Source organism: Streptomyces sp. NBC_00271 (genome assembly GCF_036178845.1).
Taxonomy (GTDB): Bacteria; Actinomycetota; Actinomycetes; order Streptomycetales; family Streptomycetaceae; genus Streptomyces.
The window spans coordinates 7,004,347-7,119,689 of record NZ_CP108070.1 but is presented as its reverse complement, the minus strand read 5'-3'; the positions used below and the strand labels follow the sequence as shown (position 1 = coordinate 7,119,689).

93 protein-coding genes and 1 riboswitch (1 of these 94 running past the window's edge) are annotated in these 115,343 nt (G+C 71.4%); of the genes, 29 read left to right on the top strand and 64 right to left on the bottom strand.

Translation table 11 applies throughout. The features are described from left to right. The 4 genes in view from OG798_RS32470 to OG798_RS32455 are tightly spaced (at most 53 nt apart) and all read right to left on the bottom strand, a layout consistent with a single transcriptional unit that may run on beyond the window. Positions 1 to 1,392, bottom strand: partial view of an ABC transporter permease gene (locus OG798_RS32470; RefSeq protein WP_328758101.1) — the 5' portion only. Its footprint begins 567 nt before the window's first position; 1,392 of the gene's 1,959 nt are visible here — the first part of the coding sequence; its start codon is at positions 1,390 to 1,392; its stop codon lies beyond the left edge, outside the window. Then, positions 1,392 to 2,504 (bottom strand): quaternary amine ABC transporter ATP-binding protein, encoded by a 1,113-nt coding sequence (locus tag OG798_RS32465; protein WP_267062643.1) that lies wholly within the window; start codon positions 2,502 to 2,504, stop codon positions 1,392 to 1,394. Before OG798_RS32465 ends, OG798_RS32470 begins: the two co-directional genes overlap by 1 nt. Then, on the bottom strand, positions 2,504 to 4,051 hold the full coding sequence (locus tag OG798_RS32460; protein ID WP_095853010.1) for a GMC family oxidoreductase: 1,548 nt from the start codon (positions 4,049 to 4,051) through the stop codon (positions 2,504 to 2,506). Before OG798_RS32460 ends, OG798_RS32465 begins: the two co-directional genes overlap by 1 nt. Before the next feature lie 53 nt (positions 4,052 to 4,104). Continuing rightward, positions 4,105 to 5,643 carry an aldehyde dehydrogenase family protein gene (locus tag OG798_RS32455; RefSeq protein ID WP_095853011.1) on the bottom strand — a complete coding sequence of 513 codons (1,539 nt, stop codon included), beginning with the start codon at positions 5,641 to 5,643 and terminating at the stop codon, positions 4,105 to 4,107. Between the two features lie 231 nt (positions 5,644 to 5,874). Here OG798_RS32455 and OG798_RS32450 point away from each other — a divergent pair, with 231 nt between their 5' ends. Continuing rightward, positions 5,875 to 6,768: a helix-turn-helix domain-containing GNAT family N-acetyltransferase gene (locus OG798_RS32450; protein ID WP_095853012.1), complete on the top strand. Its 894-nt coding sequence runs from the start codon at positions 5,875 to 5,877 to the stop codon at positions 6,766 to 6,768. A 29-nt stretch (positions 6,769 to 6,797) separates the two neighbouring features. On the opposite strand, the gene OG798_RS32445 is transcribed toward OG798_RS32450, so the two are convergent. The 8 genes from OG798_RS32445 to OG798_RS32410 all read right to left on the bottom strand — a co-directional run bounded on the left by OG798_RS32445 (position 6,798) and on the right by OG798_RS32410 (position 16,296). Next, positions 6,798 to 7,727 (bottom strand): hypothetical protein, encoded by a 930-nt coding sequence (locus OG798_RS32445; protein WP_143669695.1) that lies wholly within the window; start codon positions 7,725 to 7,727, stop codon positions 6,798 to 6,800. A 41-nt stretch (positions 7,728 to 7,768) separates the two neighbouring features. Next, positions 7,769 to 8,131: a hypothetical protein gene (locus tag OG798_RS32440; protein WP_097225018.1), complete on the bottom strand. Its 363-nt coding sequence runs from the start codon at positions 8,129 to 8,131 to the stop codon at positions 7,769 to 7,771. Further along, entirely contained in the window at positions 8,124 to 9,767 is a 1,644-nt protein-coding gene (locus OG798_RS32435; RefSeq protein ID WP_121415283.1) for a hypothetical protein, read from the bottom strand. Before OG798_RS32435 ends, OG798_RS32440 begins: the two co-directional genes overlap by 8 nt. Before the next feature lie 297 nt (positions 9,768 to 10,064). Further along, positions 10,065 to 11,054 carry a malate dehydrogenase gene (locus OG798_RS32430; protein WP_054233746.1) on the bottom strand — a complete coding sequence of 330 codons (990 nt, stop codon included), beginning with the start codon at positions 11,052 to 11,054 and terminating at the stop codon, positions 10,065 to 10,067. A gap of 1,132 nt (positions 11,055 to 12,186) precedes the next feature. Further along, the gene (locus tag OG798_RS32425) at positions 12,187 to 13,512 is read right to left on the bottom strand and encodes an XRE family transcriptional regulator (RefSeq protein ID WP_267062642.1); all 1,326 of its coding nucleotides are present in this window, start codon (positions 13,510 to 13,512) and stop codon (positions 12,187 to 12,189) included. Between the two features lie 399 nt (positions 13,513 to 13,911). Then, positions 13,912 to 14,499, bottom strand: a complete 588-nt coding sequence (locus OG798_RS32420; protein WP_095853017.1) for a helix-turn-helix domain-containing protein — start codon at positions 14,497 to 14,499, stop codon at positions 13,912 to 13,914. Between the two features lie 269 nt (positions 14,500 to 14,768). Beyond that, complete coding sequence (locus OG798_RS32415) at positions 14,769 to 15,254, bottom strand: DUF3017 domain-containing protein (RefSeq protein ID WP_179436830.1); 486 nt, start codon at positions 15,252 to 15,254, stop codon at positions 14,769 to 14,771. 187 nt (positions 15,255 to 15,441) lie between these two features. Then, positions 15,442 to 16,296, bottom strand: coding sequence for a bifunctional methylenetetrahydrofolate dehydrogenase/methenyltetrahydrofolate cyclohydrolase (locus OG798_RS32410; RefSeq protein WP_054233749.1), 855 nt, complete (start codon positions 16,294 to 16,296; stop codon positions 15,442 to 15,444). A 270-nt stretch (positions 16,297 to 16,566) separates the two neighbouring features. Here OG798_RS32410 and OG798_RS32405 point away from each other — a divergent pair, with 270 nt between their 5' ends. Next, positions 16,567 to 17,175 (top strand): DUF3824 domain-containing protein, encoded by a 609-nt coding sequence (locus OG798_RS32405; RefSeq protein WP_328758099.1) that lies wholly within the window; start codon positions 16,567 to 16,569, stop codon positions 17,173 to 17,175. Between the two features lie 258 nt (positions 17,176 to 17,433). On the opposite strand, the gene OG798_RS32400 is transcribed toward OG798_RS32405, so the two are convergent. Beyond that, positions 17,434 to 17,865, bottom strand: coding sequence for a peptidase inhibitor family I36 protein (locus tag OG798_RS32400; protein WP_095853019.1), 432 nt, complete (start codon positions 17,863 to 17,865; stop codon positions 17,434 to 17,436). A 224-nt stretch (positions 17,866 to 18,089) separates the two neighbouring features. Here OG798_RS32400 and OG798_RS32395 point away from each other — a divergent pair, with 224 nt between their 5' ends. Beyond that, entirely contained in the window at positions 18,090 to 19,256 is a 1,167-nt protein-coding gene (locus OG798_RS32395; RefSeq protein WP_121415292.1) for a helix-turn-helix domain-containing protein, read from the top strand. A gap of 55 nt (positions 19,257 to 19,311) precedes the next feature. Here OG798_RS32395 and purH read toward each other — a convergent pair whose 3' ends face one another. Beyond that, the gene (gene purH, locus OG798_RS32390; RefSeq protein ID WP_097225024.1) at positions 19,312 to 20,901 is read right to left on the bottom strand and encodes a bifunctional phosphoribosylaminoimidazolecarboxamide formyltransferase/IMP cyclohydrolase; all 1,590 of its coding nucleotides are present in this window, start codon (positions 20,899 to 20,901) and stop codon (positions 19,312 to 19,314) included. After that, positions 20,898 to 21,518 carry a phosphoribosylglycinamide formyltransferase gene (gene purN, locus OG798_RS32385; protein WP_095853022.1) on the bottom strand — a complete coding sequence of 207 codons (621 nt, stop codon included), beginning with the start codon at positions 21,516 to 21,518 and terminating at the stop codon, positions 20,898 to 20,900. Before purN ends, purH begins: the two co-directional genes overlap by 4 nt. A gap of 467 nt (positions 21,519 to 21,985) precedes the next feature. On the opposite strand from purN, the gene OG798_RS32380 reads away from it, so the two are divergent. Continuing rightward, the gene (locus tag OG798_RS32380) at positions 21,986 to 22,795 is read left to right on the top strand and encodes a hypothetical protein (protein WP_328758098.1); all 810 of its coding nucleotides are present in this window, start codon (positions 21,986 to 21,988) and stop codon (positions 22,793 to 22,795) included. Positions 22,796 to 23,020: 225 nt separating this feature from the next. On the opposite strand, the gene OG798_RS32375 is transcribed toward OG798_RS32380, so the two are convergent. After that, complete coding sequence (locus OG798_RS32375; RefSeq protein WP_328758097.1) at positions 23,021 to 24,559, bottom strand: cell division protein PerM; 1,539 nt, start codon at positions 24,557 to 24,559, stop codon at positions 23,021 to 23,023. 108 nt (positions 24,560 to 24,667) lie between these two features. On the opposite strand from OG798_RS32375, the gene OG798_RS32370 reads away from it, so the two are divergent. Then, complete coding sequence (locus OG798_RS32370; protein WP_121418347.1) at positions 24,668 to 25,888, top strand: helix-turn-helix domain-containing protein; 1,221 nt, start codon at positions 24,668 to 24,670, stop codon at positions 25,886 to 25,888. Between the two features lie 81 nt (positions 25,889 to 25,969). Here OG798_RS32370 and sucD read toward each other — a convergent pair whose 3' ends face one another. From sucD to OG798_RS32340, 6 genes are all read right to left on the bottom strand, one after another. Then, positions 25,970 to 26,854, bottom strand: coding sequence for a succinate--CoA ligase subunit alpha (gene sucD / locus OG798_RS32365; RefSeq protein ID WP_075028438.1), 885 nt, complete (start codon positions 26,852 to 26,854; stop codon positions 25,970 to 25,972). 21 nt (positions 26,855 to 26,875) lie between these two features. Beyond that, entirely contained in the window at positions 26,876 to 28,054 is a 1,179-nt protein-coding gene (sucC, locus tag OG798_RS32360) for an ADP-forming succinate--CoA ligase subunit beta (protein ID WP_075028439.1), read from the bottom strand. Between the two features lie 557 nt (positions 28,055 to 28,611). After that, complete coding sequence (locus tag OG798_RS32355; protein ID WP_328758096.1) at positions 28,612 to 29,490, bottom strand: hypothetical protein; 879 nt, start codon at positions 29,488 to 29,490, stop codon at positions 28,612 to 28,614. A gap of 169 nt (positions 29,491 to 29,659) precedes the next feature. Then, positions 29,660 to 30,865, bottom strand: coding sequence for a VWA domain-containing protein (locus OG798_RS32350; RefSeq protein ID WP_121415294.1), 1,206 nt, complete (start codon positions 30,863 to 30,865; stop codon positions 29,660 to 29,662). Further along, the gene (locus OG798_RS32345; protein ID WP_328758095.1) at positions 30,862 to 33,249 is read right to left on the bottom strand and encodes a DUF5682 family protein; all 2,388 of its coding nucleotides are present in this window, start codon (positions 33,247 to 33,249) and stop codon (positions 30,862 to 30,864) included. Before OG798_RS32345 ends, OG798_RS32350 begins: the two co-directional genes overlap by 4 nt. Continuing rightward, entirely contained in the window at positions 33,246 to 34,412 is a 1,167-nt protein-coding gene (locus tag OG798_RS32340; RefSeq protein WP_095853030.1) for an ATP-binding protein, read from the bottom strand. Before OG798_RS32340 ends, OG798_RS32345 begins: the two co-directional genes overlap by 4 nt. Before the next feature lie 133 nt (positions 34,413 to 34,545). Between OG798_RS32340 and OG798_RS32335 the strand changes: the two genes are divergently transcribed. Continuing rightward, positions 34,546 to 35,901, top strand: coding sequence for an SWIM zinc finger family protein (locus OG798_RS32335; RefSeq protein WP_097225032.1), 1,356 nt, complete (start codon positions 34,546 to 34,548; stop codon positions 35,899 to 35,901). A gap of 100 nt (positions 35,902 to 36,001) precedes the next feature. Further along, on the top strand, positions 36,002 to 37,633 hold the full coding sequence (locus OG798_RS32330) for a DUF5691 domain-containing protein (protein WP_267062636.1): 1,632 nt from the start codon (positions 36,002 to 36,004) through the stop codon (positions 37,631 to 37,633). Positions 37,634 to 37,734: 101 nt separating this feature from the next. Here the strand turns inward: OG798_RS32330 and OG798_RS32325 are convergent, their stop codons facing one another. Continuing rightward, positions 37,735 to 38,151 carry a cobalamin B12-binding domain-containing protein gene (locus tag OG798_RS32325; protein WP_067366859.1) on the bottom strand — a complete coding sequence of 139 codons (417 nt, stop codon included), beginning with the start codon at positions 38,149 to 38,151 and terminating at the stop codon, positions 37,735 to 37,737. Positions 38,152 to 38,606: 455 nt separating this feature from the next. Here OG798_RS32325 and OG798_RS32320 point away from each other — a divergent pair, with 455 nt between their 5' ends. Both OG798_RS32320 and OG798_RS32315 read left to right on the top strand, forming a co-directional pair. Then, positions 38,607 to 39,479 (top strand): esterase/lipase family protein, encoded by an 873-nt coding sequence (locus OG798_RS32320; protein WP_095853033.1) that lies wholly within the window; start codon positions 38,607 to 38,609, stop codon positions 39,477 to 39,479. An 84-nt stretch (positions 39,480 to 39,563) separates the two neighbouring features. Next, positions 39,564 to 41,231, top strand: coding sequence for a M23 family metallopeptidase (locus OG798_RS32315; protein WP_413253576.1), 1,668 nt, complete (start codon positions 39,564 to 39,566; stop codon positions 41,229 to 41,231). Between the two features lie 121 nt (positions 41,232 to 41,352). On the opposite strand, the gene pcrA is transcribed toward OG798_RS32315, so the two are convergent. Beyond that, positions 41,353 to 43,896, bottom strand: coding sequence for a DNA helicase PcrA (gene pcrA / locus OG798_RS32310; RefSeq protein WP_328758093.1), 2,544 nt, complete (start codon positions 43,894 to 43,896; stop codon positions 41,353 to 41,355). 282 nt (positions 43,897 to 44,178) lie between these two features. Continuing rightward, a riboswitch (cyclic di-AMP (ydaO/yuaA leader) is annotated at positions 44,179 to 44,350 on the top strand. Positions 44,351 to 44,358: 8 nt separating this feature from the next. Here pcrA and OG798_RS32305 point away from each other — a divergent pair. After that, entirely contained in the window at positions 44,359 to 45,519 is a 1,161-nt protein-coding gene (locus OG798_RS32305) for a C40 family peptidase (protein WP_328758092.1), read from the top strand. Between the two features lie 95 nt (positions 45,520 to 45,614). Beyond that, on the top strand, positions 45,615 to 46,589 hold the full coding sequence (locus OG798_RS32300) for a tellurite resistance/C4-dicarboxylate transporter family protein (protein ID WP_328758091.1): 975 nt from the start codon (positions 45,615 to 45,617) through the stop codon (positions 46,587 to 46,589). 91 nt (positions 46,590 to 46,680) lie between these two features. Here the strand turns inward: OG798_RS32300 and OG798_RS32295 are convergent, their stop codons facing one another. Continuing rightward, a complete protein-coding gene (locus tag OG798_RS32295; protein WP_060901458.1) occupies positions 46,681 to 47,034 on the bottom strand; it encodes a hypothetical protein in 354 nt (117 codons plus the stop codon). A gap of 411 nt (positions 47,035 to 47,445) precedes the next feature. Between OG798_RS32295 and OG798_RS32290 the strand changes: the two genes are divergently transcribed. Further along, the gene (locus OG798_RS32290) at positions 47,446 to 48,528 is read left to right on the top strand and encodes a C40 family peptidase (RefSeq protein WP_095853038.1); all 1,083 of its coding nucleotides are present in this window, start codon (positions 47,446 to 47,448) and stop codon (positions 48,526 to 48,528) included. Positions 48,529 to 48,665: 137 nt separating this feature from the next. After that, positions 48,666 to 49,298 (top strand): hypothetical protein, encoded by a 633-nt coding sequence (locus OG798_RS32285; RefSeq protein ID WP_328758090.1) that lies wholly within the window; start codon positions 48,666 to 48,668, stop codon positions 49,296 to 49,298. Between the two features lie 22 nt (positions 49,299 to 49,320). Here the strand turns inward: OG798_RS32285 and OG798_RS32280 are convergent, their stop codons facing one another. After that, positions 49,321 to 50,052 (bottom strand): LuxR C-terminal-related transcriptional regulator, encoded by a 732-nt coding sequence (locus OG798_RS32280; protein WP_373561103.1) that lies wholly within the window; start codon positions 50,050 to 50,052, stop codon positions 49,321 to 49,323. Between the two features lie 128 nt (positions 50,053 to 50,180). Next, complete coding sequence (locus OG798_RS32275; protein WP_225900432.1) at positions 50,181 to 51,470, bottom strand: ATP-binding protein; 1,290 nt, start codon at positions 51,468 to 51,470, stop codon at positions 50,181 to 50,183. 178 nt (positions 51,471 to 51,648) lie between these two features. Between OG798_RS32275 and OG798_RS32270 the strand changes: the two genes are divergently transcribed. Both OG798_RS32270 and OG798_RS32265 read left to right on the top strand, forming a co-directional pair. After that, complete coding sequence (locus OG798_RS32270) at positions 51,649 to 53,115, top strand: PspC domain-containing protein (protein WP_328758088.1); 1,467 nt, start codon at positions 51,649 to 51,651, stop codon at positions 53,113 to 53,115. Continuing rightward, positions 53,102 to 53,326 carry a hypothetical protein gene (locus tag OG798_RS32265; RefSeq protein ID WP_095853042.1) on the top strand — a complete coding sequence of 75 codons (225 nt, stop codon included), beginning with the start codon at positions 53,102 to 53,104 and terminating at the stop codon, positions 53,324 to 53,326. Before OG798_RS32270 ends, OG798_RS32265 begins: the two co-directional genes overlap by 14 nt. Positions 53,327 to 53,448: 122 nt before the next feature. Here OG798_RS32265 and OG798_RS32260 read toward each other — a convergent pair whose 3' ends face one another. Both OG798_RS32260 and OG798_RS32255 read right to left on the bottom strand, forming a co-directional pair. After that, complete coding sequence (locus OG798_RS32260) at positions 53,449 to 53,985, bottom strand: DoxX family protein (protein ID WP_095853043.1); 537 nt, start codon at positions 53,983 to 53,985, stop codon at positions 53,449 to 53,451. Between the two features lie 237 nt (positions 53,986 to 54,222). After that, a complete protein-coding gene (locus tag OG798_RS32255) occupies positions 54,223 to 55,527 on the bottom strand; it encodes a hypothetical protein (RefSeq protein ID WP_328758087.1) in 1,305 nt (434 codons plus the stop codon). A gap of 164 nt (positions 55,528 to 55,691) precedes the next feature. On the opposite strand from OG798_RS32255, the gene OG798_RS32250 reads away from it, so the two are divergent. After that, positions 55,692 to 56,609 carry a DUF4429 domain-containing protein gene (locus tag OG798_RS32250; protein ID WP_095853045.1) on the top strand — a complete coding sequence of 306 codons (918 nt, stop codon included), beginning with the start codon at positions 55,692 to 55,694 and terminating at the stop codon, positions 56,607 to 56,609. Between the two features lie 38 nt (positions 56,610 to 56,647). Here the strand turns inward: OG798_RS32250 and OG798_RS32245 are convergent, their stop codons facing one another. Further along, the gene (locus tag OG798_RS32245) at positions 56,648 to 57,442 is read right to left on the bottom strand and encodes a class II aldolase/adducin family protein (protein ID WP_095853046.1); all 795 of its coding nucleotides are present in this window, start codon (positions 57,440 to 57,442) and stop codon (positions 56,648 to 56,650) included. Positions 57,443 to 57,631: 189 nt separating this feature from the next. Between OG798_RS32245 and OG798_RS32240 the strand changes: the two genes are divergently transcribed. Then, positions 57,632 to 58,150, top strand: a complete 519-nt coding sequence (locus tag OG798_RS32240; protein WP_328758086.1) for a pyridoxamine 5'-phosphate oxidase family protein — start codon at positions 57,632 to 57,634, stop codon at positions 58,148 to 58,150. A gap of 9 nt (positions 58,151 to 58,159) precedes the next feature. Here OG798_RS32240 and guaA read toward each other — a convergent pair whose 3' ends face one another. Then, complete coding sequence (gene guaA, locus OG798_RS32235; RefSeq protein WP_095853048.1) at positions 58,160 to 59,740, bottom strand: glutamine-hydrolyzing GMP synthase; 1,581 nt, start codon at positions 59,738 to 59,740, stop codon at positions 58,160 to 58,162. 454 nt (positions 59,741 to 60,194) lie between these two features. On the opposite strand from guaA, the gene OG798_RS32230 reads away from it, so the two are divergent. Further along, entirely contained in the window at positions 60,195 to 60,518 is a 324-nt protein-coding gene (locus OG798_RS32230; protein WP_282459373.1) for a chorismate mutase, read from the top strand. Positions 60,519 to 61,011: 493 nt separating this feature from the next. Here OG798_RS32230 and OG798_RS32225 read toward each other — a convergent pair whose 3' ends face one another. After that, complete coding sequence (locus OG798_RS32225) at positions 61,012 to 62,217, bottom strand: hypothetical protein (protein ID WP_328758085.1); 1,206 nt, start codon at positions 62,215 to 62,217, stop codon at positions 61,012 to 61,014. 225 nt (positions 62,218 to 62,442) lie between these two features. On the opposite strand from OG798_RS32225, the gene OG798_RS32220 reads away from it, so the two are divergent. Beyond that, positions 62,443 to 63,423 carry an LAETG motif-containing sortase-dependent surface protein gene (locus OG798_RS32220; protein ID WP_328758084.1) on the top strand — a complete coding sequence of 327 codons (981 nt, stop codon included), beginning with the start codon at positions 62,443 to 62,445 and terminating at the stop codon, positions 63,421 to 63,423. A gap of 97 nt (positions 63,424 to 63,520) precedes the next feature. Here OG798_RS32220 and OG798_RS32215 read toward each other — a convergent pair whose 3' ends face one another. The 8 genes from OG798_RS32215 to OG798_RS32180 form a co-directional block, all read right to left on the bottom strand. Then, entirely contained in the window at positions 63,521 to 65,326 is a 1,806-nt protein-coding gene (locus OG798_RS32215; protein ID WP_267062625.1) for a GMC family oxidoreductase N-terminal domain-containing protein, read from the bottom strand. Between the two features lie 81 nt (positions 65,327 to 65,407). Beyond that, complete coding sequence (locus OG798_RS32210) at positions 65,408 to 67,045, bottom strand: succinic semialdehyde dehydrogenase (RefSeq protein ID WP_095853051.1); 1,638 nt, start codon at positions 67,043 to 67,045, stop codon at positions 65,408 to 65,410. A gap of 154 nt (positions 67,046 to 67,199) precedes the next feature. Then, a complete protein-coding gene (locus OG798_RS32205; RefSeq protein WP_328758083.1) occupies positions 67,200 to 67,796 on the bottom strand; it encodes a Uma2 family endonuclease in 597 nt (198 codons plus the stop codon). Between the two features lie 274 nt (positions 67,797 to 68,070). Beyond that, positions 68,071 to 69,744: a serine/threonine-protein kinase gene (locus tag OG798_RS32200; RefSeq protein WP_267062623.1), complete on the bottom strand. Its 1,674-nt coding sequence runs from the start codon at positions 69,742 to 69,744 to the stop codon at positions 68,071 to 68,073. Positions 69,745 to 69,847: 103 nt separating this feature from the next. Further along, the gene (locus OG798_RS32195; protein WP_267062622.1) at positions 69,848 to 71,524 is read right to left on the bottom strand and encodes a serine/threonine-protein kinase; all 1,677 of its coding nucleotides are present in this window, start codon (positions 71,522 to 71,524) and stop codon (positions 69,848 to 69,850) included. 110 nt (positions 71,525 to 71,634) lie between these two features. Continuing rightward, complete coding sequence (locus OG798_RS32190) at positions 71,635 to 73,383, bottom strand: serine/threonine-protein kinase (protein WP_328760108.1); 1,749 nt, start codon at positions 73,381 to 73,383, stop codon at positions 71,635 to 71,637. A 164-nt stretch (positions 73,384 to 73,547) separates the two neighbouring features. Continuing rightward, positions 73,548 to 76,379 carry a protein kinase domain-containing protein gene (locus OG798_RS32185; RefSeq protein WP_328758082.1) on the bottom strand — a complete coding sequence of 944 codons (2,832 nt, stop codon included), beginning with the start codon at positions 76,377 to 76,379 and terminating at the stop codon, positions 73,548 to 73,550. A gap of 225 nt (positions 76,380 to 76,604) precedes the next feature. After that, positions 76,605 to 78,893: a serine/threonine-protein kinase gene (locus OG798_RS32180; protein ID WP_328758081.1), complete on the bottom strand. Its 2,289-nt coding sequence runs from the start codon at positions 78,891 to 78,893 to the stop codon at positions 76,605 to 76,607. Between the two features lie 184 nt (positions 78,894 to 79,077). Between OG798_RS32180 and OG798_RS32175 the strand changes: the two genes are divergently transcribed. Further along, complete coding sequence (locus OG798_RS32175) at positions 79,078 to 80,241, top strand: serine hydrolase domain-containing protein (RefSeq protein ID WP_328758080.1); 1,164 nt, start codon at positions 79,078 to 79,080, stop codon at positions 80,239 to 80,241. A 112-nt stretch (positions 80,242 to 80,353) separates the two neighbouring features. On the opposite strand, the gene OG798_RS32170 is transcribed toward OG798_RS32175, so the two are convergent. Continuing rightward, complete coding sequence (locus OG798_RS32170) at positions 80,354 to 82,060, bottom strand: glycerol-3-phosphate dehydrogenase/oxidase (RefSeq protein ID WP_328758079.1); 1,707 nt, start codon at positions 82,058 to 82,060, stop codon at positions 80,354 to 80,356. 261 nt (positions 82,061 to 82,321) lie between these two features. Here OG798_RS32170 and OG798_RS32165 point away from each other — a divergent pair, with 261 nt between their 5' ends. Further along, the gene (locus tag OG798_RS32165; RefSeq protein WP_095853058.1) at positions 82,322 to 83,530 is read left to right on the top strand and encodes a nucleotide sugar dehydrogenase; all 1,209 of its coding nucleotides are present in this window, start codon (positions 82,322 to 82,324) and stop codon (positions 83,528 to 83,530) included. Positions 83,531 to 83,653: 123 nt separating this feature from the next. Continuing rightward, on the top strand, positions 83,654 to 84,256 hold the full coding sequence (locus tag OG798_RS32160; protein WP_183127211.1) for a hypothetical protein: 603 nt from the start codon (positions 83,654 to 83,656) through the stop codon (positions 84,254 to 84,256). An 82-nt stretch (positions 84,257 to 84,338) separates the two neighbouring features. Here the strand turns inward: OG798_RS32160 and OG798_RS32155 are convergent, their stop codons facing one another. From OG798_RS32155 to OG798_RS32140, 4 genes are all read right to left on the bottom strand, one after another. Continuing rightward, positions 84,339 to 85,463 carry a GuaB3 family IMP dehydrogenase-related protein gene (locus tag OG798_RS32155; protein WP_067366955.1) on the bottom strand — a complete coding sequence of 375 codons (1,125 nt, stop codon included), beginning with the start codon at positions 85,461 to 85,463 and terminating at the stop codon, positions 84,339 to 84,341. A 127-nt stretch (positions 85,464 to 85,590) separates the two neighbouring features. Continuing rightward, positions 85,591 to 87,096, bottom strand: a complete 1,506-nt coding sequence (gene guaB / locus OG798_RS32150; RefSeq protein WP_328758078.1) for an IMP dehydrogenase — start codon at positions 87,094 to 87,096, stop codon at positions 85,591 to 85,593. Between the two features lie 276 nt (positions 87,097 to 87,372). Then, positions 87,373 to 87,948, bottom strand: coding sequence for a sigma-70 family RNA polymerase sigma factor (locus tag OG798_RS32145; protein ID WP_060901477.1), 576 nt, complete (start codon positions 87,946 to 87,948; stop codon positions 87,373 to 87,375). 256 nt (positions 87,949 to 88,204) lie between these two features. Further along, positions 88,205 to 88,816, bottom strand: coding sequence for a response regulator transcription factor (locus tag OG798_RS32140; protein ID WP_003948568.1), 612 nt, complete (start codon positions 88,814 to 88,816; stop codon positions 88,205 to 88,207). 390 nt (positions 88,817 to 89,206) lie between these two features. On the opposite strand from OG798_RS32140, the gene OG798_RS32135 reads away from it, so the two are divergent. Beyond that, positions 89,207 to 89,539: a WhiB family transcriptional regulator gene (locus OG798_RS32135; RefSeq protein WP_095853060.1), complete on the top strand. Its 333-nt coding sequence runs from the start codon at positions 89,207 to 89,209 to the stop codon at positions 89,537 to 89,539. A gap of 66 nt (positions 89,540 to 89,605) precedes the next feature. On the opposite strand, the gene OG798_RS32130 is transcribed toward OG798_RS32135, so the two are convergent. Next, positions 89,606 to 90,502 (bottom strand): LysR family transcriptional regulator, encoded by an 897-nt coding sequence (locus tag OG798_RS32130; protein ID WP_097225050.1) that lies wholly within the window; start codon positions 90,500 to 90,502, stop codon positions 89,606 to 89,608. A gap of 79 nt (positions 90,503 to 90,581) precedes the next feature. Here OG798_RS32130 and OG798_RS32125 point away from each other — a divergent pair, with 79 nt between their 5' ends. The 3 genes from OG798_RS32125 to OG798_RS32115 all read left to right on the top strand — a co-directional run bounded on the left by OG798_RS32125 (position 90,582) and on the right by OG798_RS32115 (position 92,933). After that, entirely contained in the window at positions 90,582 to 91,250 is a 669-nt protein-coding gene (locus OG798_RS32125) for an MOSC domain-containing protein (protein ID WP_095853062.1), read from the top strand. Positions 91,251 to 91,368: 118 nt separating this feature from the next. Further along, positions 91,369 to 92,142, top strand: a complete 774-nt coding sequence (locus OG798_RS32120) for an SDR family NAD(P)-dependent oxidoreductase (protein ID WP_095853063.1) — start codon at positions 91,369 to 91,371, stop codon at positions 92,140 to 92,142. Positions 92,143 to 92,225: 83 nt separating this feature from the next. Beyond that, the gene (locus OG798_RS32115) at positions 92,226 to 92,933 is read left to right on the top strand and encodes an ester cyclase (protein WP_095857845.1); all 708 of its coding nucleotides are present in this window, start codon (positions 92,226 to 92,228) and stop codon (positions 92,931 to 92,933) included. A 99-nt stretch (positions 92,934 to 93,032) separates the two neighbouring features. Here OG798_RS32115 and groL read toward each other — a convergent pair whose 3' ends face one another. The 4 genes from groL to OG798_RS32095 all read right to left on the bottom strand — a co-directional run bounded on the left by groL (position 93,033) and on the right by OG798_RS32095 (position 97,117). Further along, positions 93,033 to 94,655 carry a chaperonin GroEL gene (groL, locus tag OG798_RS32110; protein WP_328758077.1) on the bottom strand — a complete coding sequence of 541 codons (1,623 nt, stop codon included), beginning with the start codon at positions 94,653 to 94,655 and terminating at the stop codon, positions 93,033 to 93,035. A gap of 129 nt (positions 94,656 to 94,784) precedes the next feature. Beyond that, on the bottom strand, positions 94,785 to 95,093 hold the full coding sequence (groES, locus tag OG798_RS32105; protein ID WP_060901476.1) for a co-chaperone GroES: 309 nt from the start codon (positions 95,091 to 95,093) through the stop codon (positions 94,785 to 94,787). A gap of 318 nt (positions 95,094 to 95,411) precedes the next feature. Next, positions 95,412 to 96,191, bottom strand: coding sequence for a polysaccharide deacetylase family protein (locus tag OG798_RS32100; protein ID WP_328758076.1), 780 nt, complete (start codon positions 96,189 to 96,191; stop codon positions 95,412 to 95,414). Then, the gene (locus OG798_RS32095) at positions 96,188 to 97,117 is read right to left on the bottom strand and encodes a polysaccharide deacetylase family protein (protein WP_328758075.1); all 930 of its coding nucleotides are present in this window, start codon (positions 97,115 to 97,117) and stop codon (positions 96,188 to 96,190) included. Before OG798_RS32095 ends, OG798_RS32100 begins: the two co-directional genes overlap by 4 nt. 110 nt (positions 97,118 to 97,227) lie before the next feature. On the opposite strand from OG798_RS32095, the gene OG798_RS32090 reads away from it, so the two are divergent. After that, a complete protein-coding gene (locus OG798_RS32090) occupies positions 97,228 to 98,415 on the top strand; it encodes a THUMP-like domain-containing protein (RefSeq protein WP_121415316.1) in 1,188 nt (395 codons plus the stop codon). Between the two features lie 258 nt (positions 98,416 to 98,673). On the opposite strand, the gene OG798_RS32085 is transcribed toward OG798_RS32090, so the two are convergent. After that, positions 98,674 to 99,981 carry an RNA polymerase sigma factor gene (locus OG798_RS32085; protein WP_373561035.1) on the bottom strand — a complete coding sequence of 436 codons (1,308 nt, stop codon included), beginning with the start codon at positions 99,979 to 99,981 and terminating at the stop codon, positions 98,674 to 98,676. 45 nt (positions 99,982 to 100,026) lie between these two features. Next, positions 100,027 to 100,383: a YciI family protein gene (locus OG798_RS32080; protein ID WP_060901481.1), complete on the bottom strand. Its 357-nt coding sequence runs from the start codon at positions 100,381 to 100,383 to the stop codon at positions 100,027 to 100,029. A gap of 158 nt (positions 100,384 to 100,541) precedes the next feature. Here OG798_RS32080 and OG798_RS32075 point away from each other — a divergent pair, with 158 nt between their 5' ends. After that, entirely contained in the window at positions 100,542 to 101,147 is a 606-nt protein-coding gene (locus OG798_RS32075) for a class I SAM-dependent methyltransferase (RefSeq protein WP_095853067.1), read from the top strand. Here the strand turns inward: OG798_RS32075 and OG798_RS32070 are convergent. The 12 genes from OG798_RS32070 to tsaB form a co-directional block, all read right to left on the bottom strand. Further along, entirely contained in the window at positions 101,140 to 102,132 is a 993-nt protein-coding gene (locus tag OG798_RS32070; protein WP_095857847.1) for an LCP family protein, read from the bottom strand. The genes OG798_RS32075 and OG798_RS32070 overlap by 8 nt on opposite strands. Positions 102,133 to 102,334: 202 nt before the next feature. Continuing rightward, on the bottom strand, positions 102,335 to 103,690 hold the full coding sequence (locus tag OG798_RS32065; RefSeq protein ID WP_267062617.1) for an endo-1,4-beta-xylanase: 1,356 nt from the start codon (positions 103,688 to 103,690) through the stop codon (positions 102,335 to 102,337). 87 nt (positions 103,691 to 103,777) lie between these two features. Then, positions 103,778 to 104,839, bottom strand: coding sequence for a LacI family DNA-binding transcriptional regulator (locus tag OG798_RS32060; RefSeq protein WP_097225054.1), 1,062 nt, complete (start codon positions 104,837 to 104,839; stop codon positions 103,778 to 103,780). 112 nt (positions 104,840 to 104,951) lie between these two features. Next, positions 104,952 to 107,177, bottom strand: a complete 2,226-nt coding sequence (locus OG798_RS32055; RefSeq protein ID WP_328758074.1) for a beta-glucosidase — start codon at positions 107,175 to 107,177, stop codon at positions 104,952 to 104,954. Between the two features lie 42 nt (positions 107,178 to 107,219). Then, on the bottom strand, positions 107,220 to 107,984 hold the full coding sequence (locus OG798_RS32050) for a carbohydrate ABC transporter permease (protein WP_388542980.1): 765 nt from the start codon (positions 107,982 to 107,984) through the stop codon (positions 107,220 to 107,222). A 113-nt stretch (positions 107,985 to 108,097) separates the two neighbouring features. Continuing rightward, positions 108,098 to 109,114 (bottom strand): carbohydrate ABC transporter permease, encoded by a 1,017-nt coding sequence (locus OG798_RS32045; protein WP_435863953.1) that lies wholly within the window; start codon positions 109,112 to 109,114, stop codon positions 108,098 to 108,100. 9 nt (positions 109,115 to 109,123) lie between these two features. Next, entirely contained in the window at positions 109,124 to 110,434 is a 1,311-nt protein-coding gene (locus tag OG798_RS32040; protein ID WP_328758073.1) for an extracellular solute-binding protein, read from the bottom strand. 284 nt (positions 110,435 to 110,718) lie between these two features. Next, positions 110,719 to 111,738: a LacI family DNA-binding transcriptional regulator gene (locus OG798_RS32035; protein ID WP_095853073.1), complete on the bottom strand. Its 1,020-nt coding sequence runs from the start codon at positions 111,736 to 111,738 to the stop codon at positions 110,719 to 110,721. A 121-nt stretch (positions 111,739 to 111,859) separates the two neighbouring features. Continuing rightward, positions 111,860 to 112,111 carry a hypothetical protein gene (locus OG798_RS32030; protein WP_328758072.1) on the bottom strand — a complete coding sequence of 84 codons (252 nt, stop codon included), beginning with the start codon at positions 112,109 to 112,111 and terminating at the stop codon, positions 111,860 to 111,862. Then, entirely contained in the window at positions 112,108 to 113,241 is a 1,134-nt protein-coding gene (gene tsaD / locus OG798_RS32025; protein WP_328758071.1) for a tRNA (adenosine(37)-N6)-threonylcarbamoyltransferase complex transferase subunit TsaD, read from the bottom strand. Before tsaD ends, OG798_RS32030 begins: the two co-directional genes overlap by 4 nt. Continuing rightward, positions 113,234 to 113,740, bottom strand: coding sequence for a ribosomal protein S18-alanine N-acetyltransferase (gene rimI, locus OG798_RS32020; RefSeq protein WP_095857849.1), 507 nt, complete (start codon positions 113,738 to 113,740; stop codon positions 113,234 to 113,236). Before rimI ends, tsaD begins: the two co-directional genes overlap by 8 nt. 17 nt (positions 113,741 to 113,757) lie before the next feature. Beyond that, positions 113,758 to 114,420: a tRNA (adenosine(37)-N6)-threonylcarbamoyltransferase complex dimerization subunit type 1 TsaB gene (gene tsaB / locus OG798_RS32015; RefSeq protein WP_095853076.1), complete on the bottom strand. Its 663-nt coding sequence runs from the start codon at positions 114,418 to 114,420 to the stop codon at positions 113,758 to 113,760. Positions 114,421 to 114,542: 122 nt separating this feature from the next. Between tsaB and OG798_RS32010 the strand changes: the two genes are divergently transcribed. After that, complete coding sequence (locus OG798_RS32010) at positions 114,543 to 115,094, top strand: hypothetical protein (RefSeq protein ID WP_095853077.1); 552 nt, start codon at positions 114,543 to 114,545, stop codon at positions 115,092 to 115,094. The last annotated feature ends 249 nt before the right edge of the window (positions 115,095 to 115,343 follow it).

Genomic DNA, 115,343 nt, shown 5'->3' with positions numbered 1-115,343 from the left:
GTCCAGGGACGGCTTCCACACGCCGAGCACCCCGATCGCGGCCATCGCGAGGACCGCGGTGAGGGCGGTGCGCCAGGTGCCGATCAGCCAGGCGAGGGCGGCGACGATCAGCAGGACCGACCACCAGGGCAGCCCCTGGAGGCCGTCCCGGACGGGGTCCAGGACCCAGGTGGTGAAGTGGCCCGCCCAGTCGGCGGTGCCGCCGATGTAGGGGACGCCGGAGTAGAGGTGGTTGGTCATCCAGTCGACGACGCGGTTCACGGGCTCGGCGATGGAGAGGGTCCAGGAGGCGGGCCAGTCGAGACGGCCGGTGAGATGTCCGGCGAGCGCCACGACGAGGGCCGCGCCGGCCGCGTACGCCCAGCGCAGTGCCGTCGCCCCGGAGTCCGAGCCGAGCCGCTCCCCGGCCGCTCCCGTCACCCGGTCCAGAACGACCGCGAGCAGCACGATCGGGATGCCGGCGGCGAGTGCGGCGCCCACGTCGACGGAGGCCAGCGCCTGGTAGACGCGGTCGCCGAGGCCGCCCGCGCCGATCACGGAGGCGATGACCGCCATGGACAGGGCCATCATGATCGTCTGGTTGAGGCCGAGGAGGAGTTCCTTGCGGGCCAGCGGGAGGCGGGCGGTCAGCAGGCGCTGGCGGGCGGTGGCACCGAGCGAGGTGACGGCCTCCATCACCCCGGCGTCGGCGTCACGCAGGCCGAGCGCGGTGAGGCGGGCCATGGGCGGGGCGGCGTACACGACGGTGGCAAGGACGGCGGCGGGGACGCCGATGCCGAAGACGAGGACGACGGGCAGGAGGTACGCGAACGCCGGGAGCACCTGCATGGTGTCGAGGACGGGGCGCAGCGCGCGGTGGGTGCGGTCGGAGAGCCCGGCGGCGAGGCCGAGCAGCGCGCCCAGCAGGACGGACGCGAGGACCGCGACCACCATGAGCGCGAGGGTCTGCATGGTCGGCACCCACATGCCGAGCAGTCCGCAGGCGAGGAACGCGGCGGCCGTGCCGAGCGCGAGCCGTACGCCCGCCGTGCGCCAGGCGACGAGTGCCGCGACGGCTGTCACACCGGCCCAGCCCGCCGCGAGCAGCACCACGTATACGGCGCGCACGGAGAGGACGACGGCGCTGCTGACGTACCCGAAGAAGTACAGGAACAGGGGGTGGCTGTCCCGGTTGTCGATGATCCACTCGCTGGCTCGGCCGAGGGGCGCGGAGAGATCGACGGTGAGGGCGCCCGGCCAGGTGCCGCTCGCCCAGTGGGAGTCGAGGACCGGGACGATCACGGCCGCCGCGACGGCGAGCAGCAGCAGCTTGCCGAAGGCCCGGTGTCTGCGGAGGTTCTTGAGCAGCGTGGAGACGCCGGAGTGACCGACGGTCGCGGTGACGGTGGCCATCAAGCGACCTCCTTACGGGGGCCGTCCGGCGCCCCGGCGACGGGCGTGTCCGCGCCGGCCACCACGCCGAGCAGCGCCGCCGAGTCCACGACGCCGACGCAGCGTCCCTGGTCCATCACGCGGGCGGGGTCGCCCGAGCGGGCCACCGCCTCGATGGCCTCGGAGACGGTCGCGTCGGGTTTGAGCGCCGGGCCCCGGGCGGCCTCCGCGGCGGACGCGGCCCGCATGGCCGTGCGGACGGTCATGACCTGTTCGCGCGGTACGTCCCGGACGAACTCGCGCACGTAGTCGTCGGCGGGCGAGCCGACGATCTCCTCGGGGGTGCCGAGCTGGACGACACGGCCGTCGCGCATGAGCGCGATGCGGTCGCCGAGGCGCAGCGCCTCGTTGAGGTCGTGGGTGATGAAGACCATCGTGCGGCCCTCGTCGTGGTGCAGCCGGACGACCTCCTCCTGCATGTCGCGCCGGATCAGCGGGTCGAGCGCGCTGAACGGCTCGTCGAAGAGGAGGACCTCGGGGTCGACGGCGAGCGCGCGGGCGAGCCCGACGCGCTGCTGCTGGCCGCCGGAGAGCTGAGCGGGCCTGCGCTGCTCCATGCCTTCCAGGCCGACCTTGGCGACGACCTCGGCGGCCTTCTCGCGGCGCTCCGCCTTGCCGACACCCTGGATCTCCAGGCCGTACGCCACGTTGTCGAGCACCGAGCGGTGCGGGAGCAGGCCGAAGTGCTGGAAGACCATCGCGGCGCGGTGGCGGCGCAGTTCCCGCAGCCGGTTCTTGTCCATGGCGCGTACGTCCTCGCCGTCGATGACGATCGCGCCCGCGGTCGGCTCGATCAGCCGCGTGAGGCAGCGGACCAGCGTGGACTTGCCGGAGCCGGACAGCCCCATGACGACGAAGACCTCGCCCTTGCGGACGTCGAAGCTGACGTCCCGGACGGCGGCCGTGCAGCCGGTGCGGGAGCGGAGTTCGGCGGGGTCGAGGGCGGCGAGCCCGGGGTCGGCGGGGACGCGCTCGGCCTTCGGCCCGAACACCTTCCACAGGCCGTCGACGGAGAAGACGGCGTCGTCGGAACTGGCGGGCGTACTGGCGGGGGTGCCGGTGGTCGTACTCATCACGCACCGCCCCCGATCAGCTCGGCGCATTTCTCCCCGACCATGAGCACTCCGATCATCGGGTTCACTGCGGGCATCGTCGGGAAGACGGACGCGTCGGCGATCCGCAGACCGTCGAGGCCGCGCACCCTCAACTCGGGGTCGACCACGGCGAGTCGGTCATCCGTGGCGCCCATCCGGCAGGTGCCCGCCGGGTGGTAGACGGTGTGCGCGACCTGACGGGCGTAGGCGCTCAGCTCCTCGTCGTCGGTGACCTCGGGCCCGGGGCACACCTCGCGCTTGAGCCAGCCGGCGAGCGGCTCGGTGCGCGCGATCCGGCGGGCGATGCGGATGCCGTCGACGAGGGTGCGGCCGTCGTAGTCGTCCTCGTCCGTGAAGTAGCGGAAGTCGAGGGCGGGCTTGACCGATGGATCGGCGCTGGTCAGGTAGAGGCGGCCGCGGCTGCGCGGTTTGGGGATGTTGGGGGTCATGGAGACGCCGTGCGCCGGGCGTTCGTAGCCCAGCCGCTCCGGGTTGTCCGTGAAGGGGATCTGGTAGAAGTGGAACATCAGGTCGGGGCCCGCCTGTTCGGGGTCGCGGCGCACGAAGAGGCCCGCGTCGGAGTCCATCGCCGAGTTCTCCGGGATCGGCCCGTTGGTCTCCCAGACGATGACCGACTCGGGGTGGTCGAGCAGGTTCTCGCCGACGCCGGGCAGGTCGTGGGCGACGGGTATGCCGAGCTCCGCCAGGTCGTGGGCGGGCCCGATCCCGGAGTGCAGCAGCAGCCGCGGCGAGTCGACCGCGCCCGCGCACAGCAGGACCTCGCGCCGGGCCCGTACGAGGGTCTCCGTGCCGTCCTTGGCGCGTACGTGCACGCCCGTGGCGCGTGTCCCCTCCAGCTCCAGCCGGTACGCCCAGGTCTCCAGCAGCAGCGTGAGGTTGGGCCGTTCGTCCATCACCGGGTGGAGATACGCGACCGACGCGCTGGAGCGCTTGTTGTTCTCGGGGTGGTAGGCGAGGTCGAAGAAGCCGGTGCCCTCGGTGAACGGCTTCTTGTTGAAGCCCTCGACGCGGGGCACGCCCAGCGCGCCCTGGGCGGCGTCGACGAAGTCGCGGGCGATGGCGTTGCGGTCCTTCTCGTCGACCGGGACGATGTTGTTGAGGAGCCGCGCGAAGTACGCCTCCATGGGCACCGCGCCCCAGCCCTTGGCGCCCGCCTCCTCCCACTCGTCCCAGTCGGACGGCAGCGGCTTGAAGGCGATCAGCGTGTTGTGGGACGAACAGCCGCCGAGGACGCGGGCCCGGCTGTGCCGGATGTACGAGTTGCCGCGCGGCTGCACGGTGGTCGGGTAGTCGTAGTCCAGTTCACCGCCGAGCAGGCCCATCCAGCGACGCAGGGTGAGGACGTCCTCACGGCCGACGTCGCTGGGACCGCCCTCGATGACGGCGACCGTCACGTCGGCGTTCTCGGTGAGACGGGAGGCGATGACGGAGCCTGCCGTGCCGCCGCCGATGACGACGTAGTCGTACGTGTTCTCGGACGCGTTCTCGTGCGTGCTTTCGTGCATGGGGGTGCTCCAGGGTGCAAGGGGCAAGTGCGCTGTGAGGGGGTGGGGTTACGTCACTGGGGTCGGCCCGCGAACCAGCGGACCGGCTTCGGCGCCAGGTTCTGGTAGACGTGCTTGGTCTCGCGGTACTCGGCGAGGCCCGCCGGGCCCAGTTCGCGCCCCACGCCGCTCTTCCCGAAGCCGCCCCACTCCGCCTGCGGGAGGTAGGGGTGGAAGTCGTTGATCCAGACCGTGCCGTGCCGCAGTCGTCCCGCGACGCGGCGGGCGCGGCCCGCGTCGGTGGTCCAGACGGCGCCCGCGAGCCCGTACTCGGTGTCGTTGGCGAGCACGACGGCCTCGTCCTCGGTGCGGAAGGTCTCCACGGTCAGGACGGGCCCGAAGACCTCCTCGCGGACCACCTTCATCTCTCGGTGGCACTGGTCGAGGACGGTCGGCTCGTAGAAGTACCCGGTGGCGGGCCGTTCGGCGGACGGCTCGGGGCGCCGGCCGCCCGCCCGCAGCACCGCGCCCTCCGCGAGCGCGGAGGCGACGTACGCCTCGGTCTTCTCGCGCTGTCCCTCCGACACGAGGGGGCCGCACTCGACGCCGTCCTCGGTGCCGCGGCCGAGCCTGATCCTGCTTGCCCTGCGGGCGAGTTCGGCGACGAAGCGCTCGCGCACGGACTCCTCGACGATGAGCCGGGATCCGGCCGAGCAGACCTGGCCGCTGTGGATGAAGGCGGCGTTGAGGGCCTGGTCGACGGCGGTGTCGAAGTCCTCGTCCGTGGCGCAGGCGTCGGCGAAGACGACGTTGGGGTTCTTGCCGCCGAGCTCCAGTGCGACCTTCTTGACGCTCTCCGCGGCGGCCCGCGCCACCTTCGTACCGCTGACCAGGCCGCCGGTGAAGGAGACGAGGTCGACGTCGGGGTGCTCGGCGAGGCGGGCGCCCACCGTGTGCCCCGGGCCGGTCACGAGGCCCGCGACCCCGGCGGGCAGGCCGGCCTCGGTGAGCAGCCGTATCAGCGCGATCGTCGTCAGCGGGGTGATCTCGCTCGGCTTGACCACGAAGGTGTTCCCTGCGGCGAGGGCGGGCGCGATCTTCCAACTGGCCTGCAGGAGCGGATAGTTCCAGGGGGTGATCAGCGCGCAGACACCGACGGGCTCGTGCACGACGACACTGTGGACGTCGGCGGACCCGGCGTCGACGACCCGCCCGCCGCCCTCCCCCACGACGAGGTCGGCGAAGTAACGGAAGGCGTCCGCGACGCAGTCGATGTCGACCCGCCCCTCCTCCAGGGTCTTGCCGGCGTCGCGGCTCTCCAGGAGTCCCAGCTCCTCGCGGTCGCGGACGAGGAGGTCGGCGACGCGGCGCAGCAGCGCGGCGCGCTCGGCGACCGGGGTGCGGGGCCACTCCCCCGTGTCGAAGGCGTGGCGGGCGGCGGCGACGGCCGCGTCCGCGTCCCGCTCGTCACCCTCCGCGACCACGGCGAACGGCTTGGCATCCGCGGGATCGAGGATCTCGCGGGTGGCACGGGAGACGGCCTCCCGCCACTCTCCCCCCACGTGAAGGGTCTGTTGTGCCTGCTGAGCCTGGTGCGCTTGGTGTCCGGCCATGGTCGGTGTTGCCTTCCGTTCCTGTTCCGTGCCCCTGCGTGCCCGTGTGTCACAGGCGTGTCACTCTCGGGGACCGGGAGCGCCTGCCCCTCGGGGCGGAATGCATGCACAACCAGTGACCAAAAGTGCCCGGCGTCACTGAAAAATGAACAGAAATGCGACTGGAAACCGCAAAACGCGGGGAGAGTGATCGACACCCCGGAAGTGGCTTTCTTTGACTAAAGTCAAAGAATGACTCGATCGGTGTCAGCGCAGGACGTGCGGGCGCTGCGGCGCTTCAACCGGTACTTCACCCGGCGCATCGGAGCCCTCGACGACCACTACCTCGGACAGGACCGGCCGCTCGGCGAGGCCCGGCTGCTGTTCGAGATCGGGGACGGGGCCTCGCTGCGGGAGCTGCGCGGCCGGCTCGGCCTGGACGCCGGGTACTTGAGCCGGATGGTCCGGGCGCTGCAGGCGCAGGGGCTGGTGCGGGTGAGCGTGCCGGCCGAGGACAGCCGGCTGCGGGTCGCGGAGCTCACGCCGGCCGGGCGGGTCGAGGTCGAGGAGCAGAACCGGCGGGCCGACGCGCTGGCCGAGGGGCTGCTCAGCTCCCTCGACGAGCGCCGGCGCGGCGAACTCACCGCCGCCATCGCCGTCGCCGAGCGGCTGCTGCGGCTGGCCGCGATCACCGTCGAGTCCGTCGACGGTGCCGCGCGCGACGCGCGCGACTGCCTCGCCGGGTACGCCGCCGACATCGACGCACGGTTCCCGGAGGGCTTCGACCCCGCCGCCCTCGTACGGCCCGACGAGGTGTCGGGGGACTCGGGTGCCTTTCTGGTCGCGTACGAGGAAGGGCGTCCCGTGGGGTGCGGGGCGCTGCGGCGGCTCACACCGGACACCGGCGAGATCCGGCATGTGTGGGTGCGGCCCGAGGCCCGGCGGCTCGGCCTCGCCCGCCGGATCCTCGACGGGCTGGAGCGGGCGGCGGTCGCGCGCGGGTACGGCGTCGTACGCCTCGACACCCACGCGGTGCTCACCGAGGCGCGGGCGATGTACCGGGCGTGCGGTTACACCGAGATCCCGCGCTACGACGACAACGTCTACGCCGCCCACTGGTTCGAGAAGCGGCTGCCCCGCCCGTAGGAGGACTGGCAGGGACTGGCAGAGAAGAACTAGCTACTGCTCGCGCAGTTCGTGTCGGTGGGGCAGAAGGAGTTGAGGGCCGTGGTGAGCGGGCCCGTCATGTCCACGCCCTCGGGACCGCTCGCGTTGATCGCGTAGAGCGTGCCGTCGGCGGCCCGGAAGCGGTGGTCGACCACATGCGTGGCGCCCTTCTGCGGGCTGTCGTAGCGGTAGGTGACCTCCGTCCAGCCGGTGCCGTTCTGCCGCTCGATGAGCCGGTACCCCGGGAGCTTCTCCGAGATCGCCTCGGCCTGGGACGACGACTCCGCCAGGGAGCTCTCCTTGACCTCGAACAGCATGAGCCTGCTGCTGCCGCCGGGGGCCGTGTAGGTGACGACCGGTGCCAGCTTGCCCTGGACCTCCTCGCGCACCCAGCCGTCCGGCACGTCCACCGTGTAGCCCACCGCATCCACCGACCTGCTGTAGCCGGGCAACGGATCCGGGGTCGTGGGCTGCGTCGCCGGGTCGCTGGACCCGCCCGAACCGGCGTAGATGTCCGGGCTCCCGGAGGTGTACCCGGTGTCCGGGGAAGGAACGCTCTGGGTCGCCGTGACGGTCACCGCCGGGCGCGACGGGTCGGCGCCGGTGTGCCCGGACGAGTCACTCCTCGTCAGCGCCCACACCGCGCCTCCGACACCGCCCGCGAGGACGGCGACGGCCACGATCACCACCAGCAGTCGGCGCGAGTCCGTGGGGGCCGGACCCCGGCCGCCACCGGAACTCCCGCCGGGCCCGGGCCACGACGGTGGCGGCAGGGGCGTCTCGGGCGGGCGCGGTGGCCCCGCCTGAGTCGTCGCCGACGCCCACCACTGCTGCTCCGCATCCGGCGGCACCCCGCCACCACCGGCGCCACCCCTGCCCTGCCCGCCCGCGCCGTCGTCGACCCACCGCTGGCGGTCCTCGTCCCACCGTTGCGCCACCTCGTCACCCCGTTCCCACTAGACCGATCCCGCGCCGACCGCTATCCGGCCAGCTGCGCGATCACCTGCACCACGGCCGCCGTCGACGCCAGCCCCGCCACGGCCGTGGCGGCGGTCTCCAGGCGCATCCGCAGCCGGCCCAGCCGCGCCGGGTCCGCCTGGCCCGTTCTCTCGATCTCCCCCTGCACCACGGCCAGTTCGCCGTCGAGCCCGGTCGTGTCGTCGGTCTCCGTGAGCAGCCGCAGATGATCGCGCAACGTGCGGACGGCCTCCAGGAGCGCCACGGTCGTCTCGTCGGCGCCGGCCGCGGGCGGCGCCTCGTGGTAGTTCGCGGTGCCGTGTTCGCCGAAGTTCACCGCACTGCGCGTGATCCGGTCGACCCGCCCGCCCGAGCCCTCAGTCATCCCTGTTCCCCTCGTTGTACGACGCGCCCCCACTGCCCATGGAGACGGCGCTGTTGCTGATCCGGCCCACCGCGGTGCCACCGCTCATCTGCCCGATGAACTGGCCGCCCGCGGACACGTTGAAGATGTTCTGCTCGAAGCTGCCCGTCTCACAGCCGCTGCGCCGCAGCGCCTCGCGCACCCCGCTCGCGATCCGGTCCTCGACGGTCTTGATGTATCGGCTGACGTCCATCTCCTGGAACAGCGACAGCCGGTCGGTGCTGCCCATCTCCCGCACGGACACCAACGGGGCGTCCGGCGGGGCCTGTTCGGGCCGGGCCAGCCAGGTGCGCAGGCACTGGACGAGGGTGCGCAGCATGGAGAACCCGGCCACCACGCCCGTCGCCGGGGCGGACAGCACCGTACGCAGCACCTCACGCCCCGTCGCGCCCTCCCCGGAGGCCGCGATGAAGTCGACGCGCCGGTACTCCTCGAAGATCGGCCCCAGCACGTGCGGTACGACTTCCAGGACCAGCATCCCGCCCTGTGTGTGGACGCGGACCAGCACCGAGACCACCACCTGCTCGTCCCAGGCGCCGACCCTGACCCGCAGGAAGTGACGGCGCGCCTCGCCGCCCTCGTCCACCGCCCCGTCCAGGTGCAGCCGGGCCGACGACGGCTCGTACACGCCCTGGTTGCGGCCCACGCCGTACGGCAGGTAGACGAACTCCTCGACCTCCAGGTCCTTGAGCCGGTCCCGGCTGGTGCGCGCGGCGGACTCACGCAGCGCCTCCAGCTTCGGTACGACCAGGTCGAGGATCTGCCGGTTGGTCAACTGCACCGGCGGGCGGTGCCCGTTCGCCGAACCGTCGCCGGTCTGCTCGGGCAGCTTGCCGTTCAGGCCGTCGAACGGCTTCTTGGCGGGGGTGATCTCCATCGCGAACGACCAGGGCTCGTACGGCTTTCCCGCGCCGACGAACGGCCGGTGGGCGTCGTAGAGCGCCACGGACGCGTGCTGCTCCCAGGTGACGGCCCGCGCGACCCGGAGCTGACGCTCGCTGCCCATGGGCAGTGCCACGGTCGTACGGGCGAAGGCGTCCCGGGAGAGTTCGACGCTCATGACCGCGGCCACCTGGGAGCGGTGGGCGCCGATCACGAAGGTGAGCAGGAGCGGGAAGATCACCAGAAAGGGGTCGTGGAGCAACTGGGTGAACGCGTACACCCAGTAGGCGATCTCCGCGGCCCGTGCCATGAAGGTGAGCCCCCAGGCGGTCGCCCTGCGCGGCAGCCGCAGCTGGGCGGACTCGTCCCGGCTCGCGGCGTACATGCTCATGCCCCACCCGGACGCGACCCGCGCGGACCACAGCAGAAAGCAGACGGCGGCGTAGAAGAACACCGCGACGGCGCCGAACGCCTCCGCGAAGCCCTGGGGCCCCGCGTCCGCGACGCCGGTGGCCGCCCGGACCATCTCCACCAGGAAGAACACGACCCAGATGGCCAGCAGCCCGAGCCCGGTCAGGGCCTCCCTGCGGCGCGCGCGCAGGGCGTGCGCGAGCACGGCGACGACGTCGACACCGAGGGACGGTGCCGCGGGCCGCTCCTCGTGCCCTATGAGTTCGTCGATGACCCGTGCCCGGAACACGGTGTCCAGATGCACTCCGGCACACAACAGCCGTGTTGCCTCGCTGTGTGCGTACCGTCTCTCCGATTCCGTCACTGGGACCACCCCCGTGTGTCTCCCCCGGCCGCGCCCCAGCGCTCGTGAGCAGCCCTGTGCTCCCCTACCGGACCGTACGTCACGACGATAGCGAGAGTTACTCCCCGTGTACCCCCGCATACAGTGAGAAAGCACGTACGTTCGATGCGTACTTTCTGTACGCATGCGTCGGCCCCGCCCGGGACACTTCCCGGACGGGGCCGATGAGTTGCGAGTGACTCAGGTGAGTCGGGTACGTCAGATCAGACCGAGACCGCGGACCGCGTCGCGCTCCTCCTCGAGCTCCTTGACGGAGGCGTCGATACGGGCGCGGGAGAACTCGTTGATGTCCAGGCCCTGGACGATCTCGTACTGCCCGTCCTTGGTGGTGACGGGGAAGGAGGAGATGATCCCCTCGGGCACGCCGTAGGAGCCGTCCGACGGGATACCCATGGAGGTCCAGTCACCGTCGGCGGTGCCGTTGACCCAGGTGTACACGTGGTCGATGGCGGCGTTGGCGGCGGAGGCGGCGGAGGACGCGCCACGGGCCTCGATGATCGCGGCGCCGCGCTTGGCGACGGTCGGGATGAAGTCCTCGGCGAGCCACTTCTCGTCGTTCACGACCTCGGCGGCGTTCTTGCCGGCGACCGTGGCGTGGAAGATGTCCGGGTACTGGGTGGCGGAGTGGTTGCCCCAGATGGTGAGCCGCTTGATGTCGGCGACCGTCGAGCCCGTCTTCTTCGCGAGCTGGGTCAGCGCGCGGTTGTGGTCGAGGCGGGTCATCGCGGTGAAGCGCTCGGCCGGTACGTCCGGGGCGGCGGCCTGGGCGATGAGGGCGTTGGTGTTGGCCGGGTTGCCGACGACGAGGACCTTGATGTCGTCCGCGGCGTTGTCGTTGATGGCCTTGCCCTGCGGCTTGAAGATGCCACCGTTGGCGGAGAGCAGGTCACCGCGCTCCATGCCCTTGGTACGGGGGCGGGCGCCGACGAGCAGCGCGACGTTCGTGCCGTCGAAGGCGACGTTCGGGTCGTCCGTGATGTCGATGCCCGCGAGCAGCGGGAAGGCGCAGTCGTCGAGCTCCATCGCGGTGCCCTCGGCGGCCTTCAGCGCCGGCGTGATCTCCAGGAGGCGCAGCTTGACCGGCACGTCCGCGCCGAGCAACTGGCCGGAGGCGATGCGGAAGAGCAGGGCGTAACCGATCTGGCCGGCCGCGCCGGTGACGGTGACGTTCACGGGAGTGCGGGTCATGGCGTTCTCCGTATGACAGCAGGCGGTGGGGCGTCCCTGCCCCGGGGTGCAGGATCGTCCCCTGCGTCCACCGCAATGATCGATCAAAGGAACCGATGATCGATCTCTCGGCGTCAAGAGAGATCCGCCGTCAGGCTATCGCGCATCCAGGATCCCGGACGGCCGGGTCCCGTGTGGCCCAGCCCACAGCCCCCCGACCGGCGGCCGCCGGTCCGGGAGAGCATGACACGACGACCGCCATCGGGGTGACCGGCCGGTGCCGGATCCCGTGGGGGTACGGTGCCCCTGCCCCAACGCCGCCGGAACATTCCTGGGCCTCGGTTCTCGAGGGTGGGTTTCTTCTTCGGCTGCAGGTGAGCGGGGGTTGCTCGCGCCCCTGGACTCGAGGCCGCGCCCCGAAATTCCACCCGCACGAAGTGCCTCGACTGCCGGCCGGTGGGGGTTGCTCACGCAGTTCCCCGCGCCCCCAAGACGGGGCTGCGCCCCGAAATTCCGGCGGCCTGTTGTCTTTTGGCCGACGGTTGGGTGTTTCCTCGGCTGCGGGACGGTGGGGGTTGCTCACGCAGTTCCCCGCGCCCCCAAGACGGGGCTGCGCCCCGAAATTCCGGCGGCCTGTTGTCTTTTGGCCGACGGTTGGGTGTTTCCTCGGCTGCGGGACGGTGGGGGTTGCTCGCGCAGTTCCCCGCGCCCCCAAGACGGGGCTGCGCCCCGAAATTCCGGCGGCTGTCGTCCTTTGGCCGACGGTTGGTGGGGGCTGGGCGCGCAGTTCCTCGCGCCCCTAAGAGCCTCGGCTCGACCGGCGTTCGAGGACGCGACCGAAGGCCGAACCCCACCCACCCCCGTCAACCCACCGCCCCCGGCCCGCCCCCAGCCCGTCCGGCGTTTGAGGACAAGGCCGGGGCCGATACCCCACCCACCCCTCGCCCACCCACCCAGCCCGGCCCGTATCACTCAGCCCGTCCGGCGTTCGAGGACGAGCCCTTCGGGCGATGCGGGGGTCCAGGGGGCGCAGTGCCCCTGGCGGGGTTGAAGGGGCGGAGCCCCTGGGGGATGGGACGGGTAGGGGCGGCGGGGGCGAGGAACCGTGCCGCGCCTGCCCACCCGCCCCAGCCAAGCCCCCCCCCGCGCTACCTCACCTCGTGCAGCCCTTCTGGCCCGACTTCAGCGTGACGCACGCCTTCGCCTCGGCGGCGTCCTTGACGGCGATCATCGGGGTGTACGCATCGGTGGCATTGTCGACGGTCCCGATCTGCTTGGCGGCGGTCCCGCCCGTCACCTGGACCGAGTCACCGATCACGGCCTGGGTGATGCGGGCCCAGGCCGCGGCGCAGGTCTTGCTGTAGCGCACCTCGACGAGAGTGGTACCCACAGTGATGCTGGTGCTGGTCGTCGCCAGTTGCCCACCGCACCCCATGTTCTCCGGGTCCTTGCCCGTGCAGTCGGCGCCACTGCACTTCACCCCGGCCGGCAGATCGGGATTGACCGCGGCGGACGTCGAGGGCGTCTTCGGCGCGCTCGCCGCCTTCTTGCCGTCGCCGCCCCCGGTGAAGTACACGGCCGCGGCTATCACCACCAGCGCGCCCACAACCCCCGCGAGGAACATCGTCAGCCGCCGCTTACGCCGCGCCGCCGCGTCCGCGGATCCCCCCACGGGCGCACCCGGCCCACCGACACCGACAGCCCCGGCCGGACCCACGGAACCGCCCGGCCCCGACGAACCCACAGAACCCACAGAACCCGAGGAACCCGCAGAACCCCCCGGCCCCACAGCCCCCGCCGGAGTCGACGGACCGTACCGCCCCCCGTCACCGGACGGCGTGGCGACGACCCCCCAGCCCCCGCCACGCGAGCCCCCACCGGAGGAAGGCCCACCCGAGGACCCGCTCGAAGGCCCGCCCGAAGAGGACCCGCCGTACCCGGCACCCCCACGCGCCCCACCCCCGAGCGACGACGAAGAGCCGTACGACGAGTCCTCCACCTCCGTGGCGGACGGCTGCGGCGGCACCGTCGGCGACACCCCCGCGGGCCCGGCGATCCCCGGCGTGATGCCGGGCGTCGCGGTCGCGCTGCCGCCCTTGCGGGCCTGCTTGCCGTTGCTCCCCTTCGCCGGGGGCGCTCCGAACTCCCCGAGCGCGGCGCGCGCCTGGGAGATCCGGATCGCTTCCATGGTCATGTCGTGGCGCATCTCCGAGCGGCTCCACGCACGCTCGGCCAGCTCCCACATGGTCGTCAGATGGATGGGATTGGTCCCGGTCACCTCGGCCAGGGCGACGATCGCGCCCTTGGGCGCGAGAAGCCGGCCGTTGAGGTACCGCTCCCAGGACGTCTTGCTGTAGCCCGTACGGTCGGCCACCGCGGCGATGCCCAGCCCGCTCCGGTCGACCAGCCGGCGCAACTGGCTGGCGAACTCCCTGACCTGCGGATCGAGTTCATCCGGCAAGTCCCTCCAACGAGGCATTACTGCTCCCCCCTGCTTCTTTCCCCCCGTACGTGCCCTGACTGTTCCCCCGCGTGTTTCGGCACCCGTCCGCCGAGTCCCCCCGGCCCCGTCGGTCCCCGTTCTGGCTACCCACAGGGATGCGATCGGTCAGGATCTCAGTTCCCGGGTTGGGGGCGCACGGGAGCATTCGGGCCCGGACATGCACCGTTGCACGCCCCGCGGGCTGCGGCCCATTGTCCCATCGACGTCATGCCCGCCAATCGGACCCTCGTCCTCCGCAACAGGACGTCCGATACCGTCCCGATTGGCCACGCTAACCGGGTTGTTGCGACGGATCAGGGTAAATCCTTGAACTTGTCAAGACATCGACACAACGGGAACACAGGTGCGACCTCACCTGTCACGAGAACGCTCAGCTCACCCGAGGGTGACGGCACCCACGACGGCGGCGAGGAGGAGGACGACGGCGAGGAGGGCCGCGTAGAGGAGGAGGCGGGGCGCACGGGGCCCGGCGGGCTGCCGGGACGACTCCTCGTCGAGCAGGTCCCACCACGGGAGCGTGGGCTCCTCCTCGTAGCCGTCACGGCCGCGCGCGGCGGAAACGCCATGCCCGGCCGGGACGGAGGCCTCGGCGCCGGGAGCCGGTTCACCGCCGGGGACGGAGACGGGGCCGGGACCCCCCGCCGGTACCCGTACGGGCGGCACGGGTGGCACCGGCGGCACGGGCTCGCGCGGCCAGGCCCGCACCGCCAGTTCCCAGCGCACCCCGAAACGTTCGGTCTCCTCGCCCGCGACACCCGCGACCCGGCACAGAGCGACGACCGCCTGCCGGGGCGGCGGCTGGCTCGCGTTGAGGTAGCGCTGCCAGGAGGACTTGCTGTACGCGGTGCGCGTGCCCAGCGCGACCAGGCTCATCCCGGTGCGGTCCTTGAGCAGCCGCAACTGCTCGACGAAGTGCCGTACCTCCGCCGGAAGCTCCTCCGGCAGCGGCTGCCAGGCACCCATCGCTTCACCCACCTCCCGCAGCGCTCACCAGGCGCCCCGTGTCGTTCCCCGTGAGCGATTGACGACGCCGGGCGGTGGACGGTTCCCGTCACACGGCGCGGACACCGTGGCGGAATGGTCACTTCCGTGCCACAGGGAACTGACGGCTGTTGTACAGGCGGTGCCTGTACAGAAGGGTTGACCCGGGCGGTCCGACCGCCCGGCCGCGGCCCGTCCTTACTCGGGGGAGGGGACGGGCCGCGCCCTGCTTCAGGGCATGCGCGCGGGTCTCAGCGGACCGTGAAGTGCAGCGTGTCGTCCAGGAACGGGATGACCAGCCACGGGTTGGGCTGGGCCATCAGCGAGAGCAGCACGATGGCGACGCCCAGCACGCCGTACGTGAGCATGTCCGTGAAGCGGGAGCGGACCGCGAGCATGCCCACGTCGGGCACCATCCAGCGCATCACGGCGCCGGCCAGCAGCGCGGCGCCGATCAGGATCGTGCCGAGCCGGAACACGTCGAGGGCGGTCAGCAGCAGGCCGAGTCCGACGGCCGACAGCACGGCCAGGATCGGCCACTGGCGGGCCGGGGCCGGGGCGTCGCCGCCCGCCGCCCGGCCGCCGCCCTCGGGCCGTGCGGTGTCCCTCGTGAACAGAGGGAAGCGCCGTGTGGTGCGGCGCGGCTTCCCCTCGGCGTCGGGCGCGCTCACGGCGTCGAGCGCACCCGGCTCGCCCTCGGCGCCCTCCGCCTCCCGCACACCCGCCACACCGTTCACGGACCCCGCCTTCCCCGAACCGGCCTCACCGTTCACGGACCCCGCCTCTCGCACGACGGACTCACCCTTCCCAGCCCTCGCCCTCCGCACGGCCGACCCGCCGTTCGCGGACGCGGCCTCCCGTACGGCCGACTCGGCGTCGGAGTCGGAGCCGGTGTCGCGGGCCGCGGCGTCCTCGGGGCCGCCGTCAGCCGACACTGCGCTCCGCCGCTTCCACCACGTTGACGAGCAGCTGGGCGCGGGTCATCGGGCCCACACCGCCGGGGTTCGGGGAGATCCACGCGGCGACCTCGGCGACGTCCGGGTGGACGTCTCCGACGATCTTGCCCTCGGCGCTGCGCGAGACACCGACGTCGAGGACGGCGGCGCCCGGCTTCACGTCCTCGGCGCGGATGAGGTGGGCGGATCCGGCCGCGGCGACGATGATGTCGGCCCGCTTCAGGTGCGCGGAGAGATCACGGGTGCCGGTGTGGCACTGGGTGACCGTGGCGTTCTCGCTGCGCCGCGTCAGCAGCAGCGGCATCGGACGCCCGATGGTCACGCCGCGGCCGACGACCACGACCTCGGCGCCCTTGATCTCCACGCCGTAGCGGCGCAGCAGGGTGAGGACGCCGTTGGGGGTGCACGGCAGCGGGGCCGGCTCGTTGAGGACCAGTCGCCCGAGGTTCATCGGGTGCAGGCCGTCTGCGTCCTTGTCCGGGTCCATCAGTTCCAGGATGCGGTTCTCGTCGATGCCCTTGGGGAGCGGGAGCTGGACGATGTAGCCGGTGCACGTGGGGTCTTCGTTGAGTTCGCGCACCACCGCCTCGATCTCCTCCTGCGTGGCGGTCGCGGGCAGTTCACGCTGGATGGAGGCGATACCGACCTGGGCGCAGTCGCGGTGCTTGCCCGCGACGTACTTCTGGCTGCCGGGGTCGTCGCCGACCAGGACGGTCCCCAGGCCGGGCGTGACGCCCTTCTCCTTGAGGGCCGCCACGCGGGCGGTCAGATCGGACTTGATCGCGGCTGCGGTGGCCTTGCCATCGAGAATCTGGGCGGTCATGGACCCATCCTCGCGGATGACCCGCTCCCGGTTCCAATCCGGGCGCCCCTTTCCCCCTGTGACCAGCCGCAATCGGCCGTGATCAGTGATGTTGCACTTGCACAACACCTGCACAACACAATCGGAAGGGCTCTGGACAAATAAGTAAGGCATTTAGAACGATGAACACCACAGTGCCGCGGACAGTACCGGGGGGACGGACCGCTCTGTAGAACTCTCCTCCGCACCTTGCCGCGCGTCCCCGCACCAGGCAACGGAGGAACACCCGCCATGAGTTTCGGCGACCCGAACAACCCCTACGGTCCCCCGCAGGGCCAGCCGGCCGACTACCCGCCCCAGGGCCAGCCCGGCTACGGCTACCCCCAGGGCGCCCCTCAGCAGCCCGGTTACGGCTACCCGCAGGCCCCGCCGGTCGGCCAGCAGCCCGGTTACGGCTACCCCGGCGGCCCGATGGAGATGCCCGGCGGGGTGAAGGCCGCGCGCGTGATGCTGTTCGTCATCGCCGGTTTCCAGGTGATCGGCGCGGTCCTGATCGCGATCTCGGCGCTCGCCGTCTCCGCCGCGAAGAACAACGCGGACCTCAAGGACGACGTCCAGTTCCAGCAGCTCGCGGACTACTCGGCCGGCGTCCTGTGGGGCGTCGCGGTCGCGGTCCTGGCGTGGGGCGTCTTCGCGATCTGGCTCGGCGTCAAGTGCGCGAACGGCGGCAGCGGCGTCCGCATCGCCGCGCTGGTGTTCGGCATCCTCACCGCGGTCCTCGGTATCTACCCGTTCGTCGTCATCGGTCTCGTGCACACCGTGCTCGCCATCCTCATCGCGGTGTTCGTCGGCAAGGCGGACGGCGCCGCCTGGTTCGACCGCCCGAAGTACTCGGTCTGAGACCACCGGCGGCACGGCCGCCACAAGGCCGACTTCGAAACCGACATCGAAGCCGACTTCCAGGCCGACTTCCAGGCCGCGAAGGCGACTTCCCGCCATTCACTCCGAGGGCCGTGTCTCCCCCTGGGCAGGGGGAGACACGGCCCTAGTGCGTCTGTCTACCGTCAACTACCCGTCACTGAAGCGGCGGTGGTCTCCGGCCCTCCCCCGTGAGGACCGGAGACCACCGCCGCGTACGTGCGCGAGCCGCTCTCGGGCTCAGCCGCAGTTACCGGTGATCCACTGGTGCGACCGCACCTTGTACGTACCGGCGAGGTTGCCGCCCTGCTGCTGCCGGGTGCAGCCGATCCGGCTGTTGTAGTTGGTGTTCGCGTAGAAGGCGACACCGCTGTACGAACCGGTGCCGGCGTTCCACACCGACTTCACGTTCGTCGTGGCGGCCCAGGAACACCTGATGGCACCGCTCTGCCAGTCGGGGTCGGCGACGCTCCACGAGCACTTGCTGCCGGTGAAGTTGAAGCCGGTCCAGAAGCAGACGTCACCCGACGCGCAGTCCACGGCGGCGGCCGAGGCGGGTGCCGCCGACGCGGAGGCGGGCAGGGCCAGCGTGGTGGCGGCCGCCGCGCTGACGGCGAGGGTCGCGAGCAGCGGGGAGAGTCGGCGCGGACGACGTATTACGGAGAGGTTCATGGGTCTGTTTCTCCTTGCGATGCGGCTGCTGGTGGTCGGACAGCCAGAAGGTGGCAACGCGTGTCCCGACCGGGCAAGGAAACCGGACGGGCTGGGACGCCGGGACGGCCGTACGCCCGCCACTTGGCGCGTTATCTAACCCCTGGGACGGCCGTGGGACGGCTACTGTGTCCAGCCACTGGAACGTCTGACCAGCGTGCCGTAAGTGCCAGGGGGGAACCGCGATGCCCGCGTGCCCGGAGACCGAACGGTTCGCCGCGCTGTTGCGTTCGCTGAAGAACCGGTCCGGTCTGAGTTACGAGGCCCTCGCCAAGAAGACCGGCACGGCCGGCTCCACACTGCACCGCTACTGCCGCGGCACTTCGGTGCCCCAGGACTACGGCAGCGTGCACCGGTTCGCCACCGCCTGCGGCGCGACCCCGGACGAACTGCGGACACTGCACCGGCAGTGGGCCCTGGCCGACGCCGCCCGGCCGGAGCCGGGGACGGGGACGCAGGCCGACGCAGACGTTGTCGAGGTCGTCGAGGTCGTCGATCTCGTGGACGGTGACGACGCCGAGGAGCCGACGGCCGTGGAGCCGAAAGCGATGGAGCCGGGAGCGGTGGAGCCGACGGCCGTGGAGCCGGAAGCGGTCGAGGTCGGGCCCGTTCGGCCGGTCCGTCAGAGCCGGTGGCGTCTTGACCAGTTCCGCCAGGGCCGGTTCCGTGTCGTGGTGATCGGCGCCGTGGTCCTGACGCTCGGTGTATCCGCCTGGGCCCTGACGACCGATCACCCGTCATCCGGCAGGGGCACCGGCAGCGGCGGCAGCGGCTCCGCGACGGACGGCCGTCTGCTCTTCTCGGCCGCCTGTCAGCCCGTGGTGGCCATGGGCCAGCACGACGCCTGCGTGGGTGAGGTACAGCGGCTGCTGCACGCCAAGGGCGCGGACATCGACGTCGACTCGGACTTCGGCCCGCAGACGCTGCGCCGGGTCACCGCCTTCCAGGTGTTCACCGGTCTCCAGCCCAACGGAGTCGTCGGGGACGCCACCAAGAAGGCGCTCTACACCTCGAACGTACGCATGACCGTCTGGTCGCCGGCGAAGGTACGGCAGCACATCCGCGCGGTCTTCACCGACGCACCCGACGCGGCGGTCGCCATCGCGGACTGCCAGTCGTTCCTCGACCCGCTGCACATCCTGCCCAACACCAACGGCACCCGTAACTGGGGTCTGTTCCAGATCTCCGACCTGCGCCTGCGCGAGCTGGGCGGGACCCCGCGTCAGGCGCTGGACCCGGAGTGGAACATCAGGGCGGCCGAGCGCCTCTGGAGCAAGAAGCGCGACTTCCACGACTGGCCGAACTGCGAGCGCGCGGTCAAGGGCGCCGCCACCACCGCGCCCGCACGGTAGCGGCGGCCCACCGGAACCCCGGTGGACCGCCGCGCACGCACCGACCTGCCGCGGATCAGTGGAAGAAGTGCCGCGTCCCCGTGAAGTACATGGTGATGCCCGCCTTCTTCGCGGCCTCGACCACCAGCTCGTCACGGACCGAACCGCCGGGCTGGACCACGGCCCTGACGCCCGCCTCGGCGAGGATCTCCAGACCGTCGGGGAACGGGAAGAACGCGTCCGAGGCCGCGTACGACCCGCGGGCCCGCTCGGCGCCCGCCCGCTCGACCGCGAGCTTCGCGGAGTCGACGCGGTTGACCTGGCCCATGCCGACGCCGACCGAGGCGCCGTCCTTGGCGAGCAGGATCGCGTTGGACTTCACCGCGCGGCAGGCCCGCCAGGCGAAGGCCAGCTCGTCGAGCTCGCCCTCGTTCAGGGCGTCACCGGTCGCCAGGGTCCAGCTCGCCGGGTTGTCGCCGTCGGCCTGGAGGCGGTCGGTGACCTGGAGCAGCGCGCCGCCGTCGATCGGCTTGAGCTCGGTCGGGTTCGCGGGCGCGCGGTGGGCGCGCAGCACGCGGATGTTCTTCTTCTTGGTGAGGGCTTCGAGGGCGCCGTCCTCGTACTCGGGCGCCACGATGACCTCGGTGAAGATCTCGGCGACCTGCTCCGCCATCTCCTTCGTCACCGGCCGGTTGACCGCGATCACACCGCCGAACGCGGACAGCGGGTCACAGGCGTGCGCCTTGCGGTGCGCCTCGGCGACGTTCGAGGCGATCGCGATGCCGCACGGGTTGGCGTGCTTGATGATCGCGACGCAGGGGTCCTCGTGGTCGTACGCGGCACGGCGCGCGGCGTCCGTGTCCGTGTAGTTGTTGTACGACATCTCCTTGCCGTGCAGCTGCTCGGCCTCCGCGAGACCGCCGGCGCCCGAGGTGTAGAGAGCGGCGGGCTGGTGCGGGTTCTCGCCGTAGCGCAGGGTGTGCGCGCGCTCCCAGGTGGCACCGAGGAAGTCGGGGAACCGGGAGGCGTCGACGGGGGCGTACTCGGAGGCGAACCAGGAGGCGACGGCGACGTCGTACGCGGCCGTGTGCTGGAAGGCCTCGGCCGCGAGCCGCTTACGGGTGGTGAGGTCGAAGCCGCCGGTCTTCACGGCGGAGAGGACGTCGCCGTAACGGTCGGGGCTGGTGACGACGGCCACGGACGGGTGGTTCTTGGCGGCGGCACGGACCATCGAGGGGCCGCCGATGTCGATCTGCTCGACGCACTCGTCGGGCGTCGCGCCCGAGGCGACGGTCTCACGGAAGGGGTAGAGGTTGACGACGACGAGGTCGAACGGCTTGACGCCCAGCTCTTCCAGCTGCCGCTGGTGGTCGGGCAGCCGCAGGTCGGCGAGGATGCCGGCGTGGACCTTGGGGTGCAGGGTCTTGACGCGGCCGTCGAGGCACTCGGGGAAGCCGGTCAGGTCCTCGACCTTGACGACGGGGACCCCGGCCGCGGCGATCTTGGCGGCGGTGGAGCCGGTGGAGACGAGCTCGACACCGGCCTCGTGCAGCCCGCGGGCAAGCTCTTCGAGCCCGGCCTTGTCGTAGACGCTGACGAGCGCGCGCCGGATGACCCGCTTGGTGCCCTCGGTGCTCTCGGCCGTGACTGTGCTGTCGGCGGTCACTGGATAACTACCTTTCGTCCCTCAATGCGATAGCCGTTGCGGGCGAGCCGCCCCACGACATCGACGAGCAGTCTTCGCTCGACTTCCTTGATGCGCTCGTGCAGCGCGCTCTCGTCGTCCTCGTCCCGGACCTCCACCACGCCCTGAGCGATGATCGGTCCGGTGTCGACGCCGTCGTCGACGAAGTGGACGGTGCAGCCGGTGACCCTCGCGCCGTACGCGAGCGCGTCGCGTACGCCGTGGGCCCCCGGGAAACTCGGCAGCAGGGCGGGATGCGTGTTGACGAACCGCCCACCGAACCGGGCGAGGAATTCCTTCCCCACGATCTTCATGAACCCCGCGGAGACCACCAGGTCGGGCTCGTGGTCGGAGACGGCCTCGGCGAGCGCGCCGTCCCACTCGTCCCGGGTGTCGTAGTCCTTGACGCGGCGGACGAAGGTCGGGATCCCGGCCCGCTCGGCCCGGGCGAGCCCTTCGATGCCGTCCCGGTCGGCGCCCACGGCCACGATCTCGGCCCCGTAGGCCTCCGGCCCGGCCGCGGCGATGCCGTCGAGCAGTGCCTGCAGATTCGTGCCTGATCCGGAGACCAGCACGACAAGGCGCTTGGTCTTGGCCACGACGGGGCCCTTTCTCGGGGGAGCGTTTGTACGGTCGTACGAATGCTTCGCGCCCCTGGATACAGGGAAGTCTACAAAGCGGCCGACCGTCAGCAACGATACCGGCACACCGGGCGGCCCCCACGGGACGGGGGCGTGGCCGGAAGGTAGCGTCTGCGGTGGATCCTCCCGGGAACACCGTTCAGCACGGGGAACGCCCTGTGCGCTTGGGACGTTGACCTGGGACGGGTAGAACGTTCGGGGTACGAGCCCCGGGAGCGAACGTCCGGGGCGCGGGCCTCGGACGGAAAACCCGGGGCAGGGACTCCGTGGAGCGGTATCCAGGGTGCGAATCCCGGGTCCTGATCCTGAAAACGAACGCCCGGGGTGCGAGCCCCGGGAAGGACGCTCGGGGTGCGCGTCGCGAGCACGATGCCGTGTGGACACGCCGCCCGCCAGAACACCACCAAGGGGAAGACGCACACCTGATGCCGGACCGCAGTCTCCGACTCCCTCCGCTGCTGCTGCGCGAGCGGCGCCCTTCGCCTACCCCGCCGCGGGAGAGCGGGGACACGCCCGCGGGTGGGAACGGTTCCGCGGGCGGACGCGGCCCGAACACAGACTCCGGCACGGGCTCCGACTCCGACTCCGACGACAATCCCTTCGCTCCGCCGCCGGAGGGCACGCCCGACCGCCCCTGGCAGCCTCGACGTCCCGCGTCCGGCCAGGGCTCGAACGAGAACGACGGTTCCGACCCCGGACAGTCCCCATGGGGCAGTCAGTGGAGCGACCGGCAGCCGGGACGTTCGTCCGGCGGCGGTTTCGGCGACCGTCCCGGGGCTCCGCAGGGCCAGGGCGGCCCGGAAGGTCCCGGCGGTGGGCCGGGCTCCGGAATGCGCTGGGACCCGACGGACCCCGCCCAGCGCCGCGCGCGCTACGCGCTGCTCTCCGGCATGTGGGCGTTCTTCTTCGCCCTGTTCAGCTGGCCGTACGTGGCGCTGCTGCTCGGCGCGCTCGCCGTGTACTGGGGCGGCAGCGCACTGCGCGCCAAGCCCCGCGCGCAGGACCCGGACACCCCGGCCCCCGAGGCGAACACCCGCCCCCAGACGACCGCCGCGGTGAGCGGCCTCGTCACCGCGTTCCTGGCCATCATCATGGTCGCCGCGACCTTCACCGCGCAGCTCGTGTACAGCGACTACTACTCCTGCACGAACGACGCCCTCACCAACGCCGCCAAACAGTCCTGCAACGACCTCCTCCCGAAGGACCTGAGAGGCGTCTTGGGCACCCGCGGCTAGCGCAAACGCGGACAGGCGGGCATGGCCCCGCGCCCCGTCAGGGACGCGGGGAACGGCGCGCCCAGCCCCCACGCACCCGCAGCAACATCAACCTGCCCCGGGCGGGGTCTGGGGCGCAGCCCCGGGCGGGGTCTGGGGCGCAGCCCCGGGCGGGGTCTGGGGCGCAGCCCCGGGGGATGGGAATGGGTAGGGGCGGCGGGGGCGAGGAAACCGAGGGCTCCTCACTCACCCCATGTCATCAGAGGGCAAGAGGTCATACGGCTCCAGGCTCGGATCCCGAGCCGAACCCGAACCCGGACCCGCCCCCACCGTCGAAGTCACCCCCACCGCAGGAGTCGGCTCCCCCTTCGCAACCGGCTCCACCTGACCCCCCTCACCACGCGACCGCCGCACCCGGAACCACGACCGCCACGCCCCCCACGAGGGCCACGAGGGCCGAGTGAGCCACGCAGACCAAGAAAACTCTCGTCGCCGCCAAAGCCCCCACCCCCACAACCCCACCCCCACAGGAACCCCCACCCCCACCGTCCAAACCACCACCGCTCCCCCCACCTGCCACCACACCGGCCCGAAGTGAGCCAACGCCGCCACCCCCAACGGCCCACCCGCCACCCCGGCCAGCACCGCCATCACCAGCCCGCACAACACGGCCGCGACCCCCCCCCCCACCACGACCCGCCCGCACGACCAGGCCTCACGCCCCTCCCTCGGCGCCCCCGCGGTCACCAGGAACCACGCCACCGTCATCCCCGCCACCACCGGCACCCCCATCCCCACCTCACTCCACACCGCCCCGGGCACCGCCTCGGGCACCGGCACCGGCACCGCCGCCAGCAACGGAAACGCCGGCAGCAACGGCCCCGGCCCCGCCGCGGACAACGGCCCCACGACATGCCCGGCCCCCAGCACGACCCCGGGCCCGAGCCCGTACGCGGCCCCCCACACCGCCGCGTTCGGCACGAGCGCCAGACAGAGCAGCAGTACCGCGAACCGTCCCGACCACACCTCGGTGAGCTGCGCGAACGAGTCCCGGACGGTATCGCCGTGCCACACCAGCGACACCGCCACCAACAGCGAGCCACCCCCGACGAGCACCGCCGCCCCGGCCCCGGCCGCCCGCGCCGAGGCCCCGAAGAATTGGGGCGCGCAACGGCGTACGCCGGCGGGCAACACGGCGAGCAACCGCCGGACCCGCGCGGGCACAGGGAAGCCGGCGCGTCCGTACGCCGCCCACACCCCCACCCCCGCCGCACTCCCGGCGAGCAACGGCAGACATCCGGCGGTCCACACCCACGAAGGCCGCAACTCCCCGCCCGAGCAGTACAGCGCGGCCGCCAGTCCGACCGTCAGATAGCCCCCGACGACCCCCGTCCACACCGTGCCCGGCTCCGCCTCGGCCTCGGCGTCCGCCACGCCGCGCACCGCCCGGTACAGCAGCCACACGGGCAGGACGACCAGCAGCAGCGGTGTCACACCCACCGGCATGGGCAGGCCCGACAGGGTCTCGGTGCGGATCAGCTCCACGCCGTGCGCGAGCAGCCACAACGCGGCGGCCACGTGCAGCGATCCACTCGGTCCGCTGTCCGGATAGGGCGAGCTGATCCACAGCATCATGACGAGGACGGCGAACGAGCCGAGTCCGAGCCCCGCCGCGAGGGCGCCACCCAGGAGGCTGGCGCCCAGTCCGGGTGAACGGTGGCGCATCCGGGTGAGCAGGGGCGACAACGACAGTCTGCGGTCGGTCATTTGGGTCACGCCCGCCATGCTCCCAACGACACGCGCTTTCTCGTCGTAACAGGCGAACCTCGGATGTGTCGCTCAATATGCAGCTATGTACCTTTTCGTACTAAGGGGCACCCTGTGGGGTCCGACATGACACGCACCCCTGAGACCCCGCTGCCCTCCCCCAAAGAACGCCGCCGCCTGCGCGAGGCCCAGTCGCTGAGCCAGGCCGACGTCGCGGCCGCGGTGGGCGTCACCCGTGCGACGGTGCGCTCGTGGGAGAACGGCCGTACGACGCCACGCGGCACGACACGAGACGCGTACGCACGACTGCTGACGGGCGCCGAGGAGGTGACCCCCCGTCAGGAGACCCCGGCTCCCGCCCTGGTCGGCGCCGCCACCGGCCCCGTACAGACGTCCCCCGACCGCGCCGAACCCACCCCCGAGCCGCCCTCCGAAACCCCACCCGCCCCCGAACTCGCCCCCCAACCCGAGCCCGCACTCGGCCGTGATCCCGCACTCGGCCCCAAACCCGAGCTCGGCCCCGATGCCGAACTCGAACCCCTTTCCCCCTCCCTGACGCCCGATCAGGCCTTCGACGCCCTCTACGCGTTCTGCGCCCCTGCCCTCGTACGGCAGACCTACCTGCTCACCGGTCGGCGCGAACTGGCGCGCGAGTCGGTGGAGCGCGCCTTCCAGCTGGCCTGGCACCGCTGGCCCGAGGTGGCCATGGACCGCGATCCGGCGGGGTGGGTGCGGGCGACGGCGTACGAGTTCGCGCTCTCGCCCTGGCACAGGCTGCGCCCCCGGCACCGCAACCCGGAGCCGCCGCCCGCCGCCCCCGCGGACCGCGCGCTGCTCGACGTACTCCTGCAGCTGCCGCCCGTGTACCGGCGGACCCTGCTGCTCTACGACGGGGTCGGGCTCAATCTGCCGGAGACCGCGGCCGAGACGGAGGCGAGCACGCCCGCGGCGGCCAACCGGCTGCTGCACGCGCGCGAGGCCGTGGCCACACGGCTGCCGGAGCTGGCGGAGCCGAAGGAGTTGCACCGGCGACTCGCCGAGGTCGCCTCCGCCGAGCGGCTGCGCGCTGCGAAGCCCACCACGGTCCGCTGGGGCGGAGAGCAGCGCGCCCGGCACTGGACCCGCGCCGCCATCGCCTTCACGGTCGTCCTCATCGGCGCCACGACACTGACGCTCCGTACGGCCCCGGACCACTACGAGCCGCCGCTGGCGCCCGGCGCCACGGTGCACGGGGTGCCGCCCCGGGTCGCGCCCGGGCCGCTGTCCGCGGAGGAGCTGGCCCTGCGCGCCAAGCTCAAGGGGGAGATGGTCAGCGGGCCGGAGCGGCTGGTTCCGGAGGCAGGCTGAGCCGGGTACGACGACGGGCTCGCACCCCCGTGGGGATGCGAGCCCGTTCAGTCTGGAGAAGGTCCAGCCTGGAGAGGAAGGTCAGCCGGCGAGGATCTCGCGGGCCAGCTTCGCCGTCTCGGTCGGCGTCTTGCCGACCTTGACGCCGGCGGCCTCGAGGGCCTCCTTCTTCGCGGCGGCCGTGCCGGAGGAGCCGGAGACGATGGCGCCGGCGTGGCCCATGGTCTTGCCCTCGGGCGCGGTGAAGCCGGCGACGTAGCCGACGACCGGCTTCGTCACGTTCTTGGCGATGAAGTCCGCCGCACGCTCCTCGGCGTCGCCGCCGATCTCACCGATCATGACGATCAGGTCGGTGTCGGGGTCGGCCTCGAACGCGGCGAGCGCGTCGATGTGCGTCGTACCGATGATCGGGTCGCCACCGATGCCGACGGCGGACGAGAAACCGATGTCACGGAGCTCGTACATCATCTGGTACGTCAGCGTGCCGGACTTCGAGACCAGGCCGATGCGGCCCGGCTTCGTGATGTCGCCCGGGATGATGCCGGCGTTCGACTGGCCCGGGGTGATGAGACCGGGGCAGTTCGGGCCGATGATGCGGGTCTTGTTGCCCTTCGACTTCGCGTACGCCCAGAAGGCGGCGGAGTCGTGGACGGCGATGCCCTCGGTGATGACGACCGCGAGGGGGATCTCCGCGTCGATCGCCTCGACGACGGCGGCCTTGGCGAAGGCCGGCGGCACGAAGAGGACGGACACGTTGGCGCCCGTCTTCTCCATGGCCTCGGCGACCGTGCCGAAGACCGGGATCTCGGTGCCGTCGATGTCGACGGACGTGCCCGCCTTGCGCGGGTTCACGCCACCGACGATGTTCGTGCCGTCGGCCAGCATGAGCTTGGTGTGCTTCATGCCCGTGGCACCGGTCATGCCCTGGACGATGACCTTGCTGTCCTTGTTGAGGAAGATAGCCATGGCGGTTGTTTCCCTCGTCCCTTACTTCGCAGCCGCGAGCTCGGCGGCCTTGTCGGCCGCGCCGTCCATGGTGTCCACGCGCTGGACCAGCGGGTGGTTGGCGTCCGACAGGATCTTGCGGCCCAGCTCGGCGTTGTTGCCGTCCAGACGCACGACCAGCGGCTTGGTGACTTCCTCGCCCTTGTCGGCGAGCAGCTGGAGCGCCTGGACGATGCCGTTGGCGACCTCGTCACAGGCGGTGATGCCGCCGAAGACGTTGACGAAGACGGACTTGACGTCCGGGTCGCCGAGGATGATCTCCAGGCCGTTCGCCATCACCGCGGCGGAGGCGCCGCCACCGATGTCGAGGAAGTTGGCGGGCTTGACGCCGCCGTGGTTCTCACCGGCGTACGCGACGACGTCGAGGGTGCTCATGACGAGACCCGCGCCGTTGCCGATGATGCCGACCTCGCCGTCGAGCTTGACGTAGTTGAGGTTCTTGGCCTTGGCCGCCGCCTCGAGCGGGTTGGCGGCGGCGTGGTCGACCAGCGCCTCGTGCTCCGGCTGGCGGAACTCGGCGTTCTCGTCCAGCGACACCTTGCCGTCGAGCGCGATGACGCGGCCGTCGGCGACCTTGGCGAGCGGGTTGACCTCGACGAGGAGGGCGTCCTCCTTGATGAAGGTGTCCCACAGCGTCACCAGGATCTCGGCGACCTGCTCGGCGACCTCGGCCGGGAACTTCGCCTGGGCGACGATCTCGCGGGCCTTCTCGATCGAGACGCCCTCGTTGGCGTCGACCGGGACCTTCGCGAGGGCGTCGGGGTTCTCCTCCGCGACGACCTCGATCTCCACGCCGCCCTGGACGGACGCCATGGCGAGGAAAGTGCGGTTGGTGCGGTCGAGGAGGTACGAGACGTAGTACTCCTCGGCGATCTCGGGCGCGGTCTCGGCGATCATCACCTTGTGGACCGTGTGGCCCTTGATGTCCATGCCGAGGATGTCCGTCGCCCGGGCGACGGCCTCGTCCGGGGTGGCGGCGAGCTTGACGCCGCCGGCCTTGCCGCGGCCACCGACCTTCACCTGGGCCTTGACGACGGACTTGCCGCCAAGACGCTCGGTCGCCTCGCGGGCTGCCTCAGGCGTGTCAATGACTTCACCGGCCAGCACCGGTACACCGTGCTTGGCGAAGAGGTCCCTCGCCTGGTACTCGAACAGGTCCACGCGCGTCCGTCCCTATCAGTGATCTCGCGGTTCGTTGGATGCGTGGGCGTGCCGCGAAGGGCAACGTGACGTCCGCTGTCACAAGGGTGGCGCACACGGTGTCCGAGCGCGCGGCATGTCCGTCTCGCAGGTTATCGCCGCAGGACGTGGGTCCCTAAATCGCAGGTCACACCTGAGCGGTGATACCTGTCACAGATCTGGCCGGGACGGGGCCTCACCAGGCTGGGGTTTGCCTGGTGAGGCCCCTCGAACGGCCCCTAAGGGGCCCAGGGAGGGCGGTCCCCACCCCAATGGGGACCACCCTCCCCATCCGCGGGGTTTCGGTCGGACACAGCCGACGGCTTTCGGCCGTCCGGGGCCGTGGCCCCGCGGAGTCGGTCGGTGGGTACGGCGGCGGACACAGCGGTACGGCGGGAGGGACGGTCGGACGCCACGAAGCCTCCGACATTCACCATCGCCGCCGTAGGCCAGACCGGTGGCGCCGGCGGAGGTTCTTGTTCATGGGTGCGTCGTGTTCCGCCCCCGCGCGGCACGCCCATACCGGGGGAAGGACCGTCCTAGCCGGGGAAGAGCGGAATGTCCCGGTACCTGTCCCGGGTCTCGGCCGCGGTCACCGCCGAGGGAACGCCGGGCACGAGCCGCGGCGGCGCCCGGTGACTCGGAGTGACGACGGCATGAGCATCGCCGTGACGCGGCGTGCCGTTGTCGACGGCCGACTGACCGCCCAGCGCGCCCGTGGGGTCGCCGGGGGGTGCCTGACGGTCGGCCCCCGGTCCCGGCGCCGCACCCCGGTGCTCGCCGCGCGCGGCGACACCGTCCGTGTTCGTACCGAGGCGGGCGGGACCGTAGTACGTCGGACCGACGGGCCCGGCGTCGGCGTGCCGCGCCACCGCAGGCGACGACGAGGGCACGGCACCCGCACCCGAGTGCTGGGGCCCCGAACCGGCGGACGGAACCTGACCCCCCGCGCCCGGAAGCGAGGGCGGACCGGGCAGCTCGGGCAGGGAGGGCAGCGAGGGAAGGGACGGCAGAGGCTCCGGCGGAGCCTGGCCCAACTCGCCGGTCACCGTCTCCACGAGATCACCGACCGGCCGCACGACGCTCTCGGCAGCCGGCCGTACGACGTGCCGGACGGTGTCGGTCAGGCGGGTGACGGTGTCGCCGACCCGAGCGACGGTGTCCGTGACATGAGCGTGGGTGACGGTGTCCGTGACGTGAGTGACGGTGTGGGCCGCCGAGTGCGTCACCGGGAGCGGAGCACCCGGCTTCACCACCCGTACCGACGAACTCGCCGGAACCGTCGGCACCCTCGGCACCAACCCGTCCGCCGCATGCGCCCGCTCTCCGCAGAGGAGCCCGAGCGCGAACAACCCGGCCACCAGCAGCGCCAGTCGCAACGCACGCCGCCCGGCCGCCGTGCGCGTCATGCGTGTCATGCGTGTCATGCGTGTCATGCGCAGAGCGGCACCGGCGACGGGCGGTTCGGCGACGGGCGGGGTCAAGACGGCGTGATCCTCCGTGCGGCGGGAAGAGGCGTCGATCCTCGCACGGGTCTCCTGAGGTCGCGCAAGCCCCCTGTCGCCGTCATCGCTGACGGCACGCTCCTCAGGCGGTGTCCGGTATCGGGAGCGGCCGCTTCTCGATCGCCGCCGCCATCACCTCGGGAAACAGGTCGGGCGTACAGGCGAACGCCGGTGCGCCCAGCGCCGCGAGCGCCGCCGCGTGCTCACGGTCGTACGCGGGAGCCCCTTCGTCGGACAGCGCCAACAGCGTCACGAACTGCACCCCCGACGCCTTCATCGCCGCGACCCGCTTGAGCATCTCGTCGCGTATACCCCCTTCGTAGAGGTCGCTGATGAGCACGACCACCGTGTCGGCGGGCCGGGTGATCTGCGACTGGCAGTACGCCAGCGCCCTGTTGATGTCCGTACCGCCGCCCAACTGGGTGCCGAAGAGGACATCGACCGGGTCGTCGAGCTGGTCGGTCAGATCGACGACGGCCGTGTCGAAGACGACGAGCCGGGTGGCGATGGACCGCATCGACGCGAGGACGGCGCCGAACACGGAGGCGTAGACGACGGACGCCGCCATGGATCCCGACTGGTCGATACAGAGGACGACCTCCTTCTTCACGGACTGCGAGGCACGCCCGTAGCCGATCAGCCGCTCGGGCACGATCGTGCGGTACTCGGGCAGGTAGTGCTTCAGGTTCGCCGCGATCGTGCGGTTCCAGTCGATGTCGTGGTGACGGGGTCTGCTGATGCGCGTACTGCGGTCGAGGGCGCCGGTGAGAGTCGCCCGCGTGCGACTCGCGAGCCGCCTCTCGAGATCCTCGACGACCTTGCGCACGAGCGCCCGCGCCGTTTCCTTCGTCGTCTCCGGCATGGCCTTGTTGAGGGAGAGCAGCGTGCCGACCAGGTGCACATCGGCCTCGACCGCTTCCAGCATCTCGGGCTCCAGCAGGAGGGTGGACAGCCCGAGCCGGTCGATGGCGTCCCGCTGCATGATCTGCACGACGGACGAGGGGAAGTACGTCCGGATGTCCCCGAGCCAGCGCGCGACCGACGGCGCCGACGCCCCCAGCCCCGCCGAACGGTCCCGCCCCGACCGCCCCTTGCCGTCCTTCCCGTACAACGCGCTGAGCGCCCCGTCCATCGCCGCGTCCTGCCCCGCGAGCACGCATCCGGTGCCGTCCGCCTCCTCACCCCCCAGCACAAGCCGCCACCGCCGCAACCGCTCGCCGGCGGCGTCGGCGTCGGTGGGTCCGGTCGGACCGTTCGATCCGGTCGCTTCCACAGGTGCCGCTGTCATCGGACCACTCCCGCAAAGTCGTCGTCGTAGGCCTCGTCCAGCCCCAGCAGCAGGCTCAGCACCGGCAGGACCGCGTCGGCGCGCCCGAGGTCGAGGTCGGGCGCGAACCCGGGTATGCCGGAGGCGGCGGCCTCGGCGCTCCCCCGCGCCCCCGGGCCGCGCCGGACCAGCTCGCCCAGCGTCCTGCGCACCCCTGCCTCGTACGCCGAGAAGGTGCGCCGCAGCAGTGGCAGCACATCGGTGAACGCCTCGGCCGGCACCCCGGTCAGCCACGCGTCCACCAGACCGAGCAGCCGCTCGTCGTGCACGAGCAGCATCCCGCCCCCGGAGCCACCGCCGACGAACCCCTCGATCCACGCGGCCGCGTCCCCCGGCTCCGTGCCCGGCGACAGCACGAGACCCATGAGCCGCGCGGCCTCGTCCTGGCCCAACTCCCCGTCGTCCAGCAGCAGTCGTACCGCCCGCCCACGGATCACCCCCGGCACGGTGTCCCGCCCGGCCAGCACCCGGAGTACGGAGTGCCAGCGCTCGCGTATGCCGCCGGGGGCCGCCGTGCCCGGCTCCCCCAACAGCCCGACCGCTCCGTGCACCGCGTCCACATGGCGTCGCATGTGCTCGGCGGCCTCGGCGTCGATGGCCGCACAGGCCGGTGGGAGCCCGACGAAGATCCGCTCGGCGAGGCCCGCGGCGACGTCCGTGAGGGCGCGTGTGTCCGTGCCGCGCACATCGCCGTACCGCAGGGAGCGGACCAGCGCGGGCAGGGCCTGGGCGAGGTGGCCGACATCCGCGTCCAGCGCCGCCCGGTCGGCTAGAACCCGCATCACCACGGGCAGCGCGTCCGGGAGTTCGGCGAGCAGACAGCGCTCGGCCAGTGCCGTGACGTCGGCCAGGGCGTGCGCGGCGACGGCGTCCGCCTCGGCCTTGCCTGTCGCCGCCGACAGCACCGTCGTGCCCCAGACCCCGGCCTCGGCGACCCGCACGGACAGCTCCGGCTCCCAGCGCAGCCGCCAGGTCTCCCGGAAGGTGCCGGTGCTGCCGCGCGAGGCGGTGGGCTCGCCCCACGCGATACCGAGCAGCCGCAGCCGGTGCAGGAGTCTGCTCCGCCCGGCGTCGGTCTCCCCCCGCAGGTCCAGCTCCAACTCCCGCTCCATCGGCTCGGGTTTCAGTCGCAGCCGCTTCTGCGCACGCGCCAGGTCGCGCTGCAGCGGCACCGCGGGAGCGGACTGAGGCACCTCGCCCAGCACATCGCCGACCACGAGCCGGTCGTGCACGAGCCCCAGTGGCACGTCCGAGCCCTCGCACATCACGGCTCGTACGGCGTCGGTGGTCTCGGTCAGCCCAGGCAGTGGGCGACCGCGCATCGCGGCGAGGGTGTCGGCCAGCCGTACCGCCTCGATGACGTGCGCCGACGACACCATCCGGTCCTCGTCGCGCAGCAGCCTCGCCACCTTCGTCATCCAGCGCTCGACGGGACGGTCCGGGGCGGCGAACAGATGCCCGTACCAACCCGGCGAGTCGATGCCCGCGCCGTACCCGCTGACCCGCGACAGCCTCCGGTGCGTCCACGGCACCCACGTCATGTCGGCCTTGGCCTTGGGGAGCCCCTTGAGCAGGGCCCGATCGGCGGCCACGGTCGTCTTCTGCCGCAGCGCAGGCACGTGCCAGGCCCCGCACACCACGGCCACCTCGTCCCCGAACTCCCGCTGCGCCGCCCGCATCTGGAGCCGCATGTGCGCCTCGCGCACCAGGTCCCGGTCGTGTCCCCCGACCCCGTAGGCCTCCCGCAGTGCCCCCATCGCCTCCTCCAGCGCGGTGAACGGCGCGAACGGGTCCGCCCCCATCCCGGCCCCGCCCCGGTGCTCGACCACGTCCTCCCACCAGCGCTCGGGATCGTCGTGACCGGCCGTCTCCGCGAGTACGGCGAGAGGGTCGATCCGCACGCCCGCGTCGACGGAACGGTCGGACGCACCGGCCTCCTTCTCCCCCTTCTTCTCCCCCTTCTCCTCTTGCCCTTGCTCCCCCTCCGCCGTCCTCTCCTCCTCTTCGTTCCCCCACGCGAGCGTGTGGGTCGCCGGGAGGTCGATGAAGCGGGCCGGGACTCCGTGCTCCAGGGCCCACCGGATCGCCACCCACTCGGGGGAGAACTCGGCGAGCGGCCAGAAGGCGGAGCGGCCGGGCTCGTCCACGACATGGGCGAGGAGTGCGACGGGAGGACGCATGTCCTTCTCGGCGGCGAGCGGGATGAGCGCGTCCGCCTCCGGGGGTCCCTCGATCAGGACGACCTCGGGCGTCGCCGCCTCCAGCGCGGCCCGCACGGCGCGGGCCGACCCCGGGCCGTGATGCCGCACCCCCAGCAGCAACGGCCCCGCCGTGAAGGTCGTCATGCGCTCACCTCCCGGCAGGCCCGGTAGAAGTCCTTCCAGCCGTCCCGCTCGCGGACGACCGCCTCCAGATACTCCTGCCAGATGACCCGGTCGGCGGCCGGATCGCGGACGACGGCGCCGAGGATGCCGGCCGCCACGTCGGACGCGCGCAGGACGCCGTCGCCGAAGTGGGCGGCGAGGGCCAGGCCGCCCGTGACGACCGAGATCGCCTCGGCGGTGGACAGCGTGCCGCTGGGCGACTTCAGCTTGGTCCGCCCGTCGGCCGTGACCCCGTTGCGCAGCTCGCGGAAGACGGTGACGACACGGCGGATCTCGTCCATGCCCTCGGGCGCGGCGGGCAGGTCGAGGGACCGGCCGATCTGGTCGACACGCCGCGAGACGATGTCGACCTCCGCGTCCGCGCTCTCCGGCAGGGGCAGCACCACCGTGTTGAAGCGGCGGCGCAGGGCGCTGGACAGCTCGTTCACCCCGCGGTCGCGGTCGTTGGCGGTGGCGATCAGGTTGAAGCCGCGGACGGCCTGCACCTCCTGGCCCAACTCCGGTATCGGCAGGACCTTTTCCGACAGGATCGTGATCAGCGTGTCCTGCACGTCCGCCGGGATGCGGGTCAGCTCCTCGACCCGGGCCGTCATGCCCTCGGCCATGGCCCGCATGACCGGGCTCGGCACGAGGGCGTCCCGGCTGGGGCCGTGAGCCAGCAGCTGCGCGTAGTTCCAGCCGTACCGGATCGCCTCCTCCGGTGTGCCGGCCGTGCCCTGCACCAGCAGGGTCGAGTCGCCGCTGACCGCCGCGGCCAGGTGCTCGGACACCCAGGTCTTCGCGGTGCCGGGCACGCCGAGCAGGAGCAGGGCGCGGTCGGTGGCGAGCGTGGTGACGGCGACCTCGACGATGCGGCGCGGTCCCACGTACTTCGGTGTGATCACCGTGCCGTCCGGCAGCGTGCCGCCCAGCAGGTAGGTCGCCACCGCCCATGGCGACAGCCGCCAGCGGGCGGGCCGCGGCCGGTCGTCCTGCGCGGCCAGCGCGGCGAGTTCGGCGGCGAAGGCGTGCTCGGCATGTGGTCGCAGCGCCTCGCCCGCGCTCTCGCTCACGCCTTCGCCCAGGCCCTCGCTCACGGGCGGACGGACGGTCGTCGGTTCAACGGACGCAACGGGCACGGACATGGCTCGCTCCCCCTCCAGCTCGGCCGGTTCGGATCTGGTTCCACCGTGCACCACGCCACTGACAATGCGCTCTGACCTGCGCAAATATGCTCGCGAAGGTCGATTGTCAGTGGCGGGACCTACCTTCGATGACATGACTCAGCAGGGGGTGCGCTGGACGGCGGATCAGGTGCTGGCACTGGCGCCTGATGCCGCGTCACGTACGGCCGGCAGCAAGCTCGGCGCTGCCGGGCCGTGGTCGGAGGCAGGCAGTTCTGACGAGGGGACGGTATGGGGACTGTGCAGGGGAAGCGGCAGCAGGCCTTATCAGACGGTCATCGACATCGCGGACTCCACCGGGCCCGCGTACAAGTGCAGTTGCCCGAGCCGGAAGTTCCCGTGCAAGCACGCGCTGGGACTGCTGCTGCTCTGGGCGGGCGAGGACGGTTCGGTGCCGCGGGGGCCGGCGCCGGACTGGGCGGAGCAGTGGATGGAGGGGAGACGAGAGCGAGCGGGGGAGAAGGGGACGACGGGCGGGGGATCTGGGACGGCGTCACCGGGCGATCCGGAGGCGGCGCGGCGCAGGGCGCAGCGGCGGGCCGAGCGGATCACCGCGGGGGCGGCGGAGCTGGAGCAGCGGTTGGCGGATCTGCTGCGGGGCGGTCTCGCGTCGGCCGAGCAGGCGGGGTACGGGATGTGGGAGGAGACGGCGGCCCGCATGGTCGACGCGCAGGCGCCCGGACTGGCCGCGCGGGTCAGGGAATTGGGGGCGATTCCCTCCTCCGGGCCCGGCTGGCCGGTGCGGCTGCTGGAGGAGTGCGCGCTGCTCCATCTCCTCGACCAGGGCTGGCTGCGCCGTGAGCGGCTGCCGGACGACCTGGCCGCGACGGTTCGCTCGCGGGTGGGGCTGCCCGGTTCGGCGGACGGGCCACCGGTGCGGGACCGCTGGCAGGTCCTCGCCCAGTACGACACGGCGGACACCCGGCTCACGACGCGCAGGATCTGGCTCTACGGCGCGGAGACCGACCGCACCGCGCTGCTCCTTTCTTATGGGGCCGCCGGCCGTGCGCCGGAGCTGACCCTGCCGGTGGGGCTGGCCTTCGAGGCGGAGGTGTCCGCGTATCCGGGGGCCGGACAGCTCCGAGCGGCCCTGGGCGAGCGGTTCACGCCGCCCGCCCCCGCGCGGACACGTCCACCGGGGCTGACCGCCCCCCAGGCGGCGGCCCGCTTCGGCGAAGCCCTGCGGGCCGATCCCTGGCTCGACTCCCACCCGGTCACGCTGGCCCGGATGATACCCACCCCCGACGGCGACACCTGGCAACTGGCGGACGCCGAGGGCGACTTCGCCCTCCCGATCTCCTCTTCCCTTCTCTCCCGGCCCGGGCTGTGGCGCCTCGCCGCCCTCTCCGGCGGCGCCCCCGTCACGGTCTTCGGAGAGTGCGGCCACCGCGGCTTCACTCCCCTGACGGCCTGGCCGGAGGGCGACGGGGAGCCGGTGTCTTTGTGCTGACCACCGGCACCGCCCACACCACTGACACCACCAGCACCAGCACCAGCACCACTGTCACCGATCAAGCCATCAGCACCGCCTCCCCACGGAAAGGACGCTCATGAACACGACCTCCGCCTCCGCGGGCGCGCCCGTCGGAGGTTCCTGGGAGGAGCTCGTCACGATGGCCCTGCTCGGGACCGAGCGGCGCCCGCCTCCGGTCCGGGCCGCCGGGCGCGAGGCGCCGGTAGCCCTGCTGGACGCGGCCGCCGTGGAAACCCTGCGGCGGCGGGCCGGGGTGCGGGCCGCACGGGCGGCCGCCCGTCCCGAGCCCGCCGCGCCCGACCCACGACCGGTCCTCCCGCCCGCCGCGGCCCACCGACTCACGACGCTGCTGGCGGACCGGCCCGGCACGGGAGGCGGCGGCCGCCGGGGCACGGCGCCCGATCTCATGGAGCTGCTGCCGCAGTGGCTCGCGCTGGCGAACGCGCGGGGTTTCGCACCGCCCCCGGAAACGCTGCCCGCGCTCCTCGACGCCGCCCGCGGCCGTACGGACCTGCGGCCTGCGGCCCTGGCCTTCGCCGGGCCGCGCGCCCTGTGGCTCGCCCGGCTGAACCCGGACTGGCGCTTCGCCCTGCGGTCGCTGCCCGGCGGCGGCACCGCACTGCCCGGCCCGGATGACCCCGAGCGCGCGCGACAGCTCTGGCAGGAGGGTCTCTTCGCCGAGCGGGTCGCGCTGCTCACATCGATACGGGCCCAGGACCCCGGGGCCGCGCGCGAGCTGCTCGCCACCACCTGGGCGACCGAGCGGGCCGAGGACCGGCTGATGTTCCTCGACTCCTTGCGCTCCGGGCTGTGCGCGGCGGACGAACCGTTCCTGGAGCGGGCGCTCGCCGACCGGAGCCGCAACGTCCGGGCCACGGCGGCGGAGCTGCTGTCCGCGCTGCCCGGTTCGGCGCTCGCCGCGCGGATGGCGGCGCGGGCCGGCTCATGCGTGGCCGTCGACCGGACGCGGGGCACACCCTCGATCGTCGTCGAGGCGCCGCACGAGTGCGACGCGAGCATGGAGCGCGACGGTGTTGTACCGAAAGCTCCGGCGGGACGAGGGGAACGGTCGTGGTGGCTGGGCCAGTTGGTCGAAGCAGCGCCGCTCGGGACGTGGTCGCGACGGCTCGGCGGACGTACGCCGGAGGAGATCGTGGCGCTTCCGGTGGCGGACGACTGGCAGAGCGAGCTGCATGCCGCGTGGTGCCGGGCGGCGGTACGGCAGCGGGACCCGGGCTGGTCCCGGGCTCTCCTCGGCGCGCCGTCGGCTCCGGAGGCCGGCGGGCCGGGGGCGGTGTCGCTGGCGGAGCGGTCGAAACTGCTCGCCACGTTGGGCTCCGCCGAGCGGGCCGAGTGGGTGGCGGGGTTCATCGCCACGCACGGTTTGTCCGAGGCGTTCCAGCTGCTCGGGGTCTGCGCGGTGCCGTGGGCGGGGCCCCTGGGACGTGCGGTGGTCGACGCGCTCAATATCGCGCGGGACGCGGGGAGTTATCCATGGAGTTTCAGTGGGGTGATGGGGCTGGCCGAGCGGTGCCTGGATCCGACGGAGGCGGGGCGGCTGGAGGGACTCACGGCGGTCGCCGACGAGCCGGAGAACGCGGCGCCCGGTGCCGGTGGCTACTGGGCGGAGGCCTTCCAGCGCCTCGTCACCACCCTGCGTCTGCGCGCGGTGATGTCCTCGGAGCTGGATGGTGCGGAACCACGCTGACAGGAACGCCCCTTGAGGGGCGCGGGGAACTGGGCGACCAGCCCCCACCCACCCGCGGCCGCTCCACGAGCGACGGGGACCGCACCCCCGCCGGAGAGGTGCTACGCGCCGGCCGGCTGGCGCACGTTCGCCCGTACCCACTCCACGATCGACGCGGTCGTCGCGCCCGGCGTGAAGATCTCGGCGACGCCCTTCTCCTTGAGCGGCGCGATGTCCGCCTCGGGGATGATCCCGCCGCCGAAGACCTTGATGTCCTCCGCGTCGCGCTCCTTGAGGAGATCGATGACCGCGGCGAACAGTGTGTTGTGGGCGCCGGAGAGGATCGAGAGGCCGATCGCGTCGGCGTCCTCCTGGATCGCGGTGTCGACGATCTGCTCCGGGGTCTGGTGGAGCCCGGTGTAGATGACCTCCATACCGGCGTCGCGCAGCGCCCGCGCGATCACCTTGGCCCCGCGATCGTGGCCGTCGAGCCCCGGCTTGGCCACCACCACGCGGATCGGACCGGCTGCCACACCCATCACTGCCTCCATGAACGGACTTCATCGACCGCCCCGCACCGCACCGGCAGGGGAAGTGAACGAACGTTATCGTCAGATCCGTGCAAACCGCAGTTTCCCGCTGAAGACCGAGGGGGAAATCACACGGTGGGACACATTCGCCGCGCACCGCTCCGCGTTACTGCGGCACACGCGCCGCAGGGATCTGCGACGCGCGGGCCGTGGCCGGAGCCTGCGCAAGGAGAGCCGCCAGCAGGTGGCAGCACCGCCGTCGCATCACGGAGGCGCGACGGCGGTGCGGCGCACCGGCGGGAGCACGACGGCAGGGAATCCCGTCGCGTCACCGGCGCACCACACGCCACGGACGCACCGTCGGCAACCGCCCACGCCATCGCCACCGGCACCACCACCGCGGCTTTCCACGAGGGCACACGGGGGACAGAGCGGTCCCGCTGCGTGCCGACTGGAGGTCGGCCATGAAGGTCACCGGGGCTGAGTTGCCCTTTCTCCCTCTCCGTCAGCGCCTGCTGCCCAGCCGACTGACCGGGCTCTCGGTGGCCCTGTTGAAGGCGACGGCCCTGGAGATCGCCATCCTCGCCGGGCACCTCCTCCTCTATCCGTCCGGCATCACCCAGGAGCGCCGCGGCACCCCCGCGCTCCCCCCGCCCGACGCGCCCCGGCTGCCCACCGGGACCAAGCCGCCGGTCGTGCTGCTGCACGGCTTCATCGACAACCGTTCGGTCTTCGTGCTGTTGCGCCGCAACCTCGCCCAGCACGGCAGGCAGCACATCGAGTCGCTCAACTACTCGCCGCTGACGAACGACATCCGCGCCGCCGCGGAGCTGCTCGGGCGGCACATAGAGGACATCTGCGAGCGCACCGGGCGCGATCAGGTGGACATAGTGGGGCACAGCCTCGGCGGACTGATAGCCCGCTACTACGTTCAGCGCCTCGGCGGAGACCTGCGCGTCCGCACCCTGGTCACGCTCGGCACGCCACACGCGGGCACGAAGGTCATTCCACTGATGAACGCGCACCCGATCGTCCGTCAGATGCGTCCGGGTTCCGAAGTGATCGAGGAGCTGCGCAAGCCCGCGCCCGACTGCCGTACGCAGTTCGTGAGCTTCTGGAGCGACCTCGACCATCTGATGGACCCGCTGGAGACCGCCTCCATCGACCACCCGGACCTGCTCGCACAGAGCGTCCAAGTGAGCGGAATCGGACATCTCGCCCTGCCGGTCCACCCCGCGGTCGCCGCCGGGATACGACAGGCACTCGACTTCGAGGAGACACAGGCCCGCCCCGCCGCCGCGTCCGCCGCCGAAACCGGGGGTCTGACAGTGGCGTAACGCCTCCACAGAACACCCTCAACATCGAACGGCAATCGAACGCCAGGCCAAAGCCGTGCCCGCCCTCCCCCGAAACACGGCCGAATGCCCGTTTCCCGAGTGGAGGAAACCTGCGGAAGATTGTCGCGCCCGCGTACCGCCGGGTACAGTCACCGCACTGCTCTGCCAGCCCCTGTTGTCGAGGCGAAAGAGAAGTTGGTGAACGACCGTCACCCGTCGGGGACCGCAACGCCCCCGGCCCCGGCCTCCGATGCCGCCGCGGCGCCCTATGCGTCGTACGGTGGCCAGGAAGCCCAGTACGGCGACTTCACCTCGTACGACGGCTACGCCACCACCGGTACCTACGCGACCGGAAGCTTCGAGACCACGGGTTTCGAGACCTCGACCTTCGCGGCCGACCCTCTCTTCGGCGACATGTCGGGCGGCGGCGGCACGGGTTCGTACGACGCCACGCAGTGGGGCACCGACAGCCATCAGACGCCGCACTACGACCCGTACGCCGCACAGCACCAGGCCGTGTACGACACGGGTGCCTACGACACGACCGCCTGGGCGAGCGGATACCAGCAGCTCGCCGACATCCCCGCGCAGCACCCGGGCCCCGAAGGCACCGGCCAGTGGGACGCGGCCGCCTGGCTCCAGGCCGAACAGACCGGCCAGACCCAGCAGTGGACCGCGCACACCCAGGAGACGGGTGCGTACGACGCCACGCAGTGGAACACCGCGGGCGAACACGACCCGTACGACGGCTACGAGCAGCACCAGCAGGCCGAGTCGTATGAGCAGCAGCTCGCCGCCGAGGCCTACGAGCATCAGCCGGTGTCCGAGTCCGACGTGGACGACCCGCCCTTCGACCAGCAGGCGACCGCGACCTTCGAGCAGGTGTCGTACGAGGAATCCGGCGCCGCGGAGGACGAGTTCGAGGACGCCGGTGACGCGCAGGACGCGCCGCTGCTGGAGGACATGGAAGAGGTCATTCCGGCCCCCCGTGCCGCGAACCGGTCCGCGTCCCGTTCCCGGCGGCGCAGCCCGGCGAAGCGTTCTGCCTTGCTGACCGTCGCGGTGCCCTCGGCCTGTGTGATGGGGGTCGCGGGGATCGCCGCCGCCTCCGTGGGCACCATCGGCGGGAACGACAGCAAGGACAACACGACCCTCAGCGCGTCCGACGGGACCGCGGTGAAGCCGTCGGCCGCCAACAACAAACTGGACACCCAGCTCCAGAGCCTCGCCGCGGGCGCGGACGACTTCGCCGACCGGGCCAGCCGGACGCAGGAACGTATCGACCTCAAGGCTCAGCAGGCCGCCGAGAAGCAGAAGGCGGCGGCGGAAGCGGCTCGCAAGGAGCGGCTGCGGCCGAAGTTCGTGCTCCCGGTCACGCAGAAGGGCCTCAGCGCCTACTTCGGCCAGGCCGGCATCAACTGGATGTCCGTGCACACGGGCATCGACTTCCCGGTGTCGTACGGCACGCCGGTGATGGCCGCGACCGACGGCACCGTACGGACGCAGTGGAACAGCGCGTACGGGAACATGGCGATCGTCACCGCGATGGACGGCACGGAAACCTGGTACTGCCACCTCTCCAGCTACAAGGTGCCGTCGGGGACGGTCGTGAAGGCCGGGGACCAGATCGCGTTCTCCGGGAACTCCGGCAACTCGACCGGTCCGCATCTGCACTTCGAGGTCCGCCCCGCGGGCGGCTCGGCGATCGACCCGCTGCCGTGGCTGCGCAGCCACGGCCTGGACCCGACGTAACCCACCGGGCCTGGGGCCCGACGTAACCCACGGAGCCTCGGGCCCGACGTAACCCAGCGGCCGCTCACCCGACGACGTGACCGAATGCCGTCGCCGGGCTCCGAGCTGCCGCCCCGTGGAACTACAGCTTCTCCACCGGCGCGTACCGCAGCAGCAACCGCTTCGGCTTCGCCTCGCCGAAGTCGACCGTCGCCTCCGCGTTCGCACCCGTCCCCTTCACACCGACCACGGTGCCCAGGCCGAACTGGTCGTGAGTGACCCGGTCACCCACCGCGAGCGAGACCACCGGCTTCTCGGAGACCCCGCGGCGCGTCGCGAAGCCGGAGGCACCGGACGCCGCGGACCGCGAACGCGAGGACGACAGCGAGGCGGCCACACCGGAGACGGGCCCCGAGGGCACGGGAGCGGTCGCGCCGGTGCGCTTCCACTCCAGGTGCGTCTCCGGGATCTCCTCCAGGAAGCGGGACGGCGGGTTGTACGAGGGCTGGCCCCAGGCGCTGCGCATGGACGAACGGGTGAGGTACAACCGCTCCCGCGCGCGCGTGATGCCGACGTACGCGAGGCGCCGCTCCTCCTCCAGCTCCTTGACCTGTCCCAGCGCGCGCATGTGCGGGAAGACGCCGTCCTCCATGCCGGTGAGGAAGACGACCGGGAACTCCAGGCCCTTGGCGGTGTGGAGGGTCATCAGCGTGATGACGCCGTTGCCGTCCTCCTCGTCCGGGATCTGGTCGGAGTCGGCGACGAGCGCGACACGCTCCAGGAACGCGGAGAGCCCACCGGACGCCGCACCAGCACCAGCACCAGCAGCCGCCGCACCCGCAGCCGTGCCCGCACCCGTGCCTTCGCCCTCGCCGGTCTCCTGCTCGAACTCCAGGGCCACGGCGGCGAGCTCCTGAAGGTTCTCGATCCGGGTCTCGTCCTGCGGGTCGGTCGAGGCCTGCAGCTCGGCGAGATAGCCGGTGCGCTCGAGGACCGCCTCCAGGACGGTCGCCGGACCCGCGCCGGACTCGACGATCGTACGGAGGTCCTCCATGAGCGTGTTGAACCGCTTCACGGCGTTCGTCGACCGCGCCGCCATCCCGTACGCCTCGTCGACGCGGCGCAGCGCCTGCGGGAAGCTGATCTTCTCGCGCTGCGAGAGCGCGTCGATCATGGCCTCGGCGCGCTCGCCGATGCCGCGCTTGGGAACGTTCAGAATGCGGCGCAGCGGAACCGAGTCCTCGGGGTTGGCCAGGACCCTGAGGTACGCGAGGACGTCACGGACCTCCTTGCGCTCGTAGAAGCGGACGCCGCCGACGACCTTGTAGGGCAGGCCGACGCGGATGAAGATCTCTTCGAAGACGCGGGACTGTGCGTTCGTCCGGTAGAAGACGGCGACGTCACCCGCCCTGGCCTCGCCCGCGTCGGTGAGACGGTCTATCTCGTCGGCGACGAACTGGGCCTCGTCGTGCTCGGTGTCGGCGACATAGCCGGTGATGTTCGAACCGGCGCCCGCGTTGGTCCACAGGTTCTTGGGGCGGCGGGACTCGTTGCGCTCGATGACTGCGTTCGCGGCGGTCAGGATCGTCTGGGTGGAGCGGTAGTTCTGCTCCAGCAGGATCGTCGTCGCGTCCGGGTAGTCCTCCTCGAACTGGAGGATGTTGCGGATGGTCGCCCCGCGGAAGGCGTAGATCGACTGGTCGGCGTCGCCCACGACGCACAGCTCGGCGGGCCCGAGCTCGCCCTCGGTGGGCGGCGCTTCCTCGGGCCGGTCACCGGCGGCCGGGCCGACGAGCTCCCTGACCAGGGCGTACTGCGCGTGGTTCGTGTCCTGGTACTCGTCGACCAGGACGTGGCGGAAGCGGCGCCGGTAGTGCTCGGCGACGTCCGGGAAGGCACGCAGCAGGTTGACCGTGGTCATGATCAGGTCGTCGAAGTCGAGCGCGTTGGCCTCGCGCAGCCGCGACTGGTACATCGCGTAGGCCTGGGCGAGGGTCTTCTCGAAGCCGTCGGCGGCCTGGACGGCGAAGTCCTCCTCGTCGATCAGCTCGTTCTTCAGGTTCGAGATCTTGGCGCTGAAGGACTTGGGCGGGAAGCGCTTGGGATCGAGATCCAGATCACGGCAGACGAGCGCCATCAGACGCTTGCTGTCGGCGGCGTCGTAGATCGAGAACGAGGAGGTGAAGCCGAGCTTCTTGCTCTCGCGGCGCAGGATCCGCACACACGCGCTGTGGAAGGTCATCACCCACATCGCGTTCGCGCGCGGGCCGACGAGCTGCTCGACGCGCTCCTTCATCTCGCCCGCAGCCTTGTTCGTGAAGGTGATCGCGAGGATCTGGCCGGGGTGGACATGGCGCTCGCCCAGCAGATGAGCGATGCGGTGCGTGAGCACCCGGGTCTTGCCGGAGCCCGCGCCGGCCACGATGAGCAGCGGGGAGCCGGAGTGCACCACGGCCGCGCGCTGGTTCTCGTTCAGCCCGTCCAGCAGGGCCGCCGGGTCCACGGCGGGGCGGGGCGCGCCGTCGCGGTAGTAGGCGTCCCGGCTCGCGGGCACGTCGAAGCGGCCGCCGAACAGGTCGTCCGGAAGCGGCTCCGGCGCCCCGTCCTCGGGCGGCGGGGGCTCTTCCTCGTGGGCCCCGGAAGGCTGGAGGTCCGCCAGAAAGCTGTCATCAAAGAGGCTGCTCATCGCTCTCCGAGTCTAGGCGGCCCCACTGACAACCCGCGGCCACCCTGGAAACCCGACCGGTTTTTCCGCGACCGCGCATGATCTTTTTCCGTCGCTCCTTCCACCGCGGACGCCGTCACCGTTCAGGATCGCTTCATCACGGTCAGCCACGGCCAATGACCCCCGAGGTCAAGGTCACGAAAATGTATCGGGCATATCGCACATCAAACTTCACAGAACACTTATGAGTTGGCTAGCGTGCCGGGCAGGCCGCTCGACCCAACCGGCGAACACCGCCGGGCCGTGCGGCCTCCGCCGAGTCCGGTGCGCCGTACGGCAGCCGGAGCCGGGGACCCAACCGACCTTGGGGTGAATCGGTCCAACTGTCCACTGGGACAAGGACCGTAGGGCAAACCTTCCGGAATCACCCGCCCGAACCCGACAGCTAACTCGGTAGGCGGAAGACGGAAGGAGTCGCCTCTCTTGGCGTCGCATCGCAAGTGGAGTCCTACAGGTACGCGCATAGCGGGTATACGGACCCCCGCCCTCGCCACGGCGGCCCTCACCTCCGTGGCCCTGCTCTCCCAGACGGCGAACGCCGCGCCCTCGGCCGATCCCAAGCCGAGCATCGAAGAGGTCGAGAAGAAGGTCGACGACCTCTACCACCAGGCCGAGGCGGCGACCGAGAAGTACAACGCGACCAGGGAGAAGACCGCGCAGCAGCGCAAGCGCGTCGACTCCCTCCTCGACGACGTGGCCCGGCGCACCGAGAAGCTCAACACCGCGCGCGAGGAGCTGGGGTCGTTCGCCGCGGCGCAGTACCGCACCGGCGCCTCCGCGCCCGACACCGCGACCCTCCTGCTGGCCGACAATCCGCAGGACTACTTCGACCAGACCCAGCTGATGGACCGGCTGACCAGCCGCCAGAAGGTGGCCGTCGACGACTACATCACCGAGCAGGCCGCCACCACCAAGAAGCGCGCGGAGGCCTCCCAGAGCCTGCAGACGCTCACCACGACGCAGAGCGCGCTGAAGACGTCCAAGGCCGACGTGCAGCGCAAGCTCGCCGCGGCGCGCGACCTGCTCTCGAAACTGACCGCCGAGGAGAAGGCGCGGCTCGCGGCGATCGAGAAGAAGAAGCAGGAAGCGGCCGACCGCAAGGCGGCGGAGCTGGCCCAGCAGCAGGCCGCGGCGGAGAAGAAGGCCCAGGAGGCGGCCGCCCAGCAGCAGACGACCACCGGCACCTCGGGCACCTCGGGGAGTTCGACCACCGACTCCTCGTACACCGCCAACGCCGACAAGGCCCTCGCCTTCGCCCGCACCCAGGTCGGCAAGCCGTACGTCTGGGGCGCGACCGGGCCCGGCTCCTACGACTGCTCCGGCCTCACCCAGGCCGCCTGGAAGGCCGCCGGCGTCGATCTCCCGCGTACCACCTGGGACCAGGTCAACGTGGGCACGACGGTCCCGCTCGCCGACATCAAGCCCGGTGACCTCGTCTTCTTCTACGACGACATCAGCCACGTCGGCCTGTACGTCGGCAACGGCATGATGATCCACGCCCCCAAGCCGGGCGCGTACGTCCGCGAGGAGTCGATCTTCTACGGCGGCGAGTCGATCATCCACAGCGTGGTGCGTCCGGCCTAACGCCTCGGTGCCCGGCACGCGCGCGTGGGGCTCATCGAGCTCCACGCGCGCGTGGCCCGCCGCCAACCCGCTCGAAGGTCCTTAGCATCGGGCCCATGTCAGCCATCTCCCCGCCCGGCACCCGGTGGACCGGCCTGCGCAGCTGGTGGGCGCAGAATCCGCCGGGCGCCGGAGCCGCGATCCTGGCCACCGGCATCATCTCGATCGGGCTGGAGCAGACCGGCTACGAGATCCTGTCCCGGATCGTGCTGGCCCTGGCGGCCCTCGGCTGGCTCGGGCTCGCCGCGGCCTTCGTCGTACGGCTGCTGCGGGAGCGGGAGCGGTGGCTGACGGAGGCCGGTACACCGAGCGCGCTCACCGCGGTCGCGGCGACCGCCGTGCTCGGCACGCGGCTGGTCACACTGGGGTGGGAGGTACCGGCCGAGGCCCTGCTCGCCCTGGCGGCGGCGCTCTGGCCGGGGTTGCTCTTCCTGGTCGTACGGCGATGGCGGCCCCGTATGCCCGGAGCGGTGTTCCTCGGCTGTGTGGCCACGCAGGGGCTCGCGGTGCTGGGCGCGACGCTCGCCCCCGCGACGCACACGGACTGGCTCGCGCACACCGCGCTCGTGCTGTTCTGGCTGGGGCTCGTGCTCTACGCGGCGGCACTGTTCTACTTCGACTACCGCGAGGTCGCCACGGGGGCCGGGGACCAGTGGGTCGCGGGCGGCGCGCTCGCCATCTCGGCGCTGGCGGGGTCGAAGCTGATCCTCGCGTACCAGGCGAACATCTACCTGTGGAACAACGACGACAACGGCGTGCTCCGCTGGGTGACCGAGGCGCTGCTCGTGCTCGTCCTCGGTTCGTACTGCGTGCTGGCCGTGGCGGAGGCCCTGTGGCCCCGACCGCGCTACGACGTGCTGCGCTGGGCGACCGTGTTCCCGCTGGGGATGACGGCGGTGGCGGCGCTGTCGGTCGCGGCCGCCATCGGCGTCGGCTGGCTCAAGGCGCTCGGGCAAGTACTGCTGTGGATCTCGGTCGCGGCGTGGCTGGCGGTGGTGGCCGTAGCGGTCAGACACCCACAGGAGCCGTAATGGTCGGGCGTCCGCAGGAACCGTAGCGGTCGGGCATCTGTAGCGCTGTCCGGAAGCGTCGTAGCCGTCCGTGGGGGCCTTCGGGGGGCCGTCAGGTCCAGAGCACCGCGATGAAGATGTTCGCGGTCGTGAGCAGCCCTACGAGCCCGAACAGGCCCTTGTCCACCTTCTCGTCGTCCCGCTTCACATAGACGAGTCCGAGGATCACGATCAGCAGGGCGAGCTTCACGCCGATCTTGATGGTGTTGACCGAGTGGTCGTCGGCCTGGTTGAGGCCGACGAGGGCGACGCCCGTGACCAGCATGGTCAGCGCGCCGTGCAGCATGGCGGGGACGAACCGGGCGGTGCCCTGGCCCATCGCCTTCATCTGGGTGAGGAAACCGCCGAGGAGCGAGGCGATGCCGATGATGTGCAGGCCGACGAAGAGATGGATGAGTACGTCCATGGAGCCGGAGCCTAATCGGCGGCCCCGACCCCTCTTGTCACCGGCCCACCCCCTGTAGACCCGTACCACCTGGGAACCACCGATGGTCCCGGAACCGCCCCATCGGTCATCACACCGCGTGAAGTCGACTTCGCCGGGCCGGGATCACGGTCACATACGGTCGCCCCGCGATCCAGTGGCGCCACTTCCGTACTTGGCGTCACCGGGACATCACTCTCAGGTTTAGCGTCCTCCACCAGGTGACCGGCTCCCCACCGCCGCCCGGGCCAGGGGCGGCAGCCGGACACCACCGCCGAGAAAGGTCCGGCGGCGGCTCGCTCCCCCTGTGTGGGCCGCCGCCGGACGTGTCCCCGCTGACCGCGCTCGTCCCCGGCGGTCGTAGGCAAGTCCCCGGGAAGGATGTGGGCCCTCGTGGCAGCGCACCGAAAGCCCAGACAGCGCTCGCTCGGTGGAAACACGGCCCGCACAGCCGCGACCATCGCCCTCGCGGGCGCGGCCACGGCGACGGGCTTCGACGGGACGGGGCACGCGGACCCGCAGCTGTCGCCGGCACAGGTGAAGGCCAAGGTGGACAAGTTGTACGAGGAGGCGGAGGTCGCCACCCAGAAGTACGACGGCGCGAAGGACAAGGCCGACAAGGCCGAGCAGCGGCTGAACGCGCTACGCGACGAGGCCGCGCGCAAGGAGGACCGGCTCAACGCGGCGCGGGACGCGCTGGGTTCGATCGCCGCCGCGCAGTACCGCAGCGGAGGCCTGGACCCCGCGCTGCAACTCGCGCTCTCCGACGACCCCGACCGGTATCTGGAAGGGGCCGCGTTCGCCGAGCGGGCCGGCAGTCGGCAGGCGGGGGCCGTGGCCCGGGTGCGCAAGCAGCTGCGGGAGATCGAGCAGCTGCGCGGGGCCGCGCATGTCGAGCTGGCCTCGCTCAAGTCGCGTCAGGCGGAGCTGAAACGGGCCAAGAAGACGATCACCGGGAAGCTGGACACGGCGCGGCAGCTGCTGTCACGGCTCACCGACGAGCAGCGCGCGCAGCTCGGGGACCTGGGAGCGGCCGGAGGCGCGGGAAGCGCCGGGCAGCGCGCCTCGCGCTCCGCCGCGCGCGACCTCGGCCCGATGTCGTCGCCCGGCTCCGTCGCGGCACCCAACTCGCGTGCGGCGGAGGCCGTCGCGTACGCCTACGGGAAGCTCGGCAGCCCCTACGTCTGGGGCGCCACCGGGCCCGACGCCTTCGACTGCTCGGGCCTGGCCCAGGCCGCGTACCGCGCCGCGGGCATCTCGCTGCCGCGCACGACGTACGCGCAGATCAACGCCGGACGCCGGGTCTCGCGGTCCGAACTCCGCCCCGGCGACCTGGTGTTCTTCTACTCCGGAATCAGCCATGTGGGCATCTACGTGGGAAACGGCCAGATGATCCACGCCCCGAACCCGTCGGCGCCCGTGCGGCTGGCGCCGGTCGACGAGATGCCGTTCGCGGGAGCCACCCGAGTGGCGTGAAAGACGCGGGGGCGACCGCGGTGTGGTGCGGACGGAGAAGTGGATCACGGTAGCGTCGGCGCGGACTCTGTTTCCGTCGTCATCGCTCCGTCGTCCTGTCGTCGCCCCGTCGTCGCTCCGTCGTCCGAGAGGTTCTGATGCCCGGCTCCCTGCTGCCGCCTCCGCCGCCGCCCGCGCACATCAGGACCTGGCCGGACCGCGCCGCGCTGCTGGCCGACCGGGGGCGGGCGCTGGAGGAGCTGCGCAGGCGCAGCCTCGGGGTGCACCGGGTGCTGCTGCTCTGGCTGCTGGCGCTCGCGGCGATCGTCGGCTGGGCGCTGCTGGTACTGCCGCTGCGACAACTCGAGCAGCGCGACCCCACCGGTTTCGTCCTGGGCCCGCTCTTCGCCCTGCTGGGCCTGGCCGCGCTCGCCCCGACCGTCGTCGCCGTCGCCCTCTCCGTCCGCCGGGACCATCACATACACCGACTGCTCGACGCCTGGTCCGAGTTGGACCGGCACCCCGCGACCGACTCCCGGCTGCGCTCCCCCGGCCTCAGCCTCTTCTGGCTGCTCTCCTCGCTCGGCGTCTGCGCGATCGGTGCCTGGACGTCCTTCACGGCGGCCGCGCGGGCCGAGCCCGGCCACCCCCTGTACAGCGATGTCGTCCAGGGCATGGGCATCGGCCTGATCCTGTGGCTGACCGGCCTCATCGGCATCGTGAAGGCCGTCCGTCACTACCGCTGGGCGCTACGGATACTGGGCCCGGCGCCCGACGCGGAACACCGGTAGGCAACCCTCCCGACGCGATCGGCTAGACCAGCCGACGCGCGGTGGCCCATCGGGTCAGCTCGTGACGGTTCGACAGCTGGAGCTTCCTGAGGACCGCCGAGACGTGCGACTCGACCGTCTTCACCGAGATGAACAGCTGCTTGGCGATCTCCTTGTAGGCGTAGCCGCGGGCGATGAGACGCAGGACCTCGCGCTCGCGCTGGGTGAGACGGTCGAGGTCCTCGTCGACGGGCGGGGCGTCGGTGGAGGCGAACGCGTCCAGGACGAATCCGGCCAGGCGGGGCGAGAAGACCGCGTCGCCTTCCTGGACGCGGAAGACGGAGTTCACCAGGTCCGTGCCGGTGATGGTCTTGGTGACGTACCCACGGGCGCCGCCGCGGATCACACCGATGACGTCCTCCGCGGCGTCCGACACCGAGAGCGCGAGGAAACGGACCGGCTGCCGGGCGTCGGCCATCAACGGGGCGCAGCGGCGCAGCACTTCGACACCGCCGCCGCCCGGCAGATGGACGTCGAGCAGGACGACCTCGGGCCGGGTGGCCGTGATGACCGTGACCGCCTGGTCGACGTCCGCGGCCTCGCCGACCACCTCGACGCCGGTCCGCTCGGTCTCTCCGATCTCGGCCTGTACTCCCGTACGGAACATGCGGTGGTCGTCGACGAGCACGACCCGCACACGGCGTCCGCCCTCGGCAGCAGTCGCGGCAGCAGTCGTCTGGGGGCCGACGGCGGTCGAGCCCGTGGGCGCGCCCACATCGGCGACGGACTCGGTGGCCGACCCGGTCGCGGCCCCGGCCCCGGCCTCCGTCCCGGCCGTACCCACGGCGGCATCCTCCGGCCCGTGCGATGCCGGGGTCTGCCCGGTCGGTCCGTTCACGTCGCTCATGACGTCTTCTCCGCCCTTTCCATCTCCAGCTCGACCTCCGTGCCGCCGTCCGGCACCGCGCGCAGTCGCGCCGTGCCGCCGTTGCGCTCCATGCGGCCGATGATCGATTCTCTAACGCCCATGCGGTCGGCGGGTATCCCGTCGAGGTCGAAGCCGGGACCGCGGTCGCGGACGGACACGAAGACCGTCCTGCCCTCGACTTCGGCGTAGACCTGTACGGCACCGCCCTCGCCACCGTACTTGGCGGCGTTCACCATCGCTTCCCTCGCGGCCTGCATCTGTGCGGTCAGGCCCTCGTCGAGCGGGCAGTCGCCCACGACGACGACCTCGATGGGGACGCCGTGCTTGTCCTCGACCTCGGCCGCGTTGCGACGGACCGCCTCGGCCAGGGTCGTCGGCTCGTCGGCCTCGTCCTTGCCGGTGCCCTCCGGTTTGTAGAGCCAGGCGCGCAGGTCGCGCTCCTGCGCGCGGGCGAGCCGTCGCACCTCGTTCGCGTTCTCCGCGTTGCGCTGGATCAAGGTCAGGGTGTGCAGCACCGAGTCGTGGACGTGGGCGGCGACCTCGGCCCGCTCCTGGGCGCGGATGCGCATCAGGCGCTCCTCGGAGAGGTCCTGGGTCATGCGCACGAGATAGGGGCCGGCGAGGAGCGCTGTGCCGACCAGGACCGCGAGTGCCGCCTGCAGGACCGACCCGAGGTGGGCCGCCGAGCCCTGGAGCACGAATATTCCGGAGACGCCCGCGGTGACGAGCAGGACACCGGCCGCGGAGCGCAGCAGCGTGAGCGTACGACGACGACGGCCGACCTCGACCCAGCGGGCCCGCCGCGCGTTGTCCGCCTGGCGCCAGACCAGGGCGACGCCCGCGCCGACGAGAACGGTCGGCCAGAGATAGGCCCTGGCCCCACCGCCGAGATTCACATTGCCGACGAAGACCATGGCCACGACGACCATGAGGAGCAGGGCGACCATCTGGCCCCGGTCCGGCTTGCGGGCCACGAGTCTGCGGCGGCCGTCGGGGGCGGTCTCGGTGGTGAAGGCCGGGGTGCGCCCGGAGTCGACGCCGCCGACGCCGAGCGGCACGAAGAACCAGAACGCGGCATAGAGGAGCGCCCCGAGACCGTCCGCCATGAACAGGCCGACGAACACCAGCCGCACCCAGATCACGGGCAGCCCGAGATGCCCGGCGAGCCCTCGCGCCACGCCCCCGAGCCAGCGTCCGTCGCTGCTGCGGTAGAGCTTGCGCGGGGGCCGCGGGTCGTCGAGGGGCACTGCTGCGGCTTCCGGCATGCCATCGATGTTCACACGGGCGGAGGGCAGGAGCATCAGGGTCGACCCCCGATACTCCCCTGATCTTCGAGAGACCGGTGCTCGAACGGTTCCCTCCGCCCCCGTCAGGGCCGATATCAGGGTTCGGCCAGGGTCGTCCCGACTGCCGCCGGGCCTTCCCGCCCGTCACCATGGACACATGACAGATCAGCAGCACGCGGCAGCGGAGCCGGATCCCGGCCCCGGCCCGGGCGCCCCACCCTCGGGCGCCGGGCCGCGGGACGCCGTGCCGCGCTCCGCGGGCACCGCCACGGGCGCGGGAGGAGCCGCGGAGGGTGCGGGAGTGCCGGGCGCGACAGGTGAGGAAACGCGCGCGCACGGGGAGCCGCACGCGCCCGGGGGCCCGCGCAGGTTCCGGCGCGACCGGCGGCAGAAGATGCTGGGCGGTGTGTGCGCCGGGCTGGGGCGGCAGTGCGACATGGACCCGGTGATCTTCCGGATCGTGCTCGCCGTGCTCTCCGCCACGGGCGGCATCGGTCTCATCTTCTACGGCTTCGTCTGGCTGTTCGTTCCCTACGACGACGAGGAGGAGAACGAGGTCCGCAAGCTCCTCACCGGCCGCGTCGACGGCCACGCGCTGGCGGCCGTGCTCTTCGCGCTGGTCGGCTGCGGGGTGTTCCTGTCGATGTTGAGCAACGGCAGCGTGCTGACGTTCGCCGTCGTCCTCTCCCTGCTTCTCGCGGGCGCGGGGTACTGGTCGCAGCAGCGCGGCGCCCCCGACCCCGACCCGCTCGCCGCCCAGGCGGTGGCGGACGCCCCGCCGGAGGCGCAGGCCCCGCCCGTCCCCGTCTCCTACCCCTCCTGGTGGCGCGACCCGATCGTCAAGGACGGCTCGCACGTGGGCGGCACCGGCTATCTGTGGGGCCCGCCGGACGCCCGGGACCGAGATGTCGCGGCGGCGCTCAACATCGCCCGCGGCACGCCCCGCCCGGACATACGGGACCTCCGCGCGGCCCGTGAGCCGCAGCCGCGCGGCCCGCGCTGGATCGGCGGCTGGGTCTTCCTGCTCGCGCTGGTCGCGGGCGGCCTCGGCACGGGCCTGACGTGGGACGACCATCCGCTCGCCACCAGCCTGCAGACCGGTCTGTCCTGCGCGCTCGTCGTGTTCGGACTGGGCATCGCACTCAGCGCGTTCGTGGGGCGTACGGGCGCGGGGTCGATCTTCCTCGCAGTGATCACGGCGGCGCTGCTGGCCGGCTCCGTGGCCATGCCGAAGGACATCAGCACCCACTGGATGCGGGTCGAGTGGACTCCCGGGACCGCTGCCGCGGTGCCGAAGCGTTTCGACCTCGGCACGGGTGTGGGCACCCTCGATCTCACCCATCTCGGCCTCACCAAGGGCCAGACGGTGACGACGACCGCGCAGGTGGGCGCGGGCCAGTTGAAGGTGATCGTCCCCAAGGACGCGACCGTGAAGCTGAACATCGACGTGGGCGTCGGGGACATCCAGCTGCCGGGCGACGGCAAGAAGGACGTGGACGTGGAACCGGGCAAGCACAAGCAGGTGACCCTGCCGGCCCCGACCGGCGGCAAGAACGGCGGCACGCTCGACCTGGACCTCCAGGTCGGCGTGGGACAGGCGGAGGTGATCCGTGCCACGTCATGAGTTCCAGCCGGGAAAGCTGGTCGCCGGCCTCTTCCTCACCGCCGGGGGCCTCACCTACGCGGGCGACGCGGGCGGTTGGTGGGACACACCGTGGTTCGCGATCATCCCCGTCGTCACGGGTGGGCTCTGCCTGGCGGGCGCGGTGGCGTTCCTGACCCATGGCATACGTCGGCGACGGTTGCGGCGACGTGGGGCGGGAGTGTCCGGGTAGCGGGGGCGTGAACGGAGCGCTGGTAGGTGCAGGGTGATCTCCTGCTCCCTGCACCTACCAGCCTGCGATGCCGTGCCGTCCACCCTGCGATGCCGTGCGCATGCTCTGCGCTGCGGCGTTACTCAGTAGCGGAGGTTTCCGGACCGTTGGCCGCGCCTCGCGCGCAAGGCCGCGTCGACGGAGAAGACCGATGCGCCCGCGAGGACCAGGGGCAGCCAGGCCATCAGGTAGGCCAGGTCGTTGCCGTAGTAGTACGGGTCGGAGGCCCAGCTCACCGTCAGCCACAGGCTGAGGGAGATGAGCGCGCCGCCGAGGGCCGCGAGGCGCGCCAGCAGGCCGATGAGAGTGCCGATGCCGACGGCCAGTTCACCGAAGGCGATGGCGTAGCCGAAGCCGACGGGGCTCTTCAGGGCGAGGTCGACGAGGGCCGGGATCGCGGCGGAGTCGCGCACATTGCGCATCAGGTCGCCGACCGAGCCGGAGCCGGAGGCGGAGAGGAAGGCGCTGTCGGTGAGTTTGTCGATGCCGGCGTAGATGAAGGTGACGCCGAGGAAGACGCGCAGGGGCAACAGGGCGTAGCGGGTGGCGGTGTCCCGCCAGTTTCGTCCGCCGCCGTCGAGATGGGGGGTTTGGGTGTCCGACCGCATACCGTGAGTCATCGCTCTCCGCCGCCTCTCGCCACGTGCCGTTGACCCCTCAACAGACCATACGTACGAGAGCGGGTATCCACTCAACGCTCGGGGCCAGTTTTTTTCGATGGCGCGGGCGCGCCCCCAAGGGCGCGGAAAACTGCGCGAACGGCCCCCACCGGCCCGCAGTCGAACGACTCCGGTGAGCCCACCCGCCCGCTCTCGAACTTACTCCGGTGAGGCCCCCGCACGCAGCCGCGGGGTGGTTCAGTCCGTCACCTCGATCAGGCAGCGGTTCGTTTCCACTCCGGCCGCCGTTACCACCTGGACCTCCACCCGGCCGGGTTCCACGTCGACCGGGACCGGCACGGTCAGGACTGCGTCCGTGGGGTTGCTGAAGCCGCCGGGGACCGGCACCAGGGGGACATGGACGTGCACCGCGCCGATGCGGACGACCATGCGGGACAGACGGTCCGCGCTCTGGGCGCCGGGTGGGACGAAACCGGCGCCCCGGATCTCGATGTCGTCGCCGGTGCGGATCGGCGCGTCGAGGTCGCCGGCCTCACGGGAGCGGACGACGGAGAGGATGACGGGGCGGCCGCCCTCGGCGTACTTCCCGGCGAGGTAGGTGGCCGCCGAGACGAGGACCAGAAGCGCCAGGCCCCAGGGGAGGTCGGGCAGTTGCTCCGGGCGCCTGGCGAGCCGTACCGCCGCGAAGACCAGGGCGACGGCGCCGATGACGACGTACTGGATGTCGGCGAAGCTGCCCCGGCCGGAGTCGTCCGTGAGGAGGTCGGCGGCGCGCGGCCGGTCCGCACGTACCTTCTGCAGGCGTTGCCCGAGGACCCGCAGGCCCACGACCCGGCGTACCAGCACCGCGATCGCGCAGACGACGGCGACGACGGTCACCACACCGGCACCGCGGGCGAGTTCGAGGCCGGCGATCAGGTCGTCGCGCTTGCCGTGGGCGGAGGCCGCCGCCAGTTGGCCCACGAGAACGAGTACGGCGTAGACGACGAACAGGACCCAGCCGACGGCCATCGCCCGTGAGGTGGACAGGCGGTTGTCCTCGCCGACGACCGGGGCGAGGGCCCCGCCCCGCGCCCGGTGCAGATAGCCCGCGCCCGTCAGCCCGGCGGCCACCACCAGAGCGGCCAGCAGGCCCGCCGTGCGCGCCGCCGTCCAGCCCGCGCCGATCGCCGTGAGGGCCTGGACGACGAGCAGGGTCAGGACGGCCCCCCACACCGCGTACGCCGTGTGTCGCCACAGGCGTCCCAGCCATGCCTCGCCGTCGACGCGTCCGCGCTCGGCGACCAGGTCGGCGGACTGGGTGAGTTCGTCGGAGACCCACTGCCGGGACGCGGACGCCGAGTGCGCGACGGCGGCGGGCAGTCCCTGTCCCGACGCCAGCTCGTCGCGCCTGGCGAGGAACGCGGCAACGGCGCGCCGGTGCCCCTCGCGCGCCCCGTGCGGACAGTCCCCGCAGGTGCAGCCGCCCATGTGCGCCACCCCCTGTCCCGCACCGAGCCCGCCACCGCGCTCCGAGCCGTGTCTCGCCTCCTGCACCGCCACGCCCGCTGCCGCCTTCCCCGCGCCGAGAGCTGCCTCGCAAGGCTTGCAACTGCCTTGCGATGACAGGGCATTGTGTCGCACGGAACAGTGCTCGCGTCGGGCAGGTCCGGTCAGCGCGAGTGAAGCACCGGACCCCGTGTTGACCCGGCTGCGAGAATTTCCCCATGGCCGAGATCATCCAGCGCGACGGGACCTGGGCCTTCGACGGCAGCACGGTCAGGATCACGCCGGGACTCCATCGCTCCGTGCCGTTGTTCCGGCAGACGTACGGAGAGATCGCCGTTCCCCTGGAGGCGGTTTCGGGCATCGTCTACGAACCCGAACGCAAGCGCGGCAGACTGCGCCTCAGGCTCCGTGAGGGTGCCGATCCGCTGCTCCAGGCGACCGGTGGGCGGCTGCCCGACGCGGCGGACCCGTACCGGCTGACGGTCGACATCGACCGTACCGGGGTCGCCGAGTACGTCGCCGAGGAGATCCGGCACGCCCTGCTCCTGGACCAGATCCCCAAGGAGCCGGCGAAGACCTTCCTCCTCGCGGGTCCGCCCGTGCCCGTGTCCGTCCGGTCCAGCGACGGCACGGTCTCCTTCGACGGCTCGCAGGTGCGGATCGACTGGGCGGACACCTCGGACCGGGTCAAGCGGGCGACGGGGCCGCGGATCATCGCCGTCGGGGACCTGGTGCAGGTGGAGTGGCTGCCCAATTCCGGGTACGAGGACGGGTTTCTGCGGTTCGTGACGCGCGAGACCGTGTTCTCCAAGCTGCCGCCGGAGAAGGATCCGTTCGCCCTCGACCTGTGGGGCAGCGCCCGCCGCGACCTGCTCACGGCGCTCGTCGCCGCCGCGGTGACCGCCCGGCTGCCGCATCCGTCCCTCCGGGCGGGCGAGCACGTCGACCGGCCGCCGCAACTCACCACCGCGTCGGGACCAGGATCGCCACCGGTAGCGGCATCGGTACCGGCCCAGGCCGACCATCACGACGTACTGCTGCGGCGGCTGCGGGAGCTGGGCGAGCTGCATCGCGACGGGGTGCTCACGGACGAGGAGTTCGCGGCGACCAAGGCGGCCGTACTGCGGGGTTTCTAGCCGGTGCGCACCGGAATTCAGCTGAGGAGGTCCGGTATTCAGCTGAGGAGGTCCGGTTCGCTGCGGCTGATGTCCTGCCACAGCGGCTGGTAGTTGATCCACGCCACCAGGTCGCCGCCGAGCTGCTCCCGGGTCGCGACCGCCTGCTTGTGGTCGATGAGGATCGGGCGGCCCGCGGCCCGTGCGGTCAGCTGGACCTGGCTGGAGCGCTCCATCGAAAGGAACCACCAGGCCGCCGCGTCCACCGAGTCGCCCACGGTCAGCAGCCCGTGGTTGCGCAGCACGAGCGCCTTGCGGGTGCCGAGCGCGGAGGCGATCCGGCGGCCCTCCTCGGTGTCCACGGCGACACCGGTGTACGAGTCGTACAGCGCGTGGTCCTCGTAGAAGGCGCAGCTCTCCTGGCTGATCGGGTCGAGCAGGTCACCGAGGGCGGACAGGGCGCGGCCGTGCACGGAGTGGCAGTGTGCGACGGCGACGACGTCGGGGCGGGCGGCGTGGACCTGGGCGTGCACGGTGAACGCCGCCTGGTTCACGTGGTAGCGGCCCTCGATCACCTGCCCGTCCTGGTTGGCCATGACCAGGTCGCTCACGGTGACGTGCTTGAAGGGCATCCCGAAGGGGTTCACCCAGAAGCAGTCGCTGTACTCCGGGTCGCGCGCGGTGATGTGACCGGAGACCCCGTCCTCGAAGCCGAGCCGCCCGAAGATCCGCAGCGCCCCGGCCAACCGCTCCTTGCGATGGCGTCGCTCGTCGTCCAACGAGTCGTACATCGGCGGCATGGCGAACTGCAGCTGGTCGGTGGGCAGGGGCACGGGCGGCGTGGGCCCTTGCATAGGTCCTCCAGCACTGGCGTGTCCGATACGGAGCGGAAGTTACCTCTGGTCGGTGCAGGAGAACAGAGCCGTTCGGTGAAGAGAGTGCGCAACCGTTACGAGAGGGCCGGGGCCGCGGCCCGAGGGCGCCGACCGAGCGCCCGCCGATACCCGACAGTACGTGTCGGGTATCGGCGCCACACTCACCGTATGAGCGCTACCAACGGCCTTGCCGAGAGCCCTGCCGAATACGTGAACCCCGCGCGCTGGGGCACCTTCGTCGCCGCCGAACCCTCACTCGCCCAGGCGGTCGAAGAGCGTTTCGGGGCCTTCACGCACCACGTCCTCGCGACCCTCCGCAAGGACGGTTCGCCCCGGACCACCGGCCTTGAGGTGCGTTTCCTGCGCGGCGATCTGTGGCTCGGCATGATGCCGGACTCACTCAAGGCACTCGACCTGCGCCGCGACCCGCGCTTCGCGCTCCAGGCGAACCCGGGGCCGGGCACGGCGATGGGGGGCGGGGACGTCCGGATCAGTGGACGGGCCGTCGAGGTCGACGACGGGACGGTCAAGGCCGCGTACGTGAAAGAGGTGGAACCGCCGGAGCCGTTCCACCTCTTCCGCACCGAGCTGACGGAGGTCGTACGGACCTACATCGAGGACGACACCTATCTGGTCGTCCAGGTCTGGACGCCCGGAGAGCCGGTGCGGACTCTCAGGCGGACCTGAGGGGTGGGACTACTCCCACTCGATCGTGCCCGGGGGCTTGCTCGTGACGTCGAGGACGACTCGGTTGACGTCCGCGACCTCGTTGGTGATGCGGGTCGAGATCTTGGCGAGGACCTCGTACGGGAGGCGGGACCAGTCGGCGGTCATCGCGTCCTCGGAGGAGACGGGGCGCAGCACGATCGGGTGGCCGTACGTGCGGCCGTCGCCCTGGACGCCCACGCTGCGGACGTCCGCGAGCAGGACCACCGGGCACTGCCAGATGTCACGGTCCAGGCCGGCCGCCGTGAGTTCCTCGCGGGCGATGGCGTCCGCCTCGCGGAGCAGGTCGAGCCGCTCCTTCGTCACCTCGCCGACGATCCGGATGCCGAGGCCCGGGCCCGGGAAGGGCTGGCGCTGGACGATCTCGTCGGGGAGACCGAGCTCCTGCCCGACCATCCGGACCTCGTCCTTGAACAGCTTGCGCAGCGGCTCGACGAGCTCGAACTCGAGGTCCTCGGGGAGGCCGCCCACGTTGTGGTGGGACTTGATGTTGGCCGTGCCGGTGCCGCCACCGGACTCGACCACGTCCGGGTAGAGCGTGCCCTGGACCAGGAAGGCGACGTCCTCGCCCTCCGCGGCCTCGGCGATGATCTCCGCCTGGGCCTGCTCGAAGACCCGGATGAACTCCCGGCCGATGATCTTCCGCTTCTCCTCGGGGTCCGAGACGCCCTTGAGTGCGCTGAGGAACCGCTCCTGCGCGTCCACGACCTTCAGCTGTACGCCGGTCGCGGCCACGAAGTCCTTCTCGACCTGCTCGGTCTCGCCCTTGCGCATCAGGCCGTGGTCGACGTACACGCAGGTCAGCTGGGAGCCGATGGCCTTCTGTACGAGGGCGGCGGCGACGGCGGAGTCCACGCCGCCGGAGAGGCCGCAGATGGCGCGCTTGTCGCCGACCTGCTCGCGGATGAGGGCGACCTGCTCGTCGATGACGTTGCCGGTCGTCCAGTCCGGCGTGAGGCCCGCGCCGCGGTACAGGAAGTGCTCGAGCACCTGCTGGCCGTGCGTGGAGTGCATGACCTCCGGGTGGTGCTGGACGCCGTACAGCTTCTTCTCGTCGTTCTCGAAGGCCGCGACCGGGACGACGTCCGTGGACGCCGTGACCGTGAAGCCCTCGGGGGCGGCGCTGCACGCGTCGCCGTGCGACATCCACACCGACTGCTCGTCCGGGGTGCCTTCGAAGAGGGTCGATCCGGACTTGGAGACGTGCAGGGGCGTACGGCCGTACTCGCGGGCGCCGGTGTTGTCGACCGTGCCGCCGAGGGTCGTCGCCATCAGCTGGAAGCCGTAGCACATGCCGAAGACGGGGACGCCGGACTCGAAGATCGCTCGGTCGAGGCGGGGGGCGCCCTCGGCGTACACCGACGAGGGGCCTCCGGAGAGGATGATCGCCGCCGGGTTCTTGGCGAGCATCTCCTGGACCGGCATGGTGCTCGGCACGATCTCGCTGTAGACCCGGGCCTCGCGGACGCGGCGGGCGATGAGCTGGGCGTACTGCGCACCGAAGTCGACGACCAGGACGGTGTCGGGGGCGGCGGGGGACGCTTCTGGCACGGTTTGCCTTCCGGCGGTGAGCAGGGGGTGTGGGGTATCGAGTCTACCGGGGGTCCACGCGAGCATGCCTGCACCGGGTTCTCCGCCCCCGCCGCCTCTACCCGACCCCTCCCGACTCGGGGGCTCCGCCCCCAAACCCCCGATCGGCCTGAACGGTCTCGTCCTCGAACGCCGGACAGGCTGAAAGACGCGCGCCAGCGCCCTCAAGGGGCGCGGGGAATGCGGGGCGAAGCCCCGTCCGCCCGCACTTGGGTCCGAGTCTCAGTATCCGAACCCGCTTGGACGTGGCACGGCCCTGTGGGCATACTGCTTGCATGCTCACGCAGGCGACCTTCCTGTTTACCTATGGCAACCGGCCCACCGGCTGCCATGGTCGTGCTGCTTGAGCAACTGACAAGCGACTTCCCAGGCGCCCCGGGCCGACAAGGCCCGGGGCTTCTGTCGTTTCCGGGTCCTGCCGATCCGGGGCACCTCATCCCAAGAGGAGCCCACCATGGCCGACGTACTCGACAAGACCGGCGCCCGTACCGACGAGGCCGCAGACGTGATCACCGGCGCCCGCGAACGCATCGATGCCCTCGACGACCGGATCATCGGCCTCGTCCAGGAACGGATGGCCGTGTCGAAGGTGATCCAGGAGGCCCGGATCGAGTCCGGTGGCCGCCGGGTGAACCTCTCGCGCGAGATGGAGATCCTCGCCCACTTCCGGGACGCGCTCGGCAAGCCCGGCACCTCGCTCGCCATGACGCTGCTGGAGCTGTGCCGCGGCCGCGTCTGACCCCGTACGCGACGCACGCACGTACGCATGCCCTCTCACCCGTACGGCGCGTGACCGGGGCGCCGCGGACTTCGTTGGTCCCGGTGTCCGTGCCAGCCAGGGGCGGGCCCGAAAGAACCACGCGTGGCTCCACTGGGGCGATGAGACGTACGGATCGTGCCGTACGTCGTGGGACCTCGTCCCAGGGGTGTGACCGGACGGCAGGGGACAGCAGCCCGGTCACTCAAGAGAACGGTCGGCTCCGGGGACGCCCGGGGCCGTCCGACGGAATCTGATCGACGGAATCTGTTCGACGGCCCGAGCGCACCCCCAGGCTCTGGGTTCCGCTCCGCTCCACGGTCCCAGTCCCGTACCCCCATGTTCGTACCGAGACCCGCGGCGCACCCCCCGGCGCCGCTCCCCAAGCACCGGCGCTGCCCTGACGTCGGTGCTGGCGAAGAAGGGCCCCGCGGTCTCCGTCCCGCGGGGCCCTTCGCACGCCCGTCGGATCCCGTCAGGTGCGGGACACCGTGCCGCACGTCTCCGTGCCGGAGTGCCGGATGTCCCGGCTGCGGTCGTACGGATCGGTCGTGGGCCCCGTCGGAGGCGCGCCGGTGGGGGCGGCCGAGACGAACTGGGGGTGCAGGAAACCGTCGTAGACGTCGCAGGCGGTGTTGCCGAGGTCCTGGTCGTACCGGGTGATCGACAGCTTGCCGGGAGTGGCCTGGTACTTCCGCGGGTCGAGGAGTTCGAGGTCGAGGACGCGGCGCACGATGGTGCGGGCCACTTCGGTCGACGCCCCGGACGTCTCCGTCGCCCCCGACGCCTTCGATGCCTGGTCCGCCTGGATCAGGGGGTAGACGAAGGTGTAGTCCATGTGGATGGCGACGGACGCGTGTGCGCCCGCCTTGAACGTCGTCCGGCCCCGGACCTTGACCACATCCCCGGCCGGCCGCACCTCGGCCGGGTCGAACCGGCTGAAGAGCAACAGCGGATCGTGCTTCTTCCCCGGCGCGCGCAGCCAGCTGTTCACGTCGTCGAGCATGCGGGGCTGCTTCGGGTCGAGGAGCGCGAGCACGCTCTCGGGGCGCTCGCCACGCAGGGTCCCCGGGTTCAGGTTCGCGCCGACGAGCAGGGTCTTCGCCTGCTTCAGGGCCGCGGCCACCTGCGCGCTCGTGAACGTACCGACCGGCGTCGCCTTCGGTACGACGATGGCGGCGGCACCGTCGGCCCAGCGCTCGGCGGGCGAGCCGGCGAACGGCCTGTCGAGGGTGGGCGTGTCGGGCGCGGCGCTGGAGGGAGCGGCGGTCGGAGGCGCGGTCTCGGCGGGCAGCGCGGCGGCGGACGCACCCCCTGACGGCGTACCGGACGACGTGCCGAAGGGGTCGCCCGGCAACAGCGAGGGCTTGACCGCCACCAGCGCCACGGCGATCGCGACGGGCACGCCGAGGATCGCCCACAGCCGGCGCCGACGGGACGCGCGCCCGTCCATCTCCCGCCAGGCCGGACCCGTTCGCCACCCCTCCGGCTGGGCGCCCTTGGCGTCCTTCTGCCGGAGCCGTTCGGTCACCATGCGCGCCCGGGCGGACGGCTCCTTCGGCGCCGAACTGCGGATGTCATGTTCGGTGTCGCGGGCGAACCGCTCCCACACGTCGTCGGGGACGGAGGGTTGCTCGAACTCCCCGGACTCCCCCGCCTCTTCGGGCTGCTTGTCAGACACGAGGATCAGTTCTAAGTGGATCGAAAGCCTGTACACAAGGCAGATCCGTCCAGATCGGTGTGTGACACAGCCCACATAAGAATTCCGTGAGTGAAGACACAACCGTTCACAGGCTTCGCGGGTCACACCTGCAGAACCAACGGCCACACCCGCGCCCCACACGCGGAGGCCTCACCCCATACGCGTACCGCGACACAGCGGTACACCGGACTTTCCGAGGTCTTCATGAAGCTTCGCCGTGCCATGGCCCTGGCGGCCGCAACGGCAGCAATAGCCCCTCTGGCGCTGCTTTCGGCGCCGGCCGCGTTCGCGGAGGAGACCCCCTCCCCCACCGCGACGGTGTCCGAGACCGCGAGCGAGCCCGCGTCGGCGACCCCGACCGAGACCACTCCCGCGCCCTCCGAGACGCCGTCCGCGTCGGCGACCGAGACCACTCCGAAGCCGAGCGCCACCGCCACCGCCACCACCACGACCTCCGCGACCCCCGCGCCGAGCACCACGTCGCCGGAGCCGTCCGACACGCCGGAGCCCGAGCCGTCCGAGTGCCAGGACTCCAAGGTCGACGTCTCCATCTCCGGCCTGCCCGGCAAGATCGCGGCGGGCAGTGGTTGGCACAAGTTCTCCCTGAACGTGCTCAACAACTCCAAGTCCACGCTGAACGAGCTCGGCTTCTTCGCCGGCGCGTCCTCCGACAAGGCGGGCGACGACCTCTTCCAGAGCAAGAAGGTCCAGCTCCAGGCGTACAACGAGGACACCAAGGCCTGGGAGGACGTCGACTCCGAGGGTTACGCGGTCGGTTTCGTCGGCTACACCGACGAGCTGAAGCCCGACTACGAGGTCGACATCCCGCTCCGTATCAACGTGAAGTCCAGCGCCCCGGTCGGCGCCGGCTTCTCGCTCGGCGCCAGCATCTACGGCGACACGGACGGCCAGTGCACGGGCTTCGGCGAGGTCGCGTACAAGTTCCAGATCGTCTCCTCGGGTACCGACACCGATGGCACCAAGCCGCAGGAAGGCGGCAAGGTTCCGGTCTCGGACAAGCCGGCCGACAAGGGCAACACCCCTGAGGTCAACGGCAGCCTCGCCGAGACCGGCTCCAGCTCCGCCCTGCCGATGATCGCGCTCGCCGGTGGCATCGCCGTCGTCGCCGGTGCGGGTGCGGTGTTCGTGGTGCGTCGCCGCAAGTCGGTCGACGCCACCGCGTAAGCAGCCAGTGGGCCAGTAGGTACGGATAGAGCTACAGCTACGAGAAGGACCCGCACTCGGAGGGGGGTGCGGGTCCTTCTCGTATCCGGAGACGGAGTTACGGTTTCGGCGGCACCGTAGGCATCCCCAGGAACGGCAGCCGCAGCGCGCCGAAGGCGTCCGCGGGCACCGCCGGGTCGCGGGGCTCGACCGGCTTCAGACGCTCGTATGCCGCTCCCGGCGCCGGACGCGGGTCCGCCTCGCCCTTGTTGGGCCAGTACGACATCGCGCGTTCGGCCTGGGCGGTGATGGTGAGCGACGGGTTCACCCCGAGGTTCGCGGAGACCGCGGCGCCATCGACGACGGAGATGCCCGGGTGGCCGTACAGCCGGTGGTACGGGTCGATCACGCCGGTCTCCCGGGAGTCGCCGATCGGGCAGCCGCCCAGGAAGTGCGCGGTCAGCGGCGTCCCCATCAGCTCGCCCACGTTGCTGCCCGCGAACCCGTTGATCTCCGCGGCGACGGCGGACGCGGCCTCGGACGCGGCCCTGATCTGCTTGGGGTTGGGCGCGCCGTGACCCTGCCGGGCCGTCAGCAGACCCTTCCCCGCGCCCTTCGGCTTCAGGTAGGTCGTCAGGGAGTTGTCCAGCGACTGCATCACCAGACCGATGATGGTCCGCTCGGACCAGCGGCGGTTGGAGAGCGAGCGAAGCACGAGGAGCGGGTGCTTCGCCGCGTTCACCAGCCATCCCGCCACCCTCGACGAGCCCTCCGCGTACGGGACCTGGAGGATGGACAGGCCACCCATGGCGTTCGAGCCCTTGCCGTAGCGGACGGGCTCGATGTGGGTGTTCGCGTCCGGGTGGATCGAGGAGGTGATGGCGACACCCTGGGTGAAGTCGGCCTTGGGCGTGCCGTGCGCCTTGCGGTAGCGACGGTTGTCGGTCTGCGCGCCCACCAGCGCCTCCGAGTTGGTGCGGGTCAGCTCGCCCAGCCTCGGGGAGAGGTACGGCAGTTGGCCGCCCGCCTTCATCCGGTGCAGCAGTGTCTGCGTGCCGTAGGTACCCGCGGCGATGACGACCCTGCGCGCCTTGAGCGTCCGCCCCGCGCCCTTGCGTTTCTCGTCCGTGGGCAGGGTGGCGACGGCGTATCCGCCCTGCGAGTCGTCCATGACGGACACGACGGTGGTCATCGGGTGCACGACCGCGCCCGCCTTCTCCGCCAGGTACAGGTAGTTCTCGTTGAGGGTGTTCTTCGCGCCGTGCCGGCAGCCGGTCATGCACTCGCCGCACTCGGTGCACGCCTTGCGGGCGGGTCCGGCGCCCCCGAAGTAGGGGTCCTCCACCTCACCGCCGGGCCCGGCCTTCGCCGTGCCGTCCGCGTCCTGCCCGTCGCCGAAGAAGACGCCGACCGGCGCCATGTGGAAGGTGTCGCCGACGCCCATCCGCTGCGCGGCCGCCTTGAGATGGACGTCGGAGGGGGTCATCGTCGGGTTGAGCCGCACACCGAGCATGCGGCGGGCCTGGTCGTAGTACGGCTTCAGCTCCGCCTGCCAGTCGGTGATGTCCTTCCACTGCGGGTCGTCGAAGAAGGCCTTCGGCGGTACGTAGAGGGTGTTGGCGTAGTTCAGGGAGCCGCCGCCGACTCCGGCGCCCGCCAGCACCATGACGTTGCCCAGCAGATGGATGCGCTGAATGCCGTACATGCCGAGCGCCGGCGCCCACAGGTAGTTCTTGATGTCCCAGGAGTTCTTGGGCAGCGCGTCACGGGTGAAGCGACGACCCGCTTCCAACACGCCTACGCGGTAGCCCTTTTCGGTGAGCCTGAGGGCCGTGACCGAGCCACCGAAGCCGGAGCCGACGACGATGACGTCGTAGTCGTACGCGGTGTCGTCCGGGTTGTGGACGGAGTTCTCCTGTGACACGTGCTGCTCTCCTCATTGAGAACGTGGTGCGGCCTGACGGAGCCCTTGGCGGAGCCCACGGCGGAGCCCTTGCCGGGGCCCTTATCGCAGCCGGAGCGCCTTCATCACCCTCAGGCTGCGGCTCATGAACTGCGCGTACTTCTCGTCGTCCATGCCGAGCGAGGGCGCCATCGGCAGCAGCCGCTGCTGGGCGACGGTCTGTGCCTCGGTGTACTTGAGGATGCCCTCGGAGCCGTGCCGGCGGCCGAGGCCGGAGTCCTTCATGCCGCCCATCGGCGACTGGACACTGCCGTACGCGGGCGCGTATCCCTCGTTGACGTTGACCGTGCCGGTGCGCAGCCGCGCCGCGACCGCGCGTCCGCGCCGCCCGTCCTTCGTCCAGACGGAGGAGTTGAGGCCGTACGACGTGGAGTTGGCGAGTTCGACGACCTCGTCGTCCGTCTTGAAGCGGTAGAGGGAGACGACGGGCCCGAAGGTCTCCTCGTTGCAGACGGCCATGGGGGCTTCCACGCCGTCGAGGATGGTGGGCTCGAAGAAGTAGGGGCCGATGTCGGGGCGGGCGACGCCACCGGCGACGACCTTCGCGCCCTTCGCGACCGCCTCCTCCACATGCCGGGTCACGGTCTCCAGTTGCCGCTCCCCCACCAGCGAGCCCATGTCGGCGCCGTAGGCGAGGGAGGTGCCGAGCCGCATGGCCTTGGTCCGGGCGGCGAAGCGCTCCGCGAACGCGTCGGCGACGGACTCGTGGACGTACAAGCGCTCGATGGAGATGCAGAGCTGGCCCGCGGAGGAGAAGCAGGCGCGGACGGCGCCCGCGGCGGCCTTGTCGATGTCGGCGTCCTCCAGGACCACCATCGCGTTCTTGCCGCCGAGCTCGAGGGAGACGCCGACGAGCCGGGCGGCGGCACCCTGGGCGACCTCGCGGCCGGTCCGGGTGGACCCGGTGAAGGAGACGTAGTCGGCGTGCTTGACGACCTCCGGCCCGACGACCGGACCGTCCCCGATGACGACCTGGAAGACCTCGGCGGGCAGCCCGGCCTCGACGAGCAGATCGCGCGCCCACAGGGCGGTGAGGCAGGTCTCGGTGTCCGGCTTCATGACGACCGCGTTGCCCGCGACGAAGGCCGGGAGCGCGTCGCCGACGGAGAGTTCGAGGGGGTAGTTCCAGGGCGCGATCTGGCCCACGACACCGCGCGGGTGGCGCAGTTCGGTGACCTTGGTGAGGGTGGGCATGGCCCCGGCGTGCCGCTTGGGGCGGAGGTAGGCGGGAGCCTTCCTGCCGTAGTGGCGGGCGGCCACGACGACGGCCTGCACCTCTTCGTGCGCGTGCAGCCGGGCCTTGCCGGTCTCCAGCTGGATGAGGTCGAGCACCTCGGCCTGGCGGGCGAGCACCAGGTCGTGGAAGCGGAGCAGGACGGCGGCGCGCTGCCGTACGGGCGTGGCACCCCAGGCGACCTGCGCCTTACGGGCCCGCTCGAAGGCCTCCCGTACGTCCTCGGGGGTGGACTCGGGCAGGTCGGCCAGCTTCTCGCCGGTGAACGGGGTGTGGTTGGCGGTCCGCCCGGAGCCGACGACACCCTTGGTGAGCTGCGCGACCAGCTCGGGCGTGACCACGTCGGCGGCGGTGCGGGCGCCCACGGGGGCGGGGGCGAGGGGGTTGGTGCCGGTCTTTTCCGACTTGACCGTGCCGGTGATTTCCGAGGCCTGCGAGTCCGTCATGAGGCGCAGCGTATGACGGAGCGGGGGCTTTGGGTACCCGTTGGTAACCCGCTTTCACCGACTGCACACACCGCGCCAGTGGGCACTGGCAGTAAACGCCCTGATCAGCGCGTTGTTCAGGCAGCCGGTCTCCATTCGGGGCCGCCCGGGTTGGTCAGCTCTCCACGTCCGCGCCAGCCGCGAACTCCGAGGTGTCGAGGTCGAAGTCGAAGGGTGGGGGAACACGCAGGGACGTACCGAAGGTGACCGTCGTCCGCGACCGATAGCCCTTCGGGGAGGGGTCCCAGAACGCGGTGATCTCCCCCACCTGCATGTCCAGCACCAGATACACGGGGACGACACGCCCGTACGTGTCCAGCTTGTCGAGCCAGTCGGCGTCCTTGGTGGATGCGGAGGTCAGCTCCGCGACGAGGGAGAGGGCGGCACCGTCGGCGTGGCGGCCTTCGGCTTCGAAGGCGGTTTCGTCGGCGACAAAGAGGTCGGGACCGAAGCCTCGCTCAGCAGGCGGAAACACGAAGAGGAAGGGTGAGGTCTCGGCGACATGCCCTTCAGGCGCATGAGCCTCCACCTGGCTGCGAAGCCTCCGCATGGGACGCAGATAACGCAGCTTCGACCACGGCGACACGACGATCTTCCCCCGGATGAGTTCGGCCTTGTAACCCTCAGGCGTGTCCAGCTCCTCGACGGTCCGAAGCATGTCCCCAAAGACTCCGGCCGAAGGAGCGTCTATGGACGCCGGACGCTCGCTCATGATGGTCACCGCGGTCCTCCACCGATTACAGGGCGTGTCGCTGCCTCCACGGTAGCGCCGCGCGGACTGCGCCGCTCGCAACCGTGGGCCTTCACGCCGCAGAGGTCGTCGCCGAGCGGGTAGCCACCCCAAGCTTCCGCGTAATGGCATACGAGGAACAGTCCGCGCCCGCCGTCCGCCTCGGCGGGAACGGGGCGGAGCGGACCGGAACACGGCATCCCCGCCGGCCATCAAGGCCCAGGCCGGCCAGCTCGCCTGACCCCTCGTCGCCCCTCTACAACTGGTCGATGTCCAGGTTCGCGATCGCCGTCCTGGCGACTTCACGGCCGCGTGTCGTGAAGTCGCCCTTGCCCGGATAGCTGATCGTGAACTTGTACATGTCGCCCTTGGACGTCTTGTAGTAGAAGATCTTCACCTCGCGCGGGCGCGGGTTCTGGCTGTCGGTGGTCGTGTAGGCGACGGTGTTCTCGGCGGACTGCCTGCCGTGGTACTTCGTTTCCTCCGGGTCCGTCCGCGGGGCCGCGGGCATGCTCAGCTCGTACGCGCCGCTGCCCTTGAAGTCGTCGTTGTCGGCGTACATCTCGGCGGCCGAGGAGTCCTTGATCCGGTGGCTCGCGTCCTCGGACTTCTTGATCAGGGTCAGGCCGATCCAGATGCTGCCGCTCCAGTCGGTGTACGTGACCCAGTGCCCCTTGTCCGACGTCCGGTCCGGCGTCGATCTCTGGTAGCCCGCGGGTACCACCAGTGTCGCGGCGACGTCCGTGTCGTGGTGCTTCTTCCAGCCGTCGGGCAGCGGACCCGCGAACGGGTTCGCGAACACCAGGTACGCCGCCACCGCCGCCGCGACGACCACCGCGCCGAGGCCGATGAACAGGGGCGTGCGCCGCACGCGCAGACCCTTGCCGCCCGGACCCGCGATCTGCACCACCTGCGTCGGCTCCGGGACGGGTGGCTCGGCGGCCTGCTCCAGCATCCGTCGGACCCGGTCCGCGCCGGGGCGGCGGGAGGGGTCCTTGTCCAGGAGCCCGTTGATGGCCTCCGCCAGCGGACCCCGCGCCGACGCGGGCGGCGCCGGGGTGGAGTTGAGGACCGACTGGAGCGTCGCGGGCGTGTTGCTGCGGCGGAAGGGCGACACGCCCTCCGTGGCCGCGTACAGGACGACACCGAGCGACCAGAGGTCGCAGGCCGGGCCCGGACGCTGGCCGAGCACCCGTTCCGGCGCGATGTACTCGGGCGACCCGACGAAGCCGCCCGTGGCCGTCAGATTCGTCTCCCCCTCGATCTGCGCGATGCCGAAGTCGGTGAGGACGACCCGGCCGTGCGGGCCGAGCAGCACGTTGTCGGGCTTGACGTCCCGGTGCAGGATGCCCGCCGCGTGCGCCGCCTCCAGCGCGCCGAGCACCTCAAGACCGATCCGCGCCGCCTCACGCACCCCGAGCGTGCCCTCCTGGAGGGCGGCGCCCAGCGAACGGCCCCGCACCAGTTCCATGACGATCCAGGGCTGTCCGTCCACGACCGCGACGTCGTGGACGTTCACCACCGCCGGGTGGTCGAGCCGGGCCGCGGCGCGCGCCTCGCGGCGCATCCGCTCGAAGACATTGGCGCGTTCACGCTCGGGAAGGTGGTCCGGTACGCGGGGTTCCTTGACGGCGACCTCACGGTCCACCGTCTCGTCCTTGGCCCGCCAGACCGTCCCCATCCCACCGTGCCCGAGCTTGCCGAGCAGCCGGTAGCGGCCCGCGATGAGCCGCCCGGTGCCGGGGTCGCGATCGGGATCGGGATCGGTCGCGGGGTTGGGCGCGGACGCGGGCACTGGACCGGGCGCGGGCACGGGCGCTGGACCGGGCGCGGGCTCGGCCGTCGGCTCCGGGGCGACCCGGGTCGGCGGTTGCAGAACGAAACTCGTCGGCTCGTCGGCCCCGTAAGGGACTCCCCCGTTGTTCCTCATGGGTCCATCCCTATCGCGGCACGCTCTCCGGCATCCAGCCCCGTCGCGCACCGGTCACAGACCCGTGACGCGGGCCGTCCCTTATCTCCCGTATACCTCCCGTCTACGGGGCCACGAAGGTGTCCAACGCCACGTCGAAGTACTCCTTCGCCTGCGTCACCTTGCCGACCGGCGCCGACACCCACACGTCGTACATCCGGCCGCCTTCCTCCCAGCAGAGGTCGTACGTGTGCCGCGCGCCCTCCGCCTTGGTGAAGCCGTTCCAGGTGAACTCCCAGAGCGCGGCGGGCTGTCCGTCGTGCGTGGTCGAGGTGACGGTGCCGTCTTGGTAGCCCGGGTTCGTGGACGGCCCGTCGGCGTCGGCGCGCCGCATCACCGCGAGCGGGCCGCCCGCCTCGGGGTCGGTCGCCTTGATGCCGAGGCGGAAGGTCTGGCCCGGCGAGAGGTAGAAGATCCGCTCGCCCTCCGGATCGCGGGTGAAGCCGTCCGGCACGGCGAGCGAGAACCCGTCCGGGTCATGGACCGTCCGGTAGCCCGAGGGCGCCGGGCCGGAGGCGGCGGTCGGCTTCTGCTGCCGGGTGACGGTGACCGTGGGGGCGGCGCTCGGTGAGGCCGAAGACCCCGGCGCCGCGGGCGCGCTCGGGGAGTGCGACGCGCTCACGGACGTGCCCGGCGCCGAACTGGCGGACGGAGTCGACGTACCGCCCCCGCCGCCCCCGTCGTGGTTCACCAGCAGCACCGCCGACACGCCCGCTCCGGCCGCGGCGGCGACCAGCGCCGCGACGACGAGCATGGTCCGCGCCGACCGCTTCGGGGCACGGTCGGGCGCGGCGGCAGGCGGATGAACAGGTGGTGGGGAGTGGTGCGCGGCCTGCTGGACGGGTGACTTCCGCTTCGGTACGTCCCGTTGCGTGGGTGTGTAGCCGGCCGACGCGGCCCGCGGCGTACGGCCCGTCTCCAGGAACGCCCTGAGCAGCCGCTCCGCCTCCACCGCGTCGAGCCGCCGCTCCGGATCGCGCTCCAGCAGCCCCCGAACGACGGGCAGCAGGGGCGCGGCCTGCGCGGGCGGGCGGATCTCGTCCATGACGACGGCGTGCAGGATGCCGCCCAACGAGTCACGGCGGAAGGGCGATTCACCGCTCAGGACCGTGCAGAGCAGCGCCCCGAGCGACCACAGATCGGACTCGGGTCCGGTCCTGACCCCGGACATCCGCTCGGGCGCGGTGTACTCGGGCGAGCCGACGAACGACCCGCTCTCGGTGAGTGTCGTGGCGCCCGCGACCTGGGCGATGCCGAAGTCGGTGAGCACGACACGGTCGGTACCCGCCTCCATCAGGACGTTGGCGGGCTTGAGGTCACGGTGCAGGACACCCGCCTCGTGCGCGCGGCGCAGCGCGCCGAGGAGGGCGAGGCCGATCCGGGCGGCCTCGGGCGCGTCGACAGGACCGTCGGCGGAGATCTTCTCGGCGAGCGAGCCGCCGTCGATCAGCTCCATCACGATGTACGGCCGTTCGTCCTCCTCGACCACGTCGTGCACGACGATGATGTGCGGGTGGTGCAGCTGGGCGACCGCGCGGGCCTCGCGCAGGGTGCGGTCGCGCTGCGTCCGGGACTCGTCGTCGGAGAGCGAGTCGTCGAGGGCGAGTTCCTTCACCGCGACCTGCCGGGCGAGCAGCTGGTCGGTGGCGCGCCAGACGACGCCCATGCCGCCCCGGCCGATCCTGGCCTCCAGCCGGTAACGGCCGCCGATCACACGGACGTTCTCCCCCTCGGTCCCCATACGCCCCATCATGCCGCACCGGACGGACGCGCTCCGGGCCCCGGACCGCGCGATGGTTGTTATCCGGCCTCGTCAGACCGGTTGCGACCGGTTCGTGTCCGTCCGGCCCGTCAGGTCTTGGGGAGCCAGCTGCGGAGAATCACGTCGAACTGCCGACGCGCCGTGTCCCAGTCCGCCGCGGGCGAGGACATGTAGATCGCGTACTCGACACCCTCACGGCTGAGGTACGTCTGCTCGATCGCCCGCCGCTCGCCCGGGAACGGCGTCTGCTTCGGCAGCGCGGTCCAGGTGAAGTCCCACAGGGAGCCCGGGCAGTCGCGGAACGTGTTGGACTGCAGAAGCACCTGGTGGTAGTCGACCAGCTTGGTCAACTGCTGTTCCAGGTCCTGCTGGTGTGCGTACGGGGTGGGGAAGTCCGGGGAGTCGTCGATGGCGATACGGACGAAGTGCTTGCCGCCGTCGGGCGTGTAGTCGACCTGGTTGCCGTTGGCCTGCCGCTGCCAGGTCTTGTCGGGCAGGGAGATGGTGAAGCCCTCGACGTCGTCCCGCTGCACCCAGGTGTCGGGCACGGAGCCGGACGGCTCCTGGGTGCCCGAAGTCGCGGTCGGGGTGCTCCCGGGCTTGGTGGTGCCGGAATTCGCGCTGCCGGACGAGGCACTGTTGTGAGTGTCGCCCGTCCGTGCGCCGTTCACATAGTGCATGGCCACGGCGCCGCCACCGCCGATCAGGGCGGCGAGTACGACGACGAGGGCGATCGTACGACCGCGGCGCCGTCTCCCGGACGCGCCCCCGGAGCCAGTGCCGTCGCCCAGGGGCCCGGGCACCGGCGCGTGAAGCGTCGGTGTCGCCCCGTGCGCGCCCGATCCGTGCGCCACGGACCCGTGCGACGCCGTCTCGTGCGCCCCCGGTCCGTGGGGCGCGGCGCCGTGCGATCCCGTCCCGTGCGGCGCCGTCCCGTAGGGCGCCACCCGCTGCGCGCCCATCCCCATGGTGCCCGTGTCCACGTGCTGCCGCGTCGGCACATACGCCTGCGCCGCACTCGGCCTGCGCCCCTCCGCGGCCTCGGCGAGCATCTGCTCGGCCTCCTCCGCACCGGGCCGCACGGCCGGGTCCTTGTTCAGCAGCGCGGTGATGACGGGCCCGAGCGGACCGGCGTGCTGCGGCGGCGCGGGCTCCTCGTCGACCACGGCCTGCATGGTGGTCAGCGGCGAGGTCCGCCGGAACGGCGACCGCCCCTCCACCGCCGTGTACAGCGTCGCGCCGAGCGCCCACAGGTCGGCGGACGGGCCGGGGTCGTGCCCGCGCACCCGCTCGGGCGCCAGGTAGTCGACCGAGCCGACGATCTCGCCGGTACGCGTGATGGTCGTGTCGCCCTCGACCTGCGCGATCCCGAAGTCGGTGAGCAGCACCCGTCGGTCGGAGGACAGCAGTACGTTCCCGGGCTTCACGTCACGGTGCAGCACACCGGCGGAGTGCGCGGCGCGCAGGGCGCGCAGCACCCACAGCCCGATCCGCGCCGCCTCGGTCGGTTCGACGCGCCCCTTCTCCTTGACCTCGTCGGCCAGTGAGTTGCCCTCGACCAGCTCCATGACGATCCAGGGCCGGTTGTCGTGATCCAGGACGTCGTGCACGGTGACGACGGCCGAGTGGTTGATCCGGGCGGCGGCCCGCGCCTCGGCGTGGGTGCGCGCCAACAGCACGGCCCGGTCGCTCTCCGTCACGTACAGCGCGGCCGTCAGCTCCTTGATCGCGACGGCACGGTGCAGCACCTCGTCGTGCGCACGCCACACGCGGCCCATGCCACCGCTGCCGATGGATTCGACAAGTCGGTAGCGGCCCGCGAGGAGCAGGCCCTGCATCTGATTCACGTTTCCCCGCAATGGTATTGACAGGGTCAGACTAAAGAGCGGTCCCCGCGCAGGGAACCGGCGGGGTCGTACGGAGACCGCACTGTGACGGTTCTCCCTTCCGTGTACGGGAGGGAACCATTCGGCGTTCAGCGATTCATGACTACGGGAATTGCTCAGCCCGTGACTTGGTACGTCGCCGACGCCTGCTCGTACAGCCTGGTGACCTCGTCCCGTTCGGCCTCCGGGCCGCGCACCTGCACCACGTGGTAGCGGCCGCCGACGATGATCGCGAGATTGCGGACGTACAGCGACTGCCCCGCGGAGTTCTGCCAGGTGAACTGCCCCTCGGCCATGGTCCGTCCGCCCACGTCGATCCGCCGCATCCCGCTGGACGTGGCCCACGTCGAATCACGGAACGGCTGCAACTCGCTCTCGGTCTCCCGCTGGTACGTCAGCGGATCGCCACCGTACTTGCTGGTGCTGTCCCGTCCGGGTACGACGATGAGCTCGAAGTCGCCCTGGGAGTAGACCACCTGGCCGCGGCCGTTCTTGGGCGTGCGGTTCCAGCCGTTGGCCACGGCGACCTGGAAGCCCTCGGAGTCCTTGCGCAGGGTGAAGCCCTGGCCGACCGCCGGGTCGTTGGACTGCGAGGTCGTCGAACTGGCGCCGCCCGAAGGGTTCGTGTCCGTGCCGGGAGAGGTCTGGTCGGGGCGCGGCTGGCTGCCGGCGCTGCCGTCCGCGCCCGCCGTGTTCCCGGGTGCCGGGCTCACCTGGCCCGCGGAGCCGGTCCGTTCGCCGTTCGCGTCGCTGTTCGGGTCGGTCTTCTTCGGCATGAAGACCATCGCGTACGCGACCGCCGCGACCAGCAGGAGCAGGACCAGCAGGAGCAGGTTCCGGCCCAGCTTGCGGGGCTTGGCCGTCTCCGCCGACCTGGCCGGCCTCGCCTGCCGGTCGGGCTTCGCGCGCTTGTGGCGGGCGTGCGCACTGGTCGCGGGCAGCCTGGCCCGGCGCCTGCGGACGAGCTCACCCCTGCGCCGTACGATCGGCAGCCGGCTGGGGTCGACGGGCGGCGCCGCGACCACGTGCGCGCCCGCCTCGGGCTCCGGCGCGGACCGCACCAGCGAGCGCAGCCAGCCGCTCAGCTCCTCGAAGTCCAGCCGCTCGGTGGGGTCCTGTCGCAGCAGCGACTCCACGACGGGCCGCAGTGGCCCGCACTCCTCGGCGAACGCGGGTGGCTCCGCGCACACCAGCTGCACCAGCTCCGCGGTGTTGTCCTCCGGGTAGGGCGCGTGCCCCTGCACGGCCCGGAAGAGCAGCGCGCCCAGCGCCCACAGATCGGTCTGGGGGCCGATCGGCGCCGCCAACTGCCAGTTCTCGTGCACCGGCCCGGCCTGCTCCGGCGCCCAGCGCTCGGTCACCGGACCGACGACGGCCATCCGCGCCTGCCGGGCCCGCTCCGCGGCGAGCGCGGTGGCGGGGCCGCGCCGCGGGGGCGCACCGGCGACCAGCTCGTCCCAACGGCCGTTGGGCGACGGGGCGGGGGTGGACTGCTGTCCGGGCACGAGGGCGGGGGTGCCGTGATTCTGGGGGCCGTGGCCCTGAGCGGCGTGGGGGCCCTGAGCGGCGTGGGGACTCTGGGTTCCTGGGGGAACCGGGGTGCCGCTGGGGCCATATCCATGACCGGCCGCGGGGCCGGGGAGCGCCGGGCGCCCCTGACCTCCATTGCCGCCGGGGCCGGGACCGGTGCCGGGGCCGCTTCCGGGGCGGGGCTGCGCGCCTGGCCACGCGCCCGCGCGTCCGACACCGACGCCGTACGGATCGGCGATCTGACCGGGGCGCGGGGTCTCCGGCCGCTGCTCCACACCCTGCCCGGAACCCAGGGTCCCCGGCACGGAGCCGTCGGCCGGCGGGGCGGGTCGGGGCGCGGGCAGTGCCGCCGGACCGCCCCGCTGCTGCTCGTGCACGCGGGCCGCGGCCCGGGCTCCGGCCCGGTACGCGGCGATGGCTCCGGCCCGGGCCGCCCGGGCGTCGCCTCCGGCCTCCAGCGCCCTGCGCGCCAGGGCCGCCCCGCCGTCGACGGGCGGCTCTCCTACGGGATTGGTGTTCTCGGCCCGCGCCTCGATCGCGGCCCGCCGCGCGGCCTCGGCATCGGCCCCCTGCGCACTGGCGACCACCGCGCCGAACGAGGCTCCGGGACCCCCGCCGGAGGCACCACCGGCTCCCCCGCCGGGCAGTCCTCCGGTCACTTCACCAGGCGCGGCACCGCGCGCACGGGCCGCACCACGCGGGACACCGGCGCCCGTGCCCGTACCCGCTCGTGCATCCGCACCGGCACCCGCATGGGGTGAACCGGCGCCGACGCCTCCCTCACCCCCGGGACCCTCGAAGTCCTGTGCCGGCACCGGGTCGTACCCGCACAGTGCCTCCTCCGCGGCGCCGGCGGCCAGGCCGGTCAGCATCACCCGGCCGTCGTCGCAGACGAGCACCGTGCGCACGGTGATGTTGCGGTGGACCCATCCGTGCGCGTGCAGCACCCGTAGCGCGGTGACGACGTCGGCGGCGACCTCGGCCGCCCGATAGGGGCTCAGCGGTTTCTCGGCGAGCAGCGCGGCCAGTGACCGCGCGGGCACCAACTCACTCACTATCCACAACGACCCGCCTTCGGCGAACACGTCGAAGACCTGGTCCAGCCGGGGATGGTCGGGAATCTGCGCGGCGGCCTGCGCCGCCTCGATCGCCCGTCGTACGGCGGGTTCGGTGGGCCTGCGCGTGGTCCGCGCGGAGGCGCGCCGCGCCCCGCCGTCCCTCGCCACGAACCCCTCGGGCAGCCCGTCCGCGTCGAGCATCTCCGCCTCGACGACCTCCGGCAACGGCACCTGCCGGACGAGGACTTCCTGACCGCTGTAGGTGTCGAAGGCCCGGCTCTCGGCGAATTCATACTCGTCGGAGGGCGGCAGCGGCAGGCGGTAACGGTCGGCGAGTACCCGACCCGCATAGTCGTCCACGATGCCTCCCCCGGCCGCCCGGTGGTCAATTCCGTTCGCCTCGCGTCCCGTTACGGCTTCGTACGGTCCGCAACCACTCACGATACGTGCCGGAGGCAACCCGCAATGTCGGGATGCGAGATGTCACCGCCCCGTGACCGACCCCTACAACAGACACCCCGGGCGAACCGGCCCGAACCTCACGACGTGGGCGCGCGCCTCACGACGTGGGTTCGGGCTCAAGGCTCACGACTTCGGCTGGAACGTCGCCGTCAGCGTCTTCCACGTGTCCTTGCGCAGCTCGCTGTCCCAGTCGGATGCCTTCGCCGTGTACATCAGCCCGTACCCGAGATGATCATTCACGACGAAGCCACGGTCGATCGACTGGTACTTCGTGCCACCGTCCTGATAGGTGAACTCCCAGTCGGCCGTGTTCCACCCGCGGTAGTCCACCTGCTCTATGCGCACCCGCTTGTACTGCGAGCGCACCATGTAGCCCTCTTGGTTCTTCCAGTCCGCCACGGGGTCGCTCTTGGGCGTGGTCGTCCAGCCGACGAGGAGCTTCTGCCCGTCGGGACCGGTGAAGCGGACTCCCGCGTCACCCGTCGACTGGTACTTCCATCCCTTGGGCAGCCCGATCTTGAACCCCTGGCTGCCCTTGTACGTCGACACGGCGGTGGAGCCCGAGGAGCCCGACTCCTTGCCGTCGCCGCTCGTCCCGCTCGTCCCGTTCGTGGCGGCGGCGCTGCCCGACGCGTCGGTGTTCGGTGTGCTGCCCGAACTCCCGTCCCCGGCCGACCCGGTGGCACCGTCGGTCTTGTCACCGGTGTCGGTGTGCGAGCCGCTGGTCGCGTCCTTGCCGCCGCCGCCCGCGGTCACCCCGCTGGACGCGGCCGCCTTGGTGTCACCACTCTTGCCGTTCTTCGACCCGCTGTCGTCACCGCCACCGAGGGTCAGGGCCAGCACGGTGCCGATCACGGCGAGCGCCACGACCACCGCGATGATCACCAGGGTCCGCCGCGGCACCACATCGGTGAGCGGTGCACGCGGCACGGGCCGCGGCGGCCGCTCGGGCGCCACGGGCCACCCGGAGGCCGGCCTGGCCTCGCCGGCCGAACCGGTGGAGCCGGCATCCCCCGAACCCGCCGGGCCGGGAGCCCCCTTCGAGCCGACGGGATCGGAGGCAGAGCCCACTGGCGCGCCGTCACGCACGCCCGGCTTCGGGGAGCCCTCCGCCGCCTTGCCACCCTGGCCGGACGTGACCGTCCCGGACTTCCCCGCAGCCGCGGCGGGCTTCGACACGTCCACGCGCGGCGGAGCCGGGGGAGCCTTCGGAGCGACCGGAGCCGCCCCCTTCACGCCCACCGAACCGGAAGCCGCGGTACCGCCGGCACCCCCCGCACTGCCCGTGCTGCTCGCGCTGCCCGTCCCGCCCGCAGCGCCGGACTTCGCACGGGCCGTCGCCGCAGCGGTCGCCGCCGCCGTGGCCGCACCGGCGACCGAGGCGGCCTTCCGCACGGAACGCAGCGCTCCGCGCAGCCGCTCCCCGGCCTCCTCACCACGCTTGGCCCCGGAACCGCCCGAGCCGCCCGAACTCTTCCTGCCCCGGCCCTCGTCCGGCACCGGCGGCAGCGCCACGACCTTCGTCGCGTCCGCCGGCTCCGGCACGGTCTCCTTGGGCTCGGGGGCGTAGATCACCTCGCTGAGCATCGCCCGGGCGCGCTCGTTGTCGAGCCGCTGCGCGGGGTCCTTCACGAGCAGCCCGTAAATCACGTTCTCCAGCGGGCCCGCGTTCTTCGGCTGCTCCACCGGCTCGGTCATCACCGCGGTGAGCGTCGCGATCGCGGAACCCTTGTCGTACGGCGGCACGCCCTCCACCGACGCGTACAACAGCCCGCCCAGCGACCACAGGTCGGCCGCGGGGCCGGGCTTGTGCCCGCGCGCCCGCTCCGGCGAGATGTACGAGGGCGCGCCCACGAGCATGCCGGTCGAGGTGATGGACGGGTCGCCCTCGACCTGCGCGATACCGAAGTCGGTCAGCACGACCCGGCCGTCGTCGGAGATCAGCACGTTCGACGGCTTCACGTCGCGGTGCAGAATGCCCTCGCGGTGCGCGGAACGCAGCACGTCGAGTATCGCGAGCCCCACCTCGGCGGCGCGCTTCGGCGTGAGCAGGCCGTCCTCGCGGATGACCTCGGCGAGCGACTTGCCCTCGACGAGCTCCATCACGATCCACGGCCGGTTGTCCTCGTCGACCACGTCGAAGACCGTCACCGCGCCGTTGTTGCGAATCCGCGCGATCGCCTTGGCCTCACGCAGGGTGCGCGTGATCAGCCGCCGCTTCTCGTCGTCGTCGATGCTCGACGGGAACCGCAGCTCCTTGACGGCGACCGTGCGGCCCAGCGTTTCGTCCTGGGCCCGCCACACCGTGCCCATGCCGCCGCGGCCGAGAACATCTCCCAGCCGGTAGCGCCCGGCGAGGAGACGTTCGCTCTTGTCCTGACGGGATGCTCCCGCCCGCTCCGCCTCCGACATGCGTCCCCTCATGCAACCCGCCCTGACAGAGCCTTCATTGTCCCTCACCCGACAAGCGCTCAGCGCCCAGGGGGCCCTTCGGCCGACAAGTCCCCGGCGACCGGCACGTCCCTCACCTGCGGACGACCCGCTCGTACGCACAGGTCCGGCCCCCATGATGTGCCGCAACAAGGAAGGAACGCCGATGCCTGCGCTCGGGACACCTCGGACACTCCTGGTCATACCCGTGTCTCTGGCCGTCCTGTCCCTGGCCCCGATCGGCCTGCCGCGCCTGCTGCCGACCGCCGGTCCTTCCCACTCCACCACACCCTCGGCCGCCCGTCACACCCCCGGGGCCGCGGCCCCGACGGGCTCACACTCCCCCGCCGCCGCCCCGGCCACGGGCGTCACCCGTGCCCTCCGCCGTCTGCTCCCCCTTCTCGTCACCCGCGGCAAGGTTCCCGCCGCCGCGTTGCTGGCCGGCGACGCCTCCGGCGCACGCTTCGCCCGCGCCGGCGAGGGCATCGCCCGCGGCGACCACTTCCGCGCGGGCAGCATCACCAAGACGTTCATCGCGACCGTGGTGCTGCAACTCGCCGCCGAGCACCGGCTGTCCCTGTCCGACCTCCTGGACACTCACCTTCCGGGTCTGGTGCGCGGCGCGGGCAACGACGGCCGGCGTCTGACGCTGCGCTCCCTGCTCACCCACACCAGTGGCCTGTACAACTTCACCGACGTCACCAAGGGCGCCGTCCCCCTCACCCCGCTCCAGGCCGTCCGCATCGCACTCACCCACCCCCCGGCCGCCCGCGGCCGCTTCTCCTACTCGAACACCAACTACGTCCTGCTCGGCATGGTCATCCGCCAGGTCACCGGCCACTCGTACGCCACCGAGGCCGAGCGCCGCATCATCAACCCCCTTCGTCTGACAGGCACCTCGTTCCCCGGTGCCCGCACCTCGCTGCCCTCCCCGCACGGCCGCGCCTACTCCGCCGACGGCACCGACGTGACCGCCCTCGACCCGCGCGTGGCCGGCGCGGCGGGTGAGCTGGTCACCACGCTCGCCGACCTGAACCGCTTCTACGCGGCCGTGCTCGCGGGCGACCTGCTCCCGTCCCGCCAACTGCGCGAGATGCTCGACACCCGCACCGCACACGGCCTGCACGGCATGGGTCTGTATCCGGTGAAGCTGTCGTGCGGCACCACGGTGTGGGGGCACGACGGCCATATCTCCGGCAGCTACGTGCGCACCGCGGCCACCGTCGACGGCCGTCGTGTCCTCACCTTCCGGGTGAACACGGACGGGATCGAGGACCCAGACCTCGAACCCGAGCTGCTCGCCGCCCAGTTCTGCCCCCGCACCCAGTAGAACGACCGGGTTTCGAGCAAAGATCCCGGCTCACGACACCCGTTCGAGCGACATGCACGGGAACTCCCGGGCAGGCCCTCGTGGGCAGCGGGGCACGACCAGCGCGGCCCGATCAGCGCGGCACGATGTCCGGCGCTCCCAGCCGCGCCGCGTCCGCCGTCTGGTCGTCCGGCTGGCGCTGGGACTCCCGCTCGGCCTCGACCCGCTTCTCGTAGTGCTCCACCTCGCGCTCGATCTGGTCCTTGTCCCAGCCGAGGACCGGCGCCATCAGCTCGGCGGCCTCGCGGGCGCTGCGCGTGCCGCGGTCGAAGGTCTCGATGGATATACGGGTGCGCCGGGTCAGCACGTCGTCCAGGTGCAGTGCGCCCTCGTGCGAGGCGGCGTAGACGATCTCGGCCTTGAGGTAGTCCTCGGCGGCCGGAAGGGGTTCACCCAGCGCGGGGTGGGCTGCGATGAGCTCGAGGATCTCCTCGGCCAGCACACCGAACCGGTTCAGCAGATGCTCCACGCGGACCACATGGAGTCCGGTGCGCTGCGCGATGCGCGCCCGCGCGTTCCACAGCGCCCGGTACCCCTCGGCCCCGAGCAGGGGGATGTCCTCGGTGACGCATTCGGCGACCCGCTGGTCGAGGCCGTGCACCGCCTCGTCGACCGCGTCCTTGGCCATCACCCGATAGGTCGTGTACTTGCCGCCCGCCACGACCACCAGTCCCGGCACCGGATGGGCCACGGTGTGCTCGCGCGAGAGCTTACTGGTGGCGTCCGACTCGCCGGCGAGCAGCGGCCGCAGCCCCGCGTACACACCCTCCACGTCGTCGCGGGTCAGGGGCACCGAGAGCACCGAGTTCACATGCTCCAGCAGATAGTCGATGTCGGCGCTGGAGGCCGCGGGGTGGGCCTTGTCGAGGTTCCAGTCGGTGTCCGTGGTGCCGATGATCCAGTGCCGCCCCCAGGGGATCACGAAGAGGACGGACTTCTCGGTGCGCAGGATCAGACCCGTCGCGGCGTTGATCCGGTCCTTCGGCACGACCAGGTGGATGCCCTTGGAGGCCCGTACGTGGAACTGGCCTCGCTCGCCCACCATGGCCTGGGTGTCGTCGGTCCACACACCCGTGGCGTTGACGATCTGCTTGGCGTGGATCTCGTACTCCCCGCCGCCCTCGACGTCCTGCACCCTGGCGCCGACCACGCGCTCGCCCTCGCGCAGGAATCCGGTCACGCGGGCACGGTTGGCGACCTTCGCGCCGTACGCCGTCGCCGTGCGCACCAACGTGGCCACGTAGCGGGCGTCGTCCACCTGCGCGTCGTAGTACTGCAACGCGCCGACCAGCGCGTCCTTCTTCAAGGCGGGTGCTATGCGCAGGGCGTGGCTGCGCGTCAGATGGCGGTGGGCGGGCAGTCCTCGTCCGTGTCCGCTCGTCATCGACATCGCGTCGTACAGCGCGACGCCCGATCCCGCGTACAGCCGCTCCCAGCCCTTGTGCTGGAGCGGGTAGAGGAAGGGCACCGGCTTCACCAGGTGCGGTGCGAGGCGCTCCAGAAGGAGTCCACGCTCCTTCAGTGCCTCGCGCACGAGGGCGAAGTCGAGCATCTCGAGATAGCGCAGGCCGCCGTGGATCAGTTTGCTGGACCTGCTGGAGGTGCCCGACGCCCAGTCGCGCGCCTCGACCAGGCCCGTGGACAGGCCGCGTGTCACGGCGTCGAGCACCGTCCCCGCGCCGACCACGCCCGCGCCCACCACCAGCACATCCAGCTCACGCTCGGCCATTCCCGCCAGGGACTCGGCGCGCTCCGCCGGCCCCAGTTTCGCTGTCCTCACCGCTGCCTCCCGCTGTCTGTCGCGCTGGCCGCACCTGTCCGGCGACGCCCGGCTCACATCCCCCTGCCCCAAAGTCTGACCGTGATGTGCGTCATCGGCCACCACGCGCCCCCAGCCTGTGGACAACACTCCCGGAAACTCGCCCGCCCAATACCGTAAATCGGTCATATTTACTCCTAGTCTGACATTGCGCTCGCCCGTTCTGTCCACAGGGCTTGCGCACCTGTCCCGCTTCGGTTACTGGGAAGGACGGCCCACGCCATGCCCGCAGATCTCGCCGTCATCGGACTCGGACATCTCGGCCTGCCCCTGGCCCAGGCCGCCGTCGCCGCCGGCATCCCCACGCTCGGCTACAAGACCGGGCCGGAGGGCGGCTCACTCACCCCGGCCGAACTGCGCCGGATGCTCTCGGGGGGCTTTCGGCCGACCACCAACCCCGCCGAACTCGGCCGCGTCCGCACCGCCGTCATCTGCGCCCCGACCCCACCCTGCCCGGACGGCACCCCCGACCTGGGCCAAGTGGCCTCGGCCGCCCGCACCCTGGCCGGACGGCTGCGCCCGCACACCACCGTGATCCTGGAGTCGCCGGTCCACCCCGGCACCACCGAGGACTTCCTGCGCTCGCTCCTCGAAGAGGGCTCGGGCCTGCGCGCGGGGCGCGACTTCCATCTCGCCTACTCGCCCAGCCGCGTCGATCCCGGCAACCGCGACTTCACTCCCGCCAACACCCCCAAGGTCATCGGCGGCCTCACCCCCGCCTGCACCGAGTCGGCCGCCGCCTTCTACGGGCGCCTCACCGACAAGGTCGTGCGCGCGCGTGGCCCTCGCGAGGCGGAGACCGTGCAGCTCCTGGAGACCAACTACCGGCACGTCAACATCGCCCTGGTCAACGAGATGTCCGTGCTCTGCCACGACCTGGGCGTCGACGTGTGGGACGTCATCCGCTGCGCCGAGACCAAGCCGTTCGGATTCCAGGCGTTCCGGCCGGGGCCGGGCGTCGGCGGCCACGGCATCGCCCAGGACCTGGCGGGCCACTCGGGCCGCACCCTCCGCATGGTCGAACTGGCCCAGCAGGTCAACAGCCACATGCCGCGGTACGTCATCCAGCGCGCCGCCACGCTCCTCAACGAACACGGGAAATCGGCCCGTGCCGCGCGCGTGCTCCTCCTCGGCGTCACCTACAAACCCGACCTCGCCGACCAACAGGGCACGCCCGCCCACGAGATCGCCCTGCGGCTGATGGAACTCGGCGCGACCGTCAGCTACCACGACCCGCACGTCCCGGCCTGGAACGTCCTCGGCCGCCCCGTGCCGCGCGCCGACTCCCTGTACGAGGCCGCCGCCGACGCCGACCTCACGATCCTGCTCCAGCAGCACCGCACGTACGACCTGCAGGGTCTCTCCGTGAAGGCCCAGCTCCTCCTGGACACCCGGGGAGCGACCCCGACCGGAGCCGCACACCGACTCTGATCCCTGTGAAATCCCTGTACAGGATGTCACTGCCGACTGCTACTGTGCGTCAGCTCTCGCACACCAGTGCGCCCGTGTCCCGGGCGCTCGCTGGTGTGCGCTCACATCCCTGGGGGGAACCACATGACTCAGTCGTCTCCGCCGCCGTCCGGTCCACCGGTCGACAACCCGTACGCGGACCAGAACCCGTACGCCGGCCAGCCGGACCAGCCGACCGCCCCGCAGCAGGACGCCGACGCGGCCGGCTTCCCGCAGCAGGGTGCCCCGCAGGGCGCACCCCAGCCGGGCTTCCCGATGGCCCCCGTCGCCCCGGCCGCTCCGGTCCGCGACAAGCTCGGGCTCGGCCTCGCGGCCGCCGTCGGTGCCGCCCTGGTCGCGGCGGGCGTCTACGGAGTCGTCATCGGCCTCACCAAGCACGAGATCGGCTGGGCGGCCGTCGGCGTCGGCTTCCTGATCGGCCTCGTCGCGGGCCGCGTCGGCGGACGTAACCCGATCCTGCCGATCGCCAGCGTGATCCTGTCGGTGGCCTCGGTCTACCTCGGCCAGCTGGTCGGCGAGGCCATGCTCGGCGCCAAGGAGGTCGGCGTCGGCTTCAACGAAATCTTCTTCAACCACTTCGGCGTGGTCCAGGAAGCCTGGAAGGCCGAGGCCGACCCGCTGACCTTCCTCTTCTTCGCCATCGCCGCCTACGCGGCCTTCTCCGGCGCCAAGAAGGCCGGTCAGTAACCCCGCCCGGCATGCGCGAGGGCCCGCCCACCTCATGGTGGACGGGCCCTTCGGCGTCGTACGAACCGTCGTATCGCTACCGCTACCGCTTGTGCTGCGAGTCCGCGACCGTCACCTCGACGCGCTGGAACTCCTTGAGCTCGCTGTAGCCGGTGGTGGCCATGGCGCGGCGGAGGGCGCCGAAGATGTTCATGGAGCCGTCGGGGATGTGCGAGGGCCCGGTGAGGATCTCCTCGATGGTGCCGACGGTGCCGAGGTCGACCTTCTTGCCGCGCGGCAGCTCCTCGTTGACCGCTTCCATGCCCCAGTGGTGGCCCCTGCCGGGCGCGTCCGTGGCGCGGGCCAGCGGAGAGCCCATCATCACCGAGTCGGCGCCGCAGGCGATCGCCTTGGGGAGGTCGCCGGACCAGCCGACACCGCCGTCCGCGATCACGTGCACATAGCGGCCGCCGGACTCGTCCATGTAGTCGCGGCGGGCCGCGGCCACGTCGGCGACGGCGGTCGCCATCGGGACCTGGATGCCCAGCACGTTGCGCGTGGTGTGCGCGGCGCCGCCGCCGAAGCCGACCAGGACACCGGCCGCGCCCGTGCGCATCAGGTGCAGCGCCGCCGTGTACGTCGCGCAGCCGCCGACGATCACGGGGACGTCGAGCTCGTAGATGAACTGCTTCAGGTTCAGCGGTTCGGCGGCACCGGAGACGTGCTCCGCGGAGACCGTCGTACCGCGGATGACGAAGATGTCCACGCCCGCGTCGACGACGGCCTTGGAGAACTGGGCCGTGCGCTGCGGCGACAGGGCGGCCGCGGTGACGACGCCCGAGTCGCGCACCTCCTTGATGCGCTGCCCGATCAGCTCCTCCTTGATGGGAGCGGCGTAGATCTCCTGGAGGCGGCGGGTCGCGGTGTCCGCGTCCAGCTCGGCGATCTCGTCGAGCAGCGGCTGCGGGTCCTCGTACCGCGTCCACAGGCCTTCGAGGTTCAGTACGCCCAGGCCGCCCAGCTCGCCGATGCGGATCGCGGTGGCCGGGGAGACGACCGAGTCCATCGGGGCGGCCAGGAACGGCAGCTCGAAGCGGTAGGCGTCGATCTGCCAGGCGATCGAGACCTCCTTCGGGTCTCGCGTACGGCGGCTCGGGACGACGGCGATGTCGTCGAAGGCGTACGCCCGGCGGCCGCGCTTGCCGCGCCCGATCTCGATCTCAGTCACGTGTGTGGCCTTTCCCTCTTCGGTTCTGCGCCTCCCAGTATCCCCGACACCTACGACAAGGGCGGCCCCGGAACCTCCGGGACCGCCCTCACGTATCTGTACGGCTGGTCGTCAGCCCATGTAACGGCTAGTCGTTACGGCTGTAGTTCGGCGCCTCGACCGTCATCTGGATGTCGTGCGGGTGGCTCTCCTTGAGACCCGCCGAGGTGATCCGGACGAACCGGCCCTTGGACTCCATCTCGTCGATGGTGGCGGCGCCCACGTACCCCATGGTCTGGCGCAGACCGCCGACGAGCTGGTGCAGCACGTTGGCCAGCGGGCCGCGGTAGGGCACCTGTCCCTCGATGCCCTCGGGCACGAGCTTGTCGTCGGAGGCCACGTCCGCCTGGAAGTAGCGGTCCTTCGAGTACGACCTGCCCTGGCCCCGGGACTGCATGGCGCCGAGGGAGCCCATGCCGCGGTACGACTTGAACTGCTTGCCGTTGATGAAGAGCAGCTCGCCGGGCGACTCCTCACAGCCCGCCAGGAGGCTGCCGAGCATCACCGTGTCGGCACCGGCGGCCAGCGCCTTGCCGATATCGCCGGAGTACTGCAGACCGCCGTCGCCGATCACCGGGACACCCGCGGCACGGGCCGCGAGGGCCGCTTCGTAGATGGCGGTGACCTGCGGGACGCCGATGCCGGCGACCACACGGGTGGTACAGATCGAGCCGGGGCCCACGCCCACCTTGACGCCGTCGACACCGGCGTCGATCAGGGCCTGGGCACCGTCACGGGTGGCGACGTTGCCGCCGATCACGTCGACGTGCACGCTCGACTTGATCTTCGCCATCCAGTTGAGCGCGTTGCGGTTGTGCCCGTGCGAGGTGTCGACGATCAGGAAGTCCACCCCGGCCTCGGCCAGCGCCTGAGCGCGCTCCAGTGCCTCGGGGCTGGCGCCGACGGCGGCACCCACCAGCAGCCGGCCCTCGGCGTCCTTCGCGGCGTTCGGGTACTTCTCGGCCTTCACGAAGTCCTTGACCGTGATGAGGCCCTTGAGGACGCCCGCGTCGTCGACCAGCGGAAGCTTCTCGATCTTGTGGCGGCGCAGCAGTTCCATGGCGTCGGTGCCGGAGATGCCGACCTTGCCGGTGACCAGGGGCATCGGCGTCATGACCTCGCGCACCTGGCGCGAACGGTCGGTCTCGAAGGCCATGTCACGGTTGGTGACGATGCCGAGCAGCTTGCCGCCGCCGTCGGTGACGGGGACACCGCTGATGCGGAACTTGGCACACAGGGCGTCGGCCTCGGCCAGCGTCGCGTCCGGGTGCACCGTGATCGGGTCGGTGACCATGCCGGACTCGGAGCGCTTCACCAGGTCGACCTGGTTGACCTGGTCCTCGATGGAGAGGTTGCGGTGCAGTACACCGACGCCTCCCTGCCGGGCCATGGCGATCGCCATGCGCGACTCGGTCACCTTGTCCATCGCCGCGGAGAGCAGCGGGATGTTCACACGTACGTTGCGGGAGATACGCGACGAGGTGTCGACCGCGTTGGGCAGCACCTCGGAGGCGCCCGGCAGCAGCAGCACGTCGTCGTAGGTCAGCCCGAGTGTCGCGAATTTGGCGGGCACTCCGTCGACGTTGGCAGTCATGACACCTTCCCCAAATGGCCTTGATCGGTGCGGATGTCCATGCTAACGGGAAGCAGGGGTCTCCCATTCCACGGTTCGGATCGCCCTCGAGCTTCGTAGGTTCGTACGGGCGGGGTGGCGATGCCGTTCAGTTGTGGGCCGGGGCCCGGTCCCCGCGGAAGAACGACGCGAACCCCACGACCGGGGAAAAACCGATCCGCCCCTTGGGAGGGCGGACCCGTCGCGCCGGCAAACGTGTCCCCAGGGGTCCCGGTGTCAAAGGCCCCTGAGACCCGCCTACTGCTCCGCCAGCGCCCGCAACCGGCTCAGTGCGCGGTGCTGGGCCACCCGAACGGCGCCTGGTGACATTCCCAACATCTGGCCCGTCTCCTCGGCCGTGAGGCCCACCGCGATGCGCAGCAGAAGCAGCTCGCGCTGGTTCTCGGGGAGGTTGGCCAGGAGTTTCTTGGCCCACTCGGCGTCGCTGCTGAGGAGAGCGCGCTCCTCCGGGCCGAGGGAGTCGTCGGGGCGCTCGGGCATCTCGTCCGAGGGAACCGCCGTCGAACCGGGGTGGCGCATCGCGGCGCGCTGCAGGTCGGCGACCTTGTGCGCGGCGATGGCGAAGACGAACGCCTCGAAGGGGCGCCCGGTGTCCTTGTAGCGCGGCAGTGCGAGGAGCACCGCTACGCAGACCTCCTGGGCCAGGTCCTCGACGAAGTGCCGCGCGTCGCCCGGAAGCCGGGAGAGGCGGGTGCGGCAGTAGCGCAACGCCAAGGGATGTACATGCGCGAGCAGGTCGTGCGTGGCCTGCTCGTCGCCGTCGACCGCGCGATGGACGAGCGCACCGATCACCGTCGTCTCGTCGTCGCGCATCGGTCCATGGTGCCTCGGCGTCGTCTTGTCCGTGGCACCGCGTCCGTAGTTGTGCACCGAAGCGTTATGAGCAGGTGCGCCGGAACTCATCTCCTGCGCCCTCCCCTTCCGCTCGACCGACTCGTCCCCGAGGAACTCCACACCTCAAGCATGCGGCATCCGCGGCGAAACGAGCAGCGGGCACTCGGCGGGCGCTGTTGTCGGCCCCGCCCACCATGAGGTAGGCGGGGTGCGTCGTACCCCCGCGACGGCTCACCTAACGAACCAGACCCCACCGGAAACCGAGCGCCACGGCGTGCGCGCGGTCCGAGGCGCCGAGTTTCTTGAAGAGCCGCCGGGCGTGCGTCTTCACGGTGTCCTCGGAGAGGAACAGCTCGCGGCCGATCTCGGCGTTGGAGCGGCCGTGACTCATGCCTTCCAGCACCTGGATCTCACGCGCCGTGAGCGTCGGCGCCGCGCCCATCTCGGCCGACCGCAGTCTGCGCGGGGCGAGCCGCCAGGTGGGGTCGGCGAGTGCCTGGGTCACGGTCGCGCGCAGCTCGGCGCGGGAGGCGTCCTTGTGCAGATAGCCGCGGGCCCCGGCGGCGACGGCGAGCGCCACACCGTCCAGGTCCTCGGCCACGGTGAGCATGATGATGCGCGCACCGGGGTCGGCGGACAGCAGCCGCCGGACGGTCTCGACGCCACCCAGTCCGGGCATGCGTACGTCCATCAGAATCAGGTCCGAGCGGTCGGCACCCCAGCGGCGGAGGACTTCCTCGCCGTTGGCTGCCGTCGTCACGCGCTCGACGCCGGGCACGGTCGCCACCGCTCGGCGGAGCGCCTCTCGGGCAAGCGGGGAGTCGTCGCAGACGAGGACGGATGTCATGGCCGCCCTCCGCAGCTGATGCGCGTCACCTTGAGCCTCCAGGCTGGTACGAATCGTCATCTGTGCGGTCGACACTCGCCGACGGAACTGCCGTCTGCCCGAGCGCTTGTTCCTTCAACCGCCTCCGCACTCTCAACGACGGTCACTCGAAAGAGTTACGGGGCAGTCGGTCGCCTTCGGCACTCTACGTGAGGGCGCGGACACGAGGCAGACATGCGCAACGGACCCTCAACGTTTCATCACAACCTATGCCCCATTCAGCCTGTTTTCTTCCCCTTTGCTGGTGTCTGCGGCTAGATTCGCAATGAGTCATATTTTCATCTCCTTAGATCGTAGATGTACGGTCGGTGGGCACAGAGCGGCCCAGAACGGCAACAAGGGGACAAAGCAATGGCAGATTTCTCCCGCCTTCCCGGTCCGAACGCGGACCTCTGGGACTGGCAGCTCCTCGCGGCCTGCCGCGGGGTCGACAGCTCGCTCTTCTTCCACCCGGAGGGCGAGCGTGGTGCGGCACGGAGCGCTCGCGAGAACTCGGCCAAAGAGGTCTGCATGCGTTGCCCGGTTCGCGCCCAGTGCGCTGCGCACGCCCTGGCGGTGCGCGAACCGTACGGCGTATGGGGCGGCCTGACCGAGGACGAGCGCGAGGAACTCATGGGACGGGCGCGCAACCGGCTGGTGGCGGCCTCGACCAACGGGAGCGGCGATCCCGCTTCGAACAACTGAAGGAACGTTTCTGCTTTTCAGTCCACCGTCGGGCACGCGCACGCGTGCCCATGCTTTTTGGCGGCGTCAGCGGCTCGCGGCCCGCGCCAGTTGGTCGAGCGTCGCCGCCACCGCCGGCACCTGTGCCAGGTCCGGCAGGGTGAGCGCGACGATCTCGCGCCGCACGGGCGGCTCCACCGTCACGGTGCGTGCGCCCTTGGGGCGTACGGACTCGATCGCGAGCTCCGGCAGGACCGCGACCCCGAGGCCCGCGCCGACCAGCCCGACCACGGCCGGGTAGTCGTCGGTGGCGAAGTCGATGCGGGGCACGAAGCCCGCGGCACGGCAGACCTCCACCAGCTGTCCGCGGCAGCGTGGGCAGCCCGCGATCCAGGGCTCCTCGGCGAGTTCGGCGATCGCGACCGACCCGGCTCGCGCGAGCCGGTGCCTCTCGGGGACCAGCCCGACGAGCCGGTCCCGCAGCAGGGGCCGTACGACCAGGTCGTCCCACTCCTCGGCACCCGCGGCTCCCTCGTAGCGGAACGCGAGGGCGATGTCGCAGTCCCCGGCCCGGAGCTTCTCGACGGACTCCGGCGGCTCGGCCTCCTCCAGGGAGACCCGGGTGCCGGGATGCGCGGCGCGCAGCGCGGCGAGGGCCGTGGGGACGAGCGTGGAACTGCCGCTGGGAAAGGAGACGAGCCGGACCCGGCCCGCGCGCAGGCCCGCGATCGCGGCGACCTCCTCCTCGGCCGCGGTCAGGCCCGCGATGATGCCCGCCGCGTGCCGGACGAGCGCCTCGCCCGCCTGGGTGAGGCGCATCTCGCGGCCGGTGCGGACGAGCAGCGGGGTGCCGACGGACGATTCGAGCGCCTTCATCTGCTGGCTGACGGCGGGCTGGGTGCAGCCCAGTTCACGTCCCGCCGCCGAGAAGGAGCCGGTGGCGGCGACGGCGCGCAGGACACGGAGATGACGGGCCTCGATCACCTTTCGAGCATAAGTGATCCTTGGGTACGGCGACGAATATTGCGTCGCGGCTTTGGCCCTCATCGCCTAGCGTGCTGTCATGAAGCTTCTGTCCTTGAACATCGCCCGCCCTCGGGCCGTTCCGTACACGGACCACCCCGAGGGCGTGACCGGCATCGACAAGCGACCGGTGGACGGGCCTGTGCGGGTGACGGCACCCGGGCCCAAGGGGGTCGGCGCGAGCGGCCTCGCCGGGGACGCGGTGTGCGACCTGCGCCATCACGGCGGGAACGACCAGGCGGTGTACGCGGTCGCCCGCGAGGACCTCGACGACTGGGGGCGCGAGCTCGGCCGGCCGCTGGCGAGCGGCGCGTTCGGCGAGAACCTGACGACTCAGGGGCTCGACGTGTCCGGCGCGCGGATCGGCGAGCGCTGGCGCGTCGGCTCCGAGGTGGTCCTCGAAGTCACCAGCGGGCGCATCCCCTGCCGTACGTTCCAGGGGCACGTCGGTGAGCAGCGCTGGGTGAAGCGGTTCACCCAGAAGGGCGCGCCCGGTGCCTATCTGCGGGTGATCGAGCCGGGCGAGATCCGGGCGGGCGACCCGATCGAGGTCGTGCACCGGCCCGACCACGAGGTGACGGTCGCCTTCGCCTTCCGTGCCGAGACGACCGAACGGGCGCTGCTGACAAGGGTGTTGGCCGCGGGCGACGCGCTGCACCCGGAGTTGCTGGAGATGGCGAAGAAGTACGTGGCGCGGCACAGCGGCTAGCCGCTCGAAGCGGGGGCGCGGGATGGGGGCGTCCGGGGTGTGCGGGGAACTCGTGGAGCAAGGTGGGCGTTGGGTGGCGGGCGCGCGGCGGGCCTGGTCAGGTCACTAGCCTTGGGCCATGACAACGGCTCTGATTACGGGATCGACCGCGGGCATCGGCGCCGCCTTCGCGCGGCGGCTGGCGGCTGACGGGCACAACCTCGTGCTGGTGGCGCGCGACACCAAGCGGCTGGGCGAGCAGGCGACCGAACTGCACGACCGGCACGGCATCGAGGCGGAGGTGCTGACCGCCGACCTGGCGACGGACGAGGGCATCGAGGCGGTGGCCGCCCGCCTCTCCGACCGCAAGAACCCGGTCGACCTGCTGATCAACAACGCGGGCTTCGGCAACAAGGGCCACTATCTCGAGGTGTCGATGGCCGACGAGCTGACGATGCTCAAGGTGCACTGCGAGGCGGTGCTGCGGTTGACGTCGGCGGCGACCGAGGCCATGCGGGAGCGCGGCCGGGGCGGAGTCGTCAACGTCGCGTCGGTGGCCGCGTTCGTGCCGCGGGGTACGTACGGGGCGTCCAAAGCGTGGGTCGTGCAGTTCACGCAGGGCGCGGCGCGGGATCTGGCGGGCAGCGGCGTACGGCTGATGGCGCTGGCCCCCGGCTTCGTCCGCACCGAGTTCCACCAGCGGGCCGGGATGGGCACGGACAACATCCCGAACTGGATGTGGCTGGATGCGGACAAGCTGGTCGCGGCGGCGCTCGCCGACCTGGCCCGCGGCAAGTCGCTGTCCGTCCCCGACCCCCGCTACAAGGCGCTGATGGGCCTGGTGAAGGTGGCGCCGCGCGGACTGCTGGGCGGGATCACGTCGAAGACGGGCCGGAAGTACGGCCCCCAGTAAGGCCGCCGCTCAGTGGGTGGTGTCGTCCCTCCGGTGGGAAACTGAGGGTGTTCAACCGGACCCAGGGGGCCGGAGGCGACGCCATGACATTCGTACAGCTCATCGATTGCAGGACCAGCCGGTTCGACGAGATGAACCAGCTGATGGACACATGGGTCGAGAGGACCAGGGGCAAGCGGACCGCGACGCACAGTGTGATCGGCAAGGACCGCTCCGACGCGACCCACTTCATAGAGATCGTGGAGTTCCCCTCGTTCGAGGAGGCGATGCGGAACTCGCACCTCCCCGAGACCGACAGGATCTTCCAGGAGATGGTGGCGCTCTGCGACGGGCTGCCGACGTTCACCGATCTGGACGTGGTGCGGGACGAGCAGTTGTTCGCGGCCAACATCCGCAGGTTCTTCGAGACGTTGGCCGGCCCGGGTGAACTGCCGCCGCTCAACGGTCTGATGGTGGAGAGCTACCACGACCACGATCCCGCCAACGAGCAGGACACCATCGGCCTCGACGCGATGCGGCGCGAGATCGAGATGTGGCGCGGCGGTTTCGACTTCACGTTCACCGTCGAGGACCAGCTCACCCAGGGCGACCGGGTCTGCACCCGGTGGGCCTGGAACGGCACCCACAAGGGCGACTTCATGGGGATCCCGGCGACCGGGAAGCAGGTCACCATGACCGGCACGACCGTCTTCCGCTGCCGGGAGGACGGGAAGATCGCCGAGGGCTGGTGGCAGTACGACCGGCTGGGGCTGTTGGCTCAGCTGGGGGCGCTGGACGCGCTGGAGCAGTAGTGCGGTGGTCGGTGGCGCGGTAGTCGGTGGTCGATGGTGCCGCGTACGGGAGAAGCCCCCGTTCCGTGCGGAACGGGGGCTTCTTCGGGAGTACGAGACTCAGTGGGAGTGCCCGTGGCCGTGACCGGCGTCGGCCTCTTCCTCGGCCGGCTTCTCGACGACCAGGGTCTCGGTCGTGAGGAGCAGGGAGGCGATGGAGGCGGCGTTCTCCAGGGCGGAGCGGGTGACCTTGACCGGGTCGATGACACCGGACTTGACCAGGTCGCCGTACTCGCCGGTGGCCGCGTTGAAGCCCTGGCCCTTGTCGAGCTCGGCGACCTTGGAGGTGATGACGTAACCCTCCAGGCCGGCGTTCTCGGCGATCCAGCGCAGCGGCTCGACGGCGGCCTTGCGGACGACCGCGACACCCGTGGCCTCGTCGCCGGTCTTGTCGAGGTTGCCCTCGAGGATCTTCACGGCGTGGACGAGCGCGGAGCCACCACCGGAGACGATGCCCTCCTCGACCGCGGCGCGGGTCGCGGAGATGGCGTCCTCCAGACGGTGCTTCTTCTCCTTGAGCTCGACCTCGGTGGCGGCGCCGACCTTGATCACGCACACGCCGCCGGCCAGCTTCGCGAGGCGCTCCTGGAGCTTCTCGCGGTCCCAGTCGGAGTCGGTGTTCTCGATCTCGGCCTTGATCTGGTTGACCCGGCCGAGGACCTCCTCGGAGTTGCCGCCACCGTCGACGATGGTGGTGTCGTCCTTGGTGACGGTCACGCGGCGGGCGCTGCCCAGCACGTCCAGACCGACCTGGTCGAGCTTGAGGCCGACCTCCTCGGCGATGACCTGACCACCGGTGAGGGTGGCGATGTCGCCGAGCATGGCCTTGCGGCGGTCACCGAAGCCGGGGGCCTTCACGGCGACGGCGTTGAACGTGCCGCGGATCTTGTTCACGACCAGGGTCGACAGGGCCTCGCCCTCGACGTCCTCGGCGATGATCAGCAGCGGCCGGGAGGCGTTGGACTGGATGACCTTCTCCAGCAGCGGCAGCAGGTCCTGGATGGAGCTGATCTTGCCCTGGTGGATGAGGATGTACGGGTCGTCGAGGACGGCCTCCATACGCTCCTGGTCGGACACCATGTACGGCGACAGGTAGCCCTTGTCGAAGGCCATGCCCTCGGTGAAGTCGAGCTCCAGGCCGAAGGTGTTGGACTCCTCGACGGTGATGACACCGTCCTTGCCGACCTTGTCCATCGCCTCGGCGATGAGCTCGCCGACCTGCGGGTCCTGGGCGGACAGCGCGGCGACGGCCGCGATGTCGGACTTCTCCTCGATCGGGCGCGCGGTGGCGAGGAGCTCGTCCGAGACCGCCTTGACGGCCGCGTCGATGCCCTTCTTCAGCAGCGCCGGGGAGGCACCCGCGGCGACGTTCTTCAGGCCCTCGCGGACGAGCGCCTGGGCCAGCACGGTGGCGGTGGTCGTACCGTCACCCGCGATGTCGTTGGTCTTGGTCGCCACCTCCTTCACCAGCTGGGCGCCGAGGTTCTCGTACGGGTCGTCGAGCTCGACCTCGCGGGCGATGGTGACACCGTCGTTGGTGATGGTGGGTGCGCCGAACTTCTTGTCGATGACGACGTTGCGGCCCTTGGGGCCGATCGTCACCTTGACCGTGTCGGCAAGCTTGTTGACGCCGCGCTCGAGGGCGCGACGGGCGTCCTCGTCGAACTTCAGGATCTTCGCCATGGGAGCGATTCAGCCCTCTCGGAAAACTGGGGTGAACGAACCGCGCCCCCGACGCCCGGCTGGTTATGGTCGCGGGGGCCAGGGGCGCAGTTCACTGCAAAACTGGGTGGAACGGTGAAGCTCGGTGAACTACTTCTCGATGATCGCGAGCACGTCGCGAGCCGAGAGGACGAGGTACTCCTCGCCGTTGTACTTCACCTCGGTGCCGCCGTACTTGCTGTACAGCACGATGTCGCCGGTGCTGACGTCGAGCGGCAGGCGCTCGCCGTTCTCGAAGCGGCCCGGGCCCACGGCGAGGACGACGCCCTCCTGGGGCTTCTCCTTCGCGGTGTCCGGGATGACCAGGCCGGAAGCCGTGGTCTGCTCGGCGTCCAGCGGCTGGACCACAACACGGTCCTCGAGCGGCTTGATGGCAACCTTGGAGCTGGTGGTCGTCACGATCCGACCTCCCCCTTCGGAGATCTCACGGGGTTAACTGTCTGAGGTGGCGACCAGGTGGATCCGTCGTCGCGGGTGCCGGACCTGCCCGTCGCTATTGGCACTCTCCAGTGGGGAGTGCCAGGGCCGAGACTATGACCGCGATTAGCACTCGGTCAAGCGGAGTGCCAAAGGCTCCGGCGTGGCGTGGGGTTTTGGGCACCCGGCGTGCGTGTCGGCGTACCCCTGGGGGCTGCGCCCCCAGACCCCCCTTATCGGCCTGAACGGCCTCGTCCTCAAACTCCGGACGGGCTGATCGATGCCCCCCAAGTCGAATGGTCAGAGGTAGTTCTCCAGGCGCGCCGGGGTGAAGCCCTCCGCCTGGATGCGTCGCAGGAGTCTGACCGTCGCCTCCGTGAGGTTGGGCTCCTCGAAGCCGGAGAGGATGTCACCCGGTCGCAGGCGGTGGGCGTCGGGCTCCCGGCCGAGGACCACGGCCGTGACCCCGCAGTCGGCGGCGGCGTGCAGCGTGGTGGTGTCGTAGGTGCCGTAGGGGGGACGGAAGAGCCGAGGGCGGACGCCGAAGCGGGCCTTGAGCTTCTCCTGCTGGCCGCAGATCTCGGCCCGCTGGCCCGCGTACGGCAGTCCACGCAGCGAGGCGTGGTGGAGGGTGTGGTTCTGCACGCTCGCGCCGACCGTCCGCAGCTGGGCGAAGTGCCCGTACCCCGGCCCGACGACACTGTCCGTGAGGAACATGGTGACCGGCAGCCGCAGTTCACGGACCATGTCGACGAACCGCGGATCGCGCTCGGCACCGTCGTCGTACGTCAGGAAGACCACCTTGTCGCGGGTGGGTACGCGGTCCACGACGGGGGCGAGCCCGGGCGCCGCGCCATGGAGGGCGGGCCGGGCGGGCCGGCGCGGCGCGGCGGCGAGCGGGGTGGGCAGCCCCCAGTGCCGGTACGTCGCCGGGGTCGGCCCGTTCGGTCTGGACCTGCGCACCTCCTGCGCGGCCTTCTTGCCCAGCCGTTCGATCGGGTCGACGGACTGGGCACAGCCGGTGCAGCCGGTCAGGAGGGCCGCGGTGAGCGCCCCCGCGACCAGAGCCCGCGCTCTCACAGGTAGTCCTCCAGCCGTGCCACCGCGTACCCCTTGTCGGTGACCAGCTTCAGGAAGCGGCGGATCATGTCGGGCATGGTGCCGTCCCAGTCCTCCCTGCCGCGGAAGTGGGTGAGGACGATGTCGCCGGGGTGCAGGTCGCGGTCCCAGTCGCGGTACTCCCAGTGGTCGACGAAGACCTCCTCGTCCCAGATGGGCGCGTACTTGATGCCACAGGACTTGGCGGCACGAAGGGTGTCCCGGTTGTAGTTGCCGTAGGGCGGCCTGAAGACCTTGGGACGCTTGCCGAACTGCTTCTCCATGATGTCCTGCATGCCGCAGATCTCGTGCCGCTGCTCCTCGTACGACAGCCCCGGCAGGTAGGGGTGGGTGAGGGTGTGGTTGTTGAGGGTGACACCCCGGTCGCGCATCTTCCGGAAGTACCCGTAGTCGTCCTTGACCAGGTAGTTGCTCAGGAAGGCGGTGTACGGGATCTTCAGGTCGCTCATCATCCTGAGGAACGCCGGGTCCTTCTCGGAGCCGTCGTCGATGGTGAGGAAGACGACCTTGTCCTTGGTGGGCACGGTCGTGAAGACCGGCGGCAGGTCGAGCTCTTCCTGATCGGTGACCTCGAAGCCGTCGCGGGGTCCGATGACCGGCTTCCGTGCCGGGGCCGGCGGCGCGGCCAACGGGACCTTCGTGAGCCCCCAGTGCTTGGCCGCGACGGCCCTGGCGGCCTGCTGCGCACGGAGTCTGGCGGCGTAGGAGTCGAGGGCGCGGGCCGGGGGCGCGTGCAGCGCCTGCTGGGGTCCCTCGACGGGACGGGCGCCGTTGGTGTCGTCGTCGGCGCAACCGGACGCGAGGGCGGCGACGGCGAGGACGGCCACCCCGCTCCACGCGCGTGCCCTCTTTGCGTTGTTTTTGTACTTTTGTCGTACTGATCGCATGGTGTCGGATCCTCGCAGGCCACCACCCGTCCAGAGCTCCGACACCGCGACCGGGGGCGCACCGTCCACCGACTGGCCCACACCCACCCGCGCTGACCGACAATGGGCCGGTGAACGACGTCTCCTTCGCCTCTCTCCTCACCCCCGAGGGCCACGCCCTGCTCGACGAGGTGCGCGGCACCGAACCGGCCCAGGAGCTGGCCGTCGCCACCCGGCTGCGCCGCGACCACCCGGCCGAACTGGTGTCGGCCGCACTCGGGCAGGCGCGGCTACGGCAGCGGGCGGCGGCGAAGTTCGGCGCCGAGGACGCGGAGCGGATGTACTTCACCCCGAACGGGGTCGAGCAGTCGACGCGCACCACGGTCGCCACCCATCGCGCGCGGCGGCTGCGGTCCCTGGGCGTGCGCTCGGTCGCCGACCTGTGCTCCGGCATCGGCGGCGACGCGATCGCGCTGGCCCGTGCCGGGATCCGCGTCCTCGCCGTCGACCGCGACCCGCTGACGGTGGCGGTGGCGCGCGCGAACGCCGAGGCGCTCGGGCTCGCCGAGCTGATCGAGGTGCGCGAGGCCGATGTCACGGAGGTCGACACGCAGGCGTACGACGCGGTCTTCGTGGACCCGGCGCGGCGCGGCGGACGCGGCCGGATCTTCGATCCGGAGGCGTACTCGCCCCCGCTCTCCTGGGCGATCGCGACGGCTCTGAAGGCCCCGCTCGCCGCCCTGAAGATCGCCCCGGGCATCCCCCACGAGGCGGTCCCCGCCGAGGCCGAGGCCGAGTGGATCTCGGACGCCGGTGACGTGAAGGAGGCGGTGCTGTGGTTCGGCACCGAGCCGGGGCTGGTGCGGGCCACCCTGCTGCCCGGCCCGCGCGAGCTGCGCGGCCGCGGCCTGCCCGACCCCGCGGTGCGAGCGGTCGGGCGCTACCTGTACGAGCCCGACGGCGCCGTCATCCGCGCCCATCTGGTCGCCGAGGTCGCCGAGCAGGTCGACGGCGGCCTGGTCGACGAGACGATCGCGTACATCACCGCGGACGAACTGCGCCCGACGCCGTACGCCGCCGCCTACGAGATCACCGACCGACTTCCCTTCAACGTGAAGAAGTTGAAGGCGCTGCTGCGGGAGCGAGGGGTCGGGGTACTGACGGTGAAGAAGCGGGGGTCGGCGGTCGAGCCGGAGGAACTCCGCAAGAAGGCCCTGCCCAAGTCGCACGGCCCCCACTCGGCCACCGTCTTCCTGACCAGGGTCGCGGGGGCACCGACGATGCTGCTCGGCCACCCGGCCCAGCGGCACGCCTCCTAGGACCTAGGGCCTGTCCGGCGGATCAGGTCGGAGGAAAGTAACGGCGCCTCATAAGTGCAGGTGAGCGGGGTCTGGTGCGTGCAGCTGCAAGGCGGAGGATGGCGTCGACGCGATGGGGGTCCCCCCTGCTCGAGCGAAGCCGAGAGCTCGGGGGAGTCGGCAACCGACGACAACGCCGCTGGGGGTACCCCCTGCTCGAAGAGCTTGGGGGAGGGCGTGCCAGACCCCGCGTCTCCGGCATGATCCGCCGGACAGGCCCTAGCGACAGTCTCGCGCCCTCGTCTCCAGCAGCTCGCGTTCGCGTTCGTTGCGGGCCAGGCCCGCGGCTCGTTCGAACTCCGCGCGGGCCTCCTTCGTGCGGCCGAGGCGGGCCAGCAGGTCGCCGCGGACGCTGGGCAGCAGGTGGTAGTCGCGCAGGGCCGGTTCGCCGGCCAGCCGGTCGACGATCTCCAGCGCCGGGGCGGGGCCCTCGGCCATGGAGACGGCGACGGCGCGGTTCAACTCGACCACGGGAGACGGGGAACGGGTCGCCAGCAGCCCGTACAGGGTGGCGATCCGTCCCCAGTCCGTGTCCTCGTACGCGTACGCCTGGGCGTGGCAGGCGGCGATGGCGGCCTGGAGGGCGTACGGGCCAGGGGGTCCGGTGGTGACGGCGCTCGCCCGGCCGAGGGCGGCGAAGCCGCGGCGGATCAGCAGACGGTTCCAGCGGCGCCGGCTCTGGTCCTTGAGGAGGACGGGCTCGCCCGAGGGGCCGGTGCGGGCGGCGGCGCGGGACTCCTGGAGTTCCAACAGGGACACCAGCCCGTGCACTTCGGGCTCCTTGGGCATCAACTCGGCCAGCACGCGGGCCAGTCGCAGCGCGTCCTCGCACAGCGCGGGGCGCAGCAGGTCATCGCCCGCCGTGGCCGCGTATCCCTCGTTGAAGACCAGGTAGATGACCTCGAGCACGGACCCGAGGCGGGCCTCGCGGTCCGGGCCGTAGGGGACCTCGAAGGGGACGCCCTTCGTCGCCAGGGTCCGCTTGGCGCGCACGATGCGCTGGGCGACGGTCGCCTCCGGGGCGAGGAAGGCACGGGCGATCTCGGGGGTGGTCAGACCGCCGACCAGGCGCAGGGTGAGGGCGATGCGGGCCTCGGCGGAGAGGACGGGGTGGCAGGCGGTGAAGACGAGCCGCAGCAGGTCGTCGTCGATGTCGTCCGGGTCGGAGGGTTCGTCGAGGTGGTGCGGGGCGGTCACCGAGAGGTCCCGCCCCACCTCCGCCAGCTTGCGTGCGTACTGCTCCCGGCGGCGTACGAGATCGATCGCACGACGCTTGGCCGTGGTCGTCAGCCAGGCGCCCGGGTTGTCCGGGACGCCGTCCCGGGGCCACTGCTCCAGCGCCGCGACCAGGGCGTCCTGCGCGAGCTCCTCGGCGATGCCGACGTCGCGGACGATGCGGGAGACGCCCGCGATGATGCGGGGCGACTCGATCCGGAAGATCGTCTCGACGGCTTCGACGGCACCTCTGGTGGCCCCGGACGGGTCCGGCGGTGTGACGGGCGTGACGGCGGGCTGCTGCTCTTCCACAACCCACCATCAGACACCCGCGGCGGCCGCAGGCCAAGGAACCGCTCAGCCCTCGGCGATCTCTCGCACCTCGCAGGTCACCGTCCAGTGCTCCTCGTGCACCTTCAGGAACCGCTTGGTCCACTCCAGGGCCTCGGCCATGTCCTTGCACTGCATGAGCGCGTAGCCGCCGACGACCTCCTTGGACTCGGTGAAGGGCCCGTCGGTGACGGACAGCTGCCCGCCCGACCAGTGCACCCGCTTGCCCTGGGCGGACGGCGTCAGCCCGGCGGTGTCGAGCATGACCCCGGCCTTGGTGATCTCCTCGATCAGCTCGCCCATCCGCTGCATCAGCTCCGGGCTCGGGCCCTCGGCGGGCGCGGTGCTCTCATCGATCTGGACCAGCGACAGGTAGCGCGGCATGGTGACTCCTCGTGTCCGTGGTGCCTCGGAGGCGGGGCTTCTCCCCTGCCTCTCACCCGTGCGTCGAACGGGAGACACCGGTTTCGACACCGTCCCCGAAATTCTTTGAACTTTCTCGCCGGGCGCTGCCGCGGGGTTGGTGTGGGCAAGGTCCTCGTATGCCCTTCGACCACAACGATCACTACCACCGGATGCTGCTGCGGAAGTTGCCGAAGCACGGGCGTATCGCCCTCGACGTCGGCTGTGGCACCGGCCGATTCGCGCGGCGGCTCGCGGCGCGGGGGTACGAGGTCGATGCCGTCGATCCGTCGGCCGAGGTGATCGCCGCGGCGCGGCGGATCGGGGGTGGACCACGGTTCCGGCAGACGGACGTGGCCTCCGCCGGGCTGCCGAAGGGGCACTACGACGTCATCACCTGTCTGGCGAGCCTGCACCACATGCCGTTCGGCACGGTGACCAGGTTCCGGGAGGCGCTCGCGCCCGGCGGGGTGCTGCTGGTGCTGGGCTGCTACGCGGGAATCACCTGGTGGGACCTCGCCGCCGTGCCCGCCAACGCCGTGGCACGGGCGGGGGTGGCGATGGGTGAGCGGCTGCGCGGAAGCGAAGCCGTGCCCCTGCGGGCGCCGGTGCGCGAGCCGCGGATGTCGCTGGCGGACGTCCGGAGCGAGGCGGACCGCCTGCTGCCCGGCTCTCGCGTCCGCCAACTCCTCTACTGGCGTTATCTGTTGACGTACCGGGTCGGCGGGGTCGACCAAGTCACTTGAGCGATGCCCACAGGTCGCTCGCCTCCGGCTCGTCGGCCACCACCCGGTTGGGGTTCGACGGGGCCGTCACCACCGGCATGGTGACCGTCTTGACCTTGTCGGAGGAGAGGGACTTCAGACTCTGGCCGAGCTTCATCAGTTCGCCCAGCGAGTCGAGCCCCGTGTCCGTCGTCAGACTGCCGGTGACGGCGTCGGCGACCTTGTAGAGCTTGGCGGGGTCGGTCAGCAGGGACGTCGACGCCATCTGTTCCAGCAGTGCCTTCACCAGCTTCTGCTGGAGGCCTATGCGGCCGAGGTCGCTGCCGTCGCCTATGCCGTGCCGGGTGCGGGCCAGGGCCAGGGCCTGGGTGCCGCCCAGGTGGTGCGTGCCCGCCTTCAGGTGCAGATGGCTCTTGTCGTCGTCGATGTTCTGGTCCGTCGTGACCGTGACGCCGCCGAGCGCGTCCACCAGCTTCGCGAAGCCGGAGAAGTCGATCTCGATGTAGTGGTCCATGCGGACGTCGGTGAGGGACTCGACGGTCTTCACCGCGCAGACCGGACCGCCCACCGAGTACGCGCTGTTGAACATCGCGTCGTACGCCACCGAGGTCGCCCCGCCGGACGAGGTCGGGCACGACGGGCGGGTCACCAGGGTGTCCCGGGGGATGCTCACCACCGTCGCCTCGGTGCGGCCCTCGTCGATGTGGACGACCATCGCCGTGTCGGAGCGGGCGCCCGAGCTGTCACCGCCCCCGAGCGTGGCGTTCGCCGTCCCGCTGCGCGAGTCCGAGCCGAGGACCAGGATGTTCACGGCGCCGCTCGGCAGCGGGGCGGCCGACGCGGACGCGGACGGTGCCGACACCGCCTTCGCCGGACGGTCGTCGCCCAGCGCGCTGTTGATGTCCACGCTCTTGATGTTCTGGTTCAGATGCCAGTAGACCCAGCCCGCCCCCGCCGCGGAGAGCACGAGGACGCCGGCGAGCGTGACGCCGGCGGCTTTCAGCAGACCTCTCCGCCGTCCGGCACGTCTCGCGGCGCCCTCGTTCCCGTCCCCGCTCTCGACCCCGTTCCCGTCCCCGCGCCCGGCCCCATGTCCGCCCCCGCGCTCCTCTTCTGCAGTCACGCGGAGGAACGTAAGTCCGAATTATTACGAGCAGGAACCTCTTCTGGGGTTTCCTTCGGAAAATCTCAGACTTCTCACGCCGCCCTCAGCCCAGCGTCACCGTGGGCACCGGATTGCTTCCGCTCCATGAGGCGTTGAACCCGAACGTCACTGATCCGCCGTTCGGTACCGTTCCGTTGTAGGAGGCGTTCGCGCACGTCACCGCCGCACCGGACTGGGTGCAGTCGGCGTTCCAGGCCTGGGTGATCCGCTGGCCCGCGCCGTACGTCCAGTTCACCTTCCACGACGACAGCGCGGCCCCGGAACAGGCGATCCTCACCTGCCCCGTGAACCCAGTGTTCCACTGGCTCTGGACGCTGTACGTCGCCGTGCAGGCACCCGTGGGCGGTGGTGTCGTGGTCCCGCCCAGCGAGCCGGCGATCGCGTAGTACGCCGGTTTCGGCACGTAGTTCTCGTCGTACGGGGTCGCCGCGCCGTAGCCGGAGAAGACGTCCGGGATCCAGGAGTCGGAGTCGGTGAATCCCCAGACGGTGACGCCGTAGCACCGGGACACCGCCACGCACGCGTCGAACACGGCCTTGTAGTCGGCGGCCTGCTGCGCCAGCTTCGTGCTGTCGGAGGGGAGTTGCATACGGATGTCCAGCTCCGTGATCGCCACGTCGACGCCGAGGTCGGCGAAGCGCTGGATGTTCTGCTGGAGCGTGGACGGCACCTGGCCGAGGATGAGGTGGGCCTGGAGGCCGACCCCGTCGATCGGGACGCCGCGCGCCTTCAGCGACTTGACCAGGTTGTAGAGGGCGGTGCTCTTGGCGTTGACGCCTTCGACGTTGTAGTCGTTGATGTAGAGCTTGGCGCTCGGGTCGGCCGCGTGCGCCCAGGTCAGGGCCTGGGCGATGTAGTCGGAGCCGAGGCCGTTGTACCAGAGGGTCGAGCGGTAGGTGCCGTCCTCGTTGAAGGGCTCGTTCACCACGTCCCAGGCGGCCAACTTGCCCTTGTAGCGGGTGACCTCGGTGCTGATGTGGTCCTGGAGGAGGGCGCTGAGCTGGGCGGACGTCCAGGTGCCGTTCGTCAGCCAGCTCGGGTTCTGGCTGTGCCAGACCAGCGTGTGGCCGCGCACCTGCTGGTTGTGGGCCTGTGCGAAGGCCACGATCTGGTCGGCCTCGGCCCAGCTGTAGGTGCCCCGGGTGGGCTCGACGGTCTCCCACTTCATGGCGTTGCCAGGAGTGAGCGAGTTGAACTGGGCCCCGGCGATGTCGCCGTACGCCCCCGTCAGCTTGGACCCGGTGACGGCGGTGCCGATGACCTTGCCCTTGGCGGCGGCGAGGTCGCGCAGCGGGGTGTCGGCCGCGTGGGCGGCGGGGGCCGCGACCAGCAGGGCGCCGAGGGCGGCGATGCCGGTGAGGACGGACCCCAGGGATAAGCCTGTTCTCAGAGATCTCATGCGGGTGCCTCCGAAAGTTTCGGTCTTGCAACCGATTGGCTTCGGAGGAGTGTGGGGCGGGATGCCCCACACGTCAATACGTCCACTTCACGCCAGTCCGACCGCCGGAGGCGCCCCCGTACTGCTGCGCACCACCAGACTCGTCGCCAGCTCCACCCTGGTCCCCGCCGCCGGCCGCTCCTCGCGCCCCAGCTCCAGCACCAACTTGGCCGCCGCCTCCGCCATCTCCGTCAGCGGCTGTCGTACGGTCGTCAGCGGCGGCCCGACCCAGCGTGCCACCGGCAGATCGTCGAACCCCACGACGCTCAGGTCCTCCGGGATGCGCAGCCCCAGCTCGCGGGCGGCCTCGTACAGGCCGAGCGCCTGGAGGTCGTTGCCGGTGAAGACGGCCGTCGGGCGGTCGGGGCGGCGCAGCAGGTCGAGGCCCAGCCGGTAGCCGTCCTCGTGGTGGAAGTTCCCGACTCTGATCAGCCCAGGGTCCACCGGCAGTCCCGCCGTCTCCAGCGCCGCCCGGTATCCGTCGACGCGCGCACGGCTGCACATCATCCGCGAGGGCCCGCTGATCGCGCCGATCCGCCGGTGCCCCAGGTCGACGAGATGGCGGGTCGCGGCCAGCCCGCCGTGCCAGTTGGTGGCGCCGATGGACGGCACGTCGTCGCCGGGGTCGCCCGCCGGGTCCATCACCACGAACGGGATGGACCTGCTGGTCAGCAGCGCGCGCTGGGACTCGTCCAGCCGGGACAGAACGAGGATCACACCGTGCGGGCGACGGGCGGCGACCTGGTCGGCCCAGGTCCTCCCGGGGGTCAGCCGTCCCGCGCTCTCCGAGAGGACGACGCTCAGCCCCTCCTCCCGCGCCACGTTCTCGACGCCCCGGATCACCTCCATCGCCCAGGCGCTCTCCAGCTCGTGGAAGACCACGTCGATGAGGGGCGAGCGGGTCGCCTCGGCCCGGCGGCGCCGGTAGCCGTAAGCGCGCAGCAGCTCCTCGACCCGGGTGCGGGTGGCCGGGGCGACATCGGCCCGGCCGTTGAGCACCTTCGAAACAGTCGGAGCGGAGACGCCGGCCTCGCGGGCGATCTCGGCGAGGGTCGCGGTCCCCGAGGAACGGTCCGCCATCCGACTCTCCACGGGCTTCGCGGGATTCATGGGCGCGATCGTAACCCCGGGTGCACGCCGGGCGACCCCTCTCCGACCTCAGTAAAGTCCGTAACATTCGGAGACTGGCGGGAAACATTCGGCCGTCGCGGGGACCGACGGCTCACTTCACGCGCACCTCGCACCGCATCCGCCGCTCCCGGCCCACCACCCGCTCGGGCCCGGTCAGCGTCACCGGCACCGCGTACCGCACCTCGCCCTCGGCACTGGACGCCCCCAGCCGCAGCTCCAGCGCGCCCGGTTCGACGATCCGGTCGCCGTCCGGCCCGGTGTACGCGGCCAGGTCCGCCGGGACCGTGAAGTGGACCTCCGCCGACGCGCCCGCCTCCAGCGGCACCCGCGCGTAGCCCACCAGCCGGGCCACCGGCCGCGCCACCTTGCCGACGGGGTCGTGAAGATAGAGCTGCACGACCTCGGTACCGGCCCGCTCCCCGGTGTTGCGGACGGTCAGCCGCAGGGTCGTCTCGCCGTCCGTCGGGAACGCGGTGTCGTCGACCGACGGCGCCTGCCAGTCGTAGGTCGTGTAGGACAGCCCGTGTCCGAACGGGAACAGCGGCGTCGGGTCGAGGTTGCTGGCCCCGCTGCGCAGTCCGAGCGGCGGCGCGAGATACGTCCACGGCTGCCCGGCCCGCTCGCGCGGCACGCTCACCGGGAGCCGCCCCGACGGGTTCACCCGCCCGGACAGCACCCCGGCCACCGCGGGACCCCCCTCCTGTCCCGCGAAGAACGCCTGCACCACCGCCGCGCACCGGTCCGCCCAGCGCCCGAGCGCGTACGGCCGCCCCGACAGCAGCACCAGCACGACCGGTGTCCCGGAGGCCAGCGTCTTGTCGACCAGCTCCCCCTGCCCCTCGGGCAGTTCGAGATCGGCCACGTCGCATCCCTCGCCCGAGGTGCCCCGCCCGAACAGCCCCGAGCGGTCGCCGACCGCGACCACACACACGTCAGCGGCCACCGGATCGTCGGTGAACTCCACGTCCGGCAGCTCGGCGCGCAGCGCCTCCAGCAGCGTCGGCACGTCCACCCCCATCTCGACCTCGGGGTGGTCGAGGAGGACATGGCGGGGGAAGGTGTAGCAGCCGAGCATGGCCGCGGGATCGTCGGCGAGCGGACCGAGCACGGCGATCCGCCGCACCCCGGACGCCAGCGGCAACGTACCCCCGTTGGCCAGCAGGACGACCGACTCCTCCGCCAGCTGCCGGGCCAGCGCCCGCATGTGCGGCGGATCGAGATCGGCGGAAGCGGAGTCGGCGGGCGGTGCCCAGTCCGGATCCAGCAGCCCCAGTTCGCACTTCTGCGTCAGCACCCGCAGCGCGGCCCGGTCCACGAACTCCTCGTCGAGGGGCCCGGCGCCGTAGCAGCGCACGGCGGGCAGCTCGACGTCCACGCCCGCCGCGAGCGCGAGCGCGGCCGCCCCCGCGGGCGAGTCGGTGAGCCCGTGCGCGGACTCCAGGAGGGTCACCCCGAAGTAGTCGGCCACGACCGTGCCGGTGAACCGCCACTCCTCCCGCAGGAGTTCGGTGAGCAGTCGGCGGTGCGCGTGGGCGGGCAGCCCGTCGAGGTCGTTGTACGAGGCCATCACCGACCGCGCGCCGCCCTCCCGTACGGCCATTTCGAACGGCGGCAGGATGACGTCCGCCAGTTCGCGCGGGCCGAGCGAGGCGGGCGCGTGGTTGCGGGCGCCGCGGGAGGCCGAGTAGCCGGCGAAGTGCTTGAGGGTGGCGACGACGCCCGCCGACTCCAGGCCCTGGACGTAGGCGGTGCCGACGGTCGCCACGAGGTAGGGGTCCTCGCCGATCGACTCCTCCGTACGGCCCCAACGGGGATCCCGTACGACGTCGAGGACCGGGGCGAGGCCCTGGTGGACGCCGACCGAGCGCATCGAGGCGCCGATCGCCGCCGCCATCTCCTTCACCAGGGCCGGATCGAAGCTCGCGCCCCAGGCGAGCGGGGTCGGGAAGACCGTCGCCTGCCAGGCCGTGAACCCGGTGAGGCACTCCTCGTGGGCGAGCGCCGGCAGCCGGAAGCGGTTCGCGGATCGGATGCGCTCTTGGAGGGCGGCAAGACGGGCGGCACCCTCGGCCGGGTCGACCGGTGCGGTGCCGAAGGGGCGGGTCAGCTGGCCGAGCCCGTGCGGGAGCAGCCGCGTCAGGTCGATGTCCTCGGACAGGGCGTGCTGCATCGGCGCCATGTCCCCGCCCGGGGTCTGGTTCGAGCCGGGCCAGACGCTGTAGAGCTGGGCGACTTTCTCTTCCGTGGTCATACGGGCGAGCAGATCGGCGGCGCGGACGCCTGCGGGCAGAGCGGTGTCCTGCCAGGGGTCGGTCATGTAACTCCTCACATCCACAGGGGCATCTGGAGGGGCTGGTGTTCAGCCCTTGGTCGCGCCAAGCGTGATGCCGCCGATCAGCTGTCGTTCGGCGACCGCGTAGAAGGCCAGGGCGGGCGCCATGGCGAGGACCAGGTACGCGAAGATGCGGGCCACGTCGGCGGCGTACTGGCCCTGGAACTGCTGGATGCCGACGGGGACGGTCCACCAGGTGGGTTCGCTGAAGACGAGCAGGGGGAGCAGGAAGTTGTTCCAGCTGCCCACGATGGCGAGGACGGAGACGGTGCCGAGCGCCGGGCGGGCCAGCGGCAGCAGGATGCGCCAGAAGAAGCCGAACGAGGAGCAGCCGTCGAGGGTGGCCGCCTCCTCCAGTTCGCCGGGGATCTCCCGGAAGAAGCCGCGCAGGATGACGATCGTCATGGGCAGGCCGAAGGCGGCCTGGGGCAGGATCACGCCCCACGGGTTGTCCAGCAGCCCGAAGGTGCGCAGCAGGATGAACAGCGGCAGGATCGCCACCGCGAAGGGGAACATCAGCCCCATCGTGAAGACGGTGAAGAGCACTTCCCTGCCCCGGAAGGCGAACCGGGCGAGCGCGTAGGCGGCGAGCGCCGACGCCCCCACGGTCAGCAGGGCGGTGGCGACCGCGATGAGGGTGCTGCTGCCGACGGACCGCCAGAACGGTCCCGAGCCGAGCAGCGAGGTGTAGTTCGAGGTCACCCAGGGGTGGGGAAGGCCGAAGGTGTTGCTGGAGAGCTGGTCGGTGGACTTGAAGCCGGAGATGAGGGCGTACAGCAGTGGGGTCACCATGACCGCGCCGACCAGCCACAGGATCACGTACACGGGCAGCGTGCGCAGCCTGCGACGGCGTACGACACTCTTCGGGACCGTGTTCTTGGGGACGGTGCCCTTCACGACCGCGCTCATCGGCCTGCTCGCATGGTGGTGATGGCTCCTTCTGTGTCGCGGCGCAGCACGAAACGCTGGTAGGCGAGGGCGAAGACGAGGCTGATCAGGAACATCGCCACGCTGATCGCGCTGGCGTAGCCCATCTGGTAGCGCTTGAAGCCGTACTGGAACATGCTGACGACCATGGTTTCGGAGTGGTGGTCGGGGCCGCCCGCGGAGATCACCCACACCAGGTCGAAGAGCTGGATGGCGCCGATCACGGACAGGAACACGCTGATCCGCAGGGTCGGCGCGAGCAGCGGGAGCGTGACGTGGCGGAAGCGCTGCCAGTTGCCGGCGCCGTCGATGCGTGCCGCCTCGTGCAGCTCCGCCGGGATGCCCTGGAGGCCTGCCAGGTAGAGCATCATGTGGAAGCCGAAGTACTTCCAGGTCATGACCAGGAAGAGGGTGGGCAGGACGGTGTTCTGGCCCGCGAACCAGAGCCCGCCCAGGCCGTCGAGACCGACCGCGCCGAGGACCTTGTCGGCGAGTCCGTCGCCCGGCGCGAAGATCATGCTGAACAGCACGCCGGTGATGACCTCGGACAGGATGTACGGCGCGAAGAACAGCATCCGGTAGACGGCCCGGCCGCGCAGTCTCTGGTTGAGCAGCACGGCCATGGCGAGCGCGAACGGCAGCTGGAGGACGAGGGAGAAGGCGACGAGCAGGACGCCGCGCCACAGGTCCCCGAGGAACACCGGGTCCTGGAAGAGCCGGGTGTAGTTGTCGAACCCCACGGAGTCGGTGGGCGATCCGAACCCGCCCCAGTTGAAGAAGCTGACGTAGAAGGCGTAGCCCATCGGCAGGAGGACGAGCATCCCGAACAGGGCGAGCGCCGGGATGGTGAAGACGAAGGCCGCGAACCAGTCGCGCACGCGCCGCAGGGCGGGACGGCGGGGACCCCCGCCCGGTGAAACGGCCGTCGCGCCGGTCGACTTGCCGAGATCGGGCCCATACGTCGACGCGGTCGAGGTCGAGGTCGAGTGCGTCATCGCCGGCCGCTAGCTCTTCTCGCTCTTGGCGACCTGGGTCACCGAACGCGTGACCTGCTCGGGCGACTTGGAGCCGGCGATGAGCGCGGCGACGCTGTCGTTGATCTCCTGGCCGACGGCGGGGGCGTACGCCTGGTCGAGGTAGAGCTGGAAGCCGGTGGCGTTGTTCAGGGCGTCCGACACGGCGGTGAGGTTGGGGTCGGTCAGCGCGGGGCGCGCGTCCTTGGACACCGGTATCAGGCCGGTCTCCTTGACGAGGGTCTCGGCGAACTCCTTCTCCGCGAAGAACTTCAGGAACTCCACCGCCGCGTCCGGCGCCCCCTTGCGCACCGCGTGGCCGCCGCCCCCGCCGAACACCTCGGTGAGCGCGCCCTTTCCGCCCTCCACGGAGGGAAAGGAGAAGAAGCCCAGGTCGTCGCCGATGCCCTTGCCCGAGTCCTTCTCGACGGTCGGCGCCCACTGGCCCATCAGTTCCATGGCCGCCTTGCCGTTGCCCATCAGGGCCGCCTCACCGTTGGGGTCGGAGTAGGCCCCGCCGAGGAAACCCTTCTGGAAGGGTTCGAGCGCGACGAGGTCCTTGAGGTGCTGGCCGGCCGTGACGAACCCCTCGCCGGTGAAGTCGGCGTCGGTGGCCGCCTTCTGCATCGCCTCCAGCCCGGCGACGCGCATCGACAGATACGCCCAGTAGTACATGCCGGGCCACTTCTCCTTGCCGGCCAGCGCGATGGGCGTGATCCCGGCGCTCTTGAGTGCCCTGATGGCGTCGAGGTAGCCGGACCAGGTGGTGGGCGGGGTGTCGATCTTGGCCTTCTTGAAGAGCGCCTTGTTGTACCAGAAGCCGACCATGCCGATGTCGAACGGGACCGCGTACGTCTTCTTGTCGAACTGGTAGGCCGCCAGCGAGGCGGGCACATAGTCCTTCGTCCAGGAAGCGGTCTTGTCGGACAGGTCCTCGACCAGACCCGCGTCGATCTGCTGCTTGAGGACCCCGCCGCCCCAGGTGTGGAAGACGTCCGGAAGCTTCCCGGAGGTGGTCAGCGCGGTCATCTTCGACTTGTACGCCTCGTTCTCCAGCGTGACGACCTTGACCTTCACGTCCGGGTGCGCGGCCTCGAAGTCCTTGGCGCGCTGGGCCCACAGCTTCTTCGCGGGCTGGGTGGTGGTGATGTTCCACCACTCGATCGTGGTCTTGCCCGAACTGCTCCCGCCGTCGGAGGAACCGCACGCACTCAGGGCGGCCGCGCCCAGTCCGGTCGCCGCGGACGCCGCCAGGAACCTCCGGCGGGAGAAAGAGGTGTAGGTGTTGGCCAACGCTCGCATCGCACACCTTCCGGAAGGGGGCCGATAATTATCGGCCGAGTGCGCCGGAAGTTACGGGTGCGGGACAGCCGTGTCAACGCCCCTGACAAATATCGGCAGTTCTCGATGTGCGGGCCGGTGGGGGCTGGTCGCGCCCCGCGGCGGAGCCGCTGATGACACAGCCCCGCGCCCCTGAAGGGGCGCTGATCCCGGCGCACCTTTAAGGGGCGCGGGGAACTGCGCGGCCGACCCCCACCAGCCCGCAGCCCCGGAACAACCTCAAGCCCCCGCCCATGGGGCCGCCCTCAACCCCGTCGCGCCGTACTCGCCCGCACGACCAACTCAGTCGCCAACTCAACCCGAGGAGAGACCGGATCCTCGCCCAGCGCCAGCCGCAGCACCGTGCGCGTGGCCAGCTTCCCCATGTCCGCGAGCGGCTGCCGCACCGTCGTGAGCGGCGGCGCCGACCACCGGACCTCCGGCAGGTCGTCGAACCCGACGACACTCATGTCCTCGGGCACCCGCAACCCCCGCCGCCGCAACGCCTCGATCGCCCCGAGCGCCATCTGGTCACTCGCCGCGAACACGGCGGTCGGCGGTTCCTCCAGGTCGAGCAGCGTGTTGCAGCCGTCGAAGCCGGCCTGATGGTAGAAGTCCCCCGGCACGATCAGTGCGTCGTCGACCGCGACCCCCGCGCCGTCCAGCGCCGCCCGGTACCCGTCGAGCCGCGCCCGCGAGCACAGCAACCGCACGGGCCCGGCGACGAAGCCGATCCGCCGGTGCCCGAGCCCGAGCAGATGCTCCGTCGCCGCCATCCCGCCCGCCCAGTTGGCGGCGCCGACGGTCGGCACGTCGAGGGTCGGGGACCCCGCCGGATCGATCACGACCAGCGGCACCCCCAGCCGCCGCAATTCCTCGTGCAGCCGCGGTTCGAGGACCGAGGTCACGAGGATCACGCCGTCCGAGGCGCGGGCGCGCAGATTGGTCATCCACTGCCGGGCCGAGCCCGACGCACCGTGGATGGCGGAGACGACCGTGCCCACCCCGGAGGCGTGCGCGACCTCCTCGACGCCACGGATGATCTCCACGGCCCAGGGGCTGTCGAGGTCGTTGAAGACCAGGTCGATCAGGGCCGCCCGGTCACCGGGCGCGGACGACTTGCGCTGGTAGCCGTGGCGCCGCAGCAGGTCCTCGATGCGGGCCCGGGTCTCCGGCGACACGTCGGAGCGGCCGTTGACGACACGCGACACGGTGGGCACCGAGACGCCGGCCTGCCGGGCGATCTCGGTGATCGTCACCTTGTTCTTGATGCTCTCCCGGGCCACTGCGCCCACCTCCGTCGACACGTCGAACCGCCTCTCTACCGTTCCACACCCACACACGAAACTTTGCAGGAGTCTTCCGGAAAAGCGAGGTCGGCGTGAAGCCCGACCGAGGACGAAGACGTCAGGAGACCGACTCGAACCGCCACCGATGGACCGCCCGGGTCACCAACTCCGCGTCCGGCTCCGGGAGTTCGGGCAGATCGGCGTCGTAGGACGCATCCCACCAGGTGATGACGAGCACCCGGTCCTGCGGCGCGCGCAGGACCTCCCGCCGCAGCGGCTCGCTCGCCAGCTCCTGCCTCCGCACCCAGGCGAGCAGTTCCTCGCCCCGCCCGGGCACGGCCCGCGCCTCCCACATCAGCGCGACGCTCACGAGTACAGGTTCTCCTTGGAGACCTCGTGCACGTGATCATGAGCGTGTCCAGGGCCGTGGTCGTGGTCGTGGCCGTGCTCATGTGAACGGCCGGGCACATGCGGGTCCGTCACCGGCAGTGAGGAGTCGGCCGACAGGTCCCAGTCGGAGGCAGCCCGGTTGCGGGAGACCATCTCCGCGCCCAGCGCGGCCACCATCGCCCCGTTGTCCGTGCACAGCTTCGGCCGCGGCACCCGCAGCCGGATCCCCGCGGCCTCGCAGCGCTCCTGCGCGAGCGCCCGCAGCCGTGAGTTCGCCGCCACGCCGCCACCGATCATGAGGTGGTCGACGCCCTGGTCCTTGCAGGCCCGTACGGCCTTGCGGGTCAGCACGTCGACGACCGCCTCCTGGAAGGAGGCCGACACGTCACGCACCGGCACCTCCTCGCCCGCCGCCCGCTTGGCCTCGATCCAGCGGGCCACGGACGTCTTCAGGCCGGAGAAGGAGAAGTCGTACGCCGGGTCGCGCGGCCCGGTGAGCCCGCGCGGGAAGGCGATCGCGGAGGGGTCGCCCTCCTTCGCGTACCGGTCGATGACCGGACCGCCGGGGAAGCCGAGGTTGAGCACGCGCGCGATCTTGTCGAAGGCCTCGCCCGCGGCGTCGTCGATGGTCGCGCCCATGGGCCGTACGTCAGAGGTGATGTCGGTCGAGAGCAGCAGGGACGAGTGGCCGCCCGACACGAGCAGGGCCATCGTGGGCTCCGGCAGCGGGCCGTGTTCCAGCTGGTCCACGCAGATGTGGGAGGCGAGGTGGTTGACGCCGTACAGGGGCTTGCCCAGCGCGTAGGCGTACGCCTTCGCCGCCGAGACCCCGACGAGCAGCGCGCCGGCCAGCCCGGGCCCCGCGGTGACGGCGATGCCGTCCAGGTCCCTGGCGCTCACCCCCGCGTTCTTGAGCGCCCGCTCGATGGTCGGCACCATCGCCTCCAGGTGGGCGCGGGAGGCGACCTCGGGCACGACGCCGCCGAAGCGGGCGTGCTCGTCGACGCTGGACGCGACGGCGTCCGCGAGCAGCGTGTTGCCGCGGACGATGCCGACCCCGGTCTCGTCGCAGGAGGTCTCGATACCCAGGACCAGCGGTTCGTCAGCCATTGCTCTCTGTTCCTTGTGCGCCGTTTACTGAGGGTGAACCCGGGGCGGAGCCGCTGTCGGACGCGGTGCGCATCCGCATGACCAGGGCGTCGACGTTGCCCGGCTGGTAGTAGCCGCGACGGAAGCCGATGGGCTCGAAGCCGAAGCGCTCGTACAGCTTCTGCGCGCGGACGTTGTCCACGCGGCACTCGAGCATGACCTCGGCGCACTCGAACGCGGTCGCGGCCCGCAGCAGCTCGGTCAGCAGCCGGGCGCCGAGGCCGGTGCCCCACTGATCACGTCGTACGGCGATGGTCTGCACGTCGCCCAGGTCGCCGGAGGCGGCGAGCCCGGCGTATCCGACGAGTCGGCCGCTCTCGGTCGCCACCACATACCGGCGCGTCGCCCCGGGCCCGCGGGCGTGGGCCAGCTCGGACCAGAACATCCCCCGTGACCAGGCGTCCTCGGGGAAGAGGTCCTTCTCCAGCTCCAGTACGGGATCGATGTCCCACCAGCGCATCTCGCGCAGCTCGGCGGTCACTTCGGGGTGACCACCTTGTAGTTCTTGGGCACCTGGGCGTCCGGGCGGCGCAGGTAGAGCGGCCGGGGCGCCTCGAGCTCCTCGCCCGCGGCGAGTTTCTCCGCCGCCAGGGACGCGAGCGCGCCCGCCGAGACATGCTCGGGAGCACGGGCGTCCGGGAAGGTGTCGGGATAGAGCAGCGCACCCGCACCCACGGCGGGCAGAGCGGCGACCCTCCCGGCGATGTCGGCGGGCCGGTCGACGGCGGGCTCGGAGGCACGCGTACGGGGGTCGTCGTACAGCGCCCAGTACACCTCCTTGCGCCGGGCGTCCGTCGCGACGACGAACGGGCCCTCGACGCCGGTGCCGTCGGCGGCGTACGCGAGCCCGTCGAGGGTGCACAGGCCGTGCACGGGCACGCCGAGCACGAGGCCGAAGGTGTCGGCGGTCATGAGGCCGACGCGCAGCCCCGTGTACGGGCCGGGGCCTACGCCCACGACGATGCCGGTGACGGCGTCCAGCTTGAGGCCTGCCTCGGCGAGCACCCGGTCGACGGCCGGCAGCAGCAGCTCTCCGTGCCGGCGCGCGTCCACCTGGCTCGACGAGGCGATGACGGACGTGCCGTCGTGCAGGGCGACGGTCACGGCGGGGGTGGCGGTATCCAGAGCGAGCAAGAGCACGCAAACAGCCTACGGCGCCCGAGCGGGACGCACGGCCGTCCCGGTCTGCGGGGTGGCGGCTGCTACCGTCACCACAAAGGACGTAATGGACACGAACGCGGTACGAGAGGCGGGTACACAAGGTGGCTAGGAGCAGCTCGGGATTCGTGGCCGGGCTCACCGCGGCGGCTGTCGCGGTGGTCGGCTTCCTCGCCTACCAGGCGTCCGCGAACGTGCCCGACACCCTGGGCAAGCCCCTCGCGGGCGCGTCCAAGGTCCCCACCACGAAGGCACCCCGGGACAAGAAGAACCCGGTGGCGCTGCCGACCGCCTCGGGCAGGGGTGAGCGGGTCGTCTACTCGGTCGACGACGACCGCGTGTGGCTGGTCGACGCGAACAACAGGACCGAGCGCACCTTCAAGGTCACCCCCGGCACGGTGGACCCGGAGGTCGGCACCTACGCCGTCACCTCCCGCTCCAAGGCCGTCACCGGATCGGACGGCGCCCAGATCGAGCACGTCGTCCGCTTCGCCCTCGTCGACGGCGTGGCGATCGGCTTCAGCTCCGCCGTGGACGGCTCCACGGGTTCCCCCGACTCCACCAAGAAACTCGGCGGTATCCGGGAGACCCGCAAGAACGGCACCGCGATGTGGAACTTCGCAACGATCGGCGTGAAGGTAGTCGTCATCCGCTAGTCAGCGGGCCTGTGCGGAAGCGCGCCCTTAGGGGCGCGGGGAACTGCGCGACCAGCCCCCACCCACCCGCAGACGAAGTACCGCCCCTCCAGCGGAGCGCTCACGCCGCTTTGCGGACCTGCTCCTCCGCAGAAGCCTCCGGAGCCGCCGCCGCAGGCGCGACCGGCGGCCTGGACACCGCGTCGGCCGCCGCACACGACGCCAAAAGGTCCCGCATCGACACCCCACCGCACGGCTGCTGCACCGGCG

Bases quoted from the DNA above. Each gene is read 5' to 3' on its own strand.
- OG798_RS32450 (WP_095853012.1), top strand. From the start codon at position 5,875: ATGACTCGATCGGTGTCAGCGCAGGACGTGCGGGCGCTGCGGCGCTTC.
- OG798_RS32430 (WP_054233746.1), bottom strand. From the start codon at position 11,054: ATGACCCGCACTCCCGTGAACGTCACCGTCACCGGCGCGGCCGGCCAG.
- OG798_RS32050 (WP_388542980.1), bottom strand. From the start codon at position 107,984: ATGGTGACCCCACTGCTGTACGCCCTCATCTCCGGCTTCAAGTCCACC.
- OG798_RS32200 (WP_267062623.1), bottom strand. From the start codon at position 69,744: ATGAGGAACAACGGGGGAGTCCCTTACGGGGCCGACGAGCCGACGAGT.
- OG798_RS32340 (WP_095853030.1), bottom strand. From the start codon at position 34,412: ATGTCCGTGCCCGTTGCGTCCGTTGAACCGACGACCGTCCGTCCGCCC.
- OG798_RS32245 (WP_095853046.1), bottom strand. From the start codon at position 57,442: ATGCAAGGGCCCACGCCGCCCGTGCCCCTGCCCACCGACCAGCTGCAG.
- OG798_RS32075 (WP_095853067.1), top strand. From the start codon at position 100,542: ATGCCCTTCGACCACAACGATCACTACCACCGGATGCTGCTGCGGAAG.
- OG798_RS32370 (WP_121418347.1), top strand. From the start codon at position 24,668: ATGACACGCACCCCTGAGACCCCGCTGCCCTCCCCCAAAGAACGCCGC.
- OG798_RS32135 (WP_095853060.1), top strand. From the start codon at position 89,207: ATGGCAGATTTCTCCCGCCTTCCCGGTCCGAACGCGGACCTCTGGGAC.
- OG798_RS32120 (WP_095853063.1), top strand. From the start codon at position 91,369: ATGACAACGGCTCTGATTACGGGATCGACCGCGGGCATCGGCGCCGCC.
- OG798_RS32300 (WP_328758091.1), top strand. From the start codon at position 45,615: ATGTCAGCCATCTCCCCGCCCGGCACCCGGTGGACCGGCCTGCGCAGC.
- OG798_RS32175 (WP_328758080.1), top strand. From the start codon at position 79,078: ATGCCTGCGCTCGGGACACCTCGGACACTCCTGGTCATACCCGTGTCT.
- OG798_RS32355 (WP_328758096.1), bottom strand. From the start codon at position 29,490: ATGACACGCATGACGCGCACGGCGGCCGGGCGGCGTGCGTTGCGACTG.
- OG798_RS32295 (WP_060901458.1), bottom strand. From the start codon at position 47,034: ATGGACGTACTCATCCATCTCTTCGTCGGCCTGCACATCATCGGCATC.
- pcrA (WP_328758093.1), bottom strand. From the start codon at position 43,896: ATGAGCAGCCTCTTTGATGACAGCTTTCTGGCGGACCTCCAGCCTTCC.
- OG798_RS32335 (WP_097225032.1), top strand. From the start codon at position 34,546: ATGACTCAGCAGGGGGTGCGCTGGACGGCGGATCAGGTGCTGGCACTG.
- OG798_RS32405 (WP_328758099.1), top strand. From the start codon at position 16,567: ATGAGTTTCGGCGACCCGAACAACCCCTACGGTCCCCCGCAGGGCCAG.
- OG798_RS32045 (WP_435863953.1), bottom strand. From the start codon at position 109,114: ATGACGCACTCGACCTCGACCTCGACCGCGTCGACGTATGGGCCCGAT.
- OG798_RS32055 (WP_328758074.1), bottom strand. From the start codon at position 107,177: ATGACCGACCCCTGGCAGGACACCGCTCTGCCCGCAGGCGTCCGCGCC.
- OG798_RS32180 (WP_328758081.1), bottom strand. From the start codon at position 78,893: ATGTCGGAGGCGGAGCGGGCGGGAGCATCCCGTCAGGACAAGAGCGAA.
- OG798_RS32440 (WP_097225018.1), bottom strand. From the start codon at position 8,131: ATGACTGAGGGCTCGGGCGGGCGGGTCGACCGGATCACGCGCAGTGCG.
- OG798_RS32275 (WP_225900432.1), bottom strand. From the start codon at position 51,470: ATGCCGGAAGCCGCAGCAGTGCCCCTCGACGACCCGCGGCCCCCGCGC.
- OG798_RS32330 (WP_267062636.1), top strand. From the start codon at position 36,002: ATGAACACGACCTCCGCCTCCGCGGGCGCGCCCGTCGGAGGTTCCTGG.
- OG798_RS32145 (WP_060901477.1), bottom strand. From the start codon at position 87,948: ATGCGCGACGACGAGACGACGGTGATCGGTGCGCTCGTCCATCGCGCG.
- OG798_RS32040 (WP_328758073.1), bottom strand. From the start codon at position 110,434: ATGCGAGCGTTGGCCAACACCTACACCTCTTTCTCCCGCCGGAGGTTC.
- OG798_RS32320 (WP_095853033.1), top strand. From the start codon at position 38,607: ATGAAGGTCACCGGGGCTGAGTTGCCCTTTCTCCCTCTCCGTCAGCGC.
- OG798_RS32270 (WP_328758088.1), top strand. From the start codon at position 51,649: ATGACAGATCAGCAGCACGCGGCAGCGGAGCCGGATCCCGGCCCCGGC.
- OG798_RS32455 (WP_095853011.1), bottom strand. From the start codon at position 5,643: ATGGCCGGACACCAAGCGCACCAGGCTCAGCAGGCACAACAGACCCTT.
- OG798_RS32195 (WP_267062622.1), bottom strand. From the start codon at position 71,524: ATGGGGACCGAGGGGGAGAACGTCCGTGTGATCGGCGGCCGTTACCGG.
- tsaD (WP_328758071.1), bottom strand. From the start codon at position 113,241: ATGGCTGACGAACCGCTGGTCCTGGGTATCGAGACCTCCTGCGACGAG.
- OG798_RS32380 (WP_328758098.1), top strand. From the start codon at position 21,986: ATGCCGGACCGCAGTCTCCGACTCCCTCCGCTGCTGCTGCGCGAGCGG.
- OG798_RS32375 (WP_328758097.1), bottom strand. From the start codon at position 24,559: ATGGCGGGCGTGACCCAAATGACCGACCGCAGACTGTCGTTGTCGCCC.
- OG798_RS32425 (WP_267062642.1), bottom strand. From the start codon at position 13,512: ATGCCTCGTTGGAGGGACTTGCCGGATGAACTCGATCCGCAGGTCAGG.
- guaB (WP_328758078.1), bottom strand. From the start codon at position 87,096: ATGACTGCCAACGTCGACGGAGTGCCCGCCAAATTCGCGACACTCGGG.
- OG798_RS32345 (WP_328758095.1), bottom strand. From the start codon at position 33,249: ATGACGACCTTCACGGCGGGGCCGTTGCTGCTGGGGGTGCGGCATCAC.
- OG798_RS32190 (WP_328760108.1), bottom strand. From the start codon at position 73,383: ATGCAGGGCCTGCTCCTCGCGGGCCGCTACCGACTTGTCGAATCCATC.
- OG798_RS32350 (WP_121415294.1), bottom strand. From the start codon at position 30,865: ATGACAGCGGCACCTGTGGAAGCGACCGGATCGAACGGTCCGACCGGA.
- OG798_RS32260 (WP_095853043.1), bottom strand. From the start codon at position 53,985: ATGACTCACGGTATGCGGTCGGACACCCAAACCCCCCATCTCGACGGC.
- OG798_RS32325 (WP_067366859.1), bottom strand. From the start codon at position 38,151: ATGGGTGTGGCAGCCGGTCCGATCCGCGTGGTGGTGGCCAAGCCGGGG.
- OG798_RS32460 (WP_095853010.1), bottom strand. From the start codon at position 4,051: ATGCACGAAAGCACGCACGAGAACGCGTCCGAGAACACGTACGACTAC.
- OG798_RS32160 (WP_183127211.1), top strand. From the start codon at position 83,654: ATGACTCAGTCGTCTCCGCCGCCGTCCGGTCCACCGGTCGACAACCCG.
- OG798_RS32465 (WP_267062643.1), bottom strand. From the start codon at position 2,504: ATGAGTACGACCACCGGCACCCCCGCCAGTACGCCCGCCAGTTCCGAC.
- OG798_RS32115 (WP_095857845.1), top strand. From the start codon at position 92,226: ATGACATTCGTACAGCTCATCGATTGCAGGACCAGCCGGTTCGACGAG.
- OG798_RS32210 (WP_095853051.1), bottom strand. From the start codon at position 67,045: ATGACGGACTCGCAGGCCTCGGAAATCACCGGCACGGTCAAGTCGGAA.
- OG798_RS32250 (WP_095853045.1), top strand. From the start codon at position 55,692: ATGGCCGAGATCATCCAGCGCGACGGGACCTGGGCCTTCGACGGCAGC.
- rimI (WP_095857849.1), bottom strand. From the start codon at position 113,740: ATGCGCTGGTGGGACATCGATCCCGTACTGGAGCTGGAGAAGGACCTC.
- OG798_RS32125 (WP_095853062.1), top strand. From the start codon at position 90,582: ATGAAGCTTCTGTCCTTGAACATCGCCCGCCCTCGGGCCGTTCCGTAC.
- OG798_RS32080 (WP_060901481.1), bottom strand. From the start codon at position 100,383: ATGCCGCGCTACCTGTCGCTGGTCCAGATCGATGAGAGCACCGCGCCC.
- OG798_RS32060 (WP_097225054.1), bottom strand. From the start codon at position 104,839: ATGAATCCCGCGAAGCCCGTGGAGAGTCGGATGGCGGACCGTTCCTCG.
- OG798_RS32165 (WP_095853058.1), top strand. From the start codon at position 82,322: ATGCCCGCAGATCTCGCCGTCATCGGACTCGGACATCTCGGCCTGCCC.
- OG798_RS32410 (WP_054233749.1), bottom strand. From the start codon at position 16,296: ATGACCGCCCAGATTCTCGATGGCAAGGCCACCGCAGCCGCGATCAAG.
- OG798_RS32065 (WP_267062617.1), bottom strand. From the start codon at position 103,690: ATGAGATCTCTGAGAACAGGCTTATCCCTGGGGTCCGTCCTCACCGGC.
- OG798_RS32240 (WP_328758086.1), top strand. From the start codon at position 57,632: ATGAGCGCTACCAACGGCCTTGCCGAGAGCCCTGCCGAATACGTGAAC.
- OG798_RS32400 (WP_095853019.1), bottom strand. From the start codon at position 17,865: ATGAACCTCTCCGTAATACGTCGTCCGCGCCGACTCTCCCCGCTGCTC.
- OG798_RS32140 (WP_003948568.1), bottom strand. From the start codon at position 88,816: ATGACATCCGTCCTCGTCTGCGACGACTCCCCGCTTGCCCGAGAGGCG.
- OG798_RS32395 (WP_121415292.1), top strand. From the start codon at position 18,090: ATGCCCGCGTGCCCGGAGACCGAACGGTTCGCCGCGCTGTTGCGTTCG.
- OG798_RS32285 (WP_328758090.1), top strand. From the start codon at position 48,666: ATGCCCGGCTCCCTGCTGCCGCCTCCGCCGCCGCCCGCGCACATCAGG.
- groL (WP_328758077.1), bottom strand. From the start codon at position 94,655: ATGGCGAAGATCCTGAAGTTCGACGAGGACGCCCGTCGCGCCCTCGAG.
- sucD (WP_075028438.1), bottom strand. From the start codon at position 26,854: ATGGCTATCTTCCTCAACAAGGACAGCAAGGTCATCGTCCAGGGCATG.
- OG798_RS32220 (WP_328758084.1), top strand. From the start codon at position 62,443: ATGAAGCTTCGCCGTGCCATGGCCCTGGCGGCCGCAACGGCAGCAATA.
- OG798_RS32420 (WP_095853017.1), bottom strand. From the start codon at position 14,499: ATGGGTGCCTGGCAGCCGCTGCCGGAGGAGCTTCCGGCGGAGGTACGG.
- OG798_RS32095 (WP_328758075.1), bottom strand. From the start codon at position 97,117: ATGCGATCAGTACGACAAAAGTACAAAAACAACGCAAAGAGGGCACGC.
- OG798_RS32315 (WP_413253576.1), top strand. From the start codon at position 39,564: ATGCCCGTTTCCCGAGTGGAGGAAACCTGCGGAAGATTGTCGCGCCCG.
- OG798_RS32205 (WP_328758083.1), bottom strand. From the start codon at position 67,796: ATGAGCGAGCGTCCGGCGTCCATAGACGCTCCTTCGGCCGGAGTCTTT.